Source organism: Parendozoicomonas callyspongiae (genome assembly GCF_023502345.1).
In the GTDB taxonomy this organism is placed as follows: domain Bacteria; phylum Pseudomonadota; class Gammaproteobacteria; order Pseudomonadales; family Endozoicomonadaceae; genus Sansalvadorimonas; species Sansalvadorimonas callyspongiae.
In genome coordinates this window covers 57,672-170,367 of record NZ_JAMFLX010000008.1, presented here as the reverse complement: position 1 = coordinate 170,367, position 112,696 = coordinate 57,672, and the positions used below count along the sequence as shown (strand labels likewise).

Sequence of the window (112,696 nt, the reverse complement as noted above, 5' to 3'; positions counted from 1 at the left end):
GGATTTACCACTGCCACCCCAGACTTTGCACGAGTTTGATAAACCATCCCCTCACTTTAAGCGTGATAAAGCCATTCGCAGAAGAGGGCCACGTACACCTCCACAGACCACAGCATAACCCTCATTTTCAAGTATTTTTTACTCAATTTCCTCTCTAAATCCTCAAATTTCTCCTTTGCTGTTTCTTTAACTTCCTGCTGGCCTATACAAGGCTCTGGTATTCTAGTTCCTACATTAAAAAGTACCGGTAATTAATATTACCGGTATTTTTTAATGATATATAGATATCTATTGATACTATTAATACCGGTATTATAATACCAGTATTAATAGTTCATTGAGTGGGTGTTAATGAAAGATAACCAGCGTAGAGCACAGGTTTTCAGTGTTCTTGATGGCTTTAAGAGCCGTGATGAAAAGATTACAGCTCAGAAACTTGCTGCCCAGGTCAAAATGGGCAAGCAGACAGTGCTTCCTTACTACCGGGAGTGGCAGGAGCTAGAAATTCTGGGAGAAGATGAAGACGTTGAACTGTCCCTTGAACTGACAAGGGTTCTGCGACGAGAAATCGCAAAAGAAAAGTTCCGCCAGGGTGAAAAGGCGAGGAATTTACAGGATGAACTGGACGAACGTAACGGTGAGTTTGAAACCAGCCGCTCAGAATGGGAGCAGAAGCTGACTGAGCAGCAGTCTACGATTAGCAGGCAAGAGCAAAGTCTGTTTGATCTTGAGCAGGAAAAGGAGACCTTAAAACAGAGTATCCATGAAGCTCAGGGCCAGATAAAAAGCCTGCAGGAACAAGTGAAGCAGCTTGAAGCCCTCTGCTCCAAACAGGAAAACAGAATTGAGCAGGAAACTCAACAGGGTAAGCAGGCACTGATTGAGCAGGAAAAACGCCTGGATGAAGCTCATCAGAAAATCATTAACCACTGGATGAAGGTTATAGATGAAGAGCGCCGTGAAAAAGGGCGTCTTCAAAAGCAGATTGATAAGCTGCAGGAAACCTGTAGTAAAAAGGACAGGCAAAAGACTGAACTCGAACATTCCCTGCAGCAGGAGAAGAGAGAAAGAAGTTCATCAGAGGTCCTACTTACTGAAAAAACTTCATTGATTGAGCTGCTGGAGCAGGATCGTGCTCAGTTGAACAGTATTACCGTGGAACTGGGTAATCCCAAAGATCCTGTCGAATCAATAAAGCAGCTTATAGATAGGGCAGGGCGCTGTCTTGAAGCCGAAACGCAATATCAGGCACTGGAAAACAGAATCATTGAACTGGAGGAGGGGATTGATCGCCGGAAGCACCTGGAGAGTGAGAATCAGCAGTTGCTTGAGAAGGTGATCAGGCTTGAAGCTCGTATTGAGGGTATTCAAATGGCTGGAGGTCTTAATATTCCAGAGACATCATGATTTCCAAGCATAAAAAAGGCTGATTACTCAGCCTTTTTCAACACTGTGATTGACAACAAGGGTCAGCGAACATTCTTCATTTGCAGCTTGAGTTTATCAACCAGCTTTTTGCCTTTTGCACTCAGGAAAAGACGGAAATACCGACCATCATCCTCATGTTGCTGTTTCTTGAGTAGACCAAGCCCTGGACGGTCATGGCGGCCTTCACCGAGGCGCTTTACGCTGACAGCAATATCGCTGGGGGTTCCGCAGACCAGTTTGCCATCATTGACCAGGTCAGTAATGGTTTCACCGGGGTTTTCGGCAACCACCATTAATATCTGCCATTGAATGATTGTCAAAGGGTGAGCCTGCAATATAGCAGTAAGCTTAATCAGTCCTTTAAGCGTCATGGGTTACATTCCTCTGTATCTGTACTGCGTTATTTTGCCAGCGACAGTTACAGCGAAACTGGCATTCAGTTCAGCCCATACGGCGGGGGCAATTTCCATTTATTATTCTAATTTTTCAATTACCTGGCGCAATCTAGTGAATGACCCGATTTCGCCATGCCTAAATATTAGACAGATCTTGCTTTGATTTGCAAATATCTGACGGTTGCAACCTGTTTATAGTCGTACAAATCAACAGCAGGAGTGAAAACATACGTAATAGAGCAGGGGGCTTGAAAGGCAAAAAGGTGGCTCAGTGTATCCCTGAACCACCTTTTTCACAGTACTTTATAAGGCAGGTACAGTCAGGATTGATTGTTTTGTGTCGCTGAACTCAAAATCAAGTGAATAGTTTTTAGAGGTTGGTGTCTGATACTGAGGATCCCGAGTATCAAAAGCCAAAACCAGGCGGTGACCCTCCGGAACATCATAGGCTGTTGCAACAAGATCAAAAGACAATGCCACGTTTTCTCCTGAAGATGCATTCGGCAGAGTGGTCACACCATGCGTAATCAGTCGAGCCGTACCGCTCCAGTCCATATCATAGAGATATCCGACCAACTGAACCTTATTGAAATGAGGCTGCACCTGCACAGTTACTCGGGGTGTACCTCTTATCTCCAGCGTTTTATTCAGCTTTGGTGTATTAAAGTAGATTCCCCGGTATCGAGATGCTGCGTAGATATTGGTTATTACAGGGATTTCAAGCTGCTCAAGCAGCTGTGATAAAACTGGAATCTGGGTGCTGAACAAAGTTCCAAACCAGGCATTGATGGTATTTTCTTTTTCCCGGCCAAACCCTGGGCGGTAAGGGTGATTTTCGAGATCACCATTATCGAACAGTGAACGTGGGTGCATATAAAAGGTATGACTGGTTGCTGTTTCAACCGGATAGGATTCAAACCCTTCAAAGCGATTCTGGAATTTCACTTTCATCTGCAGTGGCTTGGCAGATTCAAGATCATTGCTGATATCTTTCAGATGAATATCAAACCATTTATAGACATTTTCCCAGACAATATTTTCACCGACTCCCAGTAAAGAAGGAAGCAGTTCGGCTGTGGCATGGGTTCCGGGCAGGAGGTCAAGATGCTTGGGAGTGTTCAGTTTTTGATACAGCTCCAGCAGCGAGTTAGGCTGGAACAGGTTATCGCCATAGGCCTTTGCGAGATAGACTGCTGTTCCATTCTGATTCAGTCTGTCAACGTAGTTGATCGGAGATCGGGCTTCAGCCCACTTAAGTACTTCAGGGATATTATCGAGATCCTGATTCTTAATGATTTTCCAGTTGGCCTCAATAATCGGGTCAGGATTGCCATTGGTTTCAGAGATCAGCGTTAAAATCTCAGCCCAGGCTAAGCGTGGGGTCTGGTTGCCATACAGTGCCTCAGTCAGGCTACCCCAGCTGCTCATGGCAGCGATGGCTTTTACACGCTTATCCTGTGCAGCTCCCATAAGGCTGATACCGGAACCATAAGAAATACCGGCCGTTCCAATGGCATCAGGATTTACCGGGTAATTATTTATCAGAAAAGTAATCGCCTGGCTGTAATCATCAATATCCTGCGGTCCGGCTGTGGCTATTTGTCCGCCCGATGTGCCAAACCCCCGAGTGGAATAGCTCAACACGATATAGCCTTTTTCAGCCAGCTGTGCAGCCTGGCTCAGATACTGGTATTCATTCAGGCCCCAGCTATTGATAAAGATAACAGCTGGTGCAGACCCGCTAAGATTGGTAGGGACAAAGATATTTGCAGCAAGCTCAACACCATCACTGGCCGTTATAATGATGTCATCATCGGTGGTGTAAAGCTCCGACTCGGGAAAGACTCCATGGTTCAGCAGTCCCGCAGCAAAGTTAAAGAGGCCTTTAATGTCACCTTGAGCCGCCTGGGTAAACATCAAGGTGAATACCAGTGGTACACAGAATGAGAGTGATCGTAGCAATGATTTCAAAACGCTATACCTGTTTTGTTGTATTTATTGGATGAGTACAACACCGCACCGTAGGACAAGTCGCCACTTTGCATATGTTATAGATGCGGGTAATTTCAATTTACCGATACCGGTACAGATCAAAAGAGCAGATGGCGAAGTATTCTTAAGTATTAACATGCGTGGTGTTGGGTATAGCGATACTGGAGGTAGAACCAGTATAGAGTCGGTGGATATTCATATTACTTGATAATGCGCATAATCTATCTTATGTTAAATTACGATATGCTTAATATTCTTTCCAATTCAACGATTCATGCCTTACACGAGCAGCGCCCCACTCGACAAGATCCGGCCCTGTTCTGTCATCAGTCAATTCCGGAAGGTTTGACCTTGTGATAGCATCGCACGTCCACAGATAGCCCTATCTGGCTGGTAGTTATTGTTAATAAGAAAGGCAGAGGTTGTAAGATAAATGGAGTCACTGATTACTGGAGGCCTTGTTGTCCTGACTCTTGGAGCTGTTGCTGGATTGGTGATGAAATCCAGGTCCGGAGCTAAACCAGAACAGGAAGCCGATGAGATTGTTGCACCAGTTTCGGTTGCGCCAACAGGAAAAAAATTCAAAACGCTTGAACGCCAGGTAAAAACCCTTCGAGGTGCCGTCTACTCCGGCAATGTTCTGAGATCCCGTGAAGAGTGGCTGGAACTGATTACTGATATCAGGGAATTGCAGCGCACTATGGAGAGTGATCAGCTGAACCAACATGGCTACGGTATTCAGTATCTGGACTCTTTGGCGCGCCAGGCCATGAGAAGCGAGATGATTAATACCTCTCTTCCTTTTATAGGCCAGTATGTAGATACCCAGCGTGGTATTGACTGGTATGTTTCCGAGGTTCCCTACCGCGAGTTGACCGAAGATATTGTCAAGCGTCATACCGAGCATGTCTCACTGAGTCAGTGCCCGGATATCGAGAGCATGTTCAGGATCAATGACCCTGAACCTGTTCTGGTGAAGAACTGTAATCGTTATAAATCTTTCAGCTGCTACGAGATGCAGCTACCCAATGGCAACTTCCTGATTGCCCAGAAAACCAGAGTAAGAGAATAATCCTTTTTTAGCTCGTTCTGGCCCTAAACAGAACGAGCTGTTTCACACCATTGTGATCAACCTGCCCTATCTGCTGATAGCCAAACCCACCAAAAAATGCTTGCAGTGCCTCATTACTCAGGCACAGTGAAGTTCCCTTGCCGTTTTGATCCAGATCGCTCAAATCATGAACCGCTTTCAGTAATGTACGGCAGTGCCCTGATCTGCGAAAACGGGGATGTACCCCAATCAGTGGCAACAGGTAAGCATGCTCTTCTGGCAGAACTTCTTGAAGCTTACGGAGATACTCCAGATAGTTGACAGTACACTTGTACCCAATTGTCAGTACCATCTTCCATTTCCACAGAAGACGACCAACAATAGTGCTGATATCTTCACTTCTGGAAACAAAAGCCACGCCAATCAGGCGATCACCCTCCAGAACACCTATCACAGGCATATTTTCGGAAAAGTAATAAGCGGCAAGTTCACGGGTACAGGCCCGGATACGTTGATCATACCCTGCCCTGTCTGCTTCAAGCAGGCTCTGAAATACAGAATCATCCCGGTAAGTGTGATAAAGAAGAGAACGGACTTCTCTGGTCCATGAGCTGTCCAGGTAGCGAGTGGTAATCCTCATATCGATGGATTCACCGAAAGTGGCGGTTGTCATAGGTGCTCCAGCCTGGGGACTGCTGATAGCATAGGATCAACGTCCCCATTTGTTTTTATTATTATTTTCTGGCGAAACTGAAGGGGGATCGCGGAAAACCCATCTAACCCTACAGTATTGCTCATCTACGACTATTTATTATGAACGTTCGGTTATTACAAATATGCGAATGTCCTGTTACCAAGTTACCAGTTGAATAAAAGCCGGTAAAGCTGGGATAGCCCCTTGAACAAAATCCCCCAGTACTGTTCAATCGGCTGCGCAGCTTTCTATAATCCGGATTGATACTAAATGAAAATTGTTTCTTTCAACGCCAACAGTATACGTACACGCCTGCACCAGATTGAAGCCATTATCCAAACTCACCAGCCTGATGTGATTGCCGTACAGGAAACCAAAGTCTTTGATCCGGATTTTCCTGTTGAAGCTATCGAAAAGCTGGGTTATCACGCCAGTTATCATGGTCAGAAAACCCATTATGGCGTAGCCACCCTGACCAAAGAGAAACCCCAGGCCGTTCGCAAGGGCTTCGAGGGAGAAGCAGAAGATGCCCAGCGCCGTATGCTGATGGTTGATCTGCCATGGAATGGACAAACGCTGACGGTTATTAATGGTTATTTCCCCCAGGGTGAAAACCGGGATCACCCGACCAAGTTCCCCAATAAACGCGCTTTTTATCAAAACCTGCAGGACTACCTTGAGAGCAGCCATACACCGGAGCAGCCGGTTATTGTTCTTGGTGATATGAATATTTCCCCTGAGGATATTGATATTGGTATTGGTGCGCCGAATGCCAAACGCTGGTTGAAAGACGGCAAGTGCAGCTTTCTTCCAGAAGAACGGGAATGGTATCAACGCCTGCTGGGCTGGGGTCTGAGAGACAGCTTCCGCCATCTCTACCCTGACACAGACGACCAGTTCAGCTGGTTCGATTATCGTTCCCGTGGCTTTGAACGTGATCCCAAACGCGGGCTTCGTATTGATCACATTCTGGCGACACAGTCTCTGATCGATCTGTGCAAAGGTGCAGGTGTTGATTACCAGATTCGTGGTATGGAAAAACCATCTGACCATGCGCCAATATGGGCAGAATTCTAGGTTCTGTTGTCATAAGTTTGTGCATTCAGTGCCAGCGAGGCTTTTCAGATCTAGGCGCAGGCGTGAAGGAATACTGGTTGTCTTTCGAACGGCTGCAACGACGAGCTGGAAAGCCTCGCTGGTGCCCTGCGGGTGGCTCAGAAAGCCGCCACTCACTTCGTCAGACTTGCTTGATGTAGAACCACTACACCTTCACAAGCCTTCCTTGCGATTAGCGGCTTTCTGAGCCACTGAATCGCACAAACTTATATCAACAGAACCTAGTAACGGCCACCAAAATTCTTTTTGTAAAGATTACCCTTTACGTTTACGTAAGGGTAATCCCTTATTATGATACCCATCAAACAGCCATAACCGAATGAACAGCTGGTCGTTATACGTCAGCTTCATTCACAACTAATAAGTACAACAAAGGTCTGTTCTCTGATGGGTAAAACCTATTCGATTACCGATCTGGCCCGTGAGTTTGATGTTACTTCCCGGGCCATTCGTTTCTATGAAGAACAGGGTCTGCTCTCCCCTGCCCGCAAGGGCCAGGCCCGGGTCTACAGCCCGGGAGACAGAATCCGCCTCAAACTTATTCTGCGTGGCAAACGTCTCGGGTTCACCCTTGATGAGTCACGGGAACTGTTTGAGCTTTACGATCCGGCCAGTGGCAACCAGAAGCAGCTGCTGACCATGCTGGAAACCATCCAGGCACACAAAAACAACCTGTCCCAACAGATGCATGATATCCAGATTATGCAGCTGGAGCTTGATGAAGCGGAACAACGCTGTCGTCAGGCACTTTCAGAATCCCAAAAAGACAAACATCACCGAATCCAATCAGGGGTCTAATAATATGAACGAACTGAACTTCGGTCTGGGCGAAACCATTAACATGTTCCGTGATCAGGTGCGTCAGTTTGCCCAGCATGAAATCGCGCCACGGGCTGCCGAGATTGACCGGGAAAACCGCTTCCCGATGGATCTCTGGAAAAAATTTGGTAATATGGGGCTTCTGGGTATCACGGTTCCGGAAGAGTACGGCGGCGTTGGTCTGGGTTATCTGGCGCATACCGTAGTGATGGAAGAGATCAGCCGGGCTTCGGCTTCTGTAGCCCTGAGCTATGGCGCGCACTCCAACCTGTGTGTGAACCAGATCAAGTTGAATGGTTCAGAAGAACAGAAACAGAAGTATCTGCCAGATCTGGTCAGCGGTGACAAGGTTGGAGCCCTGGCCATGAGTGAGGCCGGTGCTGGTTCTGATGTTGTTGGCATGAGTCTGAAAGCGGAAGATCGTGGCGATCATTTTGTTCTCAACGGCAGCAAAATGTGGATCACCAATGGTCCGGATGCCGACACCTATGTTATTTACGCCAAAACATCTCCCGACAAACGGGCACACGGCATCACAGCTTTTATTGTGGACCGTGATTTCCCTGGCTTTTCCCGCTCTCCTCACCTCGACAAACTGGGTATGCGCGGCTCCAACACCTGCGAGTTGGTTTTCGAGAACACGCCTGTTCCCCGCGAAAATATTCTTGGTGAACTCGATAAGGGCGTGAAGGTTCTGATGAGCGGCCTGGACTACGAGCGGGTAGTTCTGTCAGGTGGTCCAACTGGAATTATGCAGGCCTGCCTGGATACCGTGCTGCCTTATGTGCATGAGCGTAAGCAGTTTGGTCAGTCGATTGGCGAGTTCCAGCTGGTGCAGGGCAAGCTGGCGGATATGTACAGCACCATGAACGCCTGTCGCTCCTACCTCTATACGGTCGCTGCCGCCTGTGATCGGGGTGAAACAACCCGTAAAGATGCTGCGGGCGTTATTCTCTACTGTGCTGAAAAAGCGACCCAGATGTCGCTGGATGCTATCCAGCTTCTGGGTGGCAACGGTTATACCAATGATTACCCGACCGGACGTCTGCTGCGCGATGCCAAGCTCTACGAAATCGGAGCCGGAACATCTGAGGTTCGCCGTATGCTGATTGGTCGCGAGCTGTTCTCCGGAAATTGATTCGACAGAAACGCCTTTGGATATGAAACCCATGTAAGCATGGGCTTCACAAATGATCACAGATATAAGAAGAGTCATTATGGCCGTATTAACCAGTCAGGTTCGCACCGGTGATGCAGAATATCAGGCCAACCACGATGCCATGCACAAGCTGGTTGGCCATATTCGGCAGTTGTCGGACAGCATCAGCCTTGGCGGGCCGAAAGCTTCCCGCCTGCGTCATAAATCACGGGGCAAACTTCTCCCCCGGGAACGTATCAATGCCCTTCTCGATCCAGGCTCTCCGTTTCTGGAAATCGGACAGTATGCTGCCCATGAAGTCTATGGTGAAGATGTGCCAGCGGCCGGAGCTGTGGCCGGTATCGGACGGGTTTGCGGACGGCTCTGTATGGTGGTTGCCAATGACGCAACCGTTAAGGGTGGCAGTTATTATCCGCTGACAGTGAAAAAACACTTGCGGGCACAGACGATTGCTGAAGAAAACCACCTGCCCTGCATTTACTTGGTTGATTCCGGTGGTGCCAACCTGCCGCGACAGGATGAGGTGTTTCCAGACCGTGATCACTTCGGTCGAATTTTCTTTAACCAGGCCAATATGTCAGCCAAGGGGATTGCCCAGATTGCCGTCGTGATGGGTTCCTGTACCGCAGGCGGCGCATATGTTCCCGCCATGGCTGATGAAAGCATTATTGTAAAGGAACAGGGAACGATCTTTCTCGCTGGCCCTCCATTGGTAAAAGCGGCAACCGGCGAAGAGGTCTCAGCCGAAGAGCTGGGTGGTGCCGAAGTACATGCCAAGGTATCCGGTGTCGTTGACCATATGGCCGAGAACGATCATCACGCTCTTGAACTGGCACGGCAGTCAGTTGCACGACTGAATACTTCTGCTCCTGTTTTGCCAGATAAAGCCCAGCCAAGACCTCCCCGCCTTGATCCTGAAGAACTTTACGGGGTTGTTCCTGCCAGTCTGAAGACGCCATACGATGTCAGGGAAGTGATTGGCCGGGTTGTGGATGGCTCAGAATTCGATGAATTCAAAACCCATTTTGGTAATACCCTGGTTTGTGGCTTTGCCCGTATCCACGGTTATCCGGTAGGCATTCTGGCCAATAATGGCATCCTGTTTTCTGAATCAGCCCAGAAAGGCGCACATTTTGTTGAACTGTGCTGCCAGCGAAAAATCCCACTGGTATTTCTGCAGAACATTACCGGCTTTATGGTCGGCGCACGTTATGAAGCCGGCGGTATTGCCAAGCATGGTGCCAAACTGGTGAATGCTGTCGCCTGTGCCAAGGTTCCCAAGCTGACGGTGATTATCGGCGGCAGCTTTGGTGCCGGTAACTACGGGATGTGCGGCCGGGCCTACGACCCTCGTTTCCTGTGGAGCTGGCCCAATGCCCGTATTTCGGTCATGGGTGGTGAGCAGGCTGCTGGTGTGCTGGCCATGGTACAAGGGGCATCCCAGGCTAAAAAAGGACAGCCCTGGTCGGATGATGAAGAACAGGTCTTTAAAGCCAGGGTTGTCGACGACTATGACCGTATGGGCAGCCCTTTCTATGCCAGTGCCCGGCTCTGGGATGACGGCATTATTGATCCAAAGGATACCCGCGATGTTCTCGGCCTGAGTCTGGCTGTGACACTGAATGTTCCCGTTGAAGAGACACGCTTTGGCGTGTTCCGAATGTAAGGACAGGAGCGAGGAATTTATTATGACAATTGAAACCTCAGTCTCCAACGGTATTGCCAGGCTGGTGCTTAGTCGCCCGGAAAAACGTAACGCCTTTGATGGCGGAATGATTGCCACGATCACTGATATTTTAAAAGAGTGGTCACAGCTCAATGATATTCGCGCACTGGTCATCTCTGCTGCTGGCGAAACATTCTGCGCCGGCGCCGATCTTGGCTGGATGAAGCGCACGGCCAATCTTGATTACCAGGCTAATCGGGATGACGCCCGAAAACTGGCCGGGATGATGGAAGGCATCGACCATTTCCCTGCCCCGGTTATTACCCTGGTTCAGGGGGCGGCCTTTGGTGGTGCTCTGGGCATCGTTTGTGCCAGCGATATTGTTTTTGCCTCTTCCGATGCCCGTTTCTGCCTGAGTGAAGTGCGGCTGGGCATAATTCCTGCCGTTATCAGCCCATATGTGATCCGGGTGATGGGAGAGCGTGCAGCACGCCGCTTTATGCTGACCAGTGAGCTGATTGATTCGCAGAAGGCTCTGGCTATGGGCTTTATTCATCAGCTGGTTGATCAGCCGGAAGATCTGCCTGAACAGGCAGAGCAAGTTCTGACGCTGTTAAAGAATAACAGCCCCGCCGCAGTCAGAGCCTGCAAGCAGCTTATTGCTGATGTCAGTGGCCGCCCTATCAACTCGCAATTGATGGAAATGACCAGCGAAGCCATTGCCAATATCCGCCAGTCATCGGAAGGTCAGGAGGGGTTATCCGCCTTTCTGGAGAAGCGCAGCCCTGCATGGCAGGAGAAGGAATAATGAGAAACAGCCCTGAGCGAAAAAAAATAGAAAAACTCCTGATTGCCAACCGCGGGGAAATCGCCTGCCGGATTATCCATACGGCCAAAAAACTGAATATTGAAACGGCTGTTATCTGTTCCGATATCGATAGCAATAGTCTGGCAGCCAGCCTGGCTGATAAGGTTCTGGTTGTTGGCCCTGCAGCTGCCAGTGAAAGCTATCTGAATCAGAAAGCTGTTCTTGAGGCAGCCAAAAACTGGGGTGCAGATGCCATTCATCCCGGTTATGGCTTTTTATCAGAAAATTCCAGTTTCGCTGACCTGGTAGAGCAATCAGGTATTGTGTTTATTGGCCCGTCTGCCAGCGCCATGGTCAGTATGGCTTCCAAGAGCGAAGCCAAGCGATTGATGGAAAAGGCTGGGGTACCTTTGCTCAAAGGCTATCACGGAGTTGATCAGTCTGATGAAGTGTTGCGCCAAGAAGCTGAAGATATTGGCTATCCAGTCATGCTGAAAGCCGCAGCAGGTGGTGGTGGCAAAGGTATGCGCGTGGTAGAGAATGCTGCCAGTTTCCAGGAAGTTCTTGAAAGTGCCCGCCGGGAATCCCTGAAAGCCTTTGATGATCAGGTTATGCTGGTTGAGAAGTATCTCCCTGCCCCCCGCCATGTGGAAGTGCAGATTTTCTTTGATTGGGCAGGTAATGGCGTTTATCTGTTTGACCGTGACTGTTCAGTACAAAGGCGACATCAAAAGGTTGTTGAGGAAGCTCCGGCTCCAGGTCTGACTGAAGAGATACAGCGTCGTATGGGTGAAGCGGCTGTTGCAGCTGGTCAGGCCATCGGTTATGTCGGCGCGGGAACAGTCGAGTTTCTGCTGAATACCGATGGCAGCTTCTATTTCATGGAGATGAATACCCGTCTGCAGGTTGAGCATCCGGTCACTGAAATGATTACCGGGCAGGACCTGGTCGAGTGGCAGATTCGTATTGCTGAAGGCGCTCCCCTGCCCTTGAGCCAGAAAGAGCTGGAAAAGAATGGTCACTCGCTGGAAGTTCGTCTCTATGCAGAAGATCCAGCTCGAGACTTTCTCCCTGCAACGGGCGTGATCAGCCATCTGACCTGGCCTCAAAGCCGTCCATGGCTGCGTATTGAAACCGGTATCAGTGAAGGCGATGAAGTCTCCAGCTGGTATGACCCGATGATTGCCAAACTGGTTGTCTGGGGGCATAACCGTAAAGAAGCCTGCAACCGCCTGATAGAAGTTCTTGAGCAAACCCGGATTTCAGGTCTGGAAACCAACCGCGATTTCCTGATTCGTATTCTTGCTCAATCAGAGTTCCAGAATGAGCAATTGGATACAGGTTTTATTGAGCGGCACAACTCTGAGCTGTTTGCCCAAAATAAACGTGAGAGGGCCTGTGCTCTGGCTGCGGTAACTCTCTGTCAGTCTTTGAAGCCAAAAACGCAGGCAGAAGATTCTATCTGGAATCAATCTAATGGTTGGCGCAGTAATGGAGTAAGGCAGTGGTACCAGACCTGGCAGTGGGATGATGAGCACTGTGAAGTGAATGTTATTCAAAATGGTGATGGCTGGACTGTCACCATTAATGAACAGCAGTATTCGATGACTGATATTGCCGTTCATGGCTCGATGGTCACGTTTGATGGGAAGAACTTCTTTGTATCTCCGGAAGATCAGAAAGTTACCGTGACCGGGCCTCGCCTGACTCAATCCTTAAGCAGGCCAGATTACTCGACCACAGAAGACGACGGTCACGATTTAACGGCTCCTATGAATGGCCGTGTGGTTGCGGTTCTCGTTAACAGCGGCCAGACAGTGACCAATGGCGACCCTCTGCTGGTTCTGGAAGCCATGAAAATGGAGCAGACCATCAGGGCTCCCCATGACGGCACTATCGACCAGATACTCCATCCGGAAGGAAACCTGGTTGAAGAAGGTGTCACACTGTTAACGTTCCAGGATGAGCTGGAGGCCACTGCATGAGCTTGCCCGAAGCGGTAACCCTTGTAGAGGTAGGACCCAGGGATGGTTTGCAGGGACAGCCGGTGACACTCTCTGTGGAAGACAGAGTTGCGTTGATCACCATGTTGGCAAAGGCCGGGCTGTCGCGTATTGAAGCCGGCAGCTTTGTCTCTCCAACACGAATACCCCCCATGCGAGATAGCGGGAAAGTCCTTTCAGGTTTGAAAGAGAGCTCTGCCCGCTACTGTGTGCTGACGCCGAATATGCGCGGATTAAATGATGCCCTTGCCGCTGGTGCACAGGAAGTGGCTGTGTTTACCGGCGTTTCAGAAACATTTGTTCAGAAGAATATCCATTGTTCAATCGCTGAGAGCATGGCGCGCTTTCAACCGGTTGTTGAAGCCGCCAAAGATGCGGGAGTTCTTGTACGCGGTTATCTCTCCTGCACTATGGGCTGCCCTTATGAAGGTGAAACCGACCTGAATGCTGTAGCGCATATTGCCCGAGACCTTTACCAGATGGGGTGCTACGAGATTTCCATGGGAGACACTATTGGTGTTGGCAATCCTGTCAGGGTTCAGAAAATGATTGAACTTGCAGGCCGGGATATCCCTGTTCCTGCCCTGGCTGTGCATTTTCATGACACCTATGGGCAGGCCATTGCCAATATCTATGCGGCAATGGAGTCTGGCATATCAGTTATTGATACGGCGGTGGCAGGCCTTGGCGGCTGTCCTTATGCCAAAGGCGCATCCGGGAATGTGGCGACGGAAGATGTTTTGTTTATGTTGAACGGGATGGGCATTCACACTGGAGTGGATATGGATGCCCTGTTACAGGTAAACCAGCAAGTTTGCAGCAAGCTGGGCTGTTCAAACTATTCCCGAACTGCACAGGCATTACTGTCCAAAAAGTAAATATACGACATTAATAGTTTTCAATAACTTATTGATAAAATAAGAAATACCAAAGAGTTTGCTATGTCGATAAAACCACTGTGGTCACCTGCACAAGAGCAGGTGAAGTCGTCGCACCTGTGGGAATTTATGCAGGCTGTTAACCAACATTTTGGCTTTTCATTCAACAGTTATGATGAACTGTACGAGTGGAGCTGTCAGTCCAGAGAAGAGTTCTGGCCATTCCTGGCTAAGTACATGGATATTTCGCTGGGTAGCTACAGCACAGTTGTTGATGAGTCCGAAGGTATGTTCGCTACCAGATGGTTTCCCGGTGCAACAGTCAACTATGCCGAACAGATACTGCGTCACACAGGAGATAAAGCCGCCATTGTCTTCTGCTGTGAGAATGGCGATCGCAGGGAACTAAGTCGGAACGAGCTTCGCAACACGGTAGCGAGAGCAGCCAATGCCCTGACTGATGCTGGAATCAAACAGGGCGATCGTATTGCCGGGTTTATGCCCAATATGCCCGAGACCATCTTAATGATGCTGGCCAGCGCCAGTATCGGTGCCATCTGGTCATCCTGTTCACCGGACTTTGGCAGTCAGGGTGTTCTGGATCGTTTTGGGCAGATAGAGCCCCGAATTCTGATTGCCGCTGATGGCTATCACTACAATGGCAAAATCATCGACTGCCGTCAGCGTATTGATGAAATTACCCATCAGATTTCTTCTATTGAGCAAGTGGTCGTCGTTCCTTTCTTTGGGCATAACCCGGATATTTCATCGATTAGCAACGCCGTTCTGTATAAAGACTTCCTGTCTGATAATACTGAGCTGAAATGTGTAGCCCTTCCTTTTAATCATCCACTGGCCATCCTCTATTCCTCAGGCACAACCGGTGTGCCGAAATGCATTGTTCATGGTCACGGTGGTACATTGCTGCAGCACTCCAAAGAGCTGAAACTGCATACAGACCTCGGGCCAGAAGATGTCTTTTTCTATTTCACCACCTGTGGCTGGATGATGTGGAACTGGCTGGCTTCCGGTCTGCTAACGGGGGCAACTCTTGTTCTCTATGATGGTTCACCGTTCTATCCTGGTCCCAGAGTACTTTGGGAAATGGCCGAGCGTGAGGGTGTGACTGTTTTTGGCACCAGCGCCCGCTACCTGACCGCTCTGCAGAAATCCGGTTATGAACCTGGTGAGAATTGCAATCTATCGAAGCTGAAAGCAGTGCTGTCGACAGGCTCTCCCCTGCCCCATGAAGGGTTTGAGTTCGTTTACAGCAAGATTGGCAGTGATCTGATGCTGTCATCCATTTCGGGTGGTACCGATATTATTTCCTGTTTTGCCTTGGGCAACCCTTTGCGCCCGGTCTATCCAGGCCAGCTGCAGTGTCGTGGCCTTGGAATGGATGTCGCATTTGTTGATGACCGAGGTGAACCTGTCACAGAAGAACGTGGCGAACTGGTATGCCGGAAAAGCTTCCCGAGTCGTCCGGTCATGTTCTGGAATGATCCCAAACGGGAAAAATACCGCAAAGCTTATTTTTCCCGCTTTGAAACCATATGGGCACATGGTGATTATGGTGAGCTGACATCAGAGGATGGCGTGGTTATTCATGGTCGGTCCGATGCGGTATTGAACCCCGGCGGAGTTCGTATCGGGACAGCAGAGATCTATCGTCAGGTCGAAAAAGTGGATGAGGTTCTGGAAAGCCTTGCAGTTGGCCAGAAAACGGCTGAGGACGAACGGGTTATTCTGTTTGTCAGACTAAGAGATAACCTGAAACTTGATGATCGTCTGGTTGCCCATATCAAGAAAACCATTCGCAGCAATACCACGCCGAGGCATGTGCCCTCTTTGATTATCCAGGCACCGGATCTTCCCCGTACGGTAAGTGGCAAGCTGACAGAGCTGGCAATTCGTGCTCTTATTCATGGTGAAACAGTTAACAATACTGATGCACTGGCAAATCCGGAATCCCTGGATTTTTTCCGCCATCTACCCCAACTGGAAACAGCCTGAAGGTTCCGTTCCATAGTGGATGGTTGAGTGCATCATTGGCAGGTTTAAAGACTACAGTTCCGTCTGTTTATGATTCCATGGATTGATGAGCAAAACCCGATTTTCCCTCCCACAGAGCTGGCTCTGGTAGAGCCTGATGGCCTGCTCTGTGCCGGGGGTAATCTGAATATTGAAACACTGGTGGCCGCCTACCGTCAGGGAATTTTTCCCTGGTACAGCGAGGGGCAGCCTATCCTCTGGTGGTCGCCAGATCCTCGTATGGTCCTGACTCCTGAGATTTTCCATCTTTCCAGAAGCATGAAACGTTTTGTGAAAACCACAAAACTCAGGGTTACCTCCAACTCAGCGTTTCCTGAAGTGATTTCAGCCTGTGCCAGCATTGCCCGGGCGGGACAGGAAGGCACATGGATTACTGATGAAATGCAGCAGGCTTACTGCGATCTTCATCAAAAGGGTTATGCCCACTCAGTGGAGGTTTGGAACCAGAGTCAGCTGGTTGGTGGTCTTTATGGCATCGCCTTGGGCAAGGTGTTTTTTGGAGAATCAATGTTCAGTCTGACCAGTAATGCTTCCAAACTGGCTTTGACTGGTCTGGTTTCTTCAGGACTGTTCGAACTGATTGACTGTCAGCAGCATACCCCTCACCTGGAAAGCCTGGGGGCCAAACTGATGTCCCGCCATGTGTTTCTGGCAAGAGTGAATGAGCTGGTCGATAATAGTCCAGTTTCCCTAGTGATTTCCCAAGAGACAAGCTCATGGATGGGCAACAGAGCCAGCGAATAAATATTTATCAGACCGGTGAGCACCCGTGCAGCTATCTTCCGGGGCGGATCGCGGTGACCCAGTTTATTGATCCCAATTTGCTCCTTCCCATGGAGGCTGTTGAGCATCTGGCTGAGCTGGGTTTTCGTCGCAGTGGTGACCATATCTACACACCAAGCTGCCCCGGCTGTTCGTCCTGTGTATCCGTTCGAGTGAAAGTGAAGGATTTCAAGCCTAACCGGACCCAGCGCAAAGTTCTCAACAGAAATCAGGATCTAAGAATTGAAGTGGCAAGACCAGAGCTCAGCCTTGAGGTCTACCGACTGTATCGACAGTACATAAATCACCGGCACAGCGATGGTGATATGTATCCACCTTCGGCAAGGCAACTGAAGGAGTTTCTCTGTATAGATACCGGTTATTCCAGTTTCTGGAAGTTTTATGACGGGAAAAAACTGCTTGGTATAGCCGTAACTGACCACTTTTCCAAGGGCCTTGCCTCTGTATACTCTTTTTTTTGCCCTTATAGTGGTAAGAGGAGTCTGGGTGTCTACTTTGTGCTCAGGCAGATTCTGGCAGCCCGTGAAGCGGGGCTTGATTATCTTTATTTGGGGTATCTGATCGAGGGCTGTCGTAAGATGAGTTATAAATCAAACTTTGGCCCCCTGGAGCACTTGGACCACGACACTGGAACCTGGAAAGTTAACTCCAATTGACCTGTTCCTTTGCGAAAGTTGCGGATTTCGGGCATTATGCACGCCGAATTTTTTAATGTAGCCTCATCAAATTGTTAAGTGGCTGCAAAAATGATTTCTACATACATGAGGTAGGAGCCGAATGGCGAAAGAAGATTCCATTGAAATGGAAGGTGTTGTGGTAGATACCCTCCCCAACACTATGTTCCGCGTTGAGCTGGAAAACGGCCACGTTGTAACTGCACATATCTCCGGTAAGATGCGTAAGAACTACATCCGCATTCTGACTGGCGACAAGGTTCGTGTTGAAATGACTCCTTACGACCTGAACAAGGGTCGTATTGTTTACCGCGCCCGTTAAGATTCCGCCCAAAACATCGAACCTGCAGATCATCTGATCTACGGGTGTTTTGTGCGTGAAAAATTATCTTTTTTGAGATAATAAAAGGCCCCTCGCTTCAGGGGCCTTTTATTTTCGACAAGATACAGATTTACTGAGCTACATCTGAAGCAGGAGCTTTGTCTTTGGCAGGCTCAATCTTGAAGGACAGTTCCCCAGCCTTCACACCAATCTTGACCAAACCACCATTGATCAGTTTACCGAACAGAATATCTTCTGCGAGGCTCTTCTTGATCTTCTCCTGAACCAGACGCGCCATGGGTCGAGCTCCCATCAGCTTGTCATAGCCCTTGTCAGCCAGCCATTCCCGAGCCGCCTTGTTCACTTCAATCTGCACCTTACGCTCATCCAGCTGGGCCTGCAGTTCAGTCAGCTGCTTGTCTACCACGCTGGCAATAACCTGCGGTGACAAAGCATTAAACTGAATCACTGAGTCCAGACGGTTGCGGAACTCCGGCGTAAAGGTCTTCTTGATCGCTTCCATGCCATCGGTGGTGTGATCCTGCTCGGTAAAACCAATGGATGCCCGGTTAATGGTCTCAGCACCGGCATTGGTAGTCATGATCAGGATAACGTTACGGAAGTCCGCCTTACGGCCGTTGTTATCGGTCAAAGTGCCGTGGTCCATCACCTGCAGCAGCAGATTGAACACATCAGGGTGCCCTTTCTCAATCTCATCCAGAAGAAGAACACAGTGAGGTGTCTTGTTAATCGCTTCCGTAAGCAGTCCACCCTGGTCAAAGCCAACATAACCAGGAGGTGCACCAATCAGGCGGGAAACAGTATGACGCTCCATATACTCAGACATGTCGAAGCGCACCAGTTCAATCCCGAGAGATTTGGCCAGCTGTTTACAGACTTCGGTTTTACCAACCCCTGTTGGTCCGGCAAACAGGAAGCAGCCAACCGGTTTTTCTGCTGGCTTCAAACCTGCACGCGACAGACGAATATTGGTAGCTAGAGCTCCAACCGCTTCATCCTGCCCGAAGATAGTCATCTTCAAATTGCGCGGCAGTTTTTCCAGCAGATCTTTATCTGAAGCAGAAACAGACTTGGGTGGAATACGCGCCATTTTGGAAACAATCGCTTCAATATCAGAGACTTCTATGGACTTCTTGCGATCTTCCTTTTCCTGCAAACGCTGATAGGCACCGGCTTCATCGATGACATCAATTGCCTTGTCCGGCATATGGCGGTCATTGATGTAACGGTCAGCCAGTTCCGCAGCGGCACGTAAAGCATCTTTCTCGTAGGCGATATCATGATGCTCTTCGAACTTGGGCTTGAGCCCAAGAAGAATCTGGAAGGTGTCATCAACATCCGGCTCCGTCACATCCACCTTCTGGAAGCGACGTGCAAGAGCTCTGTCCTTCTCAAAGATGCCACGGAATTCCTGGAATGTTGTGGAACCGATACAGCGCAGCTCACCAGACGTCAGCAGCGGCTTCAGCAGGTTTGATGCATCCATAACGCCACCGGAGGCTGCACCCGCTCCGATAATTGTATGGATCTCATCAATAAACAGAATGGCTCCTTCCTTGCGGCGAAGCTCGGACAGAAGCTGCTTAAAGCGCTTCTCAAAGTCACCACGGTATTTGGTACCTGCCAGCAGTGCACCAAGATCAAGAGCATAAACGATGGCGTCCTTGAGGATCTCAGGGACTTCGCCATCAACAATACGTTTGGCCAGACCTTCGGCAATCGCGGTCTTACCCACACCCGCTTCACCAACCAGCAGTGGGTTGTTCTTACGGCGGCGTGTCAGGATCTGTGATACCCGCTCTACTTCGCCATCACGGCCAACCAGAGGGTCTATCTTGCCCAAACGTGCCTGCTCGTTCAGGTTGCATGTATAAGCATCCAGAGGACGTGTACCGCCCGGCTCTCCGTCTGCGGTTTCCTCAACCATTTCCTGGCCGATTGTTTCAGCGCCCTGGTGCCCAGGAATCTTGGCGATGCCGTGAGCGATGTAATTCACCACATCGATACGGGCCACTTCCTGCTGCTTCAGGAAATACACCGCCTGGCTTTCCTGTTCACTGAAAATGGCAACGAGGACATTGGCTCCGCTGACTTCTTTCTTGCCGGAGCTCTGTACATGGAAAACGGCTCTCTGCAAAACACGCTGAAAGCCAAGGGTTGGTTGAGTTTCCCGCTCATCATCACCTGCAGGTATCAGCGGGGTTGTTGAATCTATAAATTTGGTGAGTTCTTCACGAAGCTGCTGAATATCAGCGCCACAGGCCTCCAGAACATCAGCGGCTGAGGCATTATCAAGCAGAGCCAACAGCAGGTGTTCCACTGTCATAAACTCATGGCGCTTGCTTCGTGCTTCCCGGAAAGCAGTATTCAGAGTCTGTTCAAGATCTTTATTTAGCATTAGCGTAACCCGGTGGAGCCGTCGTCAACTGTTGTCTTTTTGCGTCTTGCACATCAGGGGATGCTGATGTTCCCTGGCATACTGGTTAACCTGCTCTGCACGCGTTTCTGCAATATCCCGCGTGTAGATTCCGCAGACTGCTGAACCCTCAGTATGCACTCTCAGCATTACCTGTGTCGCCCTTTCCCTGGACATCCTGAAAAACTGCTCAAGAATCTCGACAACGAAATCCATAGGGGTGTAGTCATCATTAATGAGAATGACTTTATACATCGGTGGTGGCTGCAGTTTTGGTTTTGCTGTCGCAACTGCAGCATCACCATCATCACTCTCAGTTTGATGATCCTTATCCAAGGATAGTCGAATCCAATCAAAGCTACTCATCTGGAATTCTGTCAACGTATTGTCACACTCTCTTAGTTTACTATGCGTGTCCTTATTAGACACTTGACATGTGCTTGACACTCGTTGTTACATACCTAAAACTAGTTCTGTCCCATGGAGATGGGGTTCAAAGAATAATAACACTAATAAAAAGAAAGCATCAGGAGTACAAAGAGGGATATAAGATGCCTACAGGAAAAGTAAAATGGTTCAATAACGCCAAAGGATATGGATTTATCCTTCCCGGTAACGAGGATAATGGCGAAGACCTGTTCGTTCATTACTCTTCCATCAATATGGAAGGGTATAAAACCTTAAAGGCTGGACAACTGGTTAGCTACGACATTATCCAGGGCCCAAAAGGACTGCACGCCATTAATATCGGAATCCTCTCCTCTGATGGTGTTGAATCCTCCGAAGCCCAAACCGCTGAAATTGGCGAAACCTCCCCCCAACCCGAAGAATTCACAGAGAGCTGACGAATGGATTCAGCCGTTACGGCTTAATTCCTGTAGGTAATCTGAAATATAAAGGGAACGGTATTACTGTTCCCTTTTTTTGATGTGGTAATTGTGAGGTCTTGATTGAATACAACCAGTGGATTTTCTTTAATCAACAGCGTCAGAAAATATTCACTGACTGATGAGCCGTTAAATAAGGTTTACATATTGTCGACAATTGCTTCGGCAAACTCAGAGCACTTCAGCAGAGTCGCGTCGGGCATCAGTCGCTCAAAGTCATAAGTGACCGTTTTCGCTTCAATCGCCCCGCCTACACCTTTCAAAATCAAATCAGCCGCTTCAGTCCAGCCCATATGACGCAGCATCATCTCGGCAGAAAGAATCAATGAACCAGGGTTCACCTTATCCTGGCCTGCATACTTTGGTGCAGTCCCGTGAGTAGCCTCGAAGATCGCCACGCTGCCACCGATGTTAGCGCCCGGGGCAATACCAATTCCACCAACCTCTGCAGCGAGCGCATCGGAGATATAGTCACCATTCAGGTTCAGAGTTGCGATAACTGAGTATTCATCAGGACGCATCAGAATCTGCTGCAGGAAGGCGTCAGCAATCACATCCTTGATAATAATATCATTTCCGGTCTTGGGGTTTTTCAGAGTATGCCAGGGGCCACCGTCCAGAGGTTCTGCTCCAAAGCGTTCGTGAGCCAGCTCATAGCCCCACTCCTTAAAGGCACCCTCAGTGTATTTCATGATATTGCCCTTGTGCACCAGAGTGACGGAAGGCAGATCATTATCAATGGCATGCTGGATGGCTTTGCGTACCAGACGCTGGGTACCCTCTTTGGACACTGGCTTGATACCGATACCGCAACCTTCATCGAAGCGGATCTTAGTGACTCCCATCTCTTCCTTCAGGAAGTGGATCAGCTTCTGGGCCTCAGGACTGTCAGCCTGCCATTCAATGCCAGCATAAATATCTTCAGAGTTTTCCCGGAAAATCACCATGTCAGTTTTTTCAGGGCATGTGACCGGGCTTGGTACTCCCTTGAACCAGCGTACCGGACGAATGCAGGCATACAGATCCAGCTCCTGACGCAGGGCTACATTCAATGAGCGAATACCGCCACCGACTGGGGTCGTCAGTGGACCTTTGATGCCCACACTGTATTCCTGCAGGGCTTCCAGAGTTTCTTCAGGCATCCAGACATCAGGACCGTATACCTTGGTCGCTTTCTCACCGGTATAAACTTCCATCCAGACTATGGAACGCTTGGCACCATAAGCTTTATCAACTGCTGCATCAACAACTTTCAGCATGGCTGGGGTAACGTCGACACCTATGCCGTCACCTTCGATAAAAGGGATGATTGGGTGGTTAGGAACATTCAGGGAAAGGTCTGAATTAACGGTGATTTTGTCACCATCGGTAGGTACCTTGATCTTCTGGTATCCCATTTATCAACTCCGTTATGTGGAATGTGAGTCGCCGGTTTTAGAGGTGTTGTCATCTAACCGACCTGCGCTGTATTTTTTGTAGTTTTGCTACATTCCGGCTACTTACTTCTATTCTGCAAATGCACCAATATAGGTGTAAGCAGTCCGCAAACCGTATAATGGCGTACAAAGATACCGCATAAATACCTAAGAATAAATGCAGCGTGTTACAAAACTACATTTAAGCATATGAAATGAAAGTTGAAATCTGCTCCGCCCGCCCCTATCTCTTGGCTTGTTCTTGTGGACGAATTTGCCCCGTTGCTTAGAATAGGGCCATTTTTCGACTGAAAAGCGCTGAAAGCCTTAAATTGAGTATTTATGACCGATAACTCCCAGATCCGCGTCATTGTCGGTATGTCCGGCGGTGTTGACTCCTCTGTTTCTGCCCTTCTGCTCCAGCAGCAGGGTTATCAGGTGGAAGGCCTGTTTATGAAGAACTGGGAGGAAGACGACGGAACCGAATACTGCACAGCCCGTGAAGATCTGGCTGATGCCCAGAAAATCTGTGACAAACTGGGTATTCATCTGCACCAGGCCAACTTTGCTGCCGAGTACTGGGATAATGTTTTTGAGCATTTTCTGGAAGAATATAAAGCCGGGCGAACCCCCAATCCCGATATCCTCTGTAACCGTGAAATCAAGTTCAAGGCTTTCCTGGATTACGCCATGGAGCTTGGTGCTGATCTGATTGCTACCGGACATTACGTGCGCCGTGATGATTCCACCGGCCAGACCCTGATGCGCAAAGGTCTGGATAATAATAAGGATCAGAGTTATTTCCTGCATGCTGTCGGTGAAGAACAGCTGTCCAAGACCCTGTTCCCGGTTGGTGAGTTTGAAAAGAGTGAAGTTCGCGCGCTGGCTGAAGAGCATGGACTGATCACCTACAACAAGAAAGACAGCACCGGTATCTGCTTTATCGGTGAACGTCGCTTCCGCGATTTTCTCAAGCAATACATTCCTGCCAAGCCCGGCGTGATTGAAACGGAACAGGGTGAAGTTATTGGCGAACATAATGGTTTGATGTATCACACCATTGGCCAGCGCCAGGGCCTGGGTATCGGAGGCATGAAAAATGCCAGTGAAGAACCATGGTACGTGCTTGAAAAAGACCTGGATCGTAATGTCCTGGTCGTAGGCCAGGGCAATAACAATCCCCTGCTGTTCTCGGAAGCACTGTCAGCTGATACTATCTACTGGATTAATGGAGAACCGGAGCTGCCAGCCAAACTGACAGCCAAGGTTCGTTATCGCCAGAGCGATCAACCATGCACTCTGCAGAAAGACAACAACGGCCGTTACCTCGTCGTTTTTTATGAGCCACAGCGGGCTGTGACACTTGGTCAGTCTGTGGTTTTCTATAACGGTGATATCTGCCTGGGTGGCGGTGTTATTGAACAGAGGCATGCTCATAAATAACCATGTGTTTGTTATTGCCGGGATCACTGTGACAACGGAGTTCTCGGCACTTCCGTGGTATAAGGATGCAAACCGACAGCCAATAATCAGGATTATCAAAAGCTGTGACCCATACTGATTCCGACCGGACCCTTGCCCTTGCCGGACTATTTCAAGCCGCAAGCCTGGTAGAGAAGATTGCCAAGACAGCTCAGGCTCCGGCAGAAGAGCTGGAAACAAGTATTAATAGTATTTTTATGACCAGCCCGAAAGATGTAGCTGATGTCTATGGTGCCCCGCTGAATGTCAGCATGGGTCTCAGGCTACTGAGAGATGTGCTGGAACGCAAACCAGATGCGGTACGTTCCGACACAGTGCGATATGCCCTCACCTTGATCCATCTTGAACGCAAGCTGCGCGGCAATCCTGAAATGATGTCGTCCATTGGACGTCGCATTGATCGGACTGAAAGCCAGTTGCAACACTTCGAGACTCTGCACGACAATATTTTTGCCAGCCTGGCAGATATTTACCTGGATACCATCAGCACATTCAGAACGCGTGTTCAGGTCACCGGTGATCTTCGTCATCTGCAGAATGCCGGGTGCGCCAATAAAATCAGGGCCACTCTGCTGGCGGGTATTCGCTCAGCCATTCTCTGGCGCCAGGTTGGCGGAAGGCGCTGGCACCTGGTTTTCTCTCACAAGAGAAAGCCAATACTTAACGAAGTCTCAAAGCTTCTGAAAGGTTTCGCATAATTATGGGCGGGCAGACATCCGGACTCTTTTGCTGTAGGGCGCGCCCGCTTGTAAATCTGAACCAGATTATTCGTTCCCCCGAATACTCTTAACGCACTGACAAGGGTCTACCAATGGAACTGTCATCGCTGACTGCGATTTCCCCCGTCGACGGCCGCTATGGCGGCAAAACCAGTGTACTGAGAAGTATTTTCAGTGAATACGGGCTGATCCGTGCCCGGGTTGAAGTCGAAGTGCGCTGGCTGCAGCGACTCAGCCAACATAAACAAATTGCAGAACTTGCCCCATTCAGTCAGGAAGCCAATGATCTGCTAAACCAGATCGTTGACGGCTTTTCTGTTGCCGATGCCGAAGAGATCAAAGGCATCGAACGCACAACCAAACATGACGTGAAGGCGGTTGAGTATTTCCTTAAGGGCAAGATGAAAGCCCTGCCTAAACTCGCCAAAGCCATGGAGTTTGTTCATTTTGCCTGCACCTCTGAAGACATCAACAACCTGTCCCACGGCCTGATGCTGAAAGAAGGTCGCAAGGCTGCAGAAAACGTGATGGAGCGTGTCGTTGAAGCGATACGTGCTCTGGCTCATGAGCATGCTTCTTTACCCATGCTGAGCCGGACTCATGGCCAGACTGCTTCTCCAACCACTCTTGGTAAAGAGATGGCCAATGTTGCCTACCGCTTGCAGCGTCAGCTGGAGCAGCTGCGTCAGACCCCCCTTCTGGGCAAGATTAACGGTGCCGTCGGTAACTATAATGCTCACCTGGCCACCTACCCTGAAATTGATTGGGAAGCCAATGCCAGCGAATTTATCGAGCAAGAACTGGAACTGACTTTCAACCCTTACACCATCCAGATTGAACCGCACGACTACATCGCCGAGCTGTTTGATGTTATTCGCCGATTCAACACCATTCTGATCGATTTTGACCGTGATGTATGGGGCTATATCTCTCTCGGGTATTTCAAGCAGCGCACTATTGCTGGTGAAGTTGGCTCTTCCACCATGCCTCACAAAGTGAACCCAATTGACTTTGAAAACTCCGAAGGCAATCTGGGTCTTGCCAATGCAGTGATGGAGCACCTGGCCAATAAACTTCCGATTTCCCGCTGGCAGCGCGATCTGACCGACTCAACCGTGCTTCGCAATATGGGTGTTGGTATGGCATACAGCCTGATTGCCTATGAGTCCACCTTAAAGGGAATCAGCAAGCTGGAAGCAAATCCCCAGCGGCTGTCTGCCGATCTGGACAATGCCTGGGAAGTTCTGGCAGAACCGGTGCAGACCGTGATGCGCCGTTATGGCATTGAAGAACCCTACGAAAAACTCAAGGCTTTCACCCGTGGTAAGGTGATTACCCGTGAGGCCATGCTGGCATTTGTTGATCAGCTGGATATTCCTGATGAAGCCAAGCTGGCTCTTAAGGAAATGACTCCTGGCAGTTATATCGGGAATGCAGTACAGCAGGCATTGAAGGTCTGATGAAATAAACGAGTCTTACTGAAGGAGAATATTATCTCTTTCAGTAAGTCCATATCAGTGGGCTATAACAGTCCTCATTCAGCAATGCTTTCAGCTCTCACAGTTTCACTCCTTCAGAGAATGTGCAAGCTCAGTTTTGCCCAGCTCTGCAGCCAGACAGCTGATTCCTTGCAAGCCTCCATGAGCCAGCATATTGGTACTGAGATTAACCTTTCCCGACGGATACCCGTTCTCCAGCTCATCACTGTCTGAAGCAATCACACCATCCGCTGTTCTTTGACGGCGGTTATATTAGAGACACCAGGTGATCAGCGACCACAACTCATAAGCAATACTTTTGTCTCTGTGCCAAAGCAAAATAACTGGCACCATAAGCGATCATGGCACCACAGAGGAATACATCCGAAAAGAGAGTGACGAAGAGCTTCGACGTCTCTTTCAAGGTTACCTGGATAAACAGGCGTATTTTGAAAAAAAGGAGAGCATTTTTGCTCTCCTTTTTCGTGTTAAAGACAGTTATTGATACTTCGCCTTGGCTTCACGCCTGCGGGCATGCAGTACAGGCTCAGTATAACCATTAGGTTGCTCTGTTCCCTTCAGAACCAGATCACAGGCAGCCTGAAAACCGACACTGTTATCATAGTCCGGTGCCATTGCCCGGTAGGCCGGATCCCCTTCATTCTGACGATCAACCACTTGCGCCATTCGCTTCAGGGTTTCCATAACCTGCTCTTCTGTACAGATACCATGATGCAGCCAGTTGGCAATATGCTGACTGGAGATACGCAACGTAGCCCGGTCTTCCATCAAACCCACATCGTTAATATCGGGGACTTTGGAGCAGCCAATCCCCAGCTCTACCCAGCGCACCACGTAACCGAGAATGCCCTGGGCGTTATTATCCAGCTCTTTCTGAATATCATCCGCATTCAGGGATGAAACATCTTCCAGCAGTGGCAGGGTCAGAATATCATCCAGGCTTGCAGATGCTCGCGCAGCCAATTCATCCTGACGGTGAGCAACATTCACCTTGTGATAATGCAGGGCATGCAGAGTTGCAGCTGTTGGTGATGGTACCCAGGCGGTATTGGCACCTGCCATGGGGTGTCCGACCTTGGTTTCAATCATTTCGGCCATATGATCCGGAATCGGCCACATGCCTTTGCCAATCTGGGCCCGGCCCTTTAAACCTGCAGCAAGACCGGTATCAACATTCCAGTCTTCGTAAGCCTTGATCCAGGTTGCCTGCTTCATTGGCCCTTTACGGACAACCGGCCCTGCTTCCATAGAGGTATGAATTTCATCACCAGTGCGGTCAAGAAAGCCGGTATTAATAAATACAACCCGCTCTTTGGCCTGGGCAATACAGTTCTTGAGGTTGACGGTTGTACGACGCTCCTCATCCATAATACCCATCTTCATGGTATTGTGGGGCAAACCAAGAGCATCTTCTACACGGCAGAACAGAGTATTGGCAAAAGCCACTTCTTCCGAGCCATGCATTTTGGGCTTAACAATATAAATACTGCCTTCACGGGAATTGCTGTTGTTCTGGCCTTTTTTGTTTAAATCATGAATAGCGATCAGAGCCGTCACCATCGCATCCATAATCCCTTCCGGAATTTCCCTGCCCTCGCCATCGAGAATGGCTTCATTGGTCATCAGGTGTCCGACATTACGGACAAACATAAGACTCCGGCCTGGAAGAGTCAGGCTGCTGCCATCTGCCCGGGTATAAATACGATCTTTGTTCAGTGAACGGGTGAACGACTTATCACCCTTCTGCACAACTTCCTGCAGATCACCTTTCATCAGGCCCAGCCAGTTGGAATAAACCGTCACTTTATCTTCAGCATCAACAGCAGCAATGGAATCTTCGCAGTCCATAATGGCGGTCAGTGCTGATTCCACCAGCAGATCTTTTACTCCAGCCGAATCTGATTTACCGATAAGGCTTTCAGAATCGATCTGAATATCTATATGCAGCCCGTTATTTTTAATAAGAATACTGTCGGGTTTCTGTTGTTGGCCGGCATAGCCTGCAAACCTCTCGGGAGAAACAAGGGTCGTCTCCATACCGCTGTTGAGCTTAACCGCCAGCTGACCTTCTTTGACTGTATAGGCGACAGCATCGGCATGACTGCCAGTCGTTAACGGCGCTGACTGATCAAGAACTTCACGGGCATAGGCAATGACCTTGGCACCACGTACAGGGTTATAAGTGCGTCCTTTGTCAGCACCATCTGCTTCGCTGATAACATCCGTGCCATAAAGCGCATCATAAAGGCTACCCCAGCGGGCATTGGCAGCATTCAGGGCATAACGGGCATTCATCACCGGCACAACCAGTTGAGGACCTGCAACTGTTGCGACTTCTGAATCAACATTTTCTGTGGTGATCTGAAAGTCAGGAACCCGTGACTCGATATAGCCAAGGTCGGTGAGAAAGGCTTTGTAGGGAACAGGGTCATGGATTGGGTGATCCTTATGCCACTGGTCAATTATCAGCTGTATCTCATCACGACGAGACAGCAGCTCACGATTCACCGGTGCCAGATCATTGATGATCTTCTCAAAGGATGCCCAGAAATCTTTGTAGTCAATACCAGTGCCGGGAATGATCTCCTGGTTCACCAGATTAAACAGTACACTGGCTACCTGCAGAGATCCGAATTGTGTACGTTCTGTCATGTCGCTACCCCGTTTTATGCGCCGATAACCTGCTCGATTCTGGCCACCAGCATTTGTTATTCAGGCTTTGCCCTGCCCTGCCCAGCCTATCTCTTCTATCTCGAGTCTTGCTGTGATTTGTCTGTTTTCAGCCGTCAAAATGCCTGAAAATTTTTGAATTGCCAAGCACAGGCAATTAAGGCCTGAAAAATCTGACACGCCAAAACGAGTAGTTTTGATCGCATGTTATACCAAATAGACCCCGAATTTATGGTTTGGCAATAAACATTCAGCAAATAAATAGCGATTATAAAAAAGCGCAATTGCGCCAAGAGGCGGCGTTTACTTAGAATGCACACACCGAACCGAGACTGATTCGGCAATCATACGTAGATAGCAGCGTAGATGGCCGCCGCACTCCGACAACAAGCATTACAAGGGTGGGTGTGGTCACTGCAAACAGCCATAAGCGGGAATGCCAACACAAGGTGTTTCCATGGTAAAAGAATAAGGACCGGTCATGTCAAACTACCTGAAAGACATCGATAGCATTGCTTCCCTAAAAGCAACTCAAGGGTCTGCCTGGGATGCCATCAATCCTGAGTACGCCGCACGTATGAGGGCCCAGAACCGTTTCAAAACCGGTCTGGATATCGCCAAATATACTGCGGGCATTATGCGTGCTGATATGGCCCGTTATGATGAAGATCCCTCACAGTACACTCAGTCACTCGGTTGCTGGCATGGTTTTATCGGACAGCAGAAGCTGATCTCTATCAAGAAGCACTTCAATTCCACGGATCGCAAATACCTGTACCTGTCCGGCTGGATGGTTGCTGCACTGCGCTCCGAGTTCGGTCCACTGCCTGATCAGTCCATGCATGAGAAAACTTCTGTTGCCAGCCTGATCGAAGAACTCTACACCTTCCTGCGTCAGGCCGATGCCCGAGAACTGGGCGGCTTGTTCCGTGCGCTGGACAAAGCCGGTACTTCTGAAGAGAAAAAAGCTGTCCAGAGCAAAATTGATAACTTCCAGACTCATATCGTGCCAATTATTGCAGATATTGATGCTGGCTTTGGTAATGAAGAAGCCACTTACCTTCTGGCCAAGAAGATGATCGAAGCCGGTGCCTGCTGTATCCAGCTCGAGAACCAGGTTTCCGATGAGAAGCAGTGTGGTCACCAGGACGGTAAAGTGACCGTTCCTCACGAAGACTTCCTGGCCAAGATTCGCGCTGTTCGCTACGCCTTCCTTGAACTGGGTGTTGATGATGGTGTGATCGTTGCTCGGACAGACTCCCTGGGTGCTGGTCTGACCAAACAGATTGCTGTCACTAATGAGCCTGGCGATCTGGGTGACCAGTACAATAGCTTCCTTGATGGTGAATATGTCGATAATGCATCAGATATTGCCAACGGTGATGTGGTGATCAAGGCTAACGGCAAGCTACTTAAGCCCAAGCGTCTGCCTTCCAACCTGTTCCAGTTCCGCAAGGGCAGCGGTGTAGATCGAGTGGTTCTTGACTGTATTACTTCTCTGCAGAATGGTGCAGACCTGCTCTGGATCGAAACCGAGAAGCCTCACGTCGGTCAGATCGGTGGTATGGTTGAGCGTATCCGTGAAGTTGTTCCCAATGCCAAGCTGGTTTACAACAACAGTCCATCGTTCAACTGGACCCTGAACTTCCGCCAGCAGGTATTCGATGCCTGGGCAGAAGAAGGTAAGGATGTATCTTCCTACGACCGTGCCAGTCTGATGAATGCTGAATACGACGATAGCGAGCTGTCCAAGGCTGCTGATGAGAAGATCCGCACCTTCCAGGCTGATGCCGCCCGTGAAGCCGGTATCTTCCATCACCTGATTACTCTGCCGACTTACCATACTGCTGCGCTGTCTACTGACAACCTGGCAAAAGAGTACTTCGGTGACCAGGGTATGCTGGGCTATGTAGCCAATGTTCAGCGTAAGGAAATCCGTCAGGGCATTGCTTGTGTGAAGCACCAGAACATGTCAGGTTCCGATATGGGCGATGATCATAAAGAGTACTTCTCTGGTGATGCTGCGTTGAAAGCTGCTGGTGAAGATAACACTATGAATCAGTTTGATAGCAAATAATCTCTGCCATTAACTGAAGTATTGGAGGGCGCCTGTGGTGCCCTCTTTGTTTAGGCATAATCCTTTGATATGTTGATGACATGATTAATAACCGCTTAGCATAGAGCCTCGATTGCATTTCCCGTTCTGTATTCTGTGAATATCTCAGGTTTAATGCCGACAGGGATGGAAAATGATATGCCAACTTACACAACTCCCGGGGGTTATATAGAAGAAATCTCCACCCTTCCCCCGTCCATTTTAAAAGCCCTTCGAGAAATAGCCACTATTGATAAAGTCACCCTGCTTGTACTGTCAGATGCAATCAGTTTGGGCACGGCTGACCTACTATGAAATCTGCCAGGCGGCTCTAGATCAGTGCAGCCTACTATCCCTATTTGATGACGACTCTCCCCCGTCCTTGTGACATAGAGATGTGCACTGTGTCTGGTCAGAGCATTTCACCTGATGATCAATGGGCTTTGACGCTGATAGATCTTGAGAATGGCATGCTGGTCATTGATATCTTTCTGGCCATGGTCAAACCTGCGGAATTTCACTTGATGCGACTGACACAGAAAGTCGCTGAAGGCTGATCAGCTACAGGCTTTCAGCTTTCTGGTTACGAGGAAAAAATTCAGGTTGACGCGCCATTTCGATAATCAAGCGACGTATCCATCTATGCCCAGCGTCCTGCTGCAATAAAGGACTCCATGCCATCTTCAGCTCAATTGGTGGAATGGAAAATGGTGGTGGCTGAATCACCAGTTCAGGATCTTCACTTAATAACATTGCAGCCCTGGTTGGCAGGGTTGCAATAAGATCATTCTGCCGAGAGAGTTGCATGGCAACATGATAGTGGCGGGTAAAAACGGTAATCTGCCGCTTACGGCCCAGTTTGCTGAGAGCATCATCGACCCAGCCCAGTCGCTGAACATCTTCAGGATTGACTCCCACACCCACGCCCATACCTGTCTTGCTGACCCAGATATGTCGTGCATTCAGATAGTTCTCCAGTGTGAATTTCCGACGAATCAGATTATTTCTGCTCAGCAGGCAGGAAAAACCATCCTGCCAGACCGTGCTCTGGTGAAATGATTGAGGCATTTCATCAAAGCGATTTATCGCCATATCCACCCTGCCCTGCTCCACATCCTGGAAGCTGACATCACTGGGAGTCAGCATATCCAGAGTAATATGCGGGGCATCATAACGCAGACGACGTAACAATGCGGGAATCAGGGTTGATTCCGCATAGTCACTGGCCATTATCCGAAAGACCCGATGGCTTGAGGTAGGAGTGAAAGGTGTCTGGGGGCGTACCGCCTGCTCAATATCCTTAAGAACATTGCGGATCAGCGGCTGAAGTTCAAGGGCACGGTTGGTCGGTGTCATTCCATCGCTGGTTCTGACCAGCAGCGGGTCTTCGAACAGGGTTCGCAGCCGTCTTAGCCCATTACTCATAGCTGGCTGAGTAATGCCCAGCTGATCAGCGGCACGGGTTACGTTTCTTTCTCTAAGCAGTGCATCCAAATACACCAGTAGATTAAGATCTACGCGGGACACATTCACCATTATTATTCTCAAAGCTGCCCTTATAAGCCTTGAAAATTATCACACGAGCGAAGGGTTGCTCACAATCTTTAGATTATTTAAAACCTTTGGCATCGTATAGTGTAGTGAGCGTAGCGAAATACTCTTTCCCATAGCCACTGAAGTACTCTTCACCAACACCATATTGCGCAAGCAATTGGGTAACATATTGATGATGTGGCAATTTTATTTCTGGCGGTATAAGCGGACTGGTCGCTAAGGCAACACCGGCATAAGCTAGGGCTCCCTTGACTGCAAAGGCTGATGCAGCTGCTGCCGGGTTTGCTGCATAAATCAGAGCCTGCAAAGCTACATAACCCAATGCAACTTCTGTAAGACCAGTGATGCCAGAATGGCCATAAGCCAGAATACGCGTAATCCAGTAACTGTTATCCCAGGTACTCCACTGGGCAGTCGTGTAGATTCTGTTGTTGATGTTATCGAACACACCTCTAACCGTTGCCCGCAGCGACCCACTGACATAATCAGCGCCAAACAGTGGCCCGCGGCACCAGACATTATCAACAACAAAGTCTCCCGTGGGGTTATCATCTCGAAGCACGCCCCATGACCAGAGCATTTTGTCAGATTTGAAGTGAATCTTAATGGGGTTATTCCTGTCAGGAATAACCCGGATTTCTATTCCCGTATTAAAACCATACCGGTGATCGCCAAATCGTGGTACATAGTGCATATACTGCCCGATAGTTGTTTCTGACTGCGTCAGGTAGCACTGGTCAAGCAATTCTTCTGTTTGAATTGGCCCTTGCAGAATCTCATCTTGCTCTTCCTGAAGAGCGGTGGTGCTTTCCTGCAGGGCATTTCCACTGCCGTCTTGCCGCCTGACTTGGTGAATTGTATTTCCTTCAAAGTCTATCTGGTTTTCTTCCTTCGATTTCTTAAGAAACTGCCGTTGTGCATGAAGACGCGTGAAGGCCGAATCTAATTGATTTTTGATGACCTTAACTGCTTTATGTACCTGCCTGGAAATCCTTTTTGCATCAATTATGCTTGCCAGCAAGGCACCAGTTGTACCCTCAGTTCTTTGACTTGCCTCCAAAAGATTCGTGACTCTGGCGGATACTTCTACAACCTGATCGGCGGCATTGAGTAGATTGGCTCCATCCCCTGTCTTCAAGTCATTCTCATCGACCGGTAAAGCCTTTCTCATTTCCATATCAAGATTGGAAATCTGCTCTTTAAGAGTGGTGACTTCAAAGGTTGATGTTGCGACGGAACCTGCAATTTTACTAAGCTTGATATTGGCCAGATAGAGCATGGCGCGAAGTGTCGACATACCATAGACAATCGCATTTTCTTCTGAGGTTTCATCATAGCGAGCTGCAAGATACTCAATATCCATCTGCAAACGCTGTGGATCATAAGTTTCATAGCCAAGCTTATATTTGCCGTTCATATAAAGTGGCCTGGCACCGTCTTTCATTTCGAAATCAATATTATTCAGCGCAATGTAGGTTCCATGTCTTGTTAACTGGGACAACCAGTAAACTGTTCCAGTCAGTGTCCAGCCTGGCATATAACTGTTATGAATTTCTGTAACCTTGAGGCGACTTCCGCTCTGAACTGAAGTTGTTCGATAGAATTCAACTTCTGCCTTCATCTCTCCATATGCTGATGAAAACATTTCTGAGGATGCATTGTAATCACGGCCTGCCCACTTCAAATGCAGGCGGTTTCCATGACATGTAAATCTTGCATATCTGTTGTTCTTACCGTCGACAAATGCAAGGTAATTTGTCTTCCATACGGCTTTATCATCAAAATAATCTTTCTGATCAGACTGCAGGGAGAGATAAATATTTTCGTTCAGAGGGTCAACAGTCACGACAATATGGGTATTGCGTATCGCATTGTCATAGTTGGCATAGTAGTCATTTTCAAAGGAGTCATTATTCATCCCAAGGGTAGAAGGTCTTCCGGAACTATTGGAGCCATAGACTTCTTCATTTATTCTCTTTTTACTGTGAATTTTATCCAGATCCTCTTCGTTAGAGAATTTCAGCACATACATATTTTCCGGGATATTACACTTGTCCATCTCGACCATTGCCCAGGAAGAAGAGCACAGGCCCATCCCCAACAGGAGAATAGCTATCAGGGCAAGAGGCAGCGATTGGGTAATTGAAGGTTTTACCAAAGTTACAGCGCGGAACCTGGAGAGCATTCAATTCACCTTACGGAATCTGAGACACCCGTTAGGCGAAATTCAGCTCATTAAGTTCAGGATACGGCTGTTTGCATATGTAACGGCAGTAACAACCTGAAATCGATTACACCTCGTTACAGGAAATAGAAACGGGCAAACAGCACAATAATTGGAAGAGCCATTACTGTTCGAATAATAAAGAGTGACAGAAGCTGCCAGAAATTCAGGGGAATTGAGGATTTCATGATCAATACGCCTACCTCTGACATATAGATCAGCTGGGCGATAGAAAGTGCTGAAATAATAAAACGGGTCATCTCGCTATCTATGCCCCGGCAAAGAATCGCTGGCAGAAACATATCTACAAACCCCAGGAAAACCCCTGGGGCAGCCTTTTCTGGCTCCGGAATCTGAAGCAGGTCAAGCAAAGGGACCAGCGGGCTGCCCATCCACTGAAAGATGGGTGTTGTCTCCGCCAGAATCATTGCGACAGAGGCGATGACCATGATAACCGGGATAAACACCAGCCAAATATCAAAGGCATTGAATAGCCCAATCTGAAGCAGTTTCACAGGGCCTGGAGCGCTTCCGGCTTTTTGGGTTGCTAATTGAAGACCACTGACAAGACTGAGCTGCTGGCCATTGTTATCAACCACAGTCGAATCGGCTTCAGGGTGATACTTGTCGGGAATACTTGTTAGAGGCCATATGCGGGGAAGAACAAGTCCAATAATCAGGCAGGTGCATACCACTGTCAGATAGAAGTAGGGAAACATATGGGGCAAGCCGACAAAATTCACCACAACGATACAGAACGAGATAGAAACCACAGAGAATGTTGTTGCGATGATGGCGGCCTCTCGGCCGGTATAGTAGCCCTTCTCATACTGCCGTGCTGTTATCAGCGTACCAACTGTTCCATCCCCCAGCAGCGAAGCAATGATATCAACCCCACTGTTTCCAGGAATTTTATAGACCGGTTTGAGAATCCGGTGCAGCATCGTACCAACCAGCTCAACCAGGCCATAATCAAGCAGCAACGGTAAGAAAATACTGGCAAGAAAGAAGAATACCAGCAGTACACTGAGCAGCTCATGAAGAACCAGTCCCCCGGTATTTTCCCCCCACAACCATTCAGGACCAAGTTTCAAAATAATCGCAATGCCTAAAACCGCCCCCACAGCACGGACAAGAATCCAGAACTTTGAAATCATAAATGCTGATCGTAGAAATAGATGATTGCGCACCCAGGCAGGCTCATGGATGCGAACATAAATGGCACCAACGGCTGAAATCAGCATGATTGCCACAACGGTCAGGGGCAGAAGGCGGGATGACAGATCCATAATGGCATAGCCGACTATACCAATCATTACTGTCGGTCCATGGGGGCCATCAAATGGAATCAGAAAGAAGAGAATGCCCAGAATGGATGGCACTAGACTTTTGAGTACCAGAGGGAGTGACAGAACCCTTGTCTGATTGGAATTCTTCTCCAAAATATGCCTGTTATTATGCCGTCATTTATGACAATTTAGTCTAGTTGAACTCCAGCTTTGTGCAGTTCAAAGCTGCTTAAAGCATGTCGGTAATTTTTTTCAGACATAAAAAAAGATCAGCACAAGGCTGATCTTTATATTTGGAGGCGAGTACCGGAGTCGAACCGGTCTAAATGGAGTTGCAGTCCACTGCATAACCGCTTTGCTAACTCGCCTCAACGGGGGTGAATAATACAGTAACACTAATTAAAATCAACAGGTTGCGCTGGCATATTAAACAAATAAATCGGCAGACAACCAAGTCTACTGCCGAATGGTGTCATCATCACCAAGGTAGTCACCGATCTGCATTTCCAGCACCTCAAGTTGAGCATTGCCACAGTTTTCAAGGCTGTGAGAACACCCTGCAGGGATAACAATGGAGTTGCCCTTCTCAAGAAAGTATTCATCAGTTTCGCAGTTAACGTGTGCGCTTCCGTTAAGAATGATCCAATGCTCGGACCGTTGCCTGTGCATATGCAAAGTAATCTTCTGCCCCTGCTTCACAGTTAGCTGGTTAACCTGATATCCATGCGCACTGTAAAGCACATTCCTTGATCCCCAGGGACGTAAAACCCTCTCAGTATCAGTGCCGCCTTGGACAAAGTCTGTGAACAGTGAAACATCCTGAGAGCGGGACTTATCAGCAATAAGAGTTATATCAGCGGTATCAACAACAATAATATTCTTCAGTCCAAGCACAGCAATCTGGCGGCTGTCAGAGCGTAACAAGCTGTTTAAACAATCAACGTGTTGAATATTACCCAGGCAGACATTTTGCCCGTTATCCTTGTGGGCGATTTCCCAGTTGGCCTTCCAAGAGCCAATATCTGACCATCCAGCATCAAGTTTGGCCATCATCAGTCTTGAGGACTTTTCCAGAATACCTTTATCAACCGACAATACCGGAGATTCCTGATAATCAGCTATTGGGACTCGAAGGAAATCCAGATCACTCTCAAGCTTCTGATAGGCATTGCGGCATGCATCATAAACGGCTGGGCAAAGATGTTGCACTTCATCCAGAAATACTCCGGCTTTATAAAGGTTTATGCCGCTATTCCAGTAATATCCACCAGCCTGAAGATACCGTTCTGCCTGAGGCTTAGCCGGCTTTTCTGTGAAACCTGTAACAGGTAGCAAACCTGTGCCACCCTCCGCTTTGCCAGCACAATTTATATATCCAAACCCAGGTTCAGCAGATGTAGGTTCTACCCCGAGCGTAACTAATACACTCTCAGCGCGATTATCTTTAATAACTTTTGATACTGCCGTATCAAAGCTATCAGTGCTTTTGAGGTAATGGTCAGAGGGCAAAACAAGCAACCAGGGATTATCTGCCAGGGTTAGCGCCTCATATGCAGCAAGAGTGATGGCCGGTGCTGTGCCCCGGCTGCAGGGTTCCAACAAGATCCGTGCTTTAACATTCAGCTGCACGACCTGTTCAGCAACCAGAAAACGATAACGGTGATGGGTAACAATAATTGGCGGATATGACCCGGAAATATTCTGGGCCCGCAACAAGGTTTGCTGAAAAAGGCTAAGTTCTTTATCAGCCAGATTCAGAAACTGCTTAGGTTTTTGCTTGATGGAAAGCGGCCATAATCGGGTTCCCGAGCCACCGGCGAGAATAACTGGAATAATTGGCTTGTCTGAGGGCAATGTTCCACCAGCAAAATCATATTGGAAAAGATGAACTATATCCCATAACTGATAATGACAAAACGGAGGTGAGTTTGCCGCTCACGATACCGTGAAGGATGCCATTAATGCTGATGTCTACTTTGCCAAACCCTATGCCAGCTATCAGCGAGGAACTAACGAAAACACTAATGGAATCATTCGTAGAACCTGGCCAAAAAAAATGGCTTTGGGCAGCCTGACAGAAGCGGAGATAAAGACGATGGAACTGTTGATCAACACCATGCCACGAAAGGTATTAGGCGGGCGTACACTGTATGAAATTTACACAGGGGAGTCGATTGCACTTATTGCTTGAATCCAGCGTCACTGTTCGATAAAACATTGCATCGCGTCTGGCACGGTTTCTGTCTTTACACCCACTTCATGTCCAGTTAATAGACTGATAGAGGTTCCAGACTTTCAGGGTGTTGTCAAAAGAACCGGAGAGCAGCAGCCCTTCGGGAGTGGTGGACACGACATGAACTTCTCCGGAGTGCCCCTTCAGGGTGGCGACACACTGCTCCTCTGGGGCTTTGGTCAGATCCCAAACCTTCAGGGTTTTATCATGTGAGGCGGAAACCACCCGCCCATCGTGGACGATAGTTACACTCCTGACCACGCCTTTGTGCCCTGTCAGGGTAGCGACACACTGTTCCTCTGGGGCTTTGGTCAAGTCCCAGACTTTCAGGGTTTTATCGTTTGAGCCGGAAATCACCAGTCCTTCGGGAGTTATGGTCATGCAAATGACCGCAGCCAAGTGCCCTGTCAGGGTGGCAACACACTGCTGCCCTGAGGCTTGGGTAAGATCCCAGACTTTCAGGGTGTTGTCACCAGAGCCAGAGATCACCAGCCCCTCAGGGGTGGTGGTCATGCAAATAATATGGCCGGAGTGTCCTTTCAGGGTGGCAACACACTGCTGCCCTGGGGCTTTGGTCAGATCCCAAACCTTCAGGCTTTCATCATGAGAGCCGGAGATCAGCAGCCCTCCGGGGGTAATGGAGGCATCACTAACCCAGCCAGAGTGTCCTTCCAGGGTGGCGATACACTGCTGCCCTGGGGCTTTGGTCAGATCCCAAACCTTCAGGCTGTCATCATGAGAGCCGGAGATCACCTGCCCCTCAGAGGTGATGGTTATGCAATCAATCCAGTTGGTGTGCCCTTCCAGGGTGGCGATACACTCATGCCATGGGTCTTTGGTCAGATCCCAGACCTTCAGGGTTTCATCACCTGAGCAGGAAATCACCAACCCTTGGGGGGTGGTGGACACTCGGTTGACCCAGCCGGAATGCCCTGCCAGAGTGGCGACAAACTGCTGCTCTGGGGCTTTGGTCAGATCCCAGACCCTCAGGTACTTATCAATTGAACCAGAGATCACCCGTCCATCAGGGGTGCTAGTGACGCAGAGAACCTTATTATAGTGGCCTTTCAGAGTGATGACACTTTCCATTTTATAGGCGCTGTTGCTTAAACGTCGCAACAGGGCAGCTTGTCTTAATACGTCACTGATGACCCATTCCTGCTCTTTTTTATTAAAGTATTGATTCATCCACCCCTCGAGACTCCTCTCGTATTGATCTTTTTGATGGAGGAGTTGTACTTCCATTTTCTTTCGGTACAGGGATTGAACCTCTGGTTGTCGGGTGAAATACTTTTCCACAAGAAAATTGGTCAGGATTTTATGCCGACTTAATCCTAAAGGGTTCAGGTATTCAACCATCAGCGGGCTGCATTCATGCGAATAAGCCCCTGCGGGAAGCTCTTTTCTGGCATCGGTGAAGAAGTACTTGCAAGTATGCCGCAGCGCCAGAATGTCCCTGGCAGAAAGGTGGTCTTTTATAAGCTGCCAGCAATCAGGATTGAGCTGTCCAAAGACCTGACTACCGTCTAACTCTCTGATGACTGTGCGGCCAGCACTCATGCAAGTCAGCACTTCTGAGTACTCTGGTTTCGCTTCCCGGGGCATTGGAGATGTATGGTGATCAGTTGTTACGGGTTGTTGCATAGCTGCTGATTAGCTCCTGTAACTGGTGTCGCTAATACCTTGGACAGAAAAACAGCGTTATTGTTTCATCGTGATAGCCTGTCTAACCGGTTTGTTGTGAGAAAGAATATTATGATCATGGATGAACATACTGCGAGAGATTTTCATGGGAACACTCCACTGCTGTCTGGTTAAAAAATCAGAACAGATCTGAGACGCTTGTCGCAACCATCACTACCATTTGGGCATTCCCCACATACAAACGCTCTTCGTTGTCGAATGCCAATAATCCACGCATCGCCAATATATTCTCGGAAGCCTTTTTCTATCTGCTTCAGAAGGTTAGAAGCAGCAGTGGAATAAATTCGTAAACATTCGGTGAACCCATTTGCTGAGCTCGCAATCCCTTGGTACCAGAGGAGTTCTTTTTTTGGTACGAAGTAACTATGTTGCTACAGCCCTTGAAAACTGGGGATATGACATGGGTTCACGGAATACTTACCTGAAAAGGCGATTTGATGGCCATAACTCAATCAGCGTAAAAGCAAGAGTCGCTAGTTTTGATTTTGTCAGATATCTTGTAAAGCGCTGGGCTGGAAAAGTTAACTTGTAAATTGGAGGCGAGTACCGGAGTCGAACCGGTCTAAATGGAGTTGCAGTCCACTGCATAACCGCTTTGCTAACTCGCCTTTATAGCTTTCATTAGTTCGAAACAGGAAGTATCGAGATATATGAAATATGAAGAGTGCTTATGGTGCCCGGAGCCGGAATCGAACCGGCACGACCTAACGGTCGGCAGATTTTAAGTCTGCTGTGTCTACCAATTTCACCACCCGGGCTTTATAAGCAGAAGGCACCATGACTAGGCTACCATGATGCTTAACTGGAGGCGAGTACCGGAGTCGAACCGGTCTAAATGGAGTTGCAGTCCACTGCATAACCGCTTTGCTAACTCGCCTTTTTCATCGTGAAAATAAAAATAATTTTCACTCATGAATATTTGGAGCGGGAAACGAGACTCGAACTCGCGACCCCAACCTTGGCAAGGTTGTGCTCTACCAACTGAGCTATTCCCGCCCTGCCTTTCCAGCGGCACCGCCAGAAGACGCCGGCTATTTTATTAGTCTCAGCCAAGTTGTCAATACATTGAAATATAAAGAGATATTAATTTGAGAGGCTGGGTTGCCAACTTTCACTCTTTTGGAAAGAAATAGGCAACCACTCCAACAATAACTGAGGGAACTATTTATCGAATGGATTTAAATCTGGCCAGGCCGCACGCAGATAAACAAACATGGACCAGATCGTCAGTATCGCAGCAATAACCAGCAGAACCATTCCCGCCATTCCTGCCAGACCTGTTCCCATCTCCTTGGCAAATAGCAAGAGTGTAATAGAGCCCATTTGAGCAGTCGTCTTCAGCTTGCCAATGAAATTGACCGCAACACTGGTACGTTTGCCCAGTTCAGCCATCCACTCCCGCAGAGCGGATATGACGATCTCGCGACCAATAATAATTAACCCCGGGACAGTCATCAGCGGAGTATTAAACTTCTCAATCAAAATTGCGAGTGCGACAGCAACCATCACCTTGTCAGCTACAGGATCAAGAAAAGCACCAAAGGGGGTTGTCTGGTTCAGGCGTCGTGCCAGGTAACCATCAAACCAGTCGGTAAATGACGCCACCATGAAAATGGCGGCAGCCGCGACATTGGTCCAGGGGTAGCCCAGATAATGTACGACCACGATTACCGGAATCAAGAGTAAGCGAATCAGGGTAAGTATATTGGGTATATTCATGGTGTACGGCTTTATCCTTAATGCTCAGGCGCAAACATCCCACCTGCGGGTCAAGTCTATCAGCTTGCCCCGCCCCATGTCATAGCTCTATTCCGGTTTTCTGTAGTAAGAGCCCTGCCAAGAGAGGTAAGTCACTACTTTAAGACATCATGAATATGCTGGGCCATGGACCGGCTGATCCCCTGCACTTTCATTAACTCCTCTATAGGAGCTTCTTTTACACCTTTAACACTACCGAAGAATGACAACAATGCTGCCCTACGCTTTGGCCCAATACCCTCTATATCTTCGAGCTGGGAGCGCCTGCGCTTTTTATCCCGGCGCTGCCGGTGACCGGTTATGGCAAACCGGTGCGACTCATCCCGAACCTGCTGGATTAAATGCAAACCGGGTGATGATGATTCAATGGTAAACTCTTTCCCTGTCTGACCTTCGATCAGAACCTCCAGACCGGGCTTGCGTGTTTCCCCCTTGGCAACACCGTAAATGGCAACGTGACCCAACTGGAGATTATCCATCACCGCTTTAGCCTTGTTAAGCTGACCCAGACCACCATCAATAAGCAGGATATCCGGCAATACCCCTTCTTCTTCGAGCACTCTGCAGTATCGGCGTTGAACAGCCTGGGCGATAGCTGCATAGTCATCCCCCGGGGTGATATCACGGATATTAAAGCGGCGGTAATCGCTCTTGCGCGCACCTTCCTGACCAAAAACCACACATGAAGCGACAGTGCCCTCACCCATGGTATGACTGATATCGAAACACTCAATACGTTCGGGAATATCTGGAAGGTCGAGGGATTTCTGCAAAGACAGAAAACGCTCATAAATATTGCGTCGATCTGCCAGATGAGCATTCAGGGTCTGAACCGCATTTCTCTCAGCCAGCTTTAACCAGTCTTTGCGTTCACCACGAACATTATGACGAAGCTGAACAGTTCGCCCGGCCACAGTTTGCACGGCCTCAGTCAAAGCCTCATGGCCGGGAATAGCCATTGGCAGCAAAATATCGCGAGGGAAATCCCGGGTATCGGCATTGCTGATATAGAACTGACCCAGAAAACTCTCCAGCGCTTCAGCCTTATCCCCATCATGGGCAAAACCGGGAAAGAAGTGTCGGGAACCCAGCACCCTGCCCTGACGCACAAATATCACCTGCACACAGCTGCCACCCGGAGCCTGGGCAAAGCCGAACACATCAGCATCTCCGGACGCGACAGCGATCACCTGCTTCTCCTGTGTTTTACGAAGATGGTCAATGCTGTCCCGATAGTCAGCCGCCGCTTCAAATTCCAGTTTTTCCGAGGCAGCTTCCATCCGTTTGATCAGATCATAAATCAGCTCCTGGCTTCGTCCCTGCAGGAAATCAATCGAGTCTTTAACATCCTGGCTGTACTCATCCTCTGCAACCAGGTCGACACAAGGTCCTTTACAGCGGTTGATCTGATACTGGAGACAGGGGCGAGTCCGGTTGCGGAAGAAACTGTCCTCGCACTGTCTGACCCGAAACACTTTCTGCAGCAGCGCAAGGCTTTCTCTAGCAGCACCGGCACTGGGGTAGGGACCGAAATACTTTCCCTTCCTCCGTTTCACTCCACGATGCAATGCCAGACGGGGCCACTTATCTTTCTCTGAAAGGAAAATAAAGGGATAAGATTTATCGTCCCTGAGCAGAATATTATAGGGAGGCCGGTTATCCTTAATCAGGTTCTGCTCAAGAATAAGTGCTTCCGCCTCACTGTTAGTCACAATGGTTTCGATAGAGTGAATCTTGGCAACCATTGCCGTGGTTTTACTGCTTCGCCCCTGTGGGCGGAAATAGCTGGCCAGACGCTTCTTCAAACATTTGGCTTTCCCGATATAGAGAATCTTGCCATCTAAACCTAGCATCCGGTAGACACCAGGAAGATCGGTGACAGACGAAATAAACGCTTTATGATTGAAAGTGCTATCAGAGCTAGATGACATAGATTATCGGGTAGCCAGAAGTTATATGCCCAAGGGTACATTTCTGGCACACTTCAGGGAAGATATGTGGAGCAGGATTTATTGTTCTTCAGTAGTAATTTCAATAACACCGTGGCGGATGGCAAGCTTGGTTAACCCGACATCATTGGTTACACCCAGTTTTTCAAAAATGCGATAGCGATAACTATTGACCGTCTTGGGCCCTATTCCCATCTTCAAGGCAATATCAGCAGGCTTATAACAATCGATAACCATCATGGCTACCTGGAACTCCTGCGGAGAAAGCGCTTCAAAAGGATTATCTGGTCTGCGGGAAAATGACTTCACTGCCATTTCTGTGGCAATGGAAGCACAGATAAAACGGCGGCCGTTATAAACATCCTTGATGGCCTGAATCATTTCACTCTGATCATCACCCTTGGTCAAAAATCCCCAAGCACCAGCTTCCAGCAGCTTTCTCGCATGAATAGCATCTTCATAGCCAGATAAAGCAATAATACGAATATCAGGGCGTGAGACTGACAAGCGGCGTGTTGCTTCCAACCCTCCCATACCAGGCATTCGGACATCCATCAGAATAATGTTGACGTCTAGCTCTCTGCAGATAGTTTGAACTTCTTCGCCAGAACAGGCCTCACCGACAACCTCGATACCATCTATATCAGATAGCATGCGCACGATTCCGCATCTGACAAGCTCGTGGTCATCCGCCACCAGTACACTAATCAAATCGGTCTCCCACAATTTTTAGGAAATTATTATTATTTTTCATGCTCCTGCGTCATGCCGTTAACTCATCCCTGAGTTATCACCATAACAAACAAGGACTTAAGAAGGTAGTGTTTTACTTCGGTATCTACCTGACAAAAAAGCAGTCTGATATAGCCTGCTTTTTTGGATGCCGCATCACTGATACGGCTAAATAATCAGTTCTTGCTTATACAACAACAGCCAGAACTTCAACTTCAAAGATCAGGACAGAGAATGGAGGAATAGTACCTGCGCCACGCTCGCCATAGGCCAGATCGTGAGGGATATAGAGCTTGAACTTATCACCAACAACCATCAGCTGCAGCGCTTCAACCCAACCGGCAATGACGCCAGTCACTGGGAACTCAGCTGGCTCACCACGGGCAACGGAGCTGTCAAAAACAGTGCCGTCGACCAGAGTACCATGGTAATGAACACGTACGGTGTTGTCTTTGGAAACAACCTCGCCTTCACCCTTGGTCAGAACTTCATACTGCAGACCGGATTTGGTCACAGTGATACCTTCACGACCAGCGTTGTCAGCCAGGAAGGATTCACCAGCAGAGATGGCCTCTGCAGAACGAGCTTCAGCGGCTTCCTGCATGGCTTTAGTAATAACCTGGAATGCTGCATTGATCTCATCAGCAGATACAGCCATTTCCTTGCCTTGCAGGGAATCGGCCAGGCCATTCTGGATAGATGTGATATCCATGCCTTCAAAAGTCTGGCGCGCCAGCTGATCACCCATCTGACGACCAATACCGTAGCTTGCTTTCTGTTCCGTGGTTTCGTATTGGGACATGATTATGTACTGTTTCACATGCTAAAGAGGGGTGCAGTCTGCGTGAAAAGAACTGCAAATACAAGGAGGTAGCTGGGAATTAGACATTGGAACGTAAGTATTCGGTGAACCCATGTCATATCCCGAGTTTTCAAGGGCTGTAGCAACATAGTTACTTCGTACCAAAAAAAGAACTCCTCTGGTACCAAGGGATTGCGAGCTCAGCAAATGGGTTCACCGAATGTTTACCCATCAGTAATAAAATCAAGCGTAAAAAACTGAATCTCACCGAGAATAATGCTGAGATTGAGGCCATAAAAAAGATGGGATTTGATTCTGTGCTGCTGGTAACCGGAGAGAACGAACGACTGGCAGGCATGGAGTATTTTCAGGAGATTATTCCAGCAATTAGAGATCAGTTAAGTTACCTGGCCATAGAGATCCAGCCGCTTGATCTACAGGGTTACAGCAAAATGGACGCTATGGGTGTCGATGCTGTGATGGTTTACCAGGAAACCTACCATCAACCCACCTACGAGCAATGCCATCTACGTGGTCAAAAAACTGATTACATCTATCGCCTGAATACAGCGGATCGTGCCGCACAGGCAGGGATGGATAAAATTGGCCTGGGTACTTTGCTGGGATTATCACAAGACTGGCGTACAGACAGTGCATTTGCCGCTGCTCACCCCCAGCCCGGCGGTTATGCTGATCCGGAACAGAGGCTTCTTGAGCAGTTTGCCATCGATGATAATCGCAGTGCAGATGATGTTGCCAGGGCCATAAATGATGCAGGCCTTGAGCCGGTCTGGACTGACTGGAACAGAGTCTATTCAGGAGGGTAATACTCTTATGAAAAGCCCGCACCAGCAAATTGCCAGTGCGGGCTTTTCTGCACAGGGCCTGTGCAATTCAGAGCACAATTAAACCTTGCCAGTTAACTCCGGCACGGCTTCAAACAGGTCAGCAACCAGGCCGTAATCGGCAACCTGGAAGATAGGAGCCTCTTCATCCTTGTTGATGGCAACAATGATTTTGGACTCTTTCATGCCTGCCAGGTGTTGGATAGCGCCGGAAATACCAACGGCTACATACAGTTCCGGGGCAACAATCTTACCGGTCTGACCCACCTGCATATCATTGGGCACAAAGCCAGCATCAACAGCTGCACGGGATGCGCCGACTGCTGCACCCAGCTTGTCAGCCAGACTGTAGAGAATCTCAAAATTCTCACCATTACCCATGCCACGACCACCGGATACAACAATACCTGCAGCAGTCAGTTCCGGACGATCAGATTCCGCCATCTCCTCGCCGATAAAAGCAGATGTTTCGGCATCACCGGCGGCGGCAACCTGTTCGACAGCAGCTGTACCACCCGTTGCAGCAACATTATCGAAAGCGGTACCACGAACGGTAATCACTTTTACTGGAGCGGAAGACTGGACTGTGGCGATAGCATTTCCGGCATAGATAGGCCGACGGAAGGTATCAGCGCTGTCAACACCGACAATATCGGAGATCTGGTCAACATCCAGCAATGCCGCGACCCGAGGCATAACGTTTTTACCCGTGGTCGTTGCTGCAGCAAGAATATGGCTGTAGCCCTTACCGACTTCAGCGACCAGAGTACTGATATTCTCCGCCAGCTGATGGGCATAAGCTGGATCATCAGAAACCAGCACCTTGCTGACACTCTCAACCTGTGCGGCTTCTTCAGCCACGGCTCCGCAGCCACTCCCGGCTACCAGGACATGAATATCATCCCCTGCGGCCTTTGCTGCCGCTACCACTGCCAGAGTGGCAGCGTTGAGGCTGGCATTATTATGTTCTGCTAAGACAAGAATACTCATCAGATCACCTTCGCCTCATTCTTCAGTTTTTCTACCAGCTCATCGACACTGCCAACCTTGATACCTGCCTGACGCTCGGCTGGTGGTTCAACTTTCAGCAAGGAAATGGTTGAAGTGATGGTGACACCCAGATCTTCCGGTGTTTTCACATCCAGAGGCTTACGCTTGGCTTTCATAATATTGGGCAGTGACGCGTAGCGGGGTTCATTAAGACGCAGATCAGTTGTCACAACAGCAGGCAGATTCAGGGCAACAGTCTGCAAACCTCCGTCAACCTCGCGTGTGACATTAGCCTTGCCTTCTTCAACCTTCACTTCTGAAGCAAAAGTCCCCTGAGGAAGTCCTGCCAGCGCTGCCAGCATCTGCCCGGTCTGGTTGTTGTCGCTATCAATAGCCTGTTTGCCAAGTATGATCAGATCAGGTTTTTCCTGTTCATAAACAGCTTTCAGCAGCTTGGCAACGGCAAGGGAGTCGAGCTTTTCGTCAGTCTGTACCTGAATACCCCGGTCAGCACCCAGGGCAAGGGCTGTGCGGATCTGCTCCTGGCACTCTTTTGGTCCCATGGAAACAACAACGATTTCCGATGCCACTCCCTGTTCTTTTAGTCGAACCGCTTCTTCTACAGCTATTTCGCAGAACGGATTAATAGCCATTTTAACGTTGGTCAGATCAACATCTGTATTATCGGCCTTTACGCGAACCTTGACGTTGTAATCAATAACGCGCTTAACAGCTACAAGAACCTTCATACGTTTGCAGCCTTCCTTTTATTTATTGGGCTTTAGCGGTTTGTGAGTAAAGCCTCTCACAAGATGCAGAATACTCACCCCCTGTCGCGAAACCGAGTTTAACAGTAGTAAACTACGTATTCAAACGAGTGTTTTATGTAGCATTACCTATAACTGTTTTGTGCTTTTTCCCGCTTATATCCAGCAGGTTTTATACTTCACAACCAGCCTGATGAGGTATTTATCGAAGCAAATCCACAACATGCCGTTGGCTAAGCGTCTGTCCGGTCGTATAATGCGCCCAAAGTAAAACAACTGTTTGAATTCTAATAAGCATAATTTGCCGCTTAGCCACAGCAGGAGGTCAGTCATGGAACGCGAATCCATGGAGTTTGATGTTGTTATTGTCGGTGGTGGCCCTGCCGGCCTGTCCGCAGCCTGTCACCTTATGCAGCAGGCCCAGGAAACCGAACAGGAACTGACTGTCTGCCTGGTTGAAAAAGGATCAGAGATTGGTGCGCATATCCTGTCAGGTGCCGTGTTTGAACCCCATGCCCTGAATGAGCTTTTCCCGGACTGGCAAGAGAAAGGCGCGCCCCTGAATACACCAGTTACAGCTGATGAGATTCATTACCTGACCGGCCCCGACAGCAACAAAAAGTTTCCCGCCTTTATGACCCATAAGACCATGCATAATGAAGGCAACTACATTATCAGTCTGGGCAACCTCTGCCGGTGGCTGGGGGAACAGGCGGAACAGCTGGGTGTGGAAATATTCCCAGGGTTTGCCGCCCAGCAAGTGCTGATTGAAGACGGTGCAGTAAAAGGCATTATCACCGGCGATATGGGCATTGCAGAAAATGGCGACCATAAAGACAGCTATATGCCAGGCATGGAGCTGCGGGCCAAGTACACTCTGTTTGCTGAAGGTTGCCGCGGCCATCTCGGCAAACAACTGATTAAAGAGTTTGCTCTGGATGACGGTAAAGACCCGGCGCACTATGGCATCGGTATCAAAGAGCTCTGGGATATTCCTGTAGAGCAGCATCAGCCTGGTCTGGTGATTCATACAGCGGGCTGGCCTCTGACTGAGAGCAGCTCAACTGGTGGCAGCTTCCTTTATCATCTCGAAAATAATCAGGTTGTGGTTGGATTGATTACTGACCTGAACTATTCCAACCCCCATGTCAGCCCATTTGATGAGTTCCAGCGCCTGAAGCATAACCCACTGATCAAGAAGTATCTTAAAGGCGGAAAGCGTGTTTCTTATGGTGCGCGCGCCCTGAATAAAGGTGGGCTGCAATCATTACCAAAAATGAACTTCCCCGGCGGCCTTCTGATTGGCTGTGATGCCGGTACCATGAACAATGCCAAGATCAAAGGCTCTCATACGGCTATGAAATCCGGTATGCTCGCCGCCGAGTCTGTTTTCACCGCCATTAAAAATGGTGACGAGGGCGGTAAAGAGCTGAGTGATTTTTCTGCGGCATTCAATAACTCCTGGCTCCACGACGAACTCCACCAGCAGCGCAACTTCGGCCCACTGCTGCATAAGTTTGGTGCATTCGTTGGTGGTGCTTTTGCCTGGTTTGATATCAATATCTTTAATGGCAAGCTGCCATATACGTTGCGTGATCCCTCTGCGGATCATACCCAACTCAAGCCTGCCAGCTCCTGCACAAAGATCAACTATCCAAAACCAGATGGTGAAATCAGCTTTGACAAGCTCAGCTCTGTTTTCCTTTCAAATACCAACCATGAAGAAGATCAGCGCTGTCATCTCCAGCTGACAGATCCGGAACTGCCCCTGCGAGATAACCTGCCGCAGTTTGATGAGCCTGCTCAGCGTTATTGCCCGGCCGGTGTGTATGAAGTTGTTGAAGAGGAAGACGGCAGTCAACGGTTCCAGATAAACTCACAGAACTGCGTGCACTGTAAGACCTGTGATATCAAGGACCCGGCCCAGAACATTACCTGGGTAACACCGGAAGGAGCTGGGGGGCCGAACTATCCCAACATGTAGAAAAATTTTGAGGTGGAAAAACAACAAACTCCTGAATATTCAGGGGTTTGTTGTTTCAGAGATAAGAGAAAAATTTAGAAACGATAGACTGTACTCAGAGTCTTGATATCAACCCCTTCCTCATCTTCAATCCCATGGAATCTTTCCCACTCAAGGCGAACAGAAATATTATCGGACAGCTGGCCTACAACACCGCCGCCATAGAGATAATCAATTCCATTGTCAGTCTCGGTTTCATCAATCGTCATGCCCAGGGTATTACTGCCTTTTGCTGTAAATTCATGTTTCCAGTAGTGCACCCCGGCCCTGCCATAAACACCAATCCAGCGGTTAAACTTCCACTGCCCTACGACAGATGAGGACAGCGCGTCATATTCTGATTTCACTTTGCCACTGAGATTTGATGTTGTGCCGTTCTTGCTTATTGAAGAGGAAAAACCACCTGAAGTGTTGCCCAGATCCTGATAACCGGCCTCAACAGCCCAGTAATCATTTATTCTGTACCCGGCAAAAACTTTCCAGACCGCTGTACCATCATCTTCAGCACTGACTGCAGAGTTAACCCCCAAACCAGCCTTGCTCAATACCTTGGTGGCTTCTGGCCCACGATCATGCCCGACAACTTCAACTTCACCGGCACCTCCGGCAACACCCATGTACCATGGGGTTTCACCAAAGGCTAAGCCAGCTGATAGAGTCAGAATTAGAAGCGATATTTTTCTAATCATTGGACGCTCCTGAAAAAGAGCATTTTTATTGTGTGTATCACCTGAACAACAGGCTGTATCTAACTATAAAGCAATCGGTAAGGAGGGAAAACAGATATACGAGAATATGTTGATGTTTCCAGAAGCAAATTCACATATTTATCAAATAGTCATCTTAACCGTTTGTTAAACATGCTGGTTATATGACTGGCATAACTGGAAAGTCTCACATATAACTGGTTCAGGTTCGATCATGAAGTACATCTTATGCCTGTCTTTCATCCTCTCCTAAGGCTGACTGTCTTCATACTCCTTACTGTCTGGGCAGTAAACCTGAATGCCATTGTCAAAACCCAAAGACAGCAGCCTCTTCAAGGGCATCCTACGACTACACCTGACCTTTCATACTCAAAACTCGAAGATGCCGTCAACCCAGAACTATTCAGAGGAAAAGCTCCCTGGAATCACCCGCTTACCCGTAGACCTTTAAGCAGTTCACTGCAAAGAGCAGAACAATCAACTGATTTACAGCCAGGAATACCTTACTCATACCAAAGGACTATCGGGAAACAGCTCATTGATACGGTTGTATTCCTTGACGGAACCACTGGCATTAACAGCCTTAAGACATTACTGGATAGCAGCAGGGCTGGCACTCAAATCCTGGTACTGGTCAGTGGCCATAATGGCCCAATAGCCTGGGATCAAAGCCTCAGAGTTGATCAGGCAAAAAAAATCTTCATTCAGGGCATTAGCACAGATAGCGCTGAGGGAAGTTCAAGCACAGCCTTACCAGAAATCCTTTTATCTTCTTCGTTATTGTCTGATCACGCAGCATTAACGGTTGCAGGCTCAGCGTCGTTGGTCTTGGCAAGCCATATTGACTTTGTCACGAAGCAAGACAGAGAAGCTGCTCCTACAAAACTGGAACCGGTATTTAAAACAGAAGGCAAAGCAACAGCAGTCCTTGACTACATCCATCTCGAACAATTACTGGAATCGCAACCTCTATACAAAGGAAATGTTCAATATGAGCATATCAGCCTGAGTTCGGATTCTGAGCCACCGGCTACACCCACCTCTGCCACCATTGGAGGTTACAGACATTCAGGTGGCTTAGGTGTATTTCGTCTGCTGGCCTCCCTGTGGCTGCCTACTCTGGGGGTAGCGCAATCAATAACAAGTTCACTTGCCCCTGCAGTGACTCCCTTTCTTGAACCAGGGCTCATGGCTCCAACCATGGCACCACCAAATATTGGCTTAATAGTGGGTGTCGTAACAGGTGTTACCGGAGTAATTGTTCTTGGAGTCGGAACGATATTCACCATTAACGAAGTTAGTCGGTGGAAAAGTGGAAAGCGCCCAAGAATACTTCAACTTTATGACAAGTGCCGTAGAGCGCCTACTGGTTCAACAAGCGTTCAAGCCACCACTCCGACTCCGGCAGCAGTTGTGAATTATGAGGCGGCGGGAGAAGTTTCCGAGGTGAAAGCCGACTTGAATCCTGATGATGATTAGTGCCAATCAATTCCCATAAGAAGAACAGTCGACCATTATCTATATCTACTTTGAGGTAACCAGATGTTGGTTGTTATTGATCTTCAGGGGCGGGAGCTATCAGGTAAAAATCTCCACAGCTTTCTATGCCGTACCATTTCAGCCCTTTGATTTCACGAATATCTGCCATCTCAACCAGTTGATAGAAAACATTGCGGTGAATCAGAGCTTCCAGCCGATCCCGAACCAGGATATAGGGAGAAGGTTCCTGGGTCTGGGGATCAAGATCAACACGCAGCGGATGCTCTTGGTCAAGAACAACCACATCACCGACATTAGTAACGAAGCTAAGGCATGGTTTTTCGTTCTGTGAAGAGACTTCAACCGAGATTGCAATAAAGGGGGCATCCTCAACCATGATGCCAACCTTCTCTACCGGAGTGACCAGAAAGAAATCATCACCATCCTTTCGTAACACGGTGGAAAACAGACGAACCATCCGCTCACGCCCTATGGGGCTCTTCATATAGTGCCAGCTGCCATCCCGCTTGATCACCATATCAATATCCCCACAAAAAGGAGGATTCCACTGATGGACGGGAGGCAACTTACGACCATCCGTTTCAGCGACAATCTGTCCAAGCAACCCTGAGGGGCGGTCTTTCGCCTGAGTCATCATTCATCCCCCAACTATGAGCGGTTTTGAAAGGAGTATAATAGCGGTGTAGCTACAAAGTCATTTCAGACTACTGTTTCGAACTTCAAGGTTTGAGTCTCGAGCTTCAAGATAGCCTCGAAGGAACAGCCCTCATCAATCATCCCTGCCATATCACACAACTGTCATATTTCTATGCCACGCTTTTACTAACGCTGCTTGCGCAAGAACAAACCACCACAAGGAGCACTCTGGGATGATTCAGGGACGAATCTCGCAGATATTCCCCAGCCTTCGCCACAACCTGCTCTTCAGGTGTACATCCTGGCTGACTTATGAGTCGGAAGTATCCAGGCATGCCCTAAGTGACTTCGATGAAATCAGGCATGAGTTAAAACCTTGTGATGTCGTCCTGGTTGAGGGGCGTTCACGGGTGGCACGTATTATTCAGAGGCTGACATTCAGCCGCTGGTCCCACGCCATGCTCTATATCGGTCGACTTGAAGATATTGAGGATGAAGAGCTGAGTGCGCTTGTTCGCAAGCACTTCGACCGGGATCTTAGCTCCAGCAGGAATCCGCAACTGATCATTGAAAGCGAGTTTGGTATCGGTACGGTCACCCGCCCCCTAAGTATCTATCGTGGCGAACACCTGCGGATCTGCAGACCACAGGGGCTGGTGCAGTCGGATCGATATGATGTGCTGAAGTATGCCGCCTCAAGGCTTGGGCAGGAATATGATATTCGTCAGATAATCGATCTGTGCCGTCTCCTTCTTCCAACCCGGCTCTTACCACGAAGATGGCGATCCACCCTGTTCCGCAACCCGGAACCCTGGTCAAGAACAACATGTGCCACCCTGATTGCTGAAGCCTTCAGCTTTGTGAACTTTCCTGTACGGCCGCTTGTTGTAAAAGATCAAGACAGCCAGCGCCTGTACCAAAGAAACCCTAAACACTGCACTCCAGGTGACTTTGACTACTCCCCCTGGTTTCAGGTTAACAAGTTTCCTTCACCACAAACCGGCACCCAGGGTTTCTATAAAAGGCTCCCCTGGCAGAAAGGGAAACTACAAAAGGACAACCTTGATCATTCCCATCTGGACCAGCTGACTATTCAAAGCCTCAAACAACTCAGACAAGGAAAACACCTCACAGAAAAACAAGCGGCTGACTGAGCCAGAATTTCTGAACAACTACATTTCTGAACAATTACGACGGTTCAAAAGTATGTAAGATTACAAGGGTCGTAAAATCACTTAACCCACGAATAATCCCGATTGAAACGCTGAGCGATATCCAACAAAATCCCTTACCAAACCCTCAGCAGGAACCTGAAAAAAGAGATAATGGGATGAAAAACTTACTTTTTCTTATACTGGCTTTTAGCCTTAATGCAACTGCAGCCAAAATTGGCACAGTAGAAACAAGCGGCATACTTTTTAAAGACACCATTACAATTGAGTCATTTAACGACCCAACGATTGACGGTGTTGCATGCCATGTAACAAGCCCTGACCGAGCACTTTCATTCGAGGATCAGACCAACGCAAGTATTGCATGCCGACAGGTCAAGAAAACGATCACAGGTGATTTTCAAAAGCCAGCAAAGAATATTTTCAGAAAGGCAAAGAGCTTTTTCTTTAAAACGATGACCGTTGACCGGTTTTACGACCAGGAGAACGATACTCTCGTCTATATCGCCTATACAAAGAAACTAAAAGGGGATAACGCTTCACACTCAATTTCAACAGTACCGCTTTATTTGGCGCGCTAACAGACAGGGCTGGCAGAATCAGCCCCTTTTTCACAACTCCTCACAAACCTGAAAAAAGAACCCGGTAGCTGGGGGAAGCTCACCGGGCCAAGACCATAGGAGTGAAACAAAGGTACACAATCCAAGTACCAAGGCCATTCAGACCTTACCAATACGACTGTAGGGGGACATCAATCGCATCGGCAGGTGCAAGTATTGCTTAGATGGTGATAACCGCCAGTCGTTAGTTAGATGAAATTCTTATATTACTGGAGGCTAAAGTGCTTGAATAATCTGAGTTTTCAGCAGGAAAAAATATTAGCCGCAGTCTACGCGGCCTCATCTAAAAGCACTTGTTTTGCAGCATAAATCATACTGGCCAGGCTGTCAGAACCTCCCCGGTCAGGGTGAAACCCCATCATAAGTCTTCGAAAGTTTCTGCTGATAGCATCTCGTCCTGCACTTGGCTGAACACCAAGCAAAGTACTCGCAGCTTCAATATCCGGTGGTGGCAGTGCCCCATCAAAGTCTGTTTCAATACAGAGATTGATCAACAGGCAAGTCAGGGGATATTTGTCCTGCAAATGACTAAGCAGGGCTGAGAGTTTGCCAGGATCAAGGTTACCAATATCTTTCCCTGAGTGTTCACCTTTGGAGAAAGTCCCAACGATGTTGCGTTCACCGGGTTTAAGCTCAATTTCAACCAGGTCTGTTGCCAGACGAAAAGTGTCAGGCTGAAAGTCCAGCTTTCGATAACTCTCTTCCAAACCCTCCTTGTGAAACTCCTGATAGATATGATGAGCAACTCTTACCAGCTGGGTTTTCCATGGAATCATCAGCAGAAGGTAAATCACTGACAGGAAGAAATAACCTGAAACAACCAGAACAAGAAAAGGGATAACCAGGGCTGTGGCAAAAAGAGTGAAAGGAATTAAAGGGGAATGAAAAGGTGGCACCTTTCTCAGGCTGCGCACAAGGCAATATAATCCTACTAACAGAACAAGCGCGATCTTTGGGTTCATAAATAAACCCTTGACTCGCAATCCTGTTTAATAAAGCAGTGATCATTGAAGCTGAAAGATGTCGGGCCTTTAGCAGTGATTATGCAGTTTAAAAACTGCAGACCTGCCCTATCCACCAGGATAATGGCCCGCCACTCTCTTGATCGAGGCTGACTGGAATTCCTTTTTCGCCTCACATCCTGTCACCAGTTTCTGTTGCTTAACCCAAAGGCTAAACCACAGAATCAGGGACGCAAAGAAACTGCAGCGATTATGCTACTTCAGCTTCTTTCTCTTCAGCTTTAAACTTATCTAGTTCCATCTTGGCAGCATCGAGTTGCTGTTGGAGCTGTTTCTGCTTGCTCTTCAGAGTGTTGTTCTCTGAAGTCATAGCACGATTCTGCTCCTGAAGACGCTTAATCTGCTTCTTCATGCGATCTGGGTTTTCAGAACGAAGATTTTTCAGATCCTTGTCCAGGCTCTTGATTTGATTGTTAGCTTTAGCAGCTTTGCTGTTAGCTTGTTCAACCTGAGCCTTGAGACTCTGAACTTCTTCACTGTGCTTCGTGGTGATTTCCAGAAGCGCTTCCAGCCGACGCTGCTCAATGAGCTCGAGTTCTTCACTTTTGAAGAAACGTCCGCCCATGTTGAGCGTTCCCATTGGATTTACCTCTACCTCTTGGCCGATTTCTTTCTGTGCGGGGTTCAATTGAAGTGAGCATTTTGATGTGTATGAAGTGGCGGCATTATACACATTCTTTCCGAGAAATCAGCTCTTTTCAGAAAAAAAGAAAAAATAACTAACCCGTCAGCAGTTTATAAGAATTAATACTGATAATTGCCAGTTAACAGTAAACAACATTAACAGCCAAGCCACCCTGAGAGGTCTCCTTGTACCGGTCCTGCATATCCTTTCCGGTCTGGTACATGGTTTCAATAACCTGATCCAGAGTCACACGGTGCTTGCCGTCACCACTGAGGGCCATCCTTGCGGCGTTAATTGCTTTAACGGCACCCATGGCATTACGCTCAATACAGGGAACCTGAACAAGTCCGGCCACAGGATCGCAGGTCATTCCAAGATGGTGTTCCATGGCAATTTCAGCAGCGTGCTCAACCTGCTCCATCGTTCCCCCCCAGGCTGCAACCAGTCCCGCTGCCGCCATGGATGATGCGACACCAATCTCACCCTGGCAGCCGACTTCCGCTGCCGAGATGGAAGCATTCTTTTTGTAGAGCATGCCGATAGCCGCTGCGGTAAGAAGAAACAGACGCACAGAGTCCTGCGAGGCTGAGCGATCATATTGCTTATGAAAAGCGATCACAGCAGGAATGACCCCGGCAGCTCCGTTGGTCGGTGAGGTCACCACCCGCCCTCCGGCAGCATTCTCTTCATTGACAGCCAGTGCACACAGGCTTACCCAGTCCATGACCTGCAGGGGATCATTACTCTCAACCTCCTTCTGCCAGCGCTGGTAAAGCCCGGGCGCTCTTCTCTGCACATCAAGACCGCCGGGCAGCACGCCCTCGGTCTGGAAACCACGTTCAATGCATGACTCCATAGTCTGCAGAATATTATCCAAACTGTTTGAGATCTCTTTTTCATCACTTCCTCTGGCCTTCTCATTTGCCAGAAGAAGCTCTGCCATATTTATCTGGTGGCTGGCACAGAGCCGTAAAAGCTCTTCTGCGGATGAAAATGGGTATGGAATCGTGAGTTCGTTCTGCTGACCAGATTGATTCGTCAGGTCTTCCCGGGTAGCGATAAAACCTCCCCCAGTTGAAAACCAGATCTGCTCCAGAATCATGGAACCATCTTCAGCAGTTGCTGTGAACTTCATGCCATTGGGATGTTCAGGCAGGGGTTGATCAACAAATAAAATATTACGGTCTGGATCAAAAGGAATTTCTTTTTTACAGGGAAGACTCAACTGGCCACTGCTTTTAACCGAACTCCAGATAATACCTGCCTCATCCGGCAGAGTCGTTTCCGGCTTCAGCCCGGAGAGCCCATAAACCACCGCTCGATCTGTGGCGTGACCTTTGCCGGTCAGGGAAAGCGAACCATAGAGAGTGATCTGAACCACAGCGACAGGCTGCCCGGCAAGCTGGCTGGCAAAATGAAAGGCGGCACTCATTGGGCCAACGGTATGTGAGCTGGAGGGGCCTAAACCGATCTTGAACAGATCAAACACACTAATGGACATTGAGCACTCCTGCCGCGACTGAGAATTGTATTAATTATCGTCAGCACAGTACTCCACTCCAACAGTCTGAGGAGTTCTAATTGAATTTATCAGCAATAGAGGGAGAACTGGCGGATCAATTGACCCGCCAGAAAGACATTACGCGGCCTTTGGCGCTCTGACAAGAGATTCACTCAGCAGAGTCCAGAAACGCTCAACGCTTTCAATCTCAACTTTTTCATCAGGAGAGTGAGGGAAGCAGATGGTTGGGCCAATGGAAATCATATCCCAGGTTGGGTAGATACCACCCAGCAGGCCACACTCCAGACCTGCGTGAATCACCTTCACTTCAGGCTCTTTACCGAACAGGTCCTGGTAAGTGTCCTTCATGGAAGCCAGGATGGCGGAATCCATATTGGGCTTCCAGCCTGGGAACTGACCTTCCTGGCGCACGTCACAGCCAGCCAGGCGGAACAGGGAGCACAGACGCTCGCCCATCTCGGTGGTGGCGTCATCACTCAGGGAGCGGGCAAAGCAGTGAACAAACACCTTGCCTTCCTTAACGCGCATAATGGCGAAGTTGTTGGAGGTTTCAACCACCCCGGCAACACTCTCGCTCATACGGTCGACACCGTTGTGTACGCACTGGAACAGGTCCAGGAACTTCTGCTGATCCTGGGCAGACATAATCTGAGTGGAAGCCTCGGCTTCTTCAGCCAGAACCATAACACCGGCATCAGTTTCTGCCAGAGCCTTACGGGCGGTAGCCTGTTGCAGATCAACAATAGCAGCCACTTCTTCTGCCTTGTCAGCAGCAATAGCGACAACTGCAAATGCTTCACGCGGGATAGCGTTGGACAGGCTGCCACCATCAATCTCAACAATACGGCCACCGATAGCCTGCAAGCGCTTCAGTATCTGAACCATAATACGGTTGGCGTTGCCACGCTGCAGATGAATATCGCAGCCGGAGTGACCACCCAGCAGACCTTTTACGGTCAGGTTGAAGAACTTGCTGCCAGCGGCAACATCTTCCAGCTGGTAAGTGGAGTCAGCCAGAACATCAACACCACCAGCACAACCAACGTACAGTTCACCCTCTTCCTCAGTATCCAGGTTCAGCAGCACGGTACCGTTGACGAAACCAGGCTTCAGACCTTCAGCACCAGCCATGCTGCGCTCTTCATCGATGGTGAACAGCGCTTCAACTGGACCATGCTTGAGTTCCCTGGATTCCAGAACGGCCAGGGAGGCTGCCATGCCAATACCGTTATCGGCACCCAGAGTGGTACCACGGGCCTTCACCCACTCACCATCAATCCACGGAACGATAGCGTCGGTTTCAAAGTTATGATCAGTGTCTGCATTCTTCTGGGGAACCATATCCATATGGCTTTGCAGAATCACACCGGCACGGTCTTCCATGCCTGGAGTTGCAGGCTTACGGATAATCAGGTTGCCGGTTTCATCAACGCTGTACTCAAGCTCGTGCTTGTTGGCGAAGGCAATCAGGTGCTCACGCAGAGCGGCTTCCTGACCGGAAGGATGAGGAATATCACAGATATCCTGGAAGTGGTTCCACAGGGAAGCCGGCTTCAGGTTTTCTAATGCAGACACTTTTAGATCCTTATTAACCACTGACATCACCAACTACAACTGTAGAGGGTGATTCATTTGCTAATGATTGATTAGAATTACGAAACAGTTATATATGAGGGGTGTCACGGCCAGACATAAGGATATACCGCACCCCACAAAAAACAGGATATTTTTCTGTTATTCCAGAACTTCGACGGACATTCCTATGCTGAGCTCCCCCACTCCGTGATGAATAAGATTCTGGCCAAAGACCACTCCTTTTTCAGCCCGACGGTAGGCCGACAGAGTTTTCAAAGGCTCTTTGGCTTTCTCCAGAGTATCGGTATTGATGGTGGTCATCACACAACGCGTGCAAGGCTTAGCAACTGTGAAATCAATATTTCCTATGCGAATCCGCTTCCAGGAATCTTCGGCAAAAGCTTCACATCCGGATACGACAATATTGGGACGAAAACGAACCATGGGAACAGGAATATCCAGCCGGCGGTTCAGCTCGGCAAGGGATGCTTCGGATATCAATAGAAACGGAAAGCCATCTGCAAACCCTGTTTTGATTCCCGGTTCAGCGTACTTGAGACTCACCTGGCGGAAACTGCTGTCGGGCATATAAACCAGGCGACATTGGTTTTTCAGAAATGTGCTGCACCATTCAGCAGCCTGATCACCGGCATCAAGGGCTTGGCAGTCATCATTCCAGACAGTGGCAATCACGTTGTTGTCATTGCCGGGAACTGGCACTGTAAGTGTCCCCATACCAGGAGCCGTTAGATTAATCCCCTGATCATTCAAACTGCACTCAATCTGCACCATAACAGGATGAGTACGCTGGCTGAGAAACTTCCCATTACTATCAATAAGCATCCAGCGTCGATCCCCGGTTAAACCGAATGCATCAACCCTGTGATGATTTACAGGCAGTTGCCGGCAGGATTTCATTGGATAAATGGCTAATTCAGAAACGCTGATCATTTTATTCCAGGGACTCTTTATTCTGATATTCTGGGAACTCGTTATTCCAGAAGCTGTGAAAATACGGTTTGAAAGACTATGACCGGATAACAAACAATCCTTTTTCGTTTCACGCTCATGGCTGTTTGCGTTATAAACACGTCATATTGATTGATAAGGAGAGGGAACAAATGAGACGTACATTTCTTTCGCTGGCGATGGCACCCTTTATAGCTCTGTCAGTTTTTGTCACTCCCGTTTCAGCTGGCGACCAGGCGAATAAGCAGGTCGGCTCAGCAGAAACAGAGATAGTGACTCTTACCTGTCCATCCAGCCCAAACTGTGTCAGCAGCTTCTCCCATGGAGAACACAGGGTTAATCCTCTCTCTTATCCGGGCAAGGATACCGCAACCATTCGTAAAATACTGCTGGCCTGGATTAAACAGGATCCTCGTGCCCATGTAACCTACTCTGGGCCGGATATTATCAAGGCCAAATTCAAATCCCGATTTTTTGGTTTTGTTGATGATCTCACACTATTGATTCAGTCTGACGGCCTCGTTGATGTACGATCCGCTTCCCGTACCGGCTACTACGATTTCGGGGTTAACCGTGAAAGAATCGAGACATTGAGAAGCAAAACGCAGAATAAGTAAGGCTCTTTCTTAATTTGCGCAGTCCTTATACATATCGGAATTCAATTGCGATATAGTCCCTGTGTTTACTCTATGATGACGCCGTAACAGCCTCCTTGCCATTTTCATGGTCTGGCCAATGCGGCTTCTTATTAAAGCTATAAAATAGTTTCAAACATCGGGATCTCCTCCATGAAAAAAAGAATGCTGTTCATGCTGATCTTCGTGATCGTGCTGTTTGGAGGGCTATTCGCCTATAAACAGGTTGAACAGACAATGATGGCAAAAGGGATGGCATCTTTTGCCCCGCCCCCTGTTATCGTTGATACAACTGAAGCCAGTCAGGAAAACTGGCTGCCCTTCCTGACATCTGTCGGCACTCTCAGTGCACGACAGGGTATTGATATCAAGACCGAGTCTCCCGGTCTTGTCAGTAAAGTTCTGTTCGAATCAGGTCAGGATATCAAGCAGGACACACTGCTGGTACAGCTTGATGACGATATCGAGCAGGCCAACCTCAAAAGCTACAAGGCTGCTGAGAAACTGGCCCGTCTGACATGGGATCGCAACCGCACTCTGCTGGAAAAAAAATCGATCTCCCAAACATCTTTCGACCAATCCTCAGCTTCTCTGGATGAAGCCAAGGCCGCAGTTGAGCAAACCAAAGCAACCCTGCGGAAAAAGAAAATCAATGCCCCCTTCTCTGGCCGCATCGGCATTCGTCGGGTTGAGCCAGGGGACTATGTTAAGGAAGGTGTGCTTGTTGCTACCCTGCAAAATATCAACCAGCTCTTTGTAGACTTTAACCTGCCCGAACAGGATTACCCTGAGTTGTTTAACGGTCAGGATGTCCGCTTTAGCGTCCGGGCTTTCCCGGAACAGGAGTTCATGGGTGAAGTCGAAGCCATAAATGCCCGCATCGACAGCAACACCCGTAATATTGAAGTGCGCGCCCTGGTTGAAAATGATGCGCTGCAACTGATTCCCGGCATGTTTGCTGATATTCGTGTGCTCGCCAAAGAGCCCCGTCAGGTCATTACCGTCCCTCGCACAGCTGTGACTTATACCCTTTACGGGGATTCTGTCTACGTGGTTGAGGGCGACAGTCCTGAGAAACTGTCGGTACGCCTGACTCAGGTGAAAACCGGTGATATCGAGAATGATCGTGTTGAGATAGTCAGTGGTCTGAAAGCCGGCACTCAAGTTGTCACTTCCGGTCAGCTGAAACTTCATAACGGTGCTCATGTTGCTCTGAGCCAGAACGGGGAGTAAACCCATGAAATTTACTGACCTGTTTATACGCCGACCGGTACTGGCAACAGTTGTCAGTCTGCTGATTGTCCTTCTCGGCCTTCAAGCTCTGAATAAGCTTCCGGTGCGTGAGTACCCGGATATGGAAGATGCGGTTGTGACCGTAACAACTTTTTATCCGGGAGCAAATGCTGAACTTATCCAGGGATTTATTACCACCCCGGTGCAGCAGGCTATTGCCAGTGCCGAGGGCATCGAATACATCACCTCCTCCAGCAACCAGAGTTCTTCTACAGTCACAGCCCATCTGCGTCTTGGCTACAGCGCTGATACAGCCCTGACCGAGATTATGTCTAAGGTCAACGAGGTTCGCAGTCAGCTACCCCAGGATGCCGAAGACCCTGTCATCACCAAGGGCAGTAATCAGGGCAGCGCCCTGGTCTACCTGAGTTTTTACAGCGATCGCCTTAACAGTGAGCAGGTGACTGACTATCTGACCCGGGTTGTTCAACCCCAGCTGGCCACCCTTGAAGGTGTTGGTGAAGCGGAGATCCTTGGACAGAAAACCTTTGCCATGCGTATCTGGCTCGATCCTGTTCGGATGGCCGCTTACCGAGTCACTGCCGCCGATGTAAATCAGGCACTCCTGAACAGCAACGTTCAGTCAGCTGCCGGTCAGACCCGTGGCGAACTGGTGGTTACCAGCGTCAATGCTAAAACCGATCTGACATCACCTGAGCAGTTCAACCAGATTGTTGTACGGTCAGATGGCGACTCACTGGTACGGCTGGAAGATGTCGCGGATGTTGAGCTTTCTGCAGAGAACTTCAACAGCTACGTTGCCTTCAATGGCAAACCTTCAATCTATATTGGCGTGTCTGCCACTCCATCTGCCAACCCGTTGGATGTTATCAAGCGCCTGAGAGATTACCTCCCCACTGTTCAGAAACAGCTGCCAACCGGCATGCAGGGAGAGATCGTTTATGATGCGACAGAGTTTATCCAGGAATCCATTGATGAAGTGGTGAAAACCCTGCTGGAAGCCACAGTTATTGTAATTCTGGTGGTATTCCTGTTCCTGGGTTCTTTCCGGGTTGTGGTGATTCCGATTGTTGCCATTCCGCTGTCCATGATCGGTGTACTGTTCTGTATGCAGATGATGGGTTACTCCATCAACCTGTTAACCCTGCTTGCCATGGTTCTGGCTATTGGCCTGGTGGTGGATGACGCCATTGTGGTGGTTGAGAATATTCACCGCCATATTGAAGAGGGTCATAAGCCACTTGATGCAGCTCTGATGGGAGCCCGGGAAATTGCCCTGCCGGTTATAGCCATGACCATTACCTTGGCAGCGGTCTATGCCCCAATCGGGTTTATGGAAGGCCTGACTGGTGCCCTGTTCCGGGAGTTTGCCTTTACCCTGGCAGGAGCCGTAGTGGTCTCCGGTATCGTGGCACTGACGCTGTCCCCGGTTATGTGTTCCCTTCTCCTGAAACCAGCTGGTTCCGAAGGTGCTTTTGCAGTTTGGCTTGATAAGGCATTTGACCGGCTGAAGAACATCTATCAGCGTATGTTGCAGGATGCTCTCAAGTATCGAGCCGTTACCCTGGTGTTTGCTCTGATTGTACTGGCTACCATTCCGCCCATGTACATGATGACCAAAAAGGAGCTGGCACCTCAGGAAGACAATGGTCTGGTGTTTATTGTGTCTACTTCACCGCAGTACGCCAATATCGATTATATGAACAAGTACACGGCGGAGCTGGAACCGATCTTCAATCAGTTTCCCGAGTACTTCCAGTCATTCCTGATTAATGGCAGTGCAGGCGTGAATACTGGTTTTGCCGGTATGGTGCTGAAGCCCTGGAATCAACGTGAGCGCAGTGTTTTTGAAATACAGAAGGAACTGCAGGGTAACTATCTGTCCCGGGTCACCGGTATTCAGACATTCTCCTTTATCTTCCCGTCCCTGCCTGGATCAGGCGGTGGTCTGCCGGTTCAGTTTATTCTGAATACCACCAGTGACTACCGGACTCTTGCCAATGTCGCCAACCAGATAGTGGGCAAAGCTAATCAGTCCGGTCTGTTTATGTTTGCTGAAAGCACTCTGCGGATTAACAAGCCGGAAACCGAACTGCTGGTTGACCGCAACAAAGCCGCCCGGCTGGGCATCAGCATGAAGGAGATCAGTAATACGCTGTCCACTATGCTGGGTAATGGCAATATTAACCGTTTTAATATCGATGGCCGCAGCTACAAGGTTATTCCGCAGGCCAACCAGGAGTTCCGCCTCAATAAGGAGTGGCTGGGCCGGTATTATGTGCGTAATGCATCGGGGGATATGATTCCACTGTCAGCGATTATTCAGCTACGCAGTGAAACTAAACCCAACCAGCTGACTCAGTTCCAGCAGCTTAACTCCACCAAGATTCAGGGCATGCTTCTGCCTGGTGTCAGTCAGGGTGAAGCGCTGGCGTTCCTGAATGAACAGGTTCAGCAACTGGCTCCGGAAGGCTTTGGTGTCGACTATGAGGGGCCATCCCGGCAGTTTATGAAGGAAGGCCAGGCACTGCTGCTGACCTTTGTCATCTCACTGCTGGTTATCTATCTGGTTCTGGCGGCCCAGTTTGAAAGCTTCCGCGATCCGCTGGTGGTTATGCTGACTGTTCCCATGTCTATCTGTGGGGCATTGATTCCGCTGGTACTGGGCAATTTGCTGCAGATGACCCTTGGCATCAATATCTCCATGAATATCTATACCCAGATAGGTCTGGTGACATTGATTGGTCTGATTTCCAAGCACGGTATTCTGATTGTTGAGTTTGCCAACCAGCTGCAGTATCAGGGGCAATCCCGTGCCCAGGCGGCTCTGGAATCAGCCGCCCTTCGTCTGCGCCCGGTATTAATGACGACTGGCGCAACAGTTCTGGGCATCCTGCCACTGTTGTTTGCCAGCGGTGCCGGCGCTGTCAGCCGCTTTAATATTGGTCTGGTCATCACCACCGGCATGACCATAGGAACGCTGTTTACCCTGTTTGTTATCCCGGTGATGTACACCTTTATTGCCAAAGAGATCAATCAAGAGGAAACTTCAGAAGCGTTGCCAGTGACATAACTGGCAACATGTCTTGGCCTGGACAGAGAACCAGACTCAGTTCAGGTCAAGACATGCCCCCCTTAGTCAAGAAGACCTTAGGCTGCCTAGAGAGTTACCTCACGAACCATAAGGCCTGATTCGTCCCTGCACATTGGGCAGGTGTTTTGTGCCCTGAACCATTGATTGAAACAGTCAACATGGAAGAAATGCCCACACCACGTCTCACAAACCTTTTCACCTGCTTTATAAGTATCCTGACAGACACTGCACTCCATTGATGTCGATACCGTTTCATCGGAAGCTGAACCTGTTGGTGCTGATGATGCTGGATCAGCACCTGCCAGGTCTGGCACTTCCTCCCTGATGACTGTCTCAGGCACTGGCAATACTTTATCCGCGATTGAATGTAATAGAACATTCAGACCAATATGAAGGGGCAATAAAACCGCATGGCTGACCCAGGAGGGTACCTCAATGTACGGAGAAGGCTCCCAATCGCTATCGTCACTCAGGGATGAGAGTTCCCGCATCCTCACAGGACCTGGAAAATAATGAAGCTTCGATGGCGATAGCCCCCCTACCTGGTTAAGAGGCCAGACAGGATCCTCACCGGTGACAGTTAAGACGCCCGTGCAGACAGGATCACTTGCCCCGCAACACCGGCCTGATGGCATGGCCTGCCGCTGAATGGCATCACCATGGAACATGCCATAGTTTGTGTAAGGATGGCTGCCAAAATCAGGGGTTGAGAGAGGAGTTTTAAGAGTTATCAAGTAGTCCCAGGGATAGCTTCCCTGTGCCACAGTAAATTCTGAGCTCTCGTTGACAGACTGTTCCGATAAATAGCGACTCCCTTTAATGGGAATGACAACTCGATTGATAATCCCCAAAACCTCGGGTGACAGAATCCATGAAGTCAGCAGAGGAATATCTGTAATGCTCCACTCACTAAAACCATCAAGCGGTATTTTGTAATTGTACCAACTGTCACTGTTAGTCCCGAGCGTGCTGACCACCAGGGCAATTTTTTGGTTTTCCCTGTGTAACCTGAGCTGAATACGTGACTGTTTTGAAATGCGCATATATTGCGCCAGATAATCCAGATCCGCCCCGCGGGCTTCCTCATCATGCCCTTGCTCCATCCATCCTGGTGAGGTGTCAACCTCGGTAGCTGAGTCTCTGCCTGATTCCATACTATTTTGGCTTCCTGAAATATCCCGAATGTCCAACATGGGAAATTCACGCGCATAGCGGTACAGATTCAGTCTGAAATGCCTGGAAAGGCTGCTGTTAACGATATGTATGGGGGCAAGAAAGGATGTTTCACCGCTGATCAGCCGAGATTGGTTGGAAGGCTCAGGTGGTTCGCTTTCGGTCTCACGATCCCTGTGCATGTAATAATGAAATAGCACAGCACTGGCACTTGATACTCCCATTGAAATCAGTTTGGATTGACTTGAAGAAGGCACAAGATAATCCGGCACAGCCAGACCGCGAAGAGCAAATTGAGACCCCCGGTACAATCCGAGCAGTCCCAGCTGAAGCAATGAAGACCCAATCATGGCAGACATAGTGTACTGCGCATCAAAGTCCCTGAGCAGTACCCATGAATTACCGATATTAAGCCAGGTTCCCCTGCCTGGCTCATAATAACCTGAAGCTTTAACCGGAGCCGAATGACTAGTCAGTGTGAGAACAATAACCAGAGCCAGACACTTTCCCGCTCCCTGGACAGTTCTTCCTAACCAATACAATGCCATTTCAACCCCAGTCTGATTTGATGGCAGAATATATAGCAAAGGCTGAATGCCTCTTGGTGGTGTGATTTGTCACCGGCAAGGCACTTGGTGTCAGAATATATTGAAATTTAAAGAGTTATAAGAATTTCACTGAGATATTCATTACAGAAATTAACAACTTACCCACGGATATTTACCGATCACTCCCTCTTCTCTGGATCCAGATGAATGGTGATATCAGCATCAGGGATTTCATTCAGCAACCTCTTTTCAGTGCGCTTGCCAATACTGTGCGCCTCCCTGAGAGAAAGATCCCCATCCAGATCCAGGTCAAACTGGATAATGGGCCTGACCCCGGACATCCGGGTGCGCAGATTATGCATCCCCAGAACACCATCAATTTTCATCACATGATCCCGGATCTGCTGATCCTGCTCAGGACTTAACGCCCTGTCCATCAGCATCTGCACCGCATCCCAGGCAACTTTTCCCACACTGAAAATCATATAAATGGCTATGACGATTCCTATCACAGGGTCAGTTAAGGGGTAACCCGATGCAGCCAGGAACAAAGCCAGGACGACCCCAAGGTTAGTCAACAGATCCATCTTGTAATGCATGGAATCAGTGGCTATTGCCATGGAACCGGTACGTTTGACCACATAGGTCTGATACATCACCAGAAGCAGGGTACACAGTATGGAAAACCCCATTACTGCCAATCCAATTCTGCCATTATCGATCACATCATCGGACCGAACAGACTCTATCGCGTGAAGGATCAGGAACATTCCTGAACCGGCAATAAAGGCCGACTGTGCCAGCGCAGCGAGCTGCTCCGCTTTTCCATGACCAAAATGGTGATCTTCATCCGCAGGTTTCAGTGCAATGGACACAGCAATCAGATTGATCACTGAAGCGAAGGCGTCTAACAGGGAGTCCATAAAAGTCGCCAGAATACTGACAGAACCTGTTGCACCCCAGGCCGCCAGTTTGGCCATGATTAAAATAAAAGCTGTTGCGACCGAAGCCAGCGAAGCCCGCTTCAGTAAACGGGCTTTACCCTCTGCAGAGAGATTGACCTTTGTTTGATTCACTCAGTTTCCTGTCTGTAAACTCTCTTACCAATAACATATGCGACAGGAAACTATTTTCCAACAGCTTTATTTCATTCGCTTTCTTGCCTGATCTATAAGTCCGCAAAGTTCATTGGCTCCCTTGAGCAAGTTCGGTGTTGCTCTGAGAAGATAGTCGCCATTGATGCTGTAAATATCACGATTCTTCACGGCCGGTATTGTATTGAATGGTTGCCAGTATTTGACCAGCTCACCACTCTCCTTACGCTGACGGTGATCTCCCTCAACAATCAGGACAGGCTGTCGGGCAACAACCTCTTCCACTGATATCTGAGGCACCCTGACTGATACATCACCAAAAATATTGTAACCCCCGCAGACTTTCAGCACGGAAGAAACAGCACTCTGGTCATTCAATGTCATTAGCGGGTTATCCCAGATGTGGAGAAAAACCGGCACTGGCCTGCGCCTCGCATACATGTTTTCGAGTTTGGCCCAGCCATCCAGAAACTTGGCCGCTTCCAGATCCCCCTGCTGTGATCCCGACAGCTTTGCCATGGCACGCAGCTCACCGGCAATCTGCTCAATCGTTTCCGGATCTGTTTCATAGACCGGAACTCCCAATCGCTTAAGCTGTGCCAGAACATCGGTAGGATTAGCTGAAGGCCAGGCCAGTACCAGATCAGGATTAAAGGAAAGGATTCCCTCCAGTGAAATAGCATTGTATGGGCCGATATGTGGCAACTTTTTCACTGACTCAGGGGCATCACTATTGGCGCTGACAGCCACAAGACGGTCACAACCTCCTGCCATGCAGAACAGCTCTGTGCCATGAGGAACAAGGCTGACGACTCTTTTCGGCAGACCTTGGACAACCACTTCATGGCCGAGTGAGTCCATCACTTTGACCTCGGCATGGGACTGCCCGGCTAAAAGGATAAACGCAAATATTTTTAAGGATTTGTATGCAAATGATCTATCAGGCATGTTCAACCCGGTTACAATTGAAATGAAAACAATCGACTAATTGCTGTGCGGTAAACGGCCATCCCAGCTCTTTCTTTGAACAGCCATCCACAACAACCGGAATCCGGATGCCATAGCGGTCAATCAACTGATCATCGGTAGCAATATCAATTAAATCCAGCTGGAAGTCAGCCTGCTCCTGAAGAGCGTTCAATATCTCAAGTGCCTGCTCACAAAGATGGCAACCTGCTGTTGTCATAAGAAAAAGTTGCATAAGCGAATCTCAATTAGTCCTTGAAAATGCTAAGCTAATGGCTGATTGTCAGATTGTGCTTTGATTAAAGAGAAATTTCGACAGATTCAGTCGCATTCAGATATAGGTTGTTCGAGCCGTTCTATCTGGAAATAAAAATACCGAAACAAATCATAACGCTGCAACGAGAATTTAGACCGCAGTCGCATGAAGTGCATCACGATATAAGACCAGAGCATTTTACAAGGGGCGGGATATGGATTTCGGTTTCTTCAATCAACTGTTGATTATCTTCACAGTCTCAGTTGTCGCTATCGCTTTTTTCCATCGTCTCCATATTCCTGACACCCTGGCTTACCTGATGGTGGGTCTGGCTCTTGGCCCTACGGCAACCGGAATTATCGACGGGACATTCGATATCACCCTGCTGGCAGAAATCGGGGTGGTTTTTCTTTTGTTCTCTCTTGGTCTGGAGTTTTCCCTGGCCAATGTTCTGGCCATGCGGCGAATTGTATTTGGCCTGGGCGGACTTCAGGTTCTGATAAGCACTCTGCTGATTGCCTTCTGTGGTCTGATTCTTGGCTTTTCTCCGGTTGGAACGCTGGTTATGGCTGCTGGCCTCTCTCTTTCTTCCACAGCCATTGTTTCCAAAGAACTGACCCGTCGAAATGAACTCCGCTCCCGCCATGGCCAGCTGACCATTGGTACATTGATCTTCCAGGATATAGCCGCCGTTCTGTTTTTGATTTTGATTCCTGCTCTTGCCGGTATTGGCGAAACAAGCCTGTCCACTTCGCTGATGATCAGCATGGCAAAGGGCATTGGCTTTGTGGCCTTTATGGTTCTGGTTGGGCGCTGGCTGTTGCCTAGAATGTTTCATGAAATTGCCCGCACCAAGTCCGAAGAGCTGTTTGTTCTGAGTGCAATTGTGGTCTGCCTTGTGGCTGCCTGGCTCACACATCTTCTGGATCTTTCCATGGCTCTCGGCGGTTTTGTGGCCGGTATGATGCTGGGTGAAAGTCATTACCGCCACCAGATTGAGACTGATATCCGCCCCTTCCGGGATATCCTGCTGGGACTGTTCTTTGTCTCGGTTGGCCTGATGCTTGACCTGGATCTGTTTATCGCCAACTGGCATATGATTCTGCTGGCCGGAACCGGACTGATCCTGTTTAAGGCCTGCTTAATCGCCTTGCTGGCTCACTTTATCCAACGTGGGCAAAAGACTGCGATTAAAACAGGTATATCACTGGCTCAAAGTGGTGAATTCTGTTTTGCCCTGGTGGCGCTGGCCAATCAGCACGAACTGCTGCTCTCCTCCACATCATCTTTCATTCTGTCGGTCACCATTTTCTCAATGGCGGCAACTCCCCTGCTGATCCGGTTCAGTGGTCCGCTGGCCGATCTGTTTGTCCATGGCAATCGCCAGAACCGGGAGCCCCGCAAGGAAACTGATGTTATCAGCCAGCAGGTGGAAGATATTCACCAGCATATTCTGATTCTTGGATACGGGCGGGTCGGACAGGCAATCAGTCACTTCCTCCAGGAGGATCAGCTTCCCTTTATCGCGATTGATGACGACCCCATTCATGTTCAGGAAGCCAACCGTGCAGGCGAACCGGTATTCTATGGCGACTGCCGCAGGACGGATCTTCTTGTAGCGGCTGGACTTAACCGTGCCCGCATGGTGGTTATCTGTATCGACAGCTCCCGGGCCGCGATGGAAACCCTGAAAGGTATCCGCCAGGTCAACAGCTATGTTCCGGTTCTGGTCAGAACCCGCGATGACAGTCATATGGATACTCTCAAACAGGAAGGAGCTACCCAGGTTGTCCCAGAGGTGCTGGAATCCAGTTTGCTGATTGTCAGCCATGTACTGACAATGCTTGGACACCCTGAACACTCCATTGCCCAGCGTATCCAATCTGTACGGCGAGAACATTACGATATCCTGCATGGCTTCTTTTTTGGGCAGTCAGAAGTACTGCACACCGCCGAAGGCGACCCATGCAAACTGCGCCATGGCGTCACTCTGGAAGAAAAAGCCTGGGCAGTAGGAAAAGCCCTTGGAGATATAAACCTGCAGGCAGGCGGTGTAGAAGTCAAACGGATAACCCGTGAAGGATCTAATATCGATCCAACAGACGGACTGGTACTGAATTCAGGGGATGTCCTGCTGCTGAAAGGCACCTCAAAGCAGATTGAACACGGTGAGGCCCTGCTCCTTCGAGGTAAATAGTATTCCTTTGTTTTTATAAGGAATATCAGATATATATCCCAAAAGAATGTATCTTATTGACACCTCTAACTATTCTAAGGCTTGATAACAGTAACATTACGTTTTCTCTCTTGCTTACACGCTAGTCCCTACTAGGCTTATCACCCACTAGATTCTACTCAATTCCGCTGGAGGATTACCGATGTCGGGATACAAGGGGCTGTTGCACTTCTTCAAAATCATCCTGCTTTACACACTTATCCCGACACTGGCCAAAGCCACAGAGACAAATTCAGACACTCAAGTAATGCCAGAGCCAAGCATTATTGTTCTTTATAAGGACAACTCTGGCACATTTGATTACAGAACCGATGAATCCGGTAATCTTCAGGTTGAACTTGCCAATGCCATGGCCAAGAAAATTGCCGATATTGAAATCTCGGCAACACATCAGGACGCCCCGCTTCCAGACAGATCAGTAAGGCTAGGCAGTAATCCCTTCCGGCTGACACTGCCTTTGGGAAAAGAGAATGCCAACAGTTCGTTCACAACCGACTGGAACCTGAAACACCAGAAAACCAAAAGGTCTATGGTGGAAAATGGAGCCCGGGTTCTGGTGCCTCTCTTAGGTGCGGCCATTGCCATGGGATCTGTGAATGACGGTACGGGAATGAGCTGGAGACACCCCGACACCAACATGAGGGGTAACGCCGGTCACCTTATGGTTATGGCATCAGTCAACAACCTGGTTGAGGAAGTTGGTGAGGGAATGGCCTCGCTTATCGAACAGTACTCAATTCCGGGACTGGGAAAAATTCCTCCGGAATGGCAGGCCCGGGGCGTGATGGCCGTTATGATCCTGAGTTACGCCGGTATATCTGATGTAGGCCTTGATGGCAGCAAACACAATCTGAGCATGTATGAAGCTTCCAAATTCTTCGCCATGTCACGGGTTGTTTCCCACAGCAACCTTCTGCTGGGGGAAGCGTCAGGCAAGTTGATTGACAATATTTACGGTCTTTCACCCGGTAAAAGAAAAATTCTGACCTCTGCTCTTGGCGGTTTTGCCACAGGTTCACTGTGGTATCTGCTCTCTTCCAAAATCACCCATGACTATGAAGGCAAGATCAGTAACGCGACTGTTTTCGGTATTAACCGTGCCATTATGCCCTTCGTCGATGACTACCTCAGTCAGTGGTCGGATGACCGTTTAACCCGACATATTTCATCCAATCTGGTTATGGCTGGTATCTCTCTCTCTGCTGCAACGCCACTCTACATTATCCGAAGCAGTTATGGCTCAAGTGGGACAGTGTCCCACCTTTCTGGAATGGTGGCAGGAAGCTTTACCAAATTTGTTGGAGCTTCACTCGGGCAGTTGCTGGGTCCCCGCACCATGCGGGCATATTTCGGGGACAATAAGGTGACACCTGCTGCCATGATGGCCAGTTCACTGGCTGTGGGCTTTATAACCCATAAGATCTATAAATCCTTTGGTGTTGACTGTGTCCAGGACCACCCCCTGAGAGAGGTCATTCTCTACAAGTTCCGTGATGGTCTGTTTGCATCGCTTATTACCGGCAGCATCACGGCCTCCATTGAAGAAGTTGTACGCTGGGGTTTCCCTCAGAGACAGCAGACCAAACTAAACCTCAGAGTTCATCCTGTCAGTGACTTAGAAGAGGATTCGGCTGAAAGCGTGGAGTCCAGGCATATCGAACTCTAATCCACCTTAGAGCACGAAATTCTCAACAGGTCAGAGCCATCAAGGTTCTGGCCTTTTTTTATTTATCAGGACATAGTTATGACAACATCAGACGAAAATGGCTGAACAGACATGATCGAGAAGGATAAGAAACCAGGTGTGTTTTCTGTTATCCAGAGCACGCTGGCTGCAGCCTTTGGGGTACAGAGCGAGAAGAAAAGGCAGCAGGATTTTGCAAATGGGCACCCGGGCTATTACATCATTTCCGGTATCATATTTACTGCACTTTTTGTTGTAGGGCTGGCTCTTCTGGTGGGATATATAGTGGACTAGAGCAGTGCTTCCGGGCTATCGAAAAGGCTTTAAGCCCGGAGAAATTTCAACAGAAAAAGCTTATTGACCTGATACCCAGAACACAGCAATAACCACGGCAATAACAATCAAAGCGACTGCTGAGATTGCATCAACCTTGCTGTCCTGGTTTGTCTTTTCTTCATTAAAAGAATTCTGATCCATACCCACTCTCCTGATTGCAATTATTATTGTTCGTCCAGATTAGCGTTCTCCCGTGAATCTCTCAAGAATCTATTTCAGTTCCCGTCAATGGATTTCTGAATGGCATATCTTCTGGCTCTATATAATTTTTGAGTCTTTTTATATTAATAAATATTACTTTGAAGAATAAAAACACCCTGATATTTTTCTCTCGCAATGATAATTGCAAAGCCTGATGCGCAAACAAAAACAACTATGTACACCTATTCAGAGATTGACCAGCGCATTGTTGATGAACGCGTTGAGCAATACCGGGATCAGACCCGGCGGTACCTGTCCGGCGATTTAAGCGAGGAAGCTTTTCTACCACTACGTCTGCAGAATGGACTCTACGTGCAGCGGCATGCTCCCATGTTACGGGTGGCCATTCCTTATGGGCTATTGAGCAGCCAGCAGCTGCGTAAGCTCTCTTATATTTCCCGTTTCTATGACAAGGGATATGCCCACTTTACCACCAGGCAGAATATTCAGTTTAACTGGCCCAAACTGGAACAGGTGCCGGATATTCTTGCGGAACTGGCCAGCGTCCAGATGCACGCGATACAAACCAGCGGCAACTGTATCCGCAATACCACCACCGATCCTTTTGCAGGTGTCCAGGAAGGTGAAACAGCCGACCCTCGCCCCTGGTGTGAAATTATCCGTCAGTGGTCAACACTCCATCCTGAGTTTGCGTATCTGCCAAGGAAGTTCAAGATTGCAGTAACCGGGAATTCTGAAACTGATCGTGCGGCAGTTCAATTTCACGATATCGGTCTGCAGCTTCGGAAAAATGAACAGGGCAAAACTGGCTTTAAGGTTTTTGTAGGTGGCGGACTTGGCCGAACACCAGTCATCGGTACTGTAATCAATGAGTTCCTGCCATGGCAGCATTTGCTGACATATCTGGACGCCATATTGCGGGTTTACAACCAGTATGGCCGCAGGGACAACAAGTATAAGGCCCGCATCAAGATCCTGGTTAAAGCCATGGGTATTGATACCTTCAAGGCTCATGTTGAACAGGAGTGGCTGTTTTTACAGGATGGGCCGGCAACTCTCACCACCAAGGAAGTTGACAGAGTCACCTCCCACTTCAGTGCCCCAGATTATTCTCAACTTCCTGAAGAATCAGAAACCCTGAACAGAAGCCTTGCTTCGAACAAAGGTTTCGCTAACTGGTATAAAAGGAATGTTTCCTCTCACAAGGTGAAAGGTTATGCAGCTGTCGTGGTCACACTTAAGAATACCGGTGTAGCCCCTGGGGATATCACCGCAACCCAGATGGATCATATCGCCCAGCTGGCAGATCGATACAGTTTTGGGATTCTACGTATCACCCATGAGCAGAATATGGTTCTGACTGATGTCCGCAAAGATGATCTGTTCCAGCTTTGGCAGGAACTTGAAAGTCAGAGTCTGGCAACACCCAATGCAGGGTTGCTGACCGATGTTATCTGCTGCCCGGGCGGTGACTTCTGCAACCTGGCTAACGCCAAATCCATCCCTGTTGCCAGTGCCATCCAGCAGAAATTTGAGGATCTGGATTACCTGCATGATCTGGGTGATCTGTCATTGAACATCTCCGGATGTATGAATGCCTGCGCTCATCACCATATCGGCAATATTGGTATTCTGGGTGTTGATAAGAAAGGTGAGGAGTTTTACCAGATTATGATTGGCGGCTCTGCCGGGCATGATGCGTCACTGGGCAAAATCCTTGGCCGTTCTATCAGTCGTGCCGAGGTACCTGATGCCGTTAGCCGCCTTCTGGCAGTGTACCTAGAGCAGCGTCTGGAAAATGAACCATTCCTTGCCACTTATCGCCGTATTGGTCTGACACCATTTAAGGAGCGTGTTTATGAAACAGGCCATTGAGCTAACAACAGAGGCGCAGTTTTCATGGGCTATCGCTCCCTCCGAGCAAAAGGCACCATTCCAGGAAAATACCCTGGTCTCACCTGAACAACTGACATCAGTTAACAAGGAAGACCGGTGGAAACTCGGGCTTATAACCAGTGCTGATACCCCGATTGATTCCGTGGGTGAGCTGGTAAAAGATGTCCCTGTTGTGGCAATCAATTTTCACGCATTTACCGATGGCAGAGGGTTTACCCTCGCCCGTCTGCTACGGGAACGACTCGATTTTACCGGCAAGATCATTGCCACAGGGCAGTTCCTGCCAGACCAGGTTCATTACTTTGCCCGCTGCGGATTTAGCGGATTTGTTCTCCCTGACCAAGAATCAGTTGATACATCCCGTACAAGCCTAAATGCATTTTCAGAGGCCTATCAGATTTCATGGGATCGACCTGAACCTCTTTTCCGCCGAATGTAAGACTCCTTTCAGTCACAATTCAGTTGCCGGTAATGATGACTTCTGTCAGCTTTACCGGCACTCAAGTCTCTCCCCAGCTTCCCAAGCACGTATAAACCGATATACTGACTGCATTCCTATAACGGTTTTACCCCATGGATTCAGGCTCTCTGTTTTACTCTTTTTTTCTGATTTTTACCGGTGCGGCGTTACTGGCTACGGTCGCGCTGGCAACTCGTCAGCCGCTGATCGTGGCATATATTGCCCTGGGGGGAATCTTTGGCCCTTACGGCCTGGAATTTATCAATGATACCGACCTGCTGACCGATATTGGTCACGCTGGCATTATCTTCCTTCTGTTCCTTCTTGGGCTGGATATGCAGCCCAGCCACCTGATGCATATGCTGCGAAAAACCGCCATTGTCGGGCTGCTCAGCTCGGTGGTTTTTGCCGCTCTTGGTTATGGCACAGCCTATGCGTTTGGCTTCTCAACAACGGAATGCCTGGTGATCGGGGGCACCATGATGTTTTCCAGCACCATCATCGGCATAAAGCTGCTCCCTACAACTGTGCTGCACCACAAACACACCGGTGAACTTCTGGTCAGCCTGCTTCTGTTGCAGGATCTACTCGCCATTATGATGCTGCTGGTTCTGTATAACAGCAAAGGCCTGAGCAATGGTTACCTGTCCCTGCTGGCCACCCTCGCCACCCTGCCCCTGCTGGTTATGGGAGCATGGGGCATCGTACGCTATATGCTGTTGCCACTGATGGCAAAATACGATCGTTTCCATGAGTACATGTTCCTGCTGGCCATCGGGTGGTGTCTTGGCCTGGCTGAACTGGCTCATACCCTGGGGCTTTCTGCTGAGATTGGAGCTTTTGTTGCTGGCATCACCATCGCAACCAGCCCGATTGCCCAATATATCGCTATCAATCTCAAGCCTTTGCGGGACTTTTTCCTGATTCTGTTCTTCTTCTCTGTTGGAGCCAGTTTTAATCTCGGATTACTGGACGAAGTGATTATTCCAGGACTTGTACTTTCCGCCATCTGCCTGCTGTTGAAACCACCCGTATTCTGGTTCTTCCTGCGTAAAGTGAGTGAGAAGCAGTCGACAGCCTGGGAAGTTGGAGCCCGCCTGGGGCAGAACAGTGAGTTTTCTTTGTTGATTGCCACTGTCGCGACCAGCCAGCTGTTAATCGATAACGTAGCCGCCCATGTTATTCAGGCCGTGGCAATTCTCACCTTGCTGTTGTCTTCGTATATTGTTGTTTTCAGATATGAGTCGCCAATTGCTGTTAACGACCGTTTAAGGCGGGATTGAATATTGAGAAGGGATAAAGAATGCAGTTAAGGATGTCTCCCTAACTGCATAAAAAAAACAGGAAAAGTTAACCGGGGAAACGGCTGGAAACCAGCTTTTCCCACAGGCTGTTCAGAGAACCTCCAACAGCATGCTGTGCGGCCAGTCCAAACTTCTGCGGTAACGTTTTCTTCTCAGTCCAGCTGATATGATAAACATCCTGCTCCCTGGCGAAGCAGTCTGTGAGGTAGGCATCACTGGTTTTCAGTTCATCAATCAGTTGTTTACCGATCGCCTGGGTGCCATACCAGATCTCACCGGTAGAAATCTGCTCCACATCGACGTTAGGACGGGCGCGAACAACAAAATCCTTAAATAGTTCATGGGTCTTTTCCAGATCCTCAATAAACTTCTCTCGCCCTTTCTCGGTGTTTTCACCCATCACGGTCAGAGTCCGCTTATATTCGCCAGCAGTGTGCAGTTCAATATCAACATCATGCTTTTTCAGCAGCCTGTTGATGTTGGGAATCTGTGCCATAACACCAACGGAACCCAGAATGGCAAAGGGGGCCGCAATTAGTTTGTCTGCCAGGCAGGCCATCATGTAACCACCACTGGCTGCAACCTTATCCACGGCAATTGTCAGTGGAATACTCTGGTCACGAAAACGCTGCAACTGGGATGAAGCCAGACCGTAGGTGTGTACCATACCGCCGGAGCTTTCCAGACGAACAACAACTTCATCCTCGGTACGAGCCTGACCTAAAACGGCGGTAACTTCCTCGCGCAAACGGCTGACTGCTGAGGCACGGATATCACCATGAAAATCAAGCACATAAACCCGTGATTTGATCTCATGATCATCCTCGGTTTTAGCCTTCTTTTTGGCCTTTGCGTCTTTCTTTTCCTGCTTGCGTTTTTTCTTCAGCTCATCGGATTCCAGGATGGTTTCCTCAAGAGTTCTCTGGTTGTTCTTGTATTCATCGGCAAGATTACGAACCTTGATCTGCCCCTTGGCTTCACCCTTTCCTTTCCCACCGGCAGCAGCCACACCAGCTACAATTGCCAGAACTCCGCCAACCAGAATGACAACCTTGACCAGAAACAGGCCAATCTCGAACAGAAATTCCAACATCCATCTCCTTGATATATGCCAAGGCGATAGGATAAACCAGACTTTGTCCAAGCTCACGGTATATTACACAAAATGCTGCCATCAAGGTTTGATGTGAATGCATTTATGAAGCAACAGGTAAAACAACTGCATTACGGTTGACACGTATAAAGCAGTCAAATACTCTGACGCCGTTCGTATAAAACGGGCAGAAGCCGAACACGGACAGCAGCCTGACGGTTATTGCTGCACCAGCCGATTATTTTGATAAAGGATAAAAAAGATGGCGGATCTTGCTGAAATCTTTGATGAAATGAAGCATCACTTCAATACTGAGGCAGCAGCCGGTCTCGATCTGATTTTCCAGTTCGATATTGAAGATGGTGACACCTATCACCTGATTGTTAAGGACGGAACCTGTGGTGTTGTTCCTGGTGCCAGCGATGATGCCAATGTCACACTGATTATGGATTCTGAAACCCTGAAGGGAATTATTTCTGGTGAAACCGATGGCATGCAGGCTTTCATGATGGGCAAACTCCGTGCCGAAGGCGATATGATGCTGGCCACCAAACTGCCAGAGCTGTTTCCAGCCTGATTTCAGCTCTCCAAAAAAAGCTTCCTTGTTTGCACAGGGAAGCTTTTTTATTTCCAGCTAGATTTCACACCCACCTTACATACAACGTTCTACCCACCGATCAATAAGACTCCGGGCAATGGTCTGCTTTGGAGGAAGCTTTGGCAGCTTATCAACCGGATACCAGTCTGCGGCTGCAAGCTCTTCCGGATCAATGGTCAGCTCCCCGCTTTCGTATCTTGCGGTAAAACCAACCATCAGGTTATGGGGGAACGGCCAGGGTTGACTGCTCGAATACTGAATATCAGTGACTTTGATTCCAGTCTCTTCCATAACCTCACGGGCAACGGCCTGTTCAAGATCTTCACCGGGCTCAACAAAGCCGGCAACCAGTGAGCGGAAACCAGGGGGATGACGGTGTGAACGGGCTAGAAGGATGCTGTCACCCCGGGTAATCAACACAATAATACAGGGGCTGAGTACCGGATAAGCACGGAAGCTGCACTGGCTGCAGGTTCTGGATCGATCAGCGCCTTTTTCAACCGGCTCCAGCCGGGTTTTACAGCGGGGACAAAAACGAAAGTTCCTGCCCCAGTTAATCAAGGCACCCGCCTGCAGAAGAATCTGGCCAGGCAGCTTGTCGGAAATAATTGCACTGCGCAGTGGTTCAGGCTCAATAAGAATCCTGTTCGGTGCCACTTCCACAGCAACAAAGGCACAGGTATCACTGCTGCCCAGTGTGTGTCGCTGAAGAATATGTTCCTCCTGAACCGGCAGCGCGGTCCAGCAGTAACCCTGGTCAGGAGCCGGAACAATCTGGCCTTTGACAAAAACAAGGTACAGCCACTGATGAGATGATCCTTCAGTGGGGGCTTCAATCTGAAAGTGATCGAGATCCTGATGGTGCAATATCATAATTTCTTCCGTTCGATCCATTGAACTGATGACTATGAAAATGCCGCCCTGTTCCGCAGCACAGTCCGATAAGCAATACCAAAGTTTATTGAAGTTAGCTTACCGGACTATTTAATCCTTTATATGATCTGGCTTAGGAATTTTCTTCAGAAAAACGTTCTTTCCATAAGCAATTTCCGGCCTTCTTTTCAATAGCAGCCAGTTTTTCCTGATGCATGCTGATTTCTTCTGCAGTTGCTTTCAGCACTTTCAGTGGAGGGCGGTCAGTGGACAGGCGGCGGATCATGCTCGCTCCAGATTCTCCATCACCGGAACCGTCCTGACTACCAAGAGAGAGAGCTGTCTGACCACCGGTCATTGTCAGGTAGACATCTGCCAGTATCTCGGAGTCAAGCAATGCTCCGTGCAGGGTACGGCTGGAGTTATCTACGAAATAGCGTTTACAGAGGGCATCCAGGCTGTTGCGCTGACCCGGGTGCTTGCGGCGTGCCAGCGCCAGGCTGTCAGTAATCTTGCAATAATCTTCAATCTTACCTGGAGACTGAGCGCCCAGCAGATTGAATTCATGGTTGATAAAGCCCACATCGAAGGGGGCGTTATGGATAACCAGCTCAGCGCCATTAACAAAATTGAGAAAGTCTTCAGCGATATGGGAAAACAGTGGTTTATCTGCCAGGAACTCATTGGTGATACCGTGTACCTCTATGGCACTCGCTTCCACCTCCCGCTCAGGCTGGATATACACGTGGTAGTGATTACCGGTCAGCTTGCGGTTAATAACTTCCACGCAGCCGATTTCAATAACACGGTGGCCCTGGCTGGGTTCCAGACCGGTTGTTTCCGTATCGAGTACGATAATTCGGGACATAATATCTGCTCAGTCGTTATTTGCCGGCGGCTTCTTGGGCACCACGGCGGGCCAGTTCATCAGCCATTTCGTTGTCAGGATGACCGCTGTGTCCTTTGATCCAGTGCCAGTCAACGTCATGGCGGGACGCCTCTTTCTCCAGACGCTTCCATAAATCCACATTCTTGACCGGCTTCTTGCTGGCTGTCATCCAGTTCTTGCGCTTCCAGCCTGCCATCCATTCCGTGATGCCCTTGCGCACATACTGCGAATCTGTGGTCAGCTTCACTTTGCAGGGCCGGGTCAGAACGGCCAGCGACTCAATAGCCGCCATCAGTTCCATCCGGTTGTTAGTGGTATTGGCTTCACCACCATAGATATGACGTTCCTTGATATCCCCGTAACGCAATACAGCTCCCCAGCCTCCCGGACCGGGGTTTCCGCTACAGGCACCATCAGTGAAAATCTCAACCACAATACTCAAGTGTTTTCCTTCATTAAATCACCAGCGGTACAGGCGGTACTGCCAAACAGGCGGTTGCCGGTACTGCGCCAGCGGCGGTCGTAGGGTATCAGGCCCGAACGTTCCTTAACCGCCACCATTATATAAAAACTGCCCATGGGTATACGGCTGGTGGAAAAGAATGTTTCCACCCGCTTGCGCCGCAACGGGTGCAGACGTGTTGTCAGTGGAAACAGTGCCCCACCAAAATGAAGATGACACTGGCGAAAGTTCAACAGCGTCAGCCAGTCATTGATTCTTCGCGGGGCAAAAAACCTGGCCCGTCTGATTATGCGGTCTTCACCACAACCCAGCATCCTTACAGGATTCCACAAACTCAATGGATTAAAACCGACAATCACCAAACGCCCACCCGGCATAATGGCGCGGCAGGCTTCCCGCAGGGTCCGGTGAGGTTTTTCTGAAAACTCCAGCACATGGTGCAGCAGAACCATATTCATACTGCGTGGCTGTACCGGCCATTCGGTAACCGACAGACGAATTGTTTCCGGCCCACCGCTTTCCTCGAGAGGCGTCAGAAACGTCTTGTGTACGATTTGGGTTGCTTCCAGCAACGAGGCATCAGGCAGTATTCCCAATGTACTGGCATGATGGCCAAACATACGTGGCAGCAGCAGATCCAGATCCCGCTGTTCGGTTCTCAGCAGAAACTGGCCACGTTCCGTAGCCAACCACTGCCTGACTGCTGGCAGATATTCGGCAAATGTGCCTTGTTCCGATCCGGCCTTAAACGCAAACATTCAGTATTCAGTATCCATGACTATTGGCATGCGACAGGTTAACCAGTACGATCACGGCGTAATGTGCCCATACCGGCGGTAATATGATCTCAATAACTGGCCTGCCAGCGTTCAATGACAATTATATTTGGATGCTGGTCGACTCGAAAAGCCAATCCTGCTTTGTCGTTGACCCAGGCGATGGTGAAGTCGTACTTCGTGCATGCCAGGAACAGGGTTTGACCTTGAAAGGCATATTACTGACTCACCACCATGCTGATCATACCGGTGGAGTTGCCCGTCTGACCAGCCTTGATGATATTTCGGTTTACGGGCCGGCCAAAGAAAGCATCAAAGGCATAACCCAAAAGCTGTCGGAAGGTGACATCATTACCATTCTTGGTCATGATCTGGCGATATTTGATACGCCCGGTCATACCGCCGGCCATATCAGTTATTTCGGGCACTGGCAGGATCATGAACCTGTGCTGTTCTGTGGTGATACCCTGTTTGCCGGAGGGTGTGGCAGACTGTTTGAGGGCACACCTGCACAGATGAGAGAGTCTCTGACTAAACTCTCCAATCTGCCAGACAATACGCTTGTCTATTGCGCTCATGAATACACTCAGGCCAATCTCAATTTTGCCCGGGCTGTTGAGCCTGAGAATACCGATCTGCAGGAACGCTACCAGCAGGTACTGACACTTCGGGAACAATCCCGGCCAACGGTGCCTTCGCGAATTGTAGATGAACGTAAAACAAACCCGTTCCTGCGGGCAGATGTTGAGCTGGTTCGCAAAGCCGCAGAAATTCAGAGTGGCCAGACGCTGTCTTCTGCAGATGAAACCTTTGCTGCAGTTCGCAGATGGAAAGATACATTTTAAAATGCCGCTGGTGATGCCACTGGGCATTTTTGTTATTTAAGGTGCAGCCTGCCAGTGACAGGGATAATGGCAGCTGTGGACAGAAGAGACTAGATACCGGTTACCAATGCAAGATAAGACGCCCACCCAGGACGTACAGATTCGTTCAGCGCTCCGCCTGACCAGACCACTGGTGCTGGCTTTGGCGCTGGGTGGCTGTCAGACCATGATACCCGACAGTGCTTCTACCCCCTCAGAGCCCGTGATCAGTAAAGCTGTTCAGGAGCAGAAGAAACCTGAGGTTAAGGTTAAAAAAGAAGTTGCTGTCCAAATCAGCAAGAAGAAGCCGGTTCCAAAGCTGGTACCGCCTCCGCCACCCGAAGATCTGGTTGAGGTGATTCGTGGTGGTCTGGGTATGAACCTGGATCAGGACAATGCCCGTATCAGAGCTGAGCTGCGCTGGTACAGCCGTAACCAGGGGTATTTTAACCGGGTTATTGACCGTGCAACCCCCTATCTCCATTACATTGTTGCTGAAACCAAGAAACGAAATATGCCGATGGAGATGGCGCTTCTTCCCATTGTTGAAAGCGCCTTTGACCCATTCGCCTACTCTTTTGGCCGTGCCGCAGGCCTGTGGCAGTTTATCCCTTCCACAGGACGTCATTACGGACTCGAACAGAACTGGTGGTACGACGGCCGCAGAGATGTTGTTGCAGCAACCAATGCCGCACTGGATTATCTGGTTGAACTGAATGAGCAGTTTGATGACTGGGAACTGGCCCTTGCAGCCTACAACGGTGGACGCGGTAATGTTGCCAACTCTATCAAACGCAACAAGAAAAAGGGCAAAGCTACAGACTTCTGGTCGCTCTCCCTGCATAAGGAAACTTCGGCCTACGTACCCAAGCTGATTGCGATTGGTAAAATATTCCGCGACCCGGCCCGCTACAATCTCAAACTAAAACCTGTGCCCAACGAGCCTTTCTTTGCACAGGTTGATATCGGTCAGCAGATTGATCTGGCCCGTGCCGCCAAACTGGCGGAACTGGAAATGGAAGAACTGTATCGCCTGAATCCTGCTTTCAACCGCTGGGCGACGAGCCCTGATGGCCCTCATCGTCTGCTGATTCCTGTTGATCAGGCGGAATCTTTTCGTGAGGCCATTGCCGGTCTGCCTTTTGAGCAGCGCCTTGAATGGCAGCGCTACACCATTAAATCCGGTGACAGCCTGATACGTATCGCCAAACGCTTTGGTACATCACCTGAACTCATCAAGGATGTAAACCGAATCAGTGGCACCCGGATTGTGGCAGACAAATCTCTTCTGATTCCTGTTCCATCCGGTGACAACACCGACTACACCCTTACGGCCGAGCAGCGCCGGATTGCCAAAGCCAGCCGTCCTGTGAAGGGACGCAGCAAGATCGACTACATCGTTCGCAGCGGTGACAGCTTTTGGGAAATTGCCCGCAAGTATGATGTTTCGGTTAAGAGCCTGGCTTCATGGAACAGCATGGCTCCCGGCGACACCCTGCGGGTTGGCCAGAAGCTGGTGGTGTGGACCGGCAAAGCCAAAGGAAGCAATCAGGGCGTGGTAAGAAAGGTGACCTACAAGGTTCGTTCCGGCGATAACCTGTCGGCTATTGCTTCACGCTTCCGGGTTTCTGTCAATGATATCCGCAACTGGAATACCCTTGGCAAATACCTCCAGCCCGGCGATAACCTGACCCTTTTTGTTGATGTAACAGCCAGATAAACCTTAATCAGGCAGTTACTGTAATCCGATAACAGTAACTGCCCTTCCCCCGGTCTTCTCTCTCCTGCACTCGTTCCCTCAACCCTTTCCAGGCCACGCCGATAATATTTCGGGGTTCAAATATCAGGCTGGTCGGCATGGAAAAGAAGTGCGAGTACTGCGACTGCTGTCCTTTTTTCCAGAGTACTCTGGTTGATATGCCGGCTACCGAAGCGTTGACGAAAAAGAAGTACTGCCATGATGACTTCAAAAGCTGTGCTCGTTACATCGTAACGATTGAAGTTGGCGCAGAGCATGTTGCCGATAGCCTGTTTCCCAACAACAACGAGCAAGCTGAGCGGGTCATAACGAGAGTTCGCGCTTCACAATAATTAGCTGATAAAAAGCGCAGTCCAACCCGGCATTCCATCTATATTTCAACCAATAAACATGAAGCAGGATGGATCTTGACTACACCACGCGCACTAACACTGCTGGCCTTTTATCTGGTCGTGTTCCTTGTTCTTGCCAAATCTGGTTATTCCCGGGCTGAAGAATCAGGCATCATTTTCAGTCATGCCATCTCCCTCCATGGCAAGCCTGCCCTTCCTCCCGATTACAAGCACTTTAAACACGTTAAGCCTGATGCGCCTAAAGGTGGAACTATCCGCATTGCCGCCATGGGAACATTTGACACTTTTAATGTCTACGGCTCCCAGGGAAAAGCTGCTTATGGCCTGTATCTGACCAACAGTTCACTGCTAACCCGGAATTGGGATGAACCTCTGACCAAATATGGGGTAATGGTTGAGAAGATCGAACAACCTGCGGATAACAGCTGGGTAGCTTTTCACATTAATCCCAAGGCTGTTTTCAGTGATGGCAAGCCAGTCACAGCAAAAGATATTGTATTCAGTTTCAATATTCTTCAGTCAGAGGGCAGCCTTTTCTGGCAACAGTTCTACCAGGATGTGGAGGCAGTCAAAGCCACCTCAGAGCACAGGGTTTTGTTTACCTTCAAACACAACAGAAACCGTGAACTGCCCCTGCTGATCGGACAACTGCCGGTTCTGCCTGAACACTGGTGGAAGGATCGTGGTTTCAATGCCGATCTGCTCGAACCACCAGTTGTCAGTGGTGCATACAAGATCAAGCGTTTTGCAGCCGGACGTTTTATTGAATACGAGCGTATCAAGAATTACTGGGCTGAAAACCACCCGGCCAATGTTGGGCGAAATAACTTCGATATTGTTCGCTACGACTATTACCGCGACAGTAATGTGATCCTTGAGGCCCTGAACAGTGGCCAGCTCGACTGGCATATTGAGGGTTATCCTCGCTACTGGCTGGAAGGCTACAGTAAGTCAGCCCTTAAAACCGGCAAGCTTATCAAGGGCACCTGGAAGAACCATAACCCCCAGACCAGTTCACTGGTATTAAATAGCCGAAGAGCCCCGTTCAATGATATCCGGGTACGTGAAGCTGTCGCTGTACTTCTGGATGTTGACTGGGTTGTTGCCAACCTGCTCAGCAATATGATGGTCAGGGCAAAAAGTTTCTTTGATGGATCCGAGCTTGCAGCGACGGGTTTGCCTGAAGGGAAAGAGCTTGAACTTCTCAGCAAGTGGAAAGGCGATCTTCCCCAGAGAATATTCACGGATATATGGCCGCCGGCCGGTTCCATGGCCAGAAGAGAAAAGCTGAAGTACGCAATTTCCCTGTTCAAAGAAGCTGGTTTTCAGCTGGAACAGGGAGTAATGAAGACACCTTCTGGAAAACCATTTTCTTTCGAGATTCTTCTGGGGGACCCAAGTAATGAGCGACTTCTGCAAACCCAGGTTCGTCGCTTTGCTGAAGCCGGAATCACGATGACAATCAAAACGGCAGAAAGCGCCCGTTACCTGAAAAGTATCCGGGCACTGGATTTCGATGCCATTCTCCATTCTTTTCGTCACACACCTTCACCCGGCATAGAGCAGAGAAGCTTCTGGAGCAGTGCCAATCTTAATGAAGAGGGAACACTCAATCTTGCCGGAGTCAATATTCCTGCAATTGATGAGATAACCGAAGCCATTCCCGCTTCAAAATCCTGGGCCGAGCTGGTCACAAAAATAAAGGCAATGGATCGTATATTGCTGTGGCATTTTCAGGCCATTCCAATGATCTACAACCCAAGCTGGCAAATAGCCTACAGCAACAGGGTCTCTCCGCCGGATAACCTTCCACGTTATTCAGTAGAACGCACAACATGGTTTGCCACTGAGCCAACTAAACTAGACGATAGTGTTAAACAATAAGAATCCCAGTTTATGACGGCCTACCTTTTCCGCCGCCTGCTTCTTATTTTTCCAACCATTCTTGGAATTCTTTTGCTGAATTTCATTATTGTGCAGGCTGCCCCTGGTGGCCCTGTTGAACAGATGGTGGCTGAACTTCAGGGGTTTGATACAGGTGCAACCAGCAGACTTGGTGGAACAACCGAAGAAGCCAGCCTGTCTTCACTGGAGCTGGATGAACATCAGGGCTCTCGTGCTATCTCCAAAGAATTGCTGGATAAAATCAAGAAGCAATATGGCTTCGACCGGCCAGCACCTGAACGATTTCTCAAAATGCTGAAAGAATACCTGACCTTTGATCTCGGCAAGAGTTTTTTTCGTTCGATCAAGGTGACAGACCTTATCTGGGAAAAACTTCCGGTCTCAATCTCTCTGGGTCTCTGGAGTACTCTGCTGGTTTATCTTATTTCCATTCCCCTTGGCATATACAAAGCTCTTCGACAGGGTACAGCCTTTGATGCCTGGAGCAGCACCTTTATAACGGTCGGCTATGCAATCCCGAGCTTTCTGTTTGCCATGCTGCTTATCATCCTCTTTTCAGGTGGTTCCTACTGGCAGCTGTTTCCACTGAGGGGGCTGACTTCCGATAACTTTGATGAACTGACTCTGATTGGCAAAATCTCTGACTATATCTGGCATATGGTTCTGCCAATAACGGCGATGATTATTGGAAGTTTTGCCACTTTAACCATGCTGACCAGAAACTCATTTCTGGAAGAGATTCGCAAGCAGTATGTGATAACAGCCAGAGCCAAGGGGTTAAAAGATTCCCAGATTTTGATCAGGCATATTTTCCGCAATGCCATGCTGCTGGTGATTTCAGGATTTCCGGCTGCACTGATAGGTATTCTTTTTACCAACAGCCTGCTGATCGAAATTATCTTTTCACTGGATGGACTCGGGCTGTTGGGCTTTGAGGCCATGATCCAACGGGATTACCCGGTTGTATTTGGCACCCTCTATGTCTTCACATTGATTGGGTTACTGGTCAAGCTGGCAGGCGACCTCACCTATACATGGGTAGACCCTCGCATCACTTTTGATGCCAGGAGTGGCCTGTGAATCCACTGAACCAGAGACGCTGGCAGGCCTTTAAGCAACACCGACGCAGTTATTTCTCCTTTTGGTGTTTCTTATTACTTTTCACTGTCAGCCTGTTCTCTAACCTTATTGCCAATAACAAACCTCTGCTTCTCTCCTACCAGGAGGAGCTGTATGTACCTTTCCTGAAGACATACCCGGAAACCACCTTTGGCGGAGAGTTGGATATTGAACCGGACTGGCAGGATGACTATATCCAAAACCAGATTGAACAGTCCGGAGGATGGATTCTTTCTGCGCCGGTGCCATTCAGCTATGACACCATCAATTACAACCGGCCAGCACCTGCACCGCCATCCAGTGAGAATTACTTTGGCACTGATGACCAAGGGCGTGATGTTCTGGCCAGAGTCCTTTATGGCCTTCGAACATCAATACTGTTTGGCTTGATGCTGACACTTGGAACAACTCTTTTCGGCGTCAGTATCGGGGCTGTACAAGGTTATTACGGTGGTTCTGTTGATCTGTTAGGTCAGCGTTTTCTGGAAGTGTGGTCAGGGCTGCCTGTTCTCTACCTGCTGATCATTTTGTCCGGCCTGATCGACTCCGGTTTCTGGTCCCTGCTCGGCATTCTTCTTCTGTTTTCATTTGTTCCACTTATCGATCCGGTCAGAGCGGAATTTCTTAAAGCCCGTAATTATGATTATGTGATGGCCGCCAGAGCCATGGGCCTTGGTCATGCCCGCCTTATGACGAGGCATATCCTCCCAAATGCACTGGTTGCCACTGTTACATTCCTGCCATTTATTCTGTGTGGAGCTATCGGCACCCTGGCTTCACTGGATTTCCTGGGTTTTGGTATGCCATTGGGATCCCCCTCACTGGGTGAGCTGATTGCTCAGGGCAAACATAACCTTCAGGCACCATGGCTTGGTATCACGGGATTTCTGACAACATCACTTCTGCTGATCCTACTGGTTTTTATTGGCGAAGGCGTTCGTGATGCCCTTGATCCGAGGAATGTAAATGGCTGAACCACTACTTGAAGTGAATGAGCTGTGCATCACCCATAAAGCCTCTGACAAAACACTCGTCTCGGATGTCAGTTTCAAAATAGAGAGTGGAGAAACTCTAGCTCTGGTTGGTGAGTCAGGGGCAGGTAAATCCCTGACAGCTCACAGCATTGCCCGCCTTACTCCTGACTCTATGGAAATTTCGGGGCTTATTCACTTTCGGGGCAAAGATCTAATCCGGCAAAACGATGGATACCTTCAAAACCTCAGGGGTAACCGGATTGGAATGATTTTCCAGGAACCCATGACTTCGCTGAATCCACTTCAGACTGTAGGCAGACAGGTTCAGGAGAATATCCTTCAACATCAGCCAGTCTCTCCTCAGGAAGCTGAGCAGCAATCCCTGCAACTCTTTTGTGATGTCGAACTTCCCAATCCGGAAGTTATCCATAAACGCTACCCACATGAACTGTCGGGTGGTCAACGACAGCGGGCCATGATCGCCATGGCCATCGCCAATAGTCCTGACCTGCTCATCGCTGATGAGCCAACAACCGCACTGGATGTCACGGTGCAAAAGCAGATACTGGCCCTGCTCGGAAAACTTCAGAAGCACTACAACATGGCCATCCTGTTTATTACCCATGATCTTGGATTAGTCAGGCACTTTGCTGATCGCATGTGTGTTATGGCTGACGGGAAGCTTGTTGAAAAAGGAGAGACTGATAATATTTTTGCAAACCCCAGGCACTCTGTGACCCGAGATATTATTGATAGTGAACCGACCGGACAACCATACCCGGTGGTCAGTGACGCAAAGAATGCACTGGTCACACAGGAGCTGAGAGCCTGGTATAGACAAAGGAAAAGTTGGTTTTCAAAAACCAATAACGACCCGGTTTTTGATAAAGTTTCACTCAGCTTGAAACAAGGAGAAACCCTTGGCTTAGTTGGGGAAAGTGGCTCAGGAAAAACCTCTGTTGCCCTCGCACTTCTGAGGCTTATCACGTCTGATGGTGAGATCTTCTTTTTTGAACAGGCCGTTCAGTCTCTGTGCGAAAAGACGTTTCGTCCCTTAAGAAAAGATATCCAGATGGTCTTCCAGGATCCATTTGGCAGCCTTAATCCAAGAATGTCTATTCGGGAAATTCTGGGCGAAGGCCTGATTATTCATAGCAGATTGAATCCGCTGGAGCGGGAACAGAAAATGCGTCTGGTGCTGGATGAAGTGGATCTCCCCTACTCCTCACTCGATCTTTATCCCCATGAGTTTTCCGGTGGCCAGCGTCAGCGTATCGCTCTGGCCCGTGCTGTTATTCTGGAGCCCAGACTGATCATTCTCGATGAACCAACATCTTCTCTCGATCGAGGGTTGCAGCTGCAGCTGATTCACCTTCTGCGGAAAATTCAGAAGCAACACAATACATCTTATATTTTTATCAGCCATGACCTCTCGGTCGTTCGAGCCATGAGCCACCGTATTGCCGTGATGAAGTCGGGGAAACTCATCGAGTGTGGTCCCTCTGAACAAGTTTTCAATTATCCAAATCACCAATACACTAAAACTCTTATTGAAGCCGCATTTCTGAATTAATCCTGTCATTCTCAAGAAATCAAATTTGTGTTTTACCTGTTTTCATTTTGTCGCAGCATTTCGATTTTTGAAGGTTATAAATCGGGGAATAAAAATATGATTGTATAATATATTTATGGAAGATATTCAGGCATAAAAAAACCGGATGGAGAACATCCGGTTAAATATCAATAATTACTGGCGTTTACTTGTAGTAAGCATTCTCAGTATTGGAGTGATCAGTCATATCCTTCACTCCTTTTAGTTCGGGGATGCGCTCCATCAGTGTGCGTTCCACGCCGTCTTTAAGCGTCAGATCGACACTGGCACATCCCTGGCAGCCCCCACCGAACTGCAGGATGGCATAGCCCTCTTCGTCCATCTCCACCAGACGAACCATGCCGCCATGGGAAGCCAGGCTTGGGTTAATTTCTGTCTGGAGGAAATAGTTAATCTTCTGATCAATGGGGCTGTCATCTGACACTTTAGGCATCTTGGCATTAGGTGCCTTGATGGTGAGCTGCCCTCCCATCCGGTCAGCTGCATAGTCAACCTTGGCCTCTTCCAGGTAAGGAACACTGTCCTCTTCAATAAAGGCGGTAAAGGCATCAAGCTTCATGGATACATCATTGCCCTTCTCCTCCCCCGGCTTACAGTAGGCCAGGCAGGTTTCAGCGTGCGGTGTTCCCGGGCTGGATACGAACATACGTACACCAATCCCTTCAACATTTTGTTTTTCCAGCAGTTCCGCCAGGTATTGCTGGGCCCCTTCGGTGAATTCGATGGAAAGTTCCGCTGTACTCAAGTGTGACATTCCTGTGTTGGTTTGGAGGGGATTCTACGCTGAATCACAGCCGAGTAAAAGCCCCACTATTACAGTCGGTTATTATTCCCAATGATAGCTTTTCCTGATTTTACAGACGTTTAGCCCAGCTAACTTCTGTGTAGGTTTTAATGATTGCGTCTGATCACCTGCTTCAACGTATCACTCACAATTGTCACCCTTTTTCGCTGTCGCTATCCTCCGCTGGCCTTTGAACTCTCTAACTGAAAGATACAGACCCTGCACAATGTATTAACAATGCAGGGTACTTTCGCAGTAAGAACATCAGCCAATACTGGAGTCCATGTTGTATCGTCTTGATCCGGTTAAACAGTCACATCTGATTTTTCTGGTTCTGGTGCTCTGCGCCATTATCGGCCCACTCTCAATTGACCTGTTTACCCCTTCACTGCCAGCACTGACAGAAGCTTTTGATACAACGCCCTATATGGCGCAATGGACTGTCAGTATTTTCATGCTTGGCTTCGCAATTTCCATGCTGGTTGTCGGCCCTGTCTCTGAACGGTTCGGCAACTGTCGTACTCTTGTTGGCGGTTACGCCATATATCTTATAGCAACACTGGCAATCCTGTTCACCCGCAGCATTGAAGTGATGATTGCTGCACGCCTGATTCAGGCTATTGCCGGTTGCTTTGGTACTGCCCTGTCCCGTGCTATCGCCCGTGACCTTTATAAAGGAAAGAATGATGTCCGTATTCTCGGCATGATTGGCGCTTCTCTGGTAGTGGCTCCGATGGTTGCTCCCGTACTGGGCGGTTTCCTGCAGGAACTTTGGGGCTGGCAAGCCAGCTTTATTTTTATGCTGGCGATCGGTGTTCTGACTATCGTTGTGGTTCGACTGCTTCCTGATGAGAACAAGGGCAACCCGGACGCCAGTTTTGCCGACACCCTTAATGGTTTCTCGGTCCTGTTCCGTGACCGTCGCTATATGGTTCCAGCCTTGACCGCTTCCCTGGCTTTTGCCGGTGCTTTTGTCTTTGTTGTCGGCGCACCTTTCGTACTGATTGGAGCATTCGAACTGTCTCCCAAGGCCTACGGAGCTGTCTTTGCTTTTGTTATGGGTGCTTACATCCTTAGCAGTATGAATGCAGGTCGTATTACCGATAAGCTTGGTCGCAAGAAAGCTACCAACCTGTCCTGGACCATTATGCTTGCAGGTGCCGCGATCGCATTTGGAAGTGCCCTTCTGACTGATGGTCAGCTCTGGCCGGGTCTAGCTCTTGGACTGGTGGTTTATGAGGCGGGCTTGGGACTGTTCCTGCCTTCCTGCCAGGCAAAAGCCCTGTCTCATCTGGATCAGCATGCAGGAACCGGTTCCGGTCTTATCTTCTTCCTGGAAATGATTATTGCCAGTGGAGTCAGTTTTATCGCTGGTAAGATGGTACTTGATAACACATTGCCACTGGCGGGTATCTCCCTGACCATGATTCTGCTTGCTCTGGCCTTATCCAGATTCCAACACTCGGATGCGGAACCAGCCCCCGAAGCAGCTTGATTGTTATCTCTAATGGGGGAAACCATTCCCCCAATATCCTGTTTGACTAAAGCACCCCCCTCCACAAGTTCTACAGATTTTTCAGGAACTCTTTCATACGCTTATCCCAAAGCACACGATTTTGGGAGACAGATATGAACAAAGCTTCACCTCAAAGGCCTTACAGATCACCCTCTCCATCAGCAGGAGCTGTTGGCGGGAACTCACGTAAAAGCTCTACAAGTTCAAGTTCCAAAAACTTCAGTACCCGCTCCGTGGTAACGGAGATCCCTAAAGCCTATATGAACAAACGGGTGGAGAAGGGTTATCACCCACATGCTTACAAAAACTGTTCGGTTGATGGGGAAAGGCGTGTTGCCTTTATCAATGAGCTACGCACAACGGCACCGATCAAAGGAAAGAAGCTGGAGAAAGTAAAAAGCCATGTGCAAGAACCCATAGTGAGGAAGAAAGTTTCATATAAACCGCCCCAGGAAACCCATGCGGAAAAAATGCGCCAGTGGCAGAAAGGTCTTCGTCCTCTTGCTCCGGTCACAAAGGATAAGCCAGCCTGGAGATAATCTTCAGGCTGCGCCCTTCCCCATCCTATCCGGCAAAACAATCTGATACACTGCCTGTCAAAGCTCCCCGTGAGAAAGCGAAAGCAGCCGAATACCCAGCGGCTGCAACAACTTATAAATAATTTAAAGATCTATAGCAGGATACGTTTTACATGAACGTCGCCGAACACCGCCTACAACAACTAAAAGACGCCCTACAACAACGTATTCTGATTCTTGACGGTGCCATGGGCACTATGATCCAGTCCCATAAACTGGAAGAATCTGACTATCGGGGTATCCGCTTTGCCGACTGGCCATCAGACCTGAAGGGAAATAACGACCTTCTTGCGCTGACCCAGCCAGAGATTATTACCGGCATTCACAAGGCCTATTTCGAAGCCGGTGCCGATATTGTCGAGACTAATACCTTTAATGCTACCCGGGTGTCCATGGCCGATTATGGAATGGAAGACCTGGTTCCGGAGATCAACCGGGAAGCAGCCCGACTGGCGGTTAAGGCAGCTCAGGAAATTGAAAAGGCTTCCGGCCAGCCCCGCTTTGTAGCTGGTGTTATCGGCCCCACCAGCCGAACAGCTTCCATCTCCCCTGATGTCAATGATCCGGGCTACCGCAATATCACCTTTGATAAGCTGGTTGAGAATTACTGTGAAGCCACCAAAGCCCTGATTGAAGGCGGTGTCGATTTAATCCTGATCGAAACTATTTTCGATACCCTGAATGCCAAAGCTGCTGTTTATGCCGTGCAGGCTGTCTTTGATGAGCTGGGGCAAGAACTCCCTATTATGATCTCAGGCACCATTACCGATGCCTCGGGACGAACACTGTCTGGTCAGACAACAGAAGCGTTCTGGAACACTCTTAACCATGCCCGCCCTCTGAGTGTCGGCCTCAACTGTGCCCTGGGTGCCGACCAGCTGCGTCCGTATGTTGAAGAGATGGCGCGGGTTGCCAATACCTGTGTCAGTGCCCATCCCAATGCCGGTCTGCCCAATGAATTTGGGGAGTACGATGAAACGCCCGAGCAGATGGCTGATATTGTCGGTGAGTTTGCCAGTTCCGGGCTGGTTAATATTATTGGTGGCTGCTGCGGCACCACACCTGACCATATCCGTGCCATTGCCGAAAAAGTTTCCGGCCTGACTCCTCGCCAGCCAGCCACACCGGAAGTTGCCTGCCGCCTAAGCGGTCTGGAACCCTTTACCATTGACTCCGACTCCCTGTTCGTTAACGTGGGTGAGCGCTGTAATGTCACCGGTTCAGCCCGCTTCAAACGCTTGATTAAAGAAGGTGATTACGAAACGGCCGTTGATGTTGCCAGAGTTCAGGTTGAAAACGGTGCGCAGGTTATTGATATCAATATGGATGAGGGCATGCTTGATGCCGAGCAGGCCATTGTCACCTTTATCAACCTGATTGCATCCGAGCCGGATATTGCCCGTGTGCCGGTGATGCTCGATTCATCCAAATGGAATGTCATTGAAGCCGGTTTGAAGTGTCTGCAGGGCAAGGGCATTGTCAACTCCATCAGCCTGAAGGAAGGCGAACAGCAGTTCCGTGATCATGCCCTGCTCTGTCGCCGTTATGGTGCCGCTGTTGTGGTGATGGCCTTTGATGAAACCGGCCAGGCGGATACTATCAAGCGCAAGATCGAAATCTGCCAGCGTTCGTACAATATTCTGGTCAACGAGATCGGTTTCCCACCACAGGATATTATCTTCGACCCCAATATCTTTGCCGTCGCCACCGGTATTGAAGAACACAATAATTATGCTGTGGACTTTATCGAAGCCTGTGACTGGATTCATAACAACCTTCCCCATGCCATGACTTCCGGCGGAGTCAGCAATGTCTCCTTCTCATTCCGGGGCAACAACCCTGTGCGGGAAGCGATTCATGCTGTTTTCCTTTATCACGCCATCAAGGCCGGACTGTCCATGGGTATCGTCAATGCCGGTCAGCTGGCTATTTATGAAGAAATTCCGAAAGAGCTGAGAGGCGCAGTTGAAGATGTCATTCTTAACCGCACAGATCACGGTACAGATAACCTTCTGGCCATTGCTGACAAGTACCGGGGTGATGGTTCTGCCCAGGAACAGAAGGAAGACCAGGCCTGGCGTGAACAGCCGGTTAACAAACGCATAGAGCACGCCCTTGTTAAGGGCATTACCTCTCATATTATTGAGGACACTGAAGAAGCCCGCCAGCAGGCCAAACGACCCATCGAGGTGATTGAAGGTTCGCTGATGGATGGCATGAACGTTGTTGGTGACCTGTTTGGTGCCGGCAAAATGTTTTTGCCGCAAGTGGTCAAAAGCGCGCGGGTGATGAAACAGGCTGTTGCCCATCTGGTTCCCTTTATCGAAGATGAAAAGGATGAAGGCAGCAAGGCTAAAGGTAAGATTCTGCTGGCAACAGTCAAAGGTGATGTCCACGATATCGGCAAAAACATTGTTGGTGTGGTTCTGCAGTGCAACAACTACGAGGTGATTGATCTCGGTGTTATGGTGCCAGCCGAAAAAATCCTGCAGACAGCCAGGGAAGAGAATGTCGATATTATTGGCCTCTCCGGCCTGATTACTCCTTCACTGGACGAGATGGTTCATGTTGCCCGTGAGATGCAGCGCCAGGATTTCAATATTCCACTGATGATTGGTGGTGCCACAACCTCCAAGGCTCATACCGCTGTTAAAATCGAGCAGCAGTACCAGAATGATCAGGTAGTGTATGTGACGGATGCATCACGCAGTGTCAGTGTATCCACCAGTCTGATCAGTAATGAGCTTAAAGAACCATTTGTTCAGAAGGTTAAGGAAGAATATTCCAAGGTGCGCGAGCGCCACAGCAAACGTCGCCCCAACGCCGAGCGAGTCGCTTTTTCTGATTTAGATCAAAAAGTTACACCGCTTAACTGGAAAGGCTATCAACCTCCCAAACCGAACTTTGTCGGCGCCCGCACCTTCGATGAGATCAGCATTAAACAGCTGCGGGAGTTTATAGACTGGACACCATTCTTTATTTCCTGGGACCTGCACGGCAAGTATCCAAAGATTCTTGATGACCAGGTTGTCGGGACAGAAGCGCAAAAACTGTTTAACGACGCCCAGGAGATGCTGGATCGTTTCGAGCAGAAGAATGAGGTTCTTGCTAAAGCAGTCATCGGTTTCTGGCCAGCCAGTCAGGTAAACCGTGATGATATTGAGCTGCAGGATGGCGAAGAACAGGTGCTTGTTCATCACCTGAGGCAACAGACCAAGATGGTCAACGGCAAGGCTAACCAGTGCCTGTCTGATTTTGTTGCTCCCAAAGACACGGGTCTCGACGATTATATTGGCGGTTTTGTCGTCACGGCAGGTATTGGTGCCCATGAACTGGCCAAGAGCTATGAGGATGCCCATGACGATTACCAGAGCATAATGGTGAAGGCTCTGGCTGACCGGCTGGCAGAAGCTCTGGCGGAATATATGCACTGGAAAGTGCGGACAGAGTTCTGGGGCTACGCCTCCGAAGAGAAGCTCTCCAATGATGAGCTGATCAAGGAGAAATACCAGGGCATCCGCCCTGCTCCCGGTTACCCGGCCTGCCCGGATCACACCGAGAAAGAGACACTGTTCCGCCTGCTGGATGCTGAAAACCAGATTGGCGTGTCGCTGACTGAGCATTTTGCCATGTGGCCAACGGCTTCGGTCAGCGGCTGGTACTTCTCTCACCCGGAATCCAGATACTTTCCGGTTGGGAAAATCCAGCAGGATCAGGTAAAAAGCTATGCCGGTCGTAAGGGAATTTCCCTGCAGGAAGCCGAGCGCTGGCTGATGCCAAATCTCGATTACGAACCTGAGCAGGCCTGAGGTCGCTTATAGCAATAAGGTAAACAACGGCAGGTATTCATAGCCCGGAGGTGTTAGAATGCCTGCCTTTGCCGTGAATATGATTTCTCATCGGGAAGTTGGCAAATCATGTTTCTTCTGCTCATGACTTTTCATTAAACTCATGGCTGTTTCCTGCTGGCTTGAGGTTGTTTTGCCCCAGGGTTTACCGATAAATCGCCTGCGTACCATCCTGCTTCTGGGGCTCCCCATTACCGGGGGAATGCTTTCACAGAGTCTTATTAACCTGATTGATACCGCTATGGTCGGTCGTCTGGGTGAAGAGTCTCTGGCAGCTATCGGTGCTGCCAACTATGCCCTGTTTGTCAGCTTCGCCCTGATTAATGGTTTGTCTGTTGCCGTGCAATCACGAGTTGCACGTTTTTATGGGTGTGGCAATCGCAGTCAGATTCTGGAACCTGTCAGCAGTGGCGTGATGGCGGCTCTTGTTATCGGCCTGCCGTTAACGATTGTGCTTTTTCTTTGTTCAGGGCTGATTATCAGCACATTTGGTCTGGATAGTTCTGTCGCCCCGCTTGCCCTGGATTATTTCCGCATCCGTGTACTCAGCCTGCCCGCCGCGATGCTGATGCTGACATTCCGTGGTTTCTGGAATGGCTATAACACCCCCTGGAATTTCCTGCGTATTTTGATCGTTACCCATGTCGTTAATGCTGTCGCCAGCTATGGCCTGATATTTGGTGTCGGGAACATTATTCAGCCACTGGCTCTTTCAGGAGCGGCTATCGGTACATTGATCGCCATGTACACCGGAGCATTGATCAATACCCTTGCCACTATGCGCATTGCCCGCAGGGATAAACTGCCTAACAGTCGCCCTGACCAGTCCAGAATGCTGCAACTTTACCGCCAGGCATGGCCGGACTCAGCCCAACAGACTCTGTTCGCACTGGGCATGTGCGTGTTCTTCGCCCTGGTTGCCCGTATGGGCAACGATGCCATGGCGATAACCCACGTCATCATCAATGTCTCACTGCTTCTGATTCTTCCCGGGCTGGGGTTGGGAATGGCAGCTACCACTTTGATCAACCACGCTCTGGGTGCGGGAGACACTCATCGTGCCTGGCGCTGGGGCTGGGATGTAGTCACAGTCGCCATGGTGCTGCTGACCCTGTTAAGTCTGCCGTTGCTGTTTATGCCGGAGGCCGTTCTTGGTCTTTTCCTGCCAGATAATAACCGCCTGATTGCCGAAGGTGTCCAGCCTCTGCAACTGGCAGGAGCCGGCTTGATTATCGACAGTATCAGCCTGGTTCTGACCCAGGCTCTTTTGGGCACAGGCAGCAACAAAACCGTGCTGCGCATCCGCTTTGTCACGCTCTGGCAGATTACCCTGCCACTTACCTGGCTGGCAGGAGTCTATTTCGGACTGGGACTCAGTGCAGTATGGTGTATCCAGATTCTTCAGCGCCTGCTCTCTTCTGTCGCCTACTGCTATATCTGGCAGAAAAGAGGCTGGCACAAAGGTCTGTCAGGACATCAGGCCAAACAGAAATACAGCTAATACCATTCCCGGAGCGACATAGCGACAGAGAGTCAGTACCACCAGCTGTGTTCTGTGATTGGCCATGCCAAGCTTGGCAAACAGCAAATCCTTCGGCATCACCCAACCAACAAAAAACAGAACCAGCAGGCTGGTCGTCGGCAGAAGGATATTGGTTGCGGTACCGGTCCAGAGATCGAAGAGAGAGCGACCGGATATCGAGAACTCTTTCCAGAGATTAAATGACAGTAACGGTACCAGCCCCAGAATCCAGATACAGATACCAACCAGCCATGAAGCGGCATTACGCCCTATCTGGTAACGCCGGCTGGCAGTTGCCACCAGTGGTTCAGCCAGGTTAATGGATGATGTCCAAGTCGCGATCATAAACAACACAAAGAACAGCGGCAGCACCCACTCACCAAGGGACATACTGTTCAGTGCCCGCGGCAGGGTAATAAACATCAAGCCGGGGCCGCTCGACGGATCAAGGCCATCACTGAAAACCACAGAAAAGATTGCGATACCTGTGAGCACCGAGACCAGCAGATCAAGGAAAACAACGACACTGACAGCTCGCCAGATACTCTGCTCTTCCGGCATATAGGCCCCATATGCCATCAGACAGCAGGCACCGACAGCAAGCGTGAAGAAAGCATGTCCCATTGCCTCCACCAGAACTCGCAGGTTGATATGATCCCAGTTGGGAGCAAACAGATAATTCAAAGCCTGATCAAAACCAGACAAACCTGATGCATAGAAAACAAGCAGGATAAGCAGCACGTAAAGCAGCGGCATCATAAGATAATTGAGGCGCTCAAGACCACGGGCAACAGGCCGCCCATTGATAAACATGGTAATACCCAGGAACAGCGTGTTAAACACTATCAGTAACAAGGGATTTTCAAGAAATTCCTGAAAGAACTGCCCCAGCTGCTGGCTGTTCATTCCTGCTAGATCACCCTGGGTACTTTTTAACAGGTAATAACCACCCCAGCCCGAAACAACGCTGTAAAACGACAACACCATTGCGGCGGCCAGCATGCCAATCCAGGCGACTTTCGACCAGTTCTTGTTGGCATCAGCAGCTGTCGCCAGTTTACGCAGACTGCTGGCTGGCGTTGCCCGCCCTGCCTTACCAACCACGATCTCGGCAACCATGGCAGGAACCCCCATCAAGAAGACAAACAGCAGGTAAAAGAGTAGAAACAAGCTGCCACCATGCTCGCCAGCCATATACGGAAATCGCCAGATATTTCCCAGCCCAACTGCAGCACCTGCTACAGCCAGAATGAAACCCAGGTTGGTCGACATCCGCTGCTGGTCAGCCATTACACAAGAACCCCATTAGAAGAATTTCCTGTCATGTTAGACTGTTACAGCATATTTATTTAGTGGAAGCAGGTATAAAAAAGCGGCTGCTCCAGATAAGAGACAACCGCTTGGTATGTTTAAGACAGGAAAACTTTAGGCGAGACGGTTAAAACCATCCAGCGCAGCAACACGATAAGCCTCCGCCATGGTCGGGTAATTGAACGTAGTATTCAGGAAGTAGTGCAGGGAATTTCTCTCACCTTCCCGCTCCATAACGGACTGTCCGATATGGATGATTTCCGAAGACTGGTCACCAAAGCAATGGATACCAAGAATTTCAAGGGTTTCCCGGTGGAACAGGATCTTCAGCATCCCTGCAGTTTCCCCGGTAATCTGGGCACGGGCCAAACGAGAGAAGAAGGCCTTGCCAACTTCGTAAGGAATTGCGGCAGCGGTAAGCTCCTCCTCTGTTTTCCCGAGAGAGCTGATTTCCGGGATGGTGTAAATACCGGCAGGTACAGAGCTGAGACTGCGTGCAGTCTTCTCACCACTGATATTGGCTGCAGCAAAACGTCCCTGATCATACGATGCACTGGCCAGGCTCGGCCACCCAATCACATCACCCGCAGCATAGATATTGTCAACTGCGGTCTGGTAAAACTCATTGACCTCCAGCTGGCCACGGCTGTTGGCAGCCAGGCCAAGGTTTTCAAGTCCCAGGCCAGAGGTGTTACCGGTACGGCCATTGGCCCACAACAGCGCGCTGCCCTTCAGTACCTTGCCAGACTTGAGGTGCATGGTGACACCGTCATCATGCCCTTCAATCTTCTGATATTCCTCGTTATGACGAATAATCACGTTCTGATTGCGCATATGGAAACTGAGAGCATCGGAGATCTCCTTATCAAGGAAGGAGAGCAGTCGGTCACGGGTATCCACCAGATCAACAAGTACACCAAGACTGGAAAAGATCGAGGCATACTCGGAACCGATAACACCGGCTCCATAGATAATGATCCGGCGAGGGGTATGGTTGAGACGCAGAATCGTATCACTGTCGTAAATACGGGGATGCAAGAAATCAACATCGGCAGGACGATAAGGGCGGGAACCAGTTGCAATCATGATATTGCGGGCGGCAATACGCTCAACATTGCCATTCTTCTCCACCACCTCAATGGTGTTTTCATCAACAAAGCTGCCCCGTCCAACATAGAGCGCAATCCGATTACGGGAATAGTAATGTGCCCGGGATGCTACCTGCTGCCCGATGACATCGTATGCTCTTTTCAGCACGTTGGGAAAGCTGAACCAGCGTGGTTCACCGATCTCCCGAAACATCGGATTGTTGTTAAAGGTGTGAATTTCCTTGACCGAGTGACGCAGGGCCTTGGAAGGAATCGTGCCCAAGTGGGTACAGTTACCTCCAACTACGCTCTTCTCTTCAACTACTGCTACCCGCTTTCCCAGTTTGACGGCGCTCATTGCCGCCCCTTCGCCCGCAGGCCCTGATCCCAGGATAATCAGATCGTAATTTGTTACCGCCATTGGCACTCCCTGTCATGCCACGTTCAAATTAAAAATATGAAAAATTATTATTGCTATAAAAAAACAGGCCCTTTTTGGGCCTGCCCGATTAACTGATTTACTAGTTCTCTGCCGCCTCATCCTTAGCAGCGTCGTAGAACAGACCTTCGATATTTGCCGGAGGTTTTTGATCATCGCTGTCACCACCACAGATAGGGCAGCTCTCTTTCAGCCCCAGGTTACCCAGGCCTCCACAGGAACCAGCTATGGGCTTGTTGGAAAAAATCACTCCAACAGCCATGCCGGCGATAATCAACAGAAGTATACCAAACGTTAATAATGTGACAGTCATCACCAAATCCTGTGTAACATGCAACACCGAAATGTTTCCGCCCCTGGGACTGTACTTGATTTGCTACAGGCTTATAGATAGAAACAACATTCAGGGACCGTAGTACTGTTATTTCCCAACAATATACGAACTAAACTTACCGGTTCCCATAGATTGGAAGCCCTTATCTGTATGATAGATAAACAGGGCATCTACCCCGGCTTTATCAGCCACCCTGGGACCTGCTTTCTCACCAAGAATCATAAAGGCTGTAGCCCAGGCATCAGCCAGCCCGGTATCGTCATTAATAACGGCCACAGACGCCAATCGATGCTTCTCCGGATAACCTGTGCGCGCATCAATCAGATGGGAATAGTGAACACCATCAACTTCAATGTACTGGAGATAATCACCAGAGGTCGCAATACCCTTATTGTCCATGGAAACGATGGTATTAACCTTGCTTTCCAGAACCGGCTCACGGACTGCAATCTTCCAGGACTCGCCGTCAGGCTTAACACCACGCAGACGAATCTCTCCGCCGACCTCGAGCATATAGCTATCAATTCCCAGCGCTTCAATGGCAAGGGCCGCTTCATCAACACCGTACCCCTTGGCGATGGAAGACAAATCAATAAAAACCGGTTTTTCCTTAGTGATTGTACGGTTTTTACGATCAAGAATCAGCGATCTATAACCAACTTTCTGTTTAGCCTGATCAATATCGGTTGCTGTTGGAATCTGGGAAACCCTGCCTTTTTCCAGCCACTTGCTAAATGCCTGCTCAGAAGCTGCATCCAGATTTTCCGGCAGATTTTCCGTGGCCCCCTTACCTCTGCCAAAACCCCAGAGGTTCACCAGGGCACCAACTGTGATGTCGTAAGCACCATCTGATAGCTCTGAGATGGTCTGTCCTTGCTCAACCAGACGGAACAGCTGTTCACTGACGCTATAAGGCTGGCCAACAGGAGCACGGTTCAACTCCATCAGCTCTGAATCTTTCCTATAGGTGGACATGCGGACATTAACTGCCTCAAGCGCTTCGGCTATGGCATCCTGAACTTCAGGTTCAGGTGTATCGACAGCGACATACTTTGCCGACCAGCTGGTTCCCATGGTCGGGCCACCAGCTTCAGCTATATAAGGAGATTTGAGAACTCCGGAGAAGCGAACAACAGCTACCACGCAGAGGACGGCGGCAACTGCGAAAAGACTACGTTTTGACAAAACTAACTACCCATGACTGATGAGCGGGAAAATCCTTGGTATTTTACCGACTGAACCAGTCATATGGAAAGGAGATCAGGTCAGCTTATCCGTAAATACCTCCTTTGAACTGATCATTTATCTCGATCAGTTTGCCAGCGAGGGACTGGCAGAAAGCTCTGACCAGAAGAGTTTGCGGCCTCTGCACTGGCTGGAGGATGGAGACTGACAGGTGGATATGAGGCAAAAAAAGACGAAATACCAGTTCAAGGTCTTTTCCCTGGCAATCGAAATAACTGCTGGCAACCATCGGGTCGCAGATGCAATAACAAAGCCCCTCTTCAACCAGGTTAAACTGCCCACCCTGTTAGGGGAAGAGCCTTTATTAAAAAAGTTTGCTTATCAAATTGATAGAGATGATATCCATGAACCGGCAGTATTCAATTACCCTCAGCTTCCAGATCTCCCTTCATTCATTACTTTGGAAGAAGAGGAGAAAGTCATACCCTTCTCCGCTTCTGTAAGCGTAAATGATAAGCAACTTGATTGTGAGCGCTGTAGATTTTCTGGCACATCTATAGGAAACGTCGTCTTTAACCTAGAGCCACGCGAAGTTGCTTGCAGGGATGAAAGCCTTTGGGACTCTATAGTATCAAATGACCAGAAGAAGCTGGCCGGATGGGTTCTCATAGACGACTACGACCTATGTCGAAACGCACACGATCTTGATTTTCGAATCAAAGCACAGATAGGTAACCAGCTACCATTGGCCACTGTGTTTTCCAGCCAGGATTATCGGCATGTGTATCAATCCCGTGTAAGTCGTAACGGTAGCAGTTCCTTTGGTAGTTCTGTCGAGAGTACGTTAGAAAATAAAGAACGGCTGGCTATAGCCCAAAGATCCATGCTAGTGCTGCAGGATGTAGGACTACATAAAAATGAACGCAGACTTATTCGTACATTACTCAATACCAGAAATATGGAACGAGCAATTGCTACATGCAATGAGGATCTCTTACCTGAATATGGCCTACGTCTAGCCCTGCCTGAAAATGGGATGATCCGTCAAGGAACGATGGAGGTACGGTGCCTTGAAGGAGAGAGAGAATTGATTGAAGTCGTATCAACAAGAAACTTCTATCAAATTAAACAGAAGAGTAAACACCGTTCCTCTGATAATCCCATTCCCGCTGAAGCCAGTTTACGCCTCAGGTTTGCGGTAAGCCGTGAACAAGTCATAAAACCAGCCGAGATTTTATATACCTCCATAGAGGTTAAGATTAATGGATCAGGAGTTTCCGCTGGTAAAGTTCTTGATGATGATTACTCATATTCCGCAACTGATTTTGAAAAATTGTATAAGCCAGAGTTTGACAAAGCTTTGTCAACTATGGAAACGAACGTATTTTATCGCTGGTTGCAAGACAAGACCCAGGCAGAATTATTATTTGCCAGACCATTAGAGTACGAAGAAATTCTAGCACTGGAATCTGCAGGAGAGGACTCTGAAAGCTATGAAGATTTTGCAGGTTTTGAACAAATCGGAGTAACAGGTTTACAGTTACCCCGCCTTGGGGGATCGGAGCCGCTCCCTCTTCATATGCAAAGAATTGGCACGGGAACTGTGAAATTTCTTGATAGTTATTATGATAATCACACCCCTCTCACTGTTGAACTTATACCTGGTTTTGGTTGGGCTATAACTAATCTCGCAGAAAACAAAATTCAAGAACTGACTGACCAAGTTACCATATTGCCAAGCTCAGCTCATTCTCGAACATTATCCGAGGGAGCTATGACGGTAAATGCCCATGACTTAGAAGAAGTTAAGCCTCTGACAACCTCAAATTTTCCAAGGGGCGCTCCAGAAAGTCTGTCTATTTTGAAAAAAAAACGAAGGAAGAGTATCTCGTCAGAGCTGGAAAAGGGTACAAGGACAAAACTGCTGAAAGAGTTCCGCGCAGAGCATGATAACTTGTTCTCAGTACTTCTTGAGTTCCATAAGACCCAGCCAAATATATCTGACGCCAAAGAATCCTTACGAGAGCGTTGTACTTCTGCCGGGATAAAAGGTAAATACCAAAATCAGGTTGTGGGGTACTATGGAAATAATTTTTCACGTATTCAAAGATCATCTCCAAAGCCTTCAGGTATGGGTAAACGTATTCTATCAGAAGCAGCTCTTTATACTACTCCAGCAAACTTTCAACTGAAGAGGTATTCTTCTCAGATTGATGAGGTTAAAACACACCCTGATTATGATGGTACTGAGCCAGAGCCAACAGAAGAATCCATGGATGAAGAGCAAATTCTAACGCATGAGCATGAGGCTGGTAATGGTGGGATGCTTCATGAAATACTGGAACAACTTGGGCTGAAAGATGAGGCTATGGGTCTGGGTCAGGTTAATACAGAATAAGATGTGGTAGGAATGGCAATTCCGGCTTAGTTGCTCTCTCTACAATTAATCCGGAATTCAAGCCTAGTAATGATGACTTATCGGCCGCGCCAGTCGTCAGATGTAGTAGTCTTATCCCGGTACATTTCGATGAATTTCTTATCATCTTCCAGAATATGTTCAAGCCACCATTTCTTCAGGAAAGGTATCACTTCCCAGGCATCCTGCTGCGATATGAATAATCAATCGAGAACAAGTTCAGCCGCACATCACAAAAAAGGGCCAGCAAATGCCGACCCTTTTAATCCGGACTCAGACCAAGGTATTAACCACCAAAGTCATCCAGCAGGATATTCTCAGGTTCTACACCCAGATCTTCCAGCATCTTGATAACAGCGGCGTTCATCATGGGCGGTCCACACATGTAGAACTCACAGTCTTCAGGAGCAGCGTGATCTTTCAGGTAGTTATCCAGAAGGACGTTATGGATAAAGCCAGTCTTGCCTTCCCAGTTATCTTCAGGCTGGGGATCGGACAGAGCCAGATGCCAGGTGAAGTTAGGATTGTCTTCTGCCAGCTTGTCGAACTCTTCCACGTAGAAGGCTTCACGCAGGGAGCGTGCACCGTACCAGAAGGAGATCTTGCGCTTGGAACTCAGGCGCTTCAGCTGATCGAAGATATGGGAACGCATTGGTGCCATACCTGCACCACCACCGACGAAAACCATCTCGTTGTCGGTTTCCTTGGCGAAGAACTCACCGAATGGTCCGTATACGGTCAGCTTGTCACCTGCCTTCAGGCTGAAGACGTAGGAAGACATCTGGCCAGGAGGCACGTCATCCTGTCCGGGAGGCGGTGAAGCGATCCGGATATTGAATTTCAGCAGTCCCTTCTCTTCCGGGTAGTTCGCCATGGAGTAAGCACGGATAACCTGTTCATTCACAACAGAGGTGTATTTCCACATGTTGAACTTGTCCCAGTCACCACGGTACTCATCTTCAATGTGGAAGTCCTTGTAGTGTACGGTATGGACAGGTGTTTCCAGCTGGACATAACCACCGGCACGGAAGTTAACGTCTTCGCCTTCAGGCAGCTTCAGAACCAGTTCCTTGATAAAGGTGGCAACGTTTTCATTGGAAACAACTTCGCATTCCCACTTCTTAACGCCGAACAGCTCTTCTTCTACCTCGATCTTCATGTCTTCTTTCACTGCAACCTGGCAGGACAGACGCCAGCCTTCACGCAGTTCCCCACGAGTGAAGTGAGGCTCTTCGGTAGGCAGTGCAGTACCACCACCTTCCAGAACCTTACAGGAACACTGGGCACAGGTACCGCCACCACCACAGGCAGACGGCAGGAAAACACCTTTTTCAGACAGGGTCTGCAGCAGCTTACTGCCCGCAGGGACAGTAATGGCCTTTTCAGGATCGTCATTAATAGAAATGGTGACATCACCACTGCTGACCAGCTTGGAGCGGGCCGCCAGGATCACCATAACCAATGCCAGGACGATGACCGTAAACAGGGCCACCCCGAGCATTATGATCTGTTCACTTCCCATAACTCACGCTCCTTTACAGCTGGACACCGGAGAAGGACATGAAGCCAAGAGACATCAGTCCAACGGTGATAAAGGTAATGCCCAGCCCACGCAGCCCTGGGGGCACATCGCTGTACTTGAGCTTTTCACGAATACCGGCCAGAGCCACAATGGCCAGCATCCAGCCAACACCTGCACCAATGCCATAAACCACACCTTCGCCGAAGCTGTAGTCACGCTCCACCATAAACAGGGAGGCACCCAGAATGGCGCAGTTTACGGTGATCAGTGGCAGAAACACGCCGAGGGCGTTGTAAAGTGCCGGTACATATTTATCCAGAATCATTTCCAGAATCTGTACGGACGCAGCGATAACACCGATGTAGGTGATGTAACCCAGGAAGGTCAGGTCAACGCCTTCAACCAGTGCGCCCTCTTTCAGAACATGCTGATAGATCAGCTGGTTCAGAGGCACGGTCAGCAGCAGTACGAAAATAACCGCCACACCCAGACCAATCGCAGTCTGTACTTTTTTGGATACAGCCAGGAAGGTACACATGCCGAGGAAGAAGGCCAGGGCCATATTCTCGACAAACACAGCCTTCACAAACAGGCTCAGATACTGTTCAAACATATTAGTGAGCCTCCGACGCGATGGTGTGAGGTGCCATCTTGTGCTCTTCAGTTTCCACCTGGTCAGACTTCCAGGTACGCAAGGCCCAGATGAACAGGCCGATCAGGAAGAATGCACTTGGAGCCAGCAGCATCAAGCCGTTAGGGTTGTACCAGCCACCGTTGTTCACAGTAGGCAGAATCACAACACCGAACAGCTTGCCTGCACCCAGCAGCTCACGGAAGAAAGCTACAACCAGCAGGATCAGACCATAGCCCAGACCATTACCGATACCGTCAATGAAAGAAGCCATGGGAGGATTCTTCATAGCGAAGGCTTCCGCACGCCCCATTACGATACAGTTGGTGATAATCAGACCAACGAATACCGACAGCTGCTTACTGGTATCAAAGGCATAAGCCTTCAGGAACTGGTCAACCAGGATTACCAGGGAAGCGATAATGGTCATCTGTACGATGATCCGTATGCTGCCTGGAATATGGTTACGGATAACGGAGACAAACAGGTTGGCAAACGCTGTTACGAAGATAACCGCCAGGGTCATCACCAGCGAGGTCTGCATACCCGTGGTTACCGCCAGCGCGGAACAGATACCCAGTATCTGCAGGGCGATGGGGTTGTTGTTGAAGATCGGCGTGAGCAGAACTTCTTTGGTGTTTATCACACTCATGTTACGCATCCCCCTTCTTCAGGTTGGCCAGGAAGGGACCGAAGCCGTTGTTACTCAGCCAGAACTTAACCAGGTTATCAACGCCGCGGGCGGTCAGGGTTGCACCGGACAGACCATCGATTTCATGGATGGCACGTGGTGAACTCAGGTTAACACTGCCTTTAATCACGTTGATATCAAGCTTGCCATTGGCGTCGTAAATTTCTTTACCTTTCCAGCTGGCTTTCCACTTCGCGTTATCAACTTCACCACCGAGGCCTGGGGTTTCAGCATGCTCATAGAAACCGAAACCAACCACGGTTTTCAGATCAGCATCCAGAGCCATGTAGCCGTAAAGAGTGGACCAAAGACCATAACCGTGAATAGGCAGGATCAGGGTTTCCAGCTGGTCACCCTTGCGCACTTCGTAAACCTTGGCCAGTTTGGCCTGACGCTTGATCAGTGCCTGGTCTTCACTGGAAGGCAGCTTCACGGAAGTGGCTGGATCCTTGGCGGCATTACGCTGGTTGTAGGTCACCGGATCAGTACCGGACGTGTCAAACCTGCCGGTTTCCACATTCACCAGGCGAGGAGTCACTTCCTTGAACTTGGCAGTGATCTCGCTGCGGCTCAGAGCCTTGGGATCTTTTACCAGACCGGAGATGGCAAGAATGTTCTTTTGAACATCCAGAACCTTGTTCTCATCCTGGGTCGGCTTCAGGAAAACCGCCGCACTGGATACCAGTACAGAGCAGACCAGAGACAGGCCAACCGTGACCATCAGGGTCTTTTTAATGGTGTCGTTACTAGCCATTGATACGGGCCTCCCGACGCTTGATGTTGGCCTGAACGACGAAGTAGTCAATCAGCGGCGCAAACAGGTTACCGAACAGAATGGCCAGCATCATGCCTTCTGGATATGCAGGGTTGATGACCCGGATCAGGGTTGCCATCACACCAATCAGGGCACCGTAGTACCAGCGACCTAGATGAGTCATGGAAGCTGATACAGGATCAGTCACCATAAAGATCAGACCAAAGGCGAAACCACCCAGAACGAAGTGCCAGTACCAAGGCAGGGCAAACATCGGGTTGGTATCGGATCCGATAGCATTGAACAGCAGCGTCGTTGCCACCATACCCAACAGAGTACCGGCAACAATACGCCAGGAAGCAACGCCCATAACCAGCATCACCGCGCCACCCAGCAGAATGGCCAGAGTGGAGGTTTCACCCATGGAACCCTGAATGCTGCCAAAGAAGGCATCAAACCAGGTAATACCATTTTGCAGCAGAGCGTCCACACCACCGCTGGAAGCGATACTCAGAGCGGTTGCACCACTGAAGCCGTCGACTGCAGTCCATACCATGTCACCGGAAATCTGCGCAGGATATGCGAAGAACAGGAAGGCACGGCCAGTCAGAGCCGGGTTCAGGAAGTTCTTGCCGGTACCACCGAACACTTCCTTACCGATCACAACACCGAAGCTGATACCCAGAGCTACCTGCCACAGAGGAATAGTGGGTGGCACGATCAGGGCATACAGGATGGAGGTTACGAAGAAACCTTCATTCACTTCATGCTTGCGGACAATACAGAACAGGACTTCCCAGAATACACCGGCCGCAAAGGTCACGGCATAAACCGGCAGGAAGTAGGCTGCACCATAGATCATGTTATCCAGCAGGCTGGAAGGATCATGCCCAATAAAGAACCAGCTGTGCCAGTCGGTCGGAGCAGACAGGCCACCAGCAATCGCGGTATTCGCCTGGAAACCAACGTTCCACATACCGAAGAACATGGCCGGGAAGGCACAGGCCCAGACCACGATCATGATACGCTTCAGGTCAATACCGTCACGCACATGGGAAGTGGTGTGAGTTACGCTGTTGGGCTGATAGAACAGAGTGTCCATCGCCTCGAACAGCGGAAACAGTTTTTCGTACTTGCCGCCCTTCTCAAAATGAGGAGTCAGGCTGTCTAATATCTTTCTCAGCACTCTGTTATCCCTCTTTGATGATACGGGTCAGGTTATCGCGCAGGATAGGACCATACTCGTACTTGCCGGGGCAGACATAGCTGCACAGGGCAAGATCTTCTTCATCCAGTTCCAGCGCACCCAGGGTGGCCGCTTCCACGATATCGCCATAAATCAGACTGCGCAGCAGCTGAGTTGGCAGAATATCCAGAGGCATTACCTTCTCATAAGAGCCAACCGGCACCATAGCACGCTCACTGCCATTGGTAGAGGTGGTGAATGAGAACAGCTTGTTCATCAGATGAGAGACGTACGTCGGCATCACAGAATGACGGTCAGTACCGGGAGTCAGGTAGTGCAGCATGGGACGCTCACGACCTTCCAGCAGAACACTGACCTGGTTGTGGTAGCGGCCCAGGAACGCGAAAGATCCACGTGCAGTTCGTCCACCAAAAACAGAACCGGCAACCAGTCTGTTTTCACCTGCCTTCAGATTACCCGCAGTCAGCTCTTCAATGCTGGCACCCAGACGGGTACGAACCAGAGCTGGCCTCTCCACCTGAGGACCGGCCACTGAAACAACGCGTTCGGTCCACAGCTTACCGGTGGTAAACAGCTTGCCGATAGCGATAACGTCCTGGTAACCAACAGTCCAGACAACTCTTTCCGTGCTGACAGGATCGATAAAGTGAATATGAGTACCGGCCAGACCCGCAGGGTGCGGACCGTCAAACTCTTCCACTTCAGCAGGACCGGCAGGCATCTGAGCACCTGGAGCCTTACACAGATAAACAGCGCCATCGGTCAGCTGCTTGAGCAGCACAAGGCCCTGTTCGAAAGCTTCACTCTGCTCGCCGATCACAACTTCTGGATTGGCAGCCAGAGGATTGGTATCCATCGCAGTTACAAAAATGGAACAGGGAGAGGTTCCCGGTGCAGGTACCCGACTGAAAGGACGGGTACGCAGCGCAGTCCACAGACCGGATTCGACCATGACTTCAGCAATTTTGTCACGGCCAAGACTTGAGAGAGAGTCAACAGTGTGAGCACCGAAGTCGACTGCATCATCGCCGTCAACATCAATAACAACGGATTGAAGAACCCTTTTTTCGCCACGGTGGATGGCGGAAACAATACCAGAGGCCTGTGCAGTGTAACGCACCCCCTCTGTTTTCTTATCGGTGAATAGAAGGTCACCCAATCTCACACGATCACCAACCGCGACAGCCATAGTAGGCTTCATGCCTATATAGTCGGGACCGACAACAGCCACGGAACGAATGTCCGGGCCATCAGCGATACCCTGCTGCGGCGATCCAGTGATCGGCAGATTCAGACCCTTTTTAATTTTGATCATAAGTCTTGCCCAACCTGATACATGCAGGAGTTTTTTGAGAATTGGCAGCTACTGGCAAATTCTGAACACTTGTTCTACTTTTCAAATCGCCCTGTATTCCAGCTAGAAAGGGAGCGTTTGCAGTACATGAGACTCACCCCGTCTCATTAGTGTTCAGTCTGCAACCGGCTCAAATGGGTCCCAAGGCACGCAGTCAACATTACAAACCAACAAAGAGTACGTGCCCCATGAATATCCTGCGCAGGATTATAATGATCACGCCTTTAATATTCCATACGGAATTAAGGGTTTAGAGTACTATCTTTTCGTTCTCAGCGGGTATAACACAAAAAAAGACATGCCGAATACAGACAGGATTCTGAAGGGATTTGTGGTGATAATCGCCACTTTTTGCCTGGTAACAATCTACACAAAAGCAGACCAGGCACCGGCTTTCGGGGACGATGACGCACCCCCTGAATACTATCTTTCGAACCTGAAGGAGGACGATCCAGAAGCATTTTTCAGAGAACCTCTCAATCAGAATTATGTTACCAGTGCAAAAACGGATGGGGAGCCGAATACCTCTTTAGCGCTACCATCTCCTACCATTGACTTTCTGGAAAACTACCATGGTGATATAGAGTTAGGTGGAACTCCTCAAGTACCAAATGACATTTCCCCTTCAGGACAAGCCACGCAGCCAACTCCAGACCCGGTTTCTGAGAACCCGCCGTTTGACCCTTCCACCATCTCCCCACAGGATGACCCACTGGAGAACTACCACGGTGGTATGGAATTAGGTGAAACCCCTCAGGAACTCAATGTCTCCTCTCCCTCAACAGATCCATCACAACCTGCGCCAATCGCACAGGCTGGGGAAAGGCCATTTGACCGGATGGGTTATCGGGTAGTTGATGGACCGAACGGACCCGAACT

General features: G+C 49.2%; 95 protein-coding genes, 5 tRNA genes and 1 pseudogene (1 of these 101 running past the window's edge). 49 read left to right on the top strand and 52 right to left on the bottom strand.

The window, feature by feature from the left end; genetic code table 11:
- Positions 1-351: 351 nt before the first annotated feature.
- Entirely contained in the window at positions 352-1,407 is a 1,056-nt protein-coding gene (locus M3P05_RS08150) for a coiled-coil domain-containing protein (protein WP_249699014.1), read from the top strand.
- A gap of 62 nt (positions 1,408-1,469) precedes the next feature.
- Here the strand turns inward: M3P05_RS08150 and M3P05_RS08145 are convergent, their stop codons facing one another.
- The gene (locus M3P05_RS08145; RefSeq protein ID WP_249699012.1) at positions 1,470-1,799 is read right to left on the bottom strand and encodes a MarR family winged helix-turn-helix transcriptional regulator; all 330 of its coding nucleotides are present in this window, start codon (positions 1,797-1,799) and stop codon (positions 1,470-1,472) included.
- A gap of 327 nt (positions 1,800-2,126) precedes the next feature.
- Positions 2,127-3,794, bottom strand: coding sequence for an alpha/beta fold hydrolase (locus M3P05_RS08140; RefSeq protein WP_249699010.1), 1,668 nt, complete (start codon positions 3,792-3,794; stop codon positions 2,127-2,129).
- A gap of 454 nt (positions 3,795-4,248) precedes the next feature.
- On the opposite strand from M3P05_RS08140, the gene M3P05_RS08135 reads away from it, so the two are divergent.
- Positions 4,249-4,887: a hypothetical protein gene (locus M3P05_RS08135; protein ID WP_249699009.1), complete on the top strand. Its 639-nt coding sequence runs from the start codon at positions 4,249-4,251 to the stop codon at positions 4,885-4,887.
- A 7-nt stretch (positions 4,888-4,894) separates the two neighbouring features.
- Here the strand turns inward: M3P05_RS08135 and M3P05_RS08130 are convergent, their stop codons facing one another.
- Positions 4,895-5,539: an N-acetyltransferase gene (locus tag M3P05_RS08130; protein WP_249699008.1), complete on the bottom strand. Its 645-nt coding sequence runs from the start codon at positions 5,537-5,539 to the stop codon at positions 4,895-4,897.
- 291 nt (positions 5,540-5,830) lie between these two features.
- Between M3P05_RS08130 and xthA the strand changes: the two genes are divergently transcribed.
- The 11 genes from xthA (at position 5,831) to infA (ending at position 17,840) form a co-directional block, all read left to right on the top strand.
- Positions 5,831-6,637 (top strand): exodeoxyribonuclease III, encoded by an 807-nt coding sequence (xthA, locus tag M3P05_RS08125; protein WP_249699007.1) that lies wholly within the window; start codon positions 5,831-5,833, stop codon positions 6,635-6,637.
- Positions 6,638-7,063: 426 nt separating this feature from the next.
- Complete coding sequence (locus M3P05_RS08120) at positions 7,064-7,474, top strand: MerR family transcriptional regulator (protein WP_249699006.1); 411 nt, start codon at positions 7,064-7,066, stop codon at positions 7,472-7,474.
- Positions 7,475-7,478: 4 nt separating this feature from the next.
- Positions 7,479-8,633: an isovaleryl-CoA dehydrogenase gene (locus tag M3P05_RS08115; RefSeq protein ID WP_249699005.1), complete on the top strand. Its 1,155-nt coding sequence runs from the start codon at positions 7,479-7,481 to the stop codon at positions 8,631-8,633.
- A gap of 79 nt (positions 8,634-8,712) precedes the next feature.
- The gene (locus M3P05_RS08110) at positions 8,713-10,320 is read left to right on the top strand and encodes a carboxyl transferase domain-containing protein (RefSeq protein WP_249699019.1); all 1,608 of its coding nucleotides are present in this window, start codon (positions 8,713-8,715) and stop codon (positions 10,318-10,320) included.
- 22 nt (positions 10,321-10,342) lie between these two features.
- Positions 10,343-11,128, top strand: coding sequence for an enoyl-CoA hydratase-related protein (locus M3P05_RS08105; RefSeq protein ID WP_249699004.1), 786 nt, complete (start codon positions 10,343-10,345; stop codon positions 11,126-11,128).
- The gene (locus M3P05_RS08100; RefSeq protein WP_249699003.1) at positions 11,128-13,113 is read left to right on the top strand and encodes an ATP-binding protein; all 1,986 of its coding nucleotides are present in this window, start codon (positions 11,128-11,130) and stop codon (positions 13,111-13,113) included. Before M3P05_RS08105 ends, M3P05_RS08100 begins: the two co-directional genes overlap by 1 nt.
- The gene (locus M3P05_RS08095; RefSeq protein WP_249699002.1) at positions 13,110-14,009 is read left to right on the top strand and encodes a hydroxymethylglutaryl-CoA lyase; all 900 of its coding nucleotides are present in this window, start codon (positions 13,110-13,112) and stop codon (positions 14,007-14,009) included. The genes M3P05_RS08100 and M3P05_RS08095 overlap by 4 nt, the downstream gene beginning before the upstream one ends.
- A 63-nt stretch (positions 14,010-14,072) precedes the next feature.
- Positions 14,073-16,022 (top strand): acetoacetate--CoA ligase, encoded by a 1,950-nt coding sequence (locus M3P05_RS08090; RefSeq protein ID WP_249699001.1) that lies wholly within the window; start codon positions 14,073-14,075, stop codon positions 16,020-16,022.
- Positions 16,023-16,091: 69 nt separating this feature from the next.
- Complete coding sequence (gene aat / locus M3P05_RS08085) at positions 16,092-16,805, top strand: leucyl/phenylalanyl-tRNA--protein transferase (RefSeq protein WP_249698999.1); 714 nt, start codon at positions 16,092-16,094, stop codon at positions 16,803-16,805.
- Positions 16,778-17,500 (top strand): arginyltransferase, encoded by a 723-nt coding sequence (locus M3P05_RS08080; RefSeq protein WP_249698997.1) that lies wholly within the window; start codon positions 16,778-16,780, stop codon positions 17,498-17,500. Before aat ends, M3P05_RS08080 begins: the two co-directional genes overlap by 28 nt.
- Positions 17,501-17,621: 121 nt before the next feature.
- A complete protein-coding gene (infA, locus tag M3P05_RS08075) occupies positions 17,622-17,840 on the top strand; it encodes a translation initiation factor IF-1 (RefSeq protein WP_249698996.1) in 219 nt (72 codons plus the stop codon).
- A 130-nt stretch (positions 17,841-17,970) separates the two neighbouring features.
- Here infA and clpA read toward each other — a convergent pair whose 3' ends face one another.
- Positions 17,971-20,259, bottom strand: a complete 2,289-nt coding sequence (gene clpA / locus M3P05_RS08070) for an ATP-dependent Clp protease ATP-binding subunit ClpA (RefSeq protein WP_249698995.1) — start codon at positions 20,257-20,259, stop codon at positions 17,971-17,973.
- A gap of 24 nt (positions 20,260-20,283) precedes the next feature.
- The gene (gene clpS / locus M3P05_RS08065; RefSeq protein ID WP_249698994.1) at positions 20,284-20,643 is read right to left on the bottom strand and encodes an ATP-dependent Clp protease adapter ClpS; all 360 of its coding nucleotides are present in this window, start codon (positions 20,641-20,643) and stop codon (positions 20,284-20,286) included.
- Between the two features lie 185 nt (positions 20,644-20,828).
- On the opposite strand from clpS, the gene M3P05_RS08060 reads away from it, so the two are divergent.
- The gene (locus tag M3P05_RS08060) at positions 20,829-21,122 is read left to right on the top strand and encodes a cold-shock protein (protein ID WP_283777724.1); all 294 of its coding nucleotides are present in this window, start codon (positions 20,829-20,831) and stop codon (positions 21,120-21,122) included.
- Between the two features lie 182 nt (positions 21,123-21,304).
- On the opposite strand, the gene icd is transcribed toward M3P05_RS08060, so the two are convergent.
- Positions 21,305-22,561 carry an NADP-dependent isocitrate dehydrogenase gene (icd, locus tag M3P05_RS08055; RefSeq protein ID WP_249698993.1) on the bottom strand — a complete coding sequence of 419 codons (1,257 nt, stop codon included), beginning with the start codon at positions 22,559-22,561 and terminating at the stop codon, positions 21,305-21,307.
- Positions 22,562-22,921: 360 nt separating this feature from the next.
- On the opposite strand from icd, the gene mnmA reads away from it, so the two are divergent.
- From mnmA to purB, 3 genes are all read left to right on the top strand, one after another.
- The gene (mnmA, locus tag M3P05_RS08050; protein WP_249698992.1) at positions 22,922-24,022 is read left to right on the top strand and encodes a tRNA 2-thiouridine(34) synthase MnmA; all 1,101 of its coding nucleotides are present in this window, start codon (positions 22,922-22,924) and stop codon (positions 24,020-24,022) included.
- Between the two features lie 104 nt (positions 24,023-24,126).
- Positions 24,127-24,759, top strand: a complete 633-nt coding sequence (hflD, locus tag M3P05_RS08045) for a high frequency lysogenization protein HflD (RefSeq protein WP_249698991.1) — start codon at positions 24,127-24,129, stop codon at positions 24,757-24,759.
- 113 nt (positions 24,760-24,872) lie between these two features.
- Positions 24,873-26,240, top strand: a complete 1,368-nt coding sequence (gene purB / locus M3P05_RS08040) for an adenylosuccinate lyase (protein WP_249698990.1) — start codon at positions 24,873-24,875, stop codon at positions 26,238-26,240.
- A gap of 105 nt (positions 26,241-26,345) precedes the next feature.
- Here the strand turns inward: purB and M3P05_RS08035 are convergent, their stop codons facing one another.
- Complete coding sequence (locus tag M3P05_RS08035; RefSeq protein WP_249698989.1) at positions 26,346-26,501, bottom strand: hypothetical protein; 156 nt, start codon at positions 26,499-26,501, stop codon at positions 26,346-26,348.
- Between the two features lie 255 nt (positions 26,502-26,756).
- Positions 26,757-28,931: a malate synthase G gene (locus M3P05_RS08030; protein WP_249698987.1), complete on the bottom strand. Its 2,175-nt coding sequence runs from the start codon at positions 28,929-28,931 to the stop codon at positions 26,757-26,759.
- Positions 28,932-29,430: 499 nt separating this feature from the next.
- On the opposite strand from M3P05_RS08030, the gene M3P05_RS08025 reads away from it, so the two are divergent.
- Both M3P05_RS08025 and M3P05_RS08020 read left to right on the top strand, forming a co-directional pair.
- The gene (locus tag M3P05_RS08025; RefSeq protein WP_249698986.1) at positions 29,431-31,026 is read left to right on the top strand and encodes an isocitrate lyase; all 1,596 of its coding nucleotides are present in this window, start codon (positions 29,431-29,433) and stop codon (positions 31,024-31,026) included.
- A 422-nt stretch (positions 31,027-31,448) separates the two neighbouring features.
- Positions 31,449-31,601, top strand: a complete 153-nt coding sequence (locus M3P05_RS08020; RefSeq protein ID WP_249698985.1) for a hypothetical protein — start codon at positions 31,449-31,451, stop codon at positions 31,599-31,601.
- A gap of 4 nt (positions 31,602-31,605) precedes the next feature.
- On the opposite strand, the gene M3P05_RS08015 is transcribed toward M3P05_RS08020, so the two are convergent.
- The 5 genes from M3P05_RS08015 to M3P05_RS07995 all read right to left on the bottom strand — a co-directional run bounded on the left by M3P05_RS08015 (position 31,606) and on the right by M3P05_RS07995 (position 37,965).
- Positions 31,606-32,577: a LysR family transcriptional regulator gene (locus M3P05_RS08015; protein WP_249699017.1), complete on the bottom strand. Its 972-nt coding sequence runs from the start codon at positions 32,575-32,577 to the stop codon at positions 31,606-31,608.
- A 76-nt stretch (positions 32,578-32,653) separates the two neighbouring features.
- Positions 32,654-34,783: a hypothetical protein gene (locus M3P05_RS08010; RefSeq protein ID WP_249698984.1), complete on the bottom strand. Its 2,130-nt coding sequence runs from the start codon at positions 34,781-34,783 to the stop codon at positions 32,654-32,656.
- Positions 34,784-34,899: 116 nt separating this feature from the next.
- Entirely contained in the window at positions 34,900-36,264 is a 1,365-nt protein-coding gene (locus tag M3P05_RS08005; RefSeq protein ID WP_249698983.1) for a YjiH family protein, read from the bottom strand.
- A 141-nt stretch (positions 36,265-36,405) separates the two neighbouring features.
- Positions 36,406-36,479 (bottom strand) — tRNA-Cys (locus M3P05_RS08000).
- A gap of 88 nt (positions 36,480-36,567) precedes the next feature.
- On the bottom strand, positions 36,568-37,965 hold the full coding sequence (locus M3P05_RS07995; RefSeq protein WP_249698982.1) for a mannose-1-phosphate guanylyltransferase/mannose-6-phosphate isomerase: 1,398 nt from the start codon (positions 37,963-37,965) through the stop codon (positions 36,568-36,570).
- Between the two features lie 61 nt (positions 37,966-38,026).
- Between M3P05_RS07995 and M3P05_RS07990 the strand changes: the two are divergent.
- Positions 38,027-38,302, top strand: a pseudogene (locus M3P05_RS07990) (IS30 family transposase); the annotation flags it as partial.
- Positions 38,303-38,368: 66 nt separating this feature from the next.
- On the opposite strand, the gene M3P05_RS07985 reads toward M3P05_RS07990, so the two are convergent.
- The 9 genes from M3P05_RS07985 to M3P05_RS07945 all read right to left on the bottom strand — a co-directional run bounded on the left by M3P05_RS07985 (position 38,369) and on the right by M3P05_RS07945 (position 45,289).
- Entirely contained in the window at positions 38,369-39,988 is a 1,620-nt protein-coding gene (locus M3P05_RS07985) for a WD40 repeat domain-containing protein (protein ID WP_249698980.1), read from the bottom strand.
- Positions 39,989-40,582: 594 nt separating this feature from the next.
- Positions 40,583-40,656, bottom strand: a tRNA-Cys gene (locus tag M3P05_RS07980).
- Between the two features lie 63 nt (positions 40,657-40,719).
- Positions 40,720-40,806: transfer RNA gene (locus tag M3P05_RS07975), tRNA-Leu, on the bottom strand.
- Between the two features lie 45 nt (positions 40,807-40,851).
- A tRNA-Cys gene (locus M3P05_RS07970) sits at positions 40,852-40,925 on the bottom strand.
- Positions 40,926-40,968: 43 nt separating this feature from the next.
- Positions 40,969-41,044, bottom strand: a tRNA-Gly gene (locus M3P05_RS07965).
- Between the two features lie 165 nt (positions 41,045-41,209).
- A complete protein-coding gene (pgsA, locus tag M3P05_RS07960; RefSeq protein WP_249698979.1) occupies positions 41,210-41,767 on the bottom strand; it encodes a CDP-diacylglycerol--glycerol-3-phosphate 3-phosphatidyltransferase in 558 nt (185 codons plus the stop codon).
- A 134-nt stretch (positions 41,768-41,901) separates the two neighbouring features.
- On the bottom strand, positions 41,902-43,737 hold the full coding sequence (gene uvrC / locus M3P05_RS07955) for an excinuclease ABC subunit UvrC (protein ID WP_249698978.1): 1,836 nt from the start codon (positions 43,735-43,737) through the stop codon (positions 41,902-41,904).
- 78 nt (positions 43,738-43,815) lie between these two features.
- On the bottom strand, positions 43,816-44,466 hold the full coding sequence (locus tag M3P05_RS07950) for a response regulator (RefSeq protein ID WP_249698977.1): 651 nt from the start codon (positions 44,464-44,466) through the stop codon (positions 43,816-43,818).
- 208 nt (positions 44,467-44,674) lie between these two features.
- Positions 44,675-45,289 (bottom strand): FKBP-type peptidyl-prolyl cis-trans isomerase, encoded by a 615-nt coding sequence (locus tag M3P05_RS07945; RefSeq protein WP_249698976.1) that lies wholly within the window; start codon positions 45,287-45,289, stop codon positions 44,675-44,677.
- A gap of 302 nt (positions 45,290-45,591) precedes the next feature.
- Here M3P05_RS07945 and M3P05_RS07940 point away from each other — a divergent pair, with 302 nt between their 5' ends.
- Positions 45,592-46,116: a hypothetical protein gene (locus tag M3P05_RS07940; RefSeq protein WP_249698975.1), complete on the top strand. Its 525-nt coding sequence runs from the start codon at positions 45,592-45,594 to the stop codon at positions 46,114-46,116.
- A gap of 78 nt (positions 46,117-46,194) precedes the next feature.
- On the opposite strand, the gene M3P05_RS07935 is transcribed toward M3P05_RS07940, so the two are convergent.
- Both M3P05_RS07935 and M3P05_RS07930 read right to left on the bottom strand, forming a co-directional pair.
- Positions 46,195-47,124 (bottom strand): electron transfer flavoprotein subunit alpha/FixB family protein, encoded by a 930-nt coding sequence (locus tag M3P05_RS07935; protein ID WP_249698973.1) that lies wholly within the window; start codon positions 47,122-47,124, stop codon positions 46,195-46,197.
- Positions 47,124-47,873 (bottom strand): electron transfer flavoprotein subunit beta/FixA family protein, encoded by a 750-nt coding sequence (locus M3P05_RS07930; protein ID WP_249698972.1) that lies wholly within the window; start codon positions 47,871-47,873, stop codon positions 47,124-47,126. Before M3P05_RS07930 ends, M3P05_RS07935 begins: the two co-directional genes overlap by 1 nt.
- Before the next feature lie 349 nt (positions 47,874-48,222).
- Here M3P05_RS07930 and M3P05_RS07925 point away from each other — a divergent pair, with 349 nt between their 5' ends.
- Positions 48,223-49,875, top strand: a complete 1,653-nt coding sequence (locus M3P05_RS07925) for an electron transfer flavoprotein-ubiquinone oxidoreductase (protein WP_249698971.1) — start codon at positions 48,223-48,225, stop codon at positions 49,873-49,875.
- A gap of 74 nt (positions 49,876-49,949) precedes the next feature.
- Here M3P05_RS07925 and M3P05_RS07920 read toward each other — a convergent pair whose 3' ends face one another.
- Positions 49,950-50,603 (bottom strand): outer membrane beta-barrel protein, encoded by a 654-nt coding sequence (locus M3P05_RS07920; protein ID WP_249698970.1) that lies wholly within the window; start codon positions 50,601-50,603, stop codon positions 49,950-49,952.
- 246 nt (positions 50,604-50,849) lie between these two features.
- Between M3P05_RS07920 and M3P05_RS07915 the strand changes: the two genes are divergently transcribed.
- Positions 50,850-52,100 (top strand): hypothetical protein, encoded by a 1,251-nt coding sequence (locus M3P05_RS07915; RefSeq protein ID WP_249698969.1) that lies wholly within the window; start codon positions 50,850-50,852, stop codon positions 52,098-52,100.
- 73 nt (positions 52,101-52,173) lie between these two features.
- On the opposite strand, the gene M3P05_RS07910 is transcribed toward M3P05_RS07915, so the two are convergent.
- A complete protein-coding gene (locus M3P05_RS07910; RefSeq protein ID WP_249698968.1) occupies positions 52,174-52,755 on the bottom strand; it encodes a DUF1285 domain-containing protein in 582 nt (193 codons plus the stop codon).
- A 235-nt stretch (positions 52,756-52,990) separates the two neighbouring features.
- Between M3P05_RS07910 and M3P05_RS07905 the strand changes: the two genes are divergently transcribed.
- Together M3P05_RS07905 and M3P05_RS07900 are read left to right on the top strand one after the other, a co-directional pair.
- Complete coding sequence (locus tag M3P05_RS07905) at positions 52,991-53,911, top strand: hypothetical protein (RefSeq protein ID WP_249698967.1); 921 nt, start codon at positions 52,991-52,993, stop codon at positions 53,909-53,911.
- A 176-nt stretch (positions 53,912-54,087) separates the two neighbouring features.
- Positions 54,088-54,510, top strand: coding sequence for a CreA family protein (locus tag M3P05_RS07900; RefSeq protein WP_249698966.1), 423 nt, complete (start codon positions 54,088-54,090; stop codon positions 54,508-54,510).
- Positions 54,511-54,818: 308 nt separating this feature from the next.
- Here M3P05_RS07900 and M3P05_RS07895 read toward each other — a convergent pair whose 3' ends face one another.
- The 5 genes from M3P05_RS07895 to M3P05_RS07875 form a co-directional block, all read right to left on the bottom strand.
- Complete coding sequence (locus M3P05_RS07895; protein ID WP_249698965.1) at positions 54,819-55,463, bottom strand: J domain-containing protein; 645 nt, start codon at positions 55,461-55,463, stop codon at positions 54,819-54,821.
- Positions 55,464-55,761: 298 nt separating this feature from the next.
- Positions 55,762-56,151: a hypothetical protein gene (locus M3P05_RS07890; protein ID WP_249698964.1), complete on the bottom strand. Its 390-nt coding sequence runs from the start codon at positions 56,149-56,151 to the stop codon at positions 55,762-55,764.
- A 184-nt stretch (positions 56,152-56,335) separates the two neighbouring features.
- Entirely contained in the window at positions 56,336-57,697 is a 1,362-nt protein-coding gene (locus M3P05_RS07885; protein WP_249698963.1) for an L-serine ammonia-lyase, read from the bottom strand.
- Between the two features lie 138 nt (positions 57,698-57,835).
- Positions 57,836-59,293: an aminoacyl-histidine dipeptidase gene (locus M3P05_RS07880; RefSeq protein WP_249698962.1), complete on the bottom strand. Its 1,458-nt coding sequence runs from the start codon at positions 59,291-59,293 to the stop codon at positions 57,836-57,838.
- Between the two features lie 159 nt (positions 59,294-59,452).
- A complete protein-coding gene (locus M3P05_RS07875) occupies positions 59,453-60,244 on the bottom strand; it encodes an MOSC domain-containing protein (RefSeq protein WP_249698961.1) in 792 nt (263 codons plus the stop codon).
- A 170-nt stretch (positions 60,245-60,414) separates the two neighbouring features.
- Between M3P05_RS07875 and M3P05_RS07870 the strand changes: the two genes are divergently transcribed.
- From M3P05_RS07870 to M3P05_RS07860, 3 genes are all read left to right on the top strand, one after another.
- Entirely contained in the window at positions 60,415-60,879 is a 465-nt protein-coding gene (locus M3P05_RS07870; protein WP_249698960.1) for a DUF1499 domain-containing protein, read from the top strand.
- A gap of 171 nt (positions 60,880-61,050) precedes the next feature.
- A complete protein-coding gene (locus tag M3P05_RS07865) occupies positions 61,051-62,130 on the top strand; it encodes an efflux RND transporter periplasmic adaptor subunit (RefSeq protein WP_249698959.1) in 1,080 nt (359 codons plus the stop codon).
- 4 nt (positions 62,131-62,134) lie between these two features.
- The gene (locus tag M3P05_RS07860) at positions 62,135-65,224 is read left to right on the top strand and encodes a MexW/MexI family multidrug efflux RND transporter permease subunit (RefSeq protein ID WP_249698958.1); all 3,090 of its coding nucleotides are present in this window, start codon (positions 62,135-62,137) and stop codon (positions 65,222-65,224) included.
- Positions 65,225-65,310: 86 nt separating this feature from the next.
- Here the strand turns inward: M3P05_RS07860 and M3P05_RS07855 are convergent, their stop codons facing one another.
- The 4 genes from M3P05_RS07855 to M3P05_RS07840 form a co-directional block, all read right to left on the bottom strand.
- Entirely contained in the window at positions 65,311-66,966 is a 1,656-nt protein-coding gene (locus M3P05_RS07855) for an RING finger protein (protein WP_249698957.1), read from the bottom strand.
- Between the two features lie 179 nt (positions 66,967-67,145).
- Complete coding sequence (locus tag M3P05_RS07850) at positions 67,146-68,042, bottom strand: cation diffusion facilitator family transporter (RefSeq protein WP_249698955.1); 897 nt, start codon at positions 68,040-68,042, stop codon at positions 67,146-67,148.
- Between the two features lie 66 nt (positions 68,043-68,108).
- Positions 68,109-69,008, bottom strand: a complete 900-nt coding sequence (locus tag M3P05_RS07845) for a cobalamin-binding protein (RefSeq protein ID WP_249698953.1) — start codon at positions 69,006-69,008, stop codon at positions 68,109-68,111.
- A complete protein-coding gene (locus tag M3P05_RS07840) occupies positions 69,001-69,261 on the bottom strand; it encodes a glutaredoxin family protein (RefSeq protein WP_249698951.1) in 261 nt (86 codons plus the stop codon). Before M3P05_RS07840 ends, M3P05_RS07845 begins: the two co-directional genes overlap by 8 nt.
- Before the next feature lie 235 nt (positions 69,262-69,496).
- Here M3P05_RS07840 and M3P05_RS07835 point away from each other — a divergent pair, with 235 nt between their 5' ends.
- The 3 genes from M3P05_RS07835 to M3P05_RS07825 all read left to right on the top strand — a co-directional run bounded on the left by M3P05_RS07835 (position 69,497) and on the right by M3P05_RS07825 (position 73,496).
- Positions 69,497-71,479: a monovalent cation:proton antiporter family protein gene (locus M3P05_RS07835; RefSeq protein WP_249698950.1), complete on the top strand. Its 1,983-nt coding sequence runs from the start codon at positions 69,497-69,499 to the stop codon at positions 71,477-71,479.
- A 181-nt stretch (positions 71,480-71,660) separates the two neighbouring features.
- Positions 71,661-73,184, top strand: coding sequence for a hypothetical protein (locus M3P05_RS07830; RefSeq protein WP_249698948.1), 1,524 nt, complete (start codon positions 71,661-71,663; stop codon positions 73,182-73,184).
- Positions 73,185-73,295: 111 nt separating this feature from the next.
- Positions 73,296-73,496, top strand: a complete 201-nt coding sequence (locus tag M3P05_RS07825) for a DUF2970 domain-containing protein (protein ID WP_249698947.1) — start codon at positions 73,296-73,298, stop codon at positions 73,494-73,496.
- Between the two features lie 60 nt (positions 73,497-73,556).
- Here the strand turns inward: M3P05_RS07825 and M3P05_RS20960 are convergent, their stop codons facing one another.
- A complete protein-coding gene (locus M3P05_RS20960; RefSeq protein WP_283777722.1) occupies positions 73,557-73,679 on the bottom strand; it encodes a hypothetical protein in 123 nt (40 codons plus the stop codon).
- Positions 73,680-73,913: 234 nt separating this feature from the next.
- Between M3P05_RS20960 and M3P05_RS07820 the strand changes: the two genes are divergently transcribed.
- The 3 genes from M3P05_RS07820 to M3P05_RS07810 all read left to right on the top strand — a co-directional run bounded on the left by M3P05_RS07820 (position 73,914) and on the right by M3P05_RS07810 (position 77,339).
- A complete protein-coding gene (locus tag M3P05_RS07820) occupies positions 73,914-75,575 on the top strand; it encodes a nitrite/sulfite reductase (protein ID WP_249698946.1) in 1,662 nt (553 codons plus the stop codon).
- Complete coding sequence (locus M3P05_RS07815; protein WP_249698945.1) at positions 75,559-76,035, top strand: DUF934 domain-containing protein; 477 nt, start codon at positions 75,559-75,561, stop codon at positions 76,033-76,035. The genes M3P05_RS07820 and M3P05_RS07815 overlap by 17 nt, the downstream gene beginning before the upstream one ends.
- 134 nt (positions 76,036-76,169) lie before the next feature.
- Entirely contained in the window at positions 76,170-77,339 is a 1,170-nt protein-coding gene (locus tag M3P05_RS07810) for a cation:proton antiporter (RefSeq protein WP_249698944.1), read from the top strand.
- A 67-nt stretch (positions 77,340-77,406) separates the two neighbouring features.
- Here M3P05_RS07810 and sohB read toward each other — a convergent pair whose 3' ends face one another.
- Positions 77,407-78,453, bottom strand: a complete 1,047-nt coding sequence (sohB, locus tag M3P05_RS07805; protein WP_249698943.1) for a protease SohB — start codon at positions 78,451-78,453, stop codon at positions 77,407-77,409.
- Positions 78,454-78,715: 262 nt separating this feature from the next.
- Between sohB and M3P05_RS07800 the strand changes: the two genes are divergently transcribed.
- Positions 78,716-79,030: an SCP2 sterol-binding domain-containing protein gene (locus tag M3P05_RS07800; RefSeq protein ID WP_249698942.1), complete on the top strand. Its 315-nt coding sequence runs from the start codon at positions 78,716-78,718 to the stop codon at positions 79,028-79,030.
- 75 nt (positions 79,031-79,105) lie between these two features.
- Here the strand turns inward: M3P05_RS07800 and nudC are convergent, their stop codons facing one another.
- The 4 genes from nudC to M3P05_RS07780 form a co-directional block, all read right to left on the bottom strand.
- Entirely contained in the window at positions 79,106-79,924 is an 819-nt protein-coding gene (gene nudC, locus M3P05_RS07795; RefSeq protein WP_249698941.1) for an NAD(+) diphosphatase, read from the bottom strand.
- A 133-nt stretch (positions 79,925-80,057) separates the two neighbouring features.
- A complete protein-coding gene (dnaQ, locus tag M3P05_RS07790) occupies positions 80,058-80,792 on the bottom strand; it encodes a DNA polymerase III subunit epsilon (RefSeq protein WP_249698940.1) in 735 nt (244 codons plus the stop codon).
- Positions 80,793-80,808: 16 nt separating this feature from the next.
- Positions 80,809-81,255, bottom strand: coding sequence for a ribonuclease HI (gene rnhA, locus M3P05_RS07785; RefSeq protein ID WP_249698939.1), 447 nt, complete (start codon positions 81,253-81,255; stop codon positions 80,809-80,811).
- On the bottom strand, positions 81,252-82,034 hold the full coding sequence (locus M3P05_RS07780; RefSeq protein ID WP_249698938.1) for a class I SAM-dependent methyltransferase: 783 nt from the start codon (positions 82,032-82,034) through the stop codon (positions 81,252-81,254). The genes rnhA and M3P05_RS07780 overlap by 4 nt, the downstream gene beginning before the upstream one ends.
- Positions 82,035-82,117: 83 nt before the next feature.
- On the opposite strand from M3P05_RS07780, the gene gloB reads away from it, so the two are divergent.
- The 7 genes from gloB to M3P05_RS07745 all read left to right on the top strand — a co-directional run bounded on the left by gloB (position 82,118) and on the right by M3P05_RS07745 (position 90,598).
- A complete protein-coding gene (gene gloB, locus M3P05_RS07775; protein ID WP_249698936.1) occupies positions 82,118-82,897 on the top strand; it encodes a hydroxyacylglutathione hydrolase in 780 nt (259 codons plus the stop codon).
- Between the two features lie 106 nt (positions 82,898-83,003).
- A complete protein-coding gene (locus M3P05_RS07770) occupies positions 83,004-84,635 on the top strand; it encodes a LysM peptidoglycan-binding domain-containing protein (protein WP_249698935.1) in 1,632 nt (543 codons plus the stop codon).
- A 137-nt stretch (positions 84,636-84,772) separates the two neighbouring features.
- Complete coding sequence (locus M3P05_RS07765; protein ID WP_249698934.1) at positions 84,773-85,006, top strand: hypothetical protein; 234 nt, start codon at positions 84,773-84,775, stop codon at positions 85,004-85,006.
- A gap of 75 nt (positions 85,007-85,081) precedes the next feature.
- Entirely contained in the window at positions 85,082-86,911 is a 1,830-nt protein-coding gene (locus M3P05_RS07760; protein WP_249698933.1) for an extracellular solute-binding protein, read from the top strand.
- Between the two features lie 12 nt (positions 86,912-86,923).
- Complete coding sequence (locus tag M3P05_RS07755) at positions 86,924-88,012, top strand: microcin C ABC transporter permease YejB (protein ID WP_249698932.1); 1,089 nt, start codon at positions 86,924-86,926, stop codon at positions 88,010-88,012.
- Positions 88,009-89,025, top strand: coding sequence for an ABC transporter permease (locus tag M3P05_RS07750; protein WP_249698931.1), 1,017 nt, complete (start codon positions 88,009-88,011; stop codon positions 89,023-89,025). Before M3P05_RS07755 ends, M3P05_RS07750 begins: the two co-directional genes overlap by 4 nt.
- On the top strand, positions 89,018-90,598 hold the full coding sequence (locus M3P05_RS07745) for an ABC transporter ATP-binding protein (RefSeq protein ID WP_249698930.1): 1,581 nt from the start codon (positions 89,018-89,020) through the stop codon (positions 90,596-90,598). The genes M3P05_RS07750 and M3P05_RS07745 overlap by 8 nt, the downstream gene beginning before the upstream one ends.
- Positions 90,599-90,782: 184 nt before the next feature.
- Here the strand turns inward: M3P05_RS07745 and nfuA are convergent, their stop codons facing one another.
- The gene (gene nfuA, locus M3P05_RS07740; RefSeq protein ID WP_408635879.1) at positions 90,783-91,391 is read right to left on the bottom strand and encodes a Fe-S biogenesis protein NfuA; all 609 of its coding nucleotides are present in this window, start codon (positions 91,389-91,391) and stop codon (positions 90,783-90,785) included.
- 313 nt (positions 91,392-91,704) lie between these two features.
- On the opposite strand from nfuA, the gene M3P05_RS07735 reads away from it, so the two are divergent.
- From M3P05_RS07735 to M3P05_RS07720, 4 genes are all read left to right on the top strand, one after another.
- The gene (locus tag M3P05_RS07735; RefSeq protein WP_249698927.1) at positions 91,705-92,916 is read left to right on the top strand and encodes a multidrug effflux MFS transporter; all 1,212 of its coding nucleotides are present in this window, start codon (positions 91,705-91,707) and stop codon (positions 92,914-92,916) included.
- 134 nt (positions 92,917-93,050) lie between these two features.
- Entirely contained in the window at positions 93,051-93,476 is a 426-nt protein-coding gene (locus M3P05_RS07730) for a hypothetical protein (protein WP_249698926.1), read from the top strand.
- 152 nt (positions 93,477-93,628) lie between these two features.
- Positions 93,629-97,324: a methionine synthase gene (gene metH / locus M3P05_RS07725; protein WP_249698924.1), complete on the top strand. Its 3,696-nt coding sequence runs from the start codon at positions 93,629-93,631 to the stop codon at positions 97,322-97,324.
- Positions 97,325-97,466: 142 nt separating this feature from the next.
- Complete coding sequence (locus M3P05_RS07720; RefSeq protein ID WP_249698922.1) at positions 97,467-98,864, top strand: MATE family efflux transporter; 1,398 nt, start codon at positions 97,467-97,469, stop codon at positions 98,862-98,864.
- Here M3P05_RS07720 and M3P05_RS07715 read toward each other — a convergent pair.
- From M3P05_RS07715 to M3P05_RS07700, 4 genes are all read right to left on the bottom strand, one after another.
- Positions 98,832-100,175 (bottom strand): sodium-dependent transporter, encoded by a 1,344-nt coding sequence (locus M3P05_RS07715; RefSeq protein ID WP_249698920.1) that lies wholly within the window; start codon positions 100,173-100,175, stop codon positions 98,832-98,834. The genes M3P05_RS07720 and M3P05_RS07715 overlap by 33 nt on opposite strands.
- A 135-nt stretch (positions 100,176-100,310) precedes the next feature.
- Complete coding sequence (sthA, locus tag M3P05_RS07710) at positions 100,311-101,705, bottom strand: Si-specific NAD(P)(+) transhydrogenase (protein ID WP_249698919.1); 1,395 nt, start codon at positions 101,703-101,705, stop codon at positions 100,311-100,313.
- A 100-nt stretch (positions 101,706-101,805) separates the two neighbouring features.
- Positions 101,806-102,036 (bottom strand): (Na+)-NQR maturation NqrM, encoded by a 231-nt coding sequence (nqrM, locus tag M3P05_RS07705; RefSeq protein WP_249698918.1) that lies wholly within the window; start codon positions 102,034-102,036, stop codon positions 101,806-101,808.
- A 108-nt stretch (positions 102,037-102,144) separates the two neighbouring features.
- Complete coding sequence (locus M3P05_RS07700) at positions 102,145-103,242, bottom strand: FAD:protein FMN transferase (protein ID WP_249698916.1); 1,098 nt, start codon at positions 103,240-103,242, stop codon at positions 102,145-102,147.
- Between the two features lie 19 nt (positions 103,243-103,261).
- Between M3P05_RS07700 and M3P05_RS07695 the strand changes: the two genes are divergently transcribed.
- Positions 103,262-103,450, top strand: coding sequence for a hypothetical protein (locus M3P05_RS07695; RefSeq protein WP_249698915.1), 189 nt, complete (start codon positions 103,262-103,264; stop codon positions 103,448-103,450).
- A gap of 3 nt (positions 103,451-103,453) precedes the next feature.
- Entirely contained in the window at positions 103,454-105,640 is a 2,187-nt protein-coding gene (locus tag M3P05_RS07690) for a hypothetical protein (RefSeq protein ID WP_249698914.1), read from the top strand.
- Positions 105,641-105,944: 304 nt separating this feature from the next.
- On the opposite strand, the gene nqrF is transcribed toward M3P05_RS07690, so the two are convergent.
- The 6 genes from nqrF to M3P05_RS07660 are packed head-to-tail and all read right to left on the bottom strand — an operon-like array spanning position 105,945 to position 111,778.
- Positions 105,945-107,180: an NADH:ubiquinone reductase (Na(+)-transporting) subunit F gene (gene nqrF, locus M3P05_RS07685; protein ID WP_249698913.1), complete on the bottom strand. Its 1,236-nt coding sequence runs from the start codon at positions 107,178-107,180 to the stop codon at positions 105,945-105,947.
- A 13-nt stretch (positions 107,181-107,193) separates the two neighbouring features.
- Entirely contained in the window at positions 107,194-107,793 is a 600-nt protein-coding gene (nqrE, locus tag M3P05_RS07680; RefSeq protein ID WP_249698912.1) for an NADH:ubiquinone reductase (Na(+)-transporting) subunit E, read from the bottom strand.
- A 1-nt stretch (position 107,794) separates the two neighbouring features.
- Positions 107,795-108,463, bottom strand: a complete 669-nt coding sequence (locus M3P05_RS07675; protein WP_249698911.1) for an NADH:ubiquinone reductase (Na(+)-transporting) subunit D — start codon at positions 108,461-108,463, stop codon at positions 107,795-107,797.
- A gap of 1 nt (position 108,464) precedes the next feature.
- Positions 108,465-109,256, bottom strand: coding sequence for a Na(+)-translocating NADH-quinone reductase subunit C (locus M3P05_RS07670; RefSeq protein WP_249698910.1), 792 nt, complete (start codon positions 109,254-109,256; stop codon positions 108,465-108,467).
- Entirely contained in the window at positions 109,249-110,442 is a 1,194-nt protein-coding gene (locus M3P05_RS07665; protein ID WP_249698909.1) for an NADH:ubiquinone reductase (Na(+)-transporting) subunit B, read from the bottom strand. Before M3P05_RS07665 ends, M3P05_RS07670 begins: the two co-directional genes overlap by 8 nt.
- 4 nt (positions 110,443-110,446) lie before the next feature.
- On the bottom strand, positions 110,447-111,778 hold the full coding sequence (locus tag M3P05_RS07660) for a Na(+)-translocating NADH-quinone reductase subunit A (protein ID WP_249698908.1): 1,332 nt from the start codon (positions 111,776-111,778) through the stop codon (positions 110,447-110,449).
- 373 nt (positions 111,779-112,151) lie between these two features.
- Here M3P05_RS07660 and M3P05_RS07655 point away from each other — a divergent pair, with 373 nt between their 5' ends.
- A protein-coding gene (locus tag M3P05_RS07655) for a hypothetical protein (protein WP_249698907.1) crosses the window boundary here: on the top strand, positions 112,152-112,696 show its 5' portion. 1,480 nt of this gene lie beyond the right edge of the window; 545 of the gene's 2,025 nt are visible here — the first part of the coding sequence; its start codon is at positions 112,152-112,154; its stop codon lies beyond the right edge, outside the window.

Excerpts from the sequence above, each read along its gene's own strand:
- M3P05_RS08150 (WP_249699014.1), top strand. The coding sequence starts at position 352 with ATGAAAGATAACCAGCGTAGAGCACAGGTTTTCAGTGTTCTTGATGGC.
- M3P05_RS08145 (WP_249699012.1), bottom strand. The coding sequence starts at position 1,799 with ATGACGCTTAAAGGACTGATTAAGCTTACTGCTATATTGCAGGCTCAC.
- M3P05_RS08135 (WP_249699009.1), top strand. The coding sequence starts at position 4,249 with ATGGAGTCACTGATTACTGGAGGCCTTGTTGTCCTGACTCTTGGAGCT.
- M3P05_RS08130 (WP_249699008.1), bottom strand. The coding sequence starts at position 5,539 with ATGACAACCGCCACTTTCGGTGAATCCATCGATATGAGGATTACCACT.
- xthA (WP_249699007.1), top strand. The coding sequence starts at position 5,831 with ATGAAAATTGTTTCTTTCAACGCCAACAGTATACGTACACGCCTGCAC.
- M3P05_RS08120 (WP_249699006.1), top strand. The coding sequence starts at position 7,064 with ATGGGTAAAACCTATTCGATTACCGATCTGGCCCGTGAGTTTGATGTT.
- M3P05_RS08115 (WP_249699005.1), top strand. The coding sequence starts at position 7,479 with ATGAACGAACTGAACTTCGGTCTGGGCGAAACCATTAACATGTTCCGT.
- M3P05_RS08110 (WP_249699019.1), top strand. The coding sequence starts at position 8,713 with ATGGCCGTATTAACCAGTCAGGTTCGCACCGGTGATGCAGAATATCAG.
- M3P05_RS08105 (WP_249699004.1), top strand. The coding sequence starts at position 10,343 with ATGACAATTGAAACCTCAGTCTCCAACGGTATTGCCAGGCTGGTGCTT.
- M3P05_RS08100 (WP_249699003.1), top strand. The coding sequence starts at position 11,128 with ATGAGAAACAGCCCTGAGCGAAAAAAAATAGAAAAACTCCTGATTGCC.
- M3P05_RS08095 (WP_249699002.1), top strand. The coding sequence starts at position 13,110 with ATGAGCTTGCCCGAAGCGGTAACCCTTGTAGAGGTAGGACCCAGGGAT.
- M3P05_RS08090 (WP_249699001.1), top strand. The coding sequence starts at position 14,073 with ATGTCGATAAAACCACTGTGGTCACCTGCACAAGAGCAGGTGAAGTCG.
- aat (WP_249698999.1), top strand. The coding sequence starts at position 16,092 with ATGATTCCATGGATTGATGAGCAAAACCCGATTTTCCCTCCCACAGAG.
- M3P05_RS08080 (WP_249698997.1), top strand. The coding sequence starts at position 16,778 with ATGGATGGGCAACAGAGCCAGCGAATAAATATTTATCAGACCGGTGAG.
- infA (WP_249698996.1), top strand. The coding sequence starts at position 17,622 with ATGGCGAAAGAAGATTCCATTGAAATGGAAGGTGTTGTGGTAGATACC.
- clpA (WP_249698995.1), bottom strand. The coding sequence starts at position 20,259 with ATGCTAAATAAAGATCTTGAACAGACTCTGAATACTGCTTTCCGGGAA.
- clpS (WP_249698994.1), bottom strand. The coding sequence starts at position 20,643 with ATGAGTAGCTTTGATTGGATTCGACTATCCTTGGATAAGGATCATCAA.
- M3P05_RS08060 (WP_283777724.1), top strand. The coding sequence starts at position 20,829 with ATGCCTACAGGAAAAGTAAAATGGTTCAATAACGCCAAAGGATATGGA.
- icd (WP_249698993.1), bottom strand. The coding sequence starts at position 22,561 with ATGGGATACCAGAAGATCAAGGTACCTACCGATGGTGACAAAATCACC.
- mnmA (WP_249698992.1), top strand. The coding sequence starts at position 22,922 with ATGACCGATAACTCCCAGATCCGCGTCATTGTCGGTATGTCCGGCGGT.
- purB (WP_249698990.1), top strand. The coding sequence starts at position 24,873 with ATGGAACTGTCATCGCTGACTGCGATTTCCCCCGTCGACGGCCGCTAT.
- M3P05_RS08030 (WP_249698987.1), bottom strand. The coding sequence starts at position 28,931 with ATGACAGAACGTACACAATTCGGATCTCTGCAGGTAGCCAGTGTACTG.
- M3P05_RS08025 (WP_249698986.1), top strand. The coding sequence starts at position 29,431 with ATGTCAAACTACCTGAAAGACATCGATAGCATTGCTTCCCTAAAAGCA.
- M3P05_RS08010 (WP_249698984.1), bottom strand. The coding sequence starts at position 34,783 with ATGCTCTCCAGGTTCCGCGCTGTAACTTTGGTAAAACCTTCAATTACC.
- M3P05_RS07985 (WP_249698980.1), bottom strand. The coding sequence starts at position 39,988 with ATGCAACAACCCGTAACAACTGATCACCATACATCTCCAATGCCCCGG.
- pgsA (WP_249698979.1), bottom strand. The coding sequence starts at position 41,767 with ATGAATATACCCAATATACTTACCCTGATTCGCTTACTCTTGATTCCG.
- uvrC (WP_249698978.1), bottom strand. The coding sequence starts at position 43,737 with ATGTCATCTAGCTCTGATAGCACTTTCAATCATAAAGCGTTTATTTCG.
- M3P05_RS07945 (WP_249698976.1), bottom strand. The coding sequence starts at position 45,289 with ATGTCCCAATACGAAACCACGGAACAGAAAGCAAGCTACGGTATTGGT.
- M3P05_RS07940 (WP_249698975.1), top strand. The coding sequence starts at position 45,592 with ATGGGATTTGATTCTGTGCTGCTGGTAACCGGAGAGAACGAACGACTG.
- M3P05_RS07935 (WP_249698973.1), bottom strand. The coding sequence starts at position 47,124 with ATGAGTATTCTTGTCTTAGCAGAACATAATAATGCCAGCCTCAACGCT.
- M3P05_RS07930 (WP_249698972.1), bottom strand. The coding sequence starts at position 47,873 with ATGAAGGTTCTTGTAGCTGTTAAGCGCGTTATTGATTACAACGTCAAG.
- M3P05_RS07925 (WP_249698971.1), top strand. The coding sequence starts at position 48,223 with ATGGAACGCGAATCCATGGAGTTTGATGTTGTTATTGTCGGTGGTGGC.
- M3P05_RS07920 (WP_249698970.1), bottom strand. The coding sequence starts at position 50,603 with ATGATTAGAAAAATATCGCTTCTAATTCTGACTCTATCAGCTGGCTTA.
- M3P05_RS07915 (WP_249698969.1), top strand. The coding sequence starts at position 50,850 with ATGCCTGTCTTTCATCCTCTCCTAAGGCTGACTGTCTTCATACTCCTT.
- M3P05_RS07910 (WP_249698968.1), bottom strand. The coding sequence starts at position 52,755 with ATGACTCAGGCGAAAGACCGCCCCTCAGGGTTGCTTGGACAGATTGTC.
- M3P05_RS07905 (WP_249698967.1), top strand. The coding sequence starts at position 52,991 with ATGATTCAGGGACGAATCTCGCAGATATTCCCCAGCCTTCGCCACAAC.
- M3P05_RS07900 (WP_249698966.1), top strand. The coding sequence starts at position 54,088 with ATGAAAAACTTACTTTTTCTTATACTGGCTTTTAGCCTTAATGCAACT.
- M3P05_RS07890 (WP_249698964.1), bottom strand. The coding sequence starts at position 56,151 with ATGGGAACGCTCAACATGGGCGGACGTTTCTTCAAAAGTGAAGAACTC.
- M3P05_RS07885 (WP_249698963.1), bottom strand. The coding sequence starts at position 57,697 with ATGTCCATTAGTGTGTTTGATCTGTTCAAGATCGGTTTAGGCCCCTCC.
- M3P05_RS07875 (WP_249698961.1), bottom strand. The coding sequence starts at position 60,244 with ATGATCAGCGTTTCTGAATTAGCCATTTATCCAATGAAATCCTGCCGG.
- M3P05_RS07870 (WP_249698960.1), top strand. The coding sequence starts at position 60,415 with ATGAGACGTACATTTCTTTCGCTGGCGATGGCACCCTTTATAGCTCTG.
- M3P05_RS07865 (WP_249698959.1), top strand. The coding sequence starts at position 61,051 with ATGAAAAAAAGAATGCTGTTCATGCTGATCTTCGTGATCGTGCTGTTT.
- M3P05_RS07860 (WP_249698958.1), top strand. The coding sequence starts at position 62,135 with ATGAAATTTACTGACCTGTTTATACGCCGACCGGTACTGGCAACAGTT.
- M3P05_RS07855 (WP_249698957.1), bottom strand. The coding sequence starts at position 66,966 with ATGGCATTGTATTGGTTAGGAAGAACTGTCCAGGGAGCGGGAAAGTGT.
- M3P05_RS07845 (WP_249698953.1), bottom strand. The coding sequence starts at position 69,008 with ATGCCTGATAGATCATTTGCATACAAATCCTTAAAAATATTTGCGTTT.
- M3P05_RS07840 (WP_249698951.1), bottom strand. The coding sequence starts at position 69,261 with ATGCAACTTTTTCTTATGACAACAGCAGGTTGCCATCTTTGTGAGCAG.
- M3P05_RS07835 (WP_249698950.1), top strand. The coding sequence starts at position 69,497 with ATGGATTTCGGTTTCTTCAATCAACTGTTGATTATCTTCACAGTCTCA.
- M3P05_RS07830 (WP_249698948.1), top strand. The coding sequence starts at position 71,661 with ATGTCGGGATACAAGGGGCTGTTGCACTTCTTCAAAATCATCCTGCTT.
- M3P05_RS07825 (WP_249698947.1), top strand. The coding sequence starts at position 73,296 with ATGATCGAGAAGGATAAGAAACCAGGTGTGTTTTCTGTTATCCAGAGC.
- M3P05_RS20960 (WP_283777722.1), bottom strand. The coding sequence starts at position 73,679 with ATGGATCAGAATTCTTTTAATGAAGAAAAGACAAACCAGGACAGCAAG.
- M3P05_RS07820 (WP_249698946.1), top strand. The coding sequence starts at position 73,914 with ATGTACACCTATTCAGAGATTGACCAGCGCATTGTTGATGAACGCGTT.
- M3P05_RS07815 (WP_249698945.1), top strand. The coding sequence starts at position 75,559 with ATGAAACAGGCCATTGAGCTAACAACAGAGGCGCAGTTTTCATGGGCT.
- M3P05_RS07810 (WP_249698944.1), top strand. The coding sequence starts at position 76,170 with ATGGATTCAGGCTCTCTGTTTTACTCTTTTTTTCTGATTTTTACCGGT.
- sohB (WP_249698943.1), bottom strand. The coding sequence starts at position 78,453 with ATGTTGGAATTTCTGTTCGAGATTGGCCTGTTTCTGGTCAAGGTTGTC.
- M3P05_RS07800 (WP_249698942.1), top strand. The coding sequence starts at position 78,716 with ATGGCGGATCTTGCTGAAATCTTTGATGAAATGAAGCATCACTTCAAT.
- nudC (WP_249698941.1), bottom strand. The coding sequence starts at position 79,924 with ATGATATTGCACCATCAGGATCTCGATCACTTTCAGATTGAAGCCCCC.
- dnaQ (WP_249698940.1), bottom strand. The coding sequence starts at position 80,792 with ATGTCCCGAATTATCGTACTCGATACGGAAACAACCGGTCTGGAACCC.
- M3P05_RS07780 (WP_249698938.1), bottom strand. The coding sequence starts at position 82,034 with ATGTTTGCGTTTAAGGCCGGATCGGAACAAGGCACATTTGCCGAATAT.
- gloB (WP_249698936.1), top strand. The coding sequence starts at position 82,118 with ATGATCTCAATAACTGGCCTGCCAGCGTTCAATGACAATTATATTTGG.
- M3P05_RS07770 (WP_249698935.1), top strand. The coding sequence starts at position 83,004 with ATGCAAGATAAGACGCCCACCCAGGACGTACAGATTCGTTCAGCGCTC.
- M3P05_RS07765 (WP_249698934.1), top strand. The coding sequence starts at position 84,773 with ATGGAAAAGAAGTGCGAGTACTGCGACTGCTGTCCTTTTTTCCAGAGT.
- M3P05_RS07755 (WP_249698932.1), top strand. The coding sequence starts at position 86,924 with ATGACGGCCTACCTTTTCCGCCGCCTGCTTCTTATTTTTCCAACCATT.
- M3P05_RS07745 (WP_249698930.1), top strand. The coding sequence starts at position 89,018 with ATGGCTGAACCACTACTTGAAGTGAATGAGCTGTGCATCACCCATAAA.
- nfuA (WP_408635879.1), bottom strand. The coding sequence starts at position 91,391 with ATGTCACACTTGAGTACAGCGGAACTTTCCATCGAATTCACCGAAGGG.
- M3P05_RS07735 (WP_249698927.1), top strand. The coding sequence starts at position 91,705 with ATGTTGTATCGTCTTGATCCGGTTAAACAGTCACATCTGATTTTTCTG.
- M3P05_RS07730 (WP_249698926.1), top strand. The coding sequence starts at position 93,051 with ATGAACAAAGCTTCACCTCAAAGGCCTTACAGATCACCCTCTCCATCA.
- metH (WP_249698924.1), top strand. The coding sequence starts at position 93,629 with ATGAACGTCGCCGAACACCGCCTACAACAACTAAAAGACGCCCTACAA.
- M3P05_RS07720 (WP_249698922.1), top strand. The coding sequence starts at position 97,467 with ATGGCTGTTTCCTGCTGGCTTGAGGTTGTTTTGCCCCAGGGTTTACCG.
- M3P05_RS07715 (WP_249698920.1), bottom strand. The coding sequence starts at position 100,175 with ATGGCTGACCAGCAGCGGATGTCGACCAACCTGGGTTTCATTCTGGCT.
- sthA (WP_249698919.1), bottom strand. The coding sequence starts at position 101,705 with ATGGCGGTAACAAATTACGATCTGATTATCCTGGGATCAGGGCCTGCG.
- nqrM (WP_249698918.1), bottom strand. The coding sequence starts at position 102,036 with ATGACTGTCACATTATTAACGTTTGGTATACTTCTGTTGATTATCGCC.
- M3P05_RS07695 (WP_249698915.1), top strand. The coding sequence starts at position 103,262 with ATGAGCGGGAAAATCCTTGGTATTTTACCGACTGAACCAGTCATATGG.
- nqrF (WP_249698913.1), bottom strand. The coding sequence starts at position 107,180 with ATGGGAAGTGAACAGATCATAATGCTCGGGGTGGCCCTGTTTACGGTC.
- nqrE (WP_249698912.1), bottom strand. The coding sequence starts at position 107,793 with ATGTTTGAACAGTATCTGAGCCTGTTTGTGAAGGCTGTGTTTGTCGAG.
- M3P05_RS07675 (WP_249698911.1), bottom strand. The coding sequence starts at position 108,463 with ATGAGTGTGATAAACACCAAAGAAGTTCTGCTCACGCCGATCTTCAAC.
- M3P05_RS07670 (WP_249698910.1), bottom strand. The coding sequence starts at position 109,256 with ATGGCTAGTAACGACACCATTAAAAAGACCCTGATGGTCACGGTTGGC.
- M3P05_RS07660 (WP_249698908.1), bottom strand. The coding sequence starts at position 111,778 with ATGATCAAAATTAAAAAGGGTCTGAATCTGCCGATCACTGGATCGCCG.